Genomic DNA, 86,954 nt, shown 5'->3' with positions numbered 1-86,954 from the left:
CTTTGGCACGGGCTATTCGTCCCTAGGCTACCTGCACCAATTTTCGGTCAACGACCTCAAAATCGATCGATCATTCACCAGCCAAATTCAAGTCTTGACCTCTAAATACAAGGTCGTCGATACCATTGTTACCCTCGGCGAGCAGTTGGGCCTGACGGTCACCGCCGAGGGCATCGAAACTCAACCCCAACTGGAGCGACTGCAACAGCTCAACTGCGAACTGGGGCAGGGCTATCTGTTTTCTAAACCCCTCCCAGCGGTTGACCTTGAGGCCCGCTTTCTCAGCAGCAAAGATACCCCCCTTATGCTGCTGACGTAGAAATTTCAACTGTTGCGCGGCCAGATCGCCCTGAGATCTCCCCCTAGCTTGAAAGTTCACTCGGGACAGTTGCCAATCTGATTGGGAATACTAGGGTTAAACATCAATAGATCGCAGGATTCAGGGATGGGCATCTGACGGCCTGACAGCGGTGGGTAAAAGGCTTGAAACCTCGTCAAGCGCAGGAGAAGGGGTGAGCTGACATAAGCCTCTCTATACATTAAAAAGTTCGCTGAGGGACGGTTGCCACGAGACAGCGTTAGTGGGGACTTTAATCGCCTGTGGTCTCTGAATAGAAAACATCCAGTGGAGCTAGATCTGACGTGGATGACTTAACAGGTTTAGTGCAGCAGCTACAGGCAGAAAACGCCCGTTTGCAGCAGCAGGTGGCGACCCTGCGGCAGGTCAATCAAAGCCTGCAGGCTGAGCTAGAGCGATCGCAACCCCCTGCCAATCTCCAGCAGATAGAGACTGCCCTCAGCGACAGCGAAGCGACTAACCAGGCGATTCTTCGGGCAATTCCTGATCTGCTGATGCGAATAGGGCGCGACGGCACCTGCTTTAGCTTTTTGCCCCCTAGCTCCGACGACTCGAGCGTTTTTCTACCCGTTGAGCACCATCTGGCGGAGATATTGCCCCCCGACCTGCTGGCAGACCAGCTGCGGCGGATTGAGCAGGCCTTGACCACGGGCGAGCTCCAGGTGTGGGAGCAGCAGCTGGTCAAGCGGGGGCAGCTGTGTCACGAAGAGGTGCGCCTGGTACCGTGCAGTGACGATGAGTGCCTGGTAATCGTACGCGATATCACCCAGCGCCAGCAGATGGCGCTAGAGCTCGGGGCCAAAATTGAGGAACTGGATCGGTTTTTCTCGATGTCCTTAGACCTGCTGTGCATTGCCGACACCGACGGCTATTTTCGCCGCCTCAACAGCGCCTGGGAAAAGACTCTGGGCTATAGGCTGGCTGACCTAGAAAACACTCCCTTCATTAGCTATGTGCATCTCGATGACGTTACCGCCACTATCGAAGTTGTTTCAGCCCTGACCAACCACCAAGAAGTTGTCTCATTCACCAACCGCTATCGCTGCCTAGACGGCAGCTATCGCTGGCTAGAGTGGCGAGCGGTGCCGATGGATGGGCTCGTCTACGCCGTCGCTCGAGATATAACCGACAGCCGGGAGATGACCCTACAGCTACAGACGACCAAGGAACAGCTAGAGCTGGTGCTGGAGGCCTCCTCAGAGGGGTTCTCAGACTGGAACCTGACCACCGATGAGATCTATTTCTCGCCCCAGTGGAAAGCCATGCTGGGCTACGCCGACCACGAACTGGAAAACTCCATTGAGATGTGGAACTCGACGGTTTTTGAGGAAGACAGACTGGCCGGGTGGCAGCTGGTAGACAACTACAACAGCGGCAAAGTTGACGCTCTGAGCACCGTCTATCGCCACCGCCACAAAAACGGGTCTACGGTGCATATTTTCACCCGCGTGATTCATCTCAAAGATGCCGAGGGCCAGGTGGTGCGCATGGTCGGTAGCCACCTCGATATCACCGCTACGGTGGGCATGCAGCAGGCGCTGCAAACCTCAGAGATGCAGCTGAGCGGTGTCTTAAACAGCTCTATAGACGGCATTATGGCCTTTCGGGCTGTGCGCAACGACAGCGACGCCATTGTCGATTTTGAGTGGCTGCTCAGCAACCCCTCGGCCTGCGCCGTGGTAGGGCACACCGCCGAGTATCTGGTGGGTAAACGGCTGCTAGATGAGCTACCCGGAAACAAGACCGATGGGCTGTTTGACCTCTATGTGCAGGTGGTCGAAACTGGAGAATCTGTGCAGCGCCAGTTTCACTACAGCCACGACGGCATCGACACCTGGTTTGAGGCTATTGCCGTCAAGCTAGGCGATGGCTTTGCGGTCACCTTTCGCGATATTACAGCGCTCAAACAGTCCAGACAGGTGCTTCAAGACGTCAATCAGCAGCTCGAAAGCCGCGTCGATGAACTCAAGCAGCGCAATGATGAAATGCAGCGCTTAGGAGAGATGAGCGACTTTTTACAGGCCTGTTTGACGGTGAAGGAGGCCTACCAGGCCCTAGGCACGCTGGTAGCACCGCTGTTTGTCGGCAGCAGCGGCGCTATTTTTATACTCAACCCGTCGCGCGATCGCATGGAAATTGTCACCACCTGGGGGCCTGAGCTAAACTCACAGCCATTGTTTAGCTCCTTTAGCCCCTCAGACTGCTGGGCCCTGCGCCGGGGGCGATCGCACCAGGTCGGCCCCCACAGCCTGGGGCTACGCTGCCACCATGCCGAGACGGCGGCGATCGCCAGCACCACCCTTTGCCTGCCCCTATTGGCCCAGGGCGAAACCCTGGGGCTGTTTTACCTCAGTGCCAGTGAGATCAAACAGCCCACCCAGCAGCTGGCCCGCGCCGTAGCCGAGCAGGTGGCCCTGGCCTTGGCCAACCTACAGCTGCGCGAAACCCTGCAATATCAGAGCATTCGCGACCCACTCACCGGGTTGTACAACCGCCGCTACCTCGAAGAGGCTCTGACTCAGGCAATTGAGCGCGCCCAGCGCCACCGTCACCCGATTGGGGTGATTATGCTCGATATCGATCACTTTAAGCGGTTTAACGATGTCCATGGCCACGATGCGGGCGATCGCGTGCTAGAAGCCGTGGGCCAGCTGCTGCGCGACAGCGTGCGGGGGTCTGACATTGCCTGCCGCTACGGCGGGGAAGAGATGACCCTAGTGCTGCCTGAGGCACCCCCAGATATCATTCTGGCGCGGGCCGAAGCCATTCGCTACGCCATCGGCCAGCTGCGGGTGAGCTACAACAGCATGACCCTAGAACACCTGTCGGTCTCGCTGGGGGTGGCGAGCTTTCCTGCCCACGGGGCCACGGGCCTTGACGTAGTTAAAGCCGCTGATGTGGCTCTCTACCAGGCTAAGAGCAGGGGACGCAACCAGGTGGTGGTCTACAGTGCTTGCAATGAACGTAGCTAAGGACAAGTCTGGGAAAGAAAATACCCCCAGGTAGAAGTGCAGCCCTGCGCCCTTGAGAAGCATCAAAATTCTCGGGTATTTTCTTTCCTAGAATTATCCTAAGAGCCTAGATCTTAGCTCTTAATCTTTCTCAACCTAGGGACGGCACACTGATTATTCAATGGAACGGCTAGTCATCGCGCCCCGTCTGCAATCATCCGCCCATCAGCACCTGGGCGAGACCGATGTAGAGCGGTATTCCCGAACCAATCGCCATCGGCGTGCCGATGCCTAATGTGATTTGCAGTCGTCAGGCCGTCTCCACTTGCACACAGTTCATCACCGACTTCGTCGTCGTCAATGTCCTGTAGGCAAGCAATACGGCTACCCAAAAGCCGGGGTCATGCCCCGGCTTTTGGGTCTGCATTGTCTCAATTCAACAGCCGTCTGGCCCACAGAAGCTGTGCCCGTACAGTACCTCCGCGTCACAGATATAGGCGATGCCCGCATAGTCGTTGAAAAACTCGGCGGCGACTCGATCCGAAATCTTCAGGGCCATATCTTGATTTTCGGTGAGCACCTCGAACTTTATATTTGCGGTCGTGTCGGAAACGCTGGGTTGTCCCGATGAGCGCATGTTACGACTACCTTTACCGCCGGTTTCTAGCACCGTATAGCCGGTTGCTCCGGCTTCGTCGATGATCTCACCGATCTTTTTCAGCAGCAATTTCTCTGTGATGATGACGAGCTTTTTGGCTGGCTTGGACATATTGATGACCTCCTTCTCCTTATAAATGTGTTCATTCAACCCGTTGGTCACCGGGCCAGGGGGGCACCGGCAGACCGAAGCGGTGGGAAATTAGCTGCCCATCAGCGCCTGGGCCAGCCCGACGAAGATCGGTATGCACAGTGCGATCGCAACTGGCGTGCCAATAGCTGTAGACGCGCCGATGTAGGCGGAGGGATTGGCCGACGGAATACCCGCCCGCAGGGTGGGCGGCCCTGAAATGTCTGAACTGGAGGCGGCAATAACGGCCAGGAGCGCGACACCGCCGGGGCTGAATCCCGTTGCGTAGTGGGCAATCATGCCCAGGCCGAAGGCGATAAACCCGTGCAAAAACGGTGCCAAAAAGGCATAGAGGGCGTACCACTGAGCCACCTTGCGCAGCTCGTTGAGCCGGGCCCAGGCCTCCATACCCATGATCAGCATCAGAATCGAAAGCAGACCGCGGAAGAGGGGATCGTAGAAGCTCTCGTAGACACTTTCTGGCCGGGTTAAAATCCCTAGGGCCAGCCCCAGCAGCAGGGCCGACAGGGCCGATCCCTGGATGCTTTCCTTCACGATGGGCCAGATCTTGACTCGACTGCTGGGGGCACCGCCGCCCGCCCCGCTGGCATAGCCGCCTGGGCCACCGCCCATCTCGTCGGCATAGCCGCCCGCAGTGCTGCGCTGGTCAATGGGGTACCCGCCGCTGGGAACGGCGGCAACGGACTGATCGATGGGGGCCCCACCGGCGGAAACCGTCTGCCGACCGAGATACTTCTCGTTTTTGAGATACTTCTCGCGCTTCTGCCGACTGGTATAGATGCTGGCCATGACGATCGCCGTCACCAGCGCCGGGATATCCATAAAGGGATAGAGAGCCCCGGCCCAGGCCTCGTATTCGATGCCTTGCCCTTCCAGCACCGTGATGCCAGCGACCATGGTAGAACCACTCACGGCCCCAAACAAGCCCGCGGTCGCAACGGCATCCACCACTCTGATGCCTGGCAGCTTGGCAAACGTGTAGCGCCCGATCAGCACAATCAAGATCCCCGTTGCCACGGCAAACAGCGCGGGCAGCAGCATCTCTGACAGATTGCCATTGCGGATCGCAATGCCGCCGGTCATGCCGACTTTGATCAGCAGCATGAAGACGATGAACTTGTAGATCGCATCGGGAATTTGCAGTTCGCTACCGAGGGCGGCAATGACAATGCCGCCAATTAGAAACCCAAGGGTGGGGGACTGCAACTGCGCCCCAAAATTGGTTAAGAACTCAGACAAGAAATCCACGGAAACCTCCTTTCGTCTCCTCTGACGAGGAGTGGCTATGGTGATAGGTGAGCTTTAAGACGTTGAGGAAAGTAGGGGTGCAGCGCTTCACCCCCACAGCACAGGTGTTTTGCAAATACCTGCCGACAGGGTGTTTAGAGCGGGCCACTCTCCGCAGAGAGCTACAAGGTGCCGCTGTTCTGCAGTACCTTGCATAGATTTTCATCTATCAAGGCCCAAATCTCTATGTGCTTGAGTCTATCCTGAAAGGCAGGGATTTTTTTGGCTGCTCAGCATGGATTTGCAACGCAATGTCAAATCCAACCTATAAGTTTTGCTTTTACCTAACAACCCTTGACATATTCTTGCTTAATGCAAATTGCGACTGCAGAGTTTTCTCAATGGGTGATGGCATGGGCCAGCGCCGCCGCCACAACCCATAGCTGAACGAGCTTTGCTGCGTCAGGCAAGACCCAACGCAGCCGTCATAGGACTCTGCCAATCTGCTTGGCCCTGGCCGGCTAATCAATCCACATTTCGGGGGGAGGGGTTGCTGGCCCAGGGGTCGGGGAGGGGCTGGAGCTGGCGAGATTAACCCACCCCACCGCCAGGAGGAGACCAACCCCACAGCCCCACAAAAAAGTCCAGGCGTGAGACGAATCGAGCACGCAGAGCAGGCGGCGATCGCCGCTGTATACCTGCACTAGCCAGCCTTCGCTGGTGTTGTCAAATCTGGTTCGCAGTTTAGCTGAGTCAAACTTGTTCATGGTGTTTGCTCCATGCTGATCAGTTGTGTGTGGCGGTGGCGAGCCAAAGCCCGCCCGTGACGAAAACACCTATCAGAAATTCACCTGTGAATGGAGAGGGTCGCAAGGAGAGCAACTGGATCGCTCAGACCTGACATTGAGATCAAACAAAAGACATAGATCTATGCTTTTGCTTTGAGTAATATCCTTAAGTCTATACTTAGATTTGCGCGTCGAAGGGTGGTCACAGCACCAAAAAGATGAGTGTTTTTTATCAAATGCTTCTGCTAATTTGAGCCAATCTTTCGTCACACAGGGCAGTAGATTCGCCGATCGTTGTCCCCAGCCAAGAGATAAGGTATGGCACCAGCGATCGCTTTCTTTCTCCCAACAGCGCCTATATTGACACCAAGCCCGGCTTTGGCATTGTCTGGGAGGTCAACCCCGTCGAGCTATAACGTCGCGGCAAAATTCACCGGGTTCTGGTCGCGGCGGTGGCGAGTCGGCAGCGACTCGGGCCGGGTATCTCCAGCAAGGGCAGCGGTTGCCTCTAGGGCTTCGCGCAGGCGCTTAGCGGCATAGATCGACATATCGCGGGGGACGTTGATGCGATCGCGCAGGTACCGCAGCCCCAGCTCAGACCCAGACGGAGGCTTGCAGGGCTCCCCCGTCATCAAATAAGTCAGCGCACAGCGCAGGGCCAGATCAATCTCATCCCTCGCGGCCGGGTTCACCTTAATAATGTTGTCTCGGTGCTTCACCGTGCGAGTCAGGGCTTCAACACGGGAGGTTGCTGGCTCTGGGTAGGCCACATCGGGCAGGCCAAACCAGGGGCCGAGCTCTACCTGGGCTTGGTTGCGTCGAGTCTGAGGCAAGTCATTCTCATAGCAACCCCCCATCTGCGGCGGCAGGTCGTGCACATGGGTGTGAAAGTCGCTCTGGGTGCCGCGATAGGTTGAGCGGCTCTCTAACCCATCAAACCAGTCTTTGAGGCGAGGGTTTTCCTCGCGCAGCGAGTAGCCCTTGTAATAGTAAAGGCTGGCATTCATGCGCTCCACGTAGGGCACAAACACCACATCGGCGGTGCTAAATTCTGACAAAAAGAAGGGGCTGGGAGTACTGGCCAGGGCCTGCTCTACCCGTTGCACCACCCCAACAAACTGTTCCCCCGCCCGCTGGTCTGCTGCCGCCGATCGCGCTGGCTGGCACAGCCACATACACCAAGCCCGAAACAGCAGGCGCTCTAGCTGACGCAGGGGCACTACCTGTGGATCTTTCATGCCCCACACCAGAGGGCCGAAGGCATTCTCCAGCGCCAGCAGAATGTCGTCGCTTTCGGTAATCATCCGCCCGTCCAACTCCAGGGCAGGCAACATGCCCGAGGGCACTTTGCGTTTATACCAGGCTTCCTTCTCGCCGTAGCAAAACATGGTGACCTTTTCGATCCGGTAGGGCACCTGCTTTTCTTCCAGCCACAGCCACACCTTCTGGCAGTAAGGGCACCAGGCGTGATTGTCGCGGTAGAGGGTAACCCGCACCGCCGACTCGGGCTGGCCAAACAGGCGCAGTCGAGACTGGGCATTCGTGGGGCCATTGGCGTAGTCAACAGAAAAATCGGCCAGTTCTTCCAGGGCCGACCAGCTTAGGGGGGCAGAGGTCATACAGGGCAGCGCGCTAACAGTTCACCCTCTGATTGTGACAGGTATTCACCCACTCACCCTCACACCCACTCACCTTCACGGTGGGAATCCAAGCACGCAGCAGACTGTCCCTAGGCCTTATTGTTCTCGATCGCCCAGCGGGCCAGCTCGGTGCGGTTGTTGAGGCCGGTCTTGCCCAGCATGTTGCTGACGTGGCTCTCAATGGTGCGCTGGCTGACCTGAAGCTCGTTGGCGATCTCGCGGTTGGCCATCCCCCGGGCGACAAACTGCACCACCCGCAGCTCGGTAGGCGTCAGCTCCACGTCAAAGGGAACCTGAATGGCTGGGCTACCGCCGCCCTTGATCTGCTGTTTGATCAGCCGGGAGGCCTGTTTGAGGGAAGACTCTACCTGGGCTACCAGTTCCTCAGGCTCGAAGGGCTTGACCATGTACACGTCGGCCCCAGTGTTGAGCCCCTTGACGCGATCCTGGCTTTGGCCTTTGGCAGAGAGAAACAAAATTGGAATCCACTCGGTAGATGGATTCTCGCGCACGTGGCGGACAAAGGCGTGACCGTCCATCTCGGGCATCATCACGTCGCAGATGATCATGTCTGGTGTGGTGTTTTCCAGCATATCGAGAGCCTCTCGACCATTGCCCGCCGTCTTCACCTCGTAGCCCCGGAACTCAAGATAGTCCTTGACCAACAAAATTAAGTTGGGGTCGTCGTCGATTAGTAGAAGCTGCTTCTGATCGCCTGGGGTTGAATCCTTCATGCTCTAACAGTCACTGCGATTAGCTCATCATCAAAATTAAGTATGCCCTTCGGAGTCAAGTATGCCCCCAAAGGCCCGGTGCACTCACACCGAATAACGCAACACCGCGATCTCTGAGACTCACCCTCGAACCGTGGTTAAAGAGCTAGCACTTACTGCTGATGATACTTCAACAAACTGATATCAGCGTGCGTTGGCCTGGGGCCGGTTCTAGAACCATCGCCCTTCAACGGCCACTGATGCACCTCGGGGCTGCGATCGCCTGCCCAGCATCGGCCCCACAGCAAGCGGTCGCCCCAACGTGAGGACGACCGCTTACTATCGGTCACAGACTGAGGGTAGGCGGTAAAACGCTGGTATTTCGCCGCAGTACTGTATCCCTCAGGGCATGACGCAGAGCCTATTGCTCAAGCGACTACATCGGCAGCAACACCGAGTCAATCGCGTGAATAACGCCATTGCTGGCTTCGATGTCGGCCATTACCACGTTCGCTTCGTTGATGGTGACAGCCTCTTCGCCCACCATCACCGTCACAGGCGCGCCGGTCAGAGTATCCACTTCCCCGGAGGTCAAATCAGTGGAGCGAACTTCGCCATCTACCACGTGGTAGGTCAGCAACTGCGCCAGCTGATCGCGGTTTTCGGGCAGCAGCAGCTCATCTAGAGTCCCTTCAGGCAGGGCTTCAAAGGCTGCATCGGTAGGAGCAAAGACCGTGATAGACAGATCGCTGTTGCTCAGAGCCTCGGTTAGGCCAGCCGCTTCAATCGCAGCGGTCAGAATTTCAAAATCTTCGTCACCAGCGGCGATTTCAGCAATAGATTGCTCGGTGCTGGCGGTAGGCTGCTCAGCATCGGTGGGTTCTTCCATAGCGCTGGGCTGTTCAGCGTCAGTGGATTCTTCCATAACGCTGGGCTGCTCAGCGTCAGTGGGTTCCTCCATCTCCATGGCGGCAGGCTGCTCGGCCTGGGGCTTGTGGGTATCAGAGATCGCCTGCTGAGGAAATGCAGTGATAGCAGCAGGAGCGGCACCAAAGAGCACAAGACCCAGGGCAATGCGAAGAGTGTTCGGAGTCATGGAAAGTTACGTCCTAACAAGTGTTACAAATCTGATTGAGTAGCGTTACAGAGCTTAATCAGACTCGATGAGTTGTAACACGATCCTAAGAGGCCTCTATCCTCCCTTCGACAGAGTTATTTCGTTCCCCAAAAATCCAAAAAAAGCTTATTCCCCCTGGTGCAGACTCAACGAATGTCTTGACAGATCGCTCAGGAAAACGGCATCAGAATTGCTGATCAATACGCCGAAAACCATGTCTATTGGAGCATTCCGGCAGGTAAAACAGAACTACAACTCTATGATTTTCCCTCTTTCAGAAATCGAGCCGATGGGAAAAGTCCTTTTTTCCCAAAATTTTTACATCGCTGGCAGCGAGGGCTAGCTGGCCATCTTTAACCAGTGCTAGGCCGACACCGGATCCCAATCAGACGAGTCTTTGGAGTTTAACAACATGTGGGCGCGACTAAGTGTGCAGAGGTAGCATCCTGCTTTCCGCCTATTCTGACTCAGGCAACCGCTGCTCGGTTGAACCCACGTATTGGGGCGATCGCCCTGGCGTCTTGGGCGCGGTTAACGGCCCTGTAGGGCACCTGTATCGCTTTGGGAATGGATTAGGTACTCTGGAGGGCCATTTACTCCTGACGCTGATCACTGCTATAGGCGCGCCCCGGTACAGCCTCCATCGCCGCCATGACGGCTCTTTGCGCGGCTAAAATGTCGCGCTCTTCGCCACCCAAGTAAAGGCGGCCAAAGCTACCCACCGAGCTAATTTGCAGAATGTTGATCATGGCCGCTTTTTCGGCCTCGTTGGCGGCTAAAGACGCGTAGGCCGCCGGCTCTACCTCAAACACGTAGAGGGTTTGGCCCGCCACAATCATGTTGCCACGGCGGGTGCGGTTAATTAACTGAACGTGGTGGGGGTCGAGGTTGCGAATCACCTGGCTGGAAATGACGCGGGGCTTAAGTCGCTCGCGGTAAGTGAGCCCCAGGGCATCGAGCATGGCTCCGCCTGCGGCATGCACTTCCCCCTGGTTACTAGCGTGAAGTTCAAGCAGGCCGTAGAGACGTTCGACGATCAGGGTGCCAGGGCGCACCACGGCAGACTTAAGACCGATGTCGAGAATGCGGTTGATTTCAATGCCGGGGGAAATCTCTATCCACAGAGAAGCGTCGCCGGGCAACGGCAAAAACCCCAGCGAGACGGTGCCCATGTAGGCCGCATGCTGGGGTTGGAGATTATCAATGTAAACGTAGCTACGAAGATCGACGCCCAAGGCCTGGTATTCCACTTTCCTTCCTTGGTAGTATACCGGGCTAGGGCGATAAGTCGGTGCTTCACCGCGGCAGCTGCCGATTCAGAGGCAGCCTAAAACTTAGAGCCAAAACCCACAGAGGTTGTGCCCATGGCATCGTAGACCGTCAGCCCCAGGGGTAGGTTTAACTCTCCCGATTCGTCTATCAGGTCGTTGAGGATAGGTAAATTTAATGACTCAGCCAAGTCAGTAGTACCACTGCTGTCTTGGCGACCTACCTGCTGGTCTAGTTCGTTGGCTACACTGTCGAGGCTGTCTTGGCTATGCTGTTCAACAGCCAGGGCATCGGCCATGGTCAAGGGCGTTGTTTGCAGATCTTGGGGGGAGGCCAGAGCTTGCCCTGGTAAAGCGCAAAGCCCTAGAACCGCTGCTGCTGTAAGCCAGTGTGAATAGTACATAGGTCTTGTGTGTGAGGGGTTTTGAAGGCTGACGACCAGAAACTCAAACCCTTGCCCTGACAAAAAGGCGACGAGCTGTTTTAGGTATAGCCCGCCCGATTAGAATGTCAAAGCAAACTTATTCTGAGTTCATGAAGCTGCAATGTTATTAAGCAGCTGAAACAAACTTCTCAGAATATACCGAGGGTGGGCATCGGCCCACGGGGGTAGCTTGCCCACCCTGGGCAAAAAATCACCACTATCTCAATCGAATGAAATAGTTCAAACGTCAGAGACAGGGCTTAAATCCTCAGATTTATAGCCATAGTCATTTAGTTTGGGACTTCCAGAAAACGTTCAAACGTTTGAATGTTCAAACGCTCAGAGCAGAAATGCCTTGACCAAACTGGCTACAGCAGTAGATTTAGAGATCCACTGACTGGCCTGTTTCAGCGGCGATCGCGATCGCTTCCATAACCCTGACTAGGTCGGTGGCCATCTGCCCCGCCGATACCGACGAGGGTGCATCGTTGGCAACGCAGTCTAGAAAGTGGATGCACATCTGCTTGAGCGGCTCTTGGGGGGCGATCGTCACCACCTCGGCCTCAGGCCCGCTGGGTACAAAGGGAGCCGCTTGGGCCTGGAAGTGCCCAGCATAGAGAGTCAGAGGATGCGCCTGGGGGCTTTCGTCGAAGACCAGAGTGCCGCGATCGCCCACCAGCGCCAGCCGCCGCTGCCGATCGGAGTTGGCCCAGCTGACGTGAACCATCACCTCTAGAGGATTGCTACCAGGGGGGTTGGGATACAGTAACCTCAGCCAGCCGGCATCGCGCAGCCCGGTAGGGGCCTGGGCCGATGGGGTTTGCAGCCACACTGTCCCCCAGGCAGCGACGGTTGTAGGGAGTCGCCCCAGCCAGCGATTCAAAATCGAAATGTCATGGATAGCGAGATCCCAAAACACGTCGGCATCGGGGCGCACCGGCCCCAGGTTAGTGCGGGCGGCATACCCATAGCGCAGGGGGCCAAGCTGCGGGCACAGTTCGCGACCCCGCTGCACCGCTGGATGAAACAGGTAGGTGTGATCGACCATGAGCTGTCGCTGCTGGGCGGCGGCTAGCTGACAGAGGACAGCGCTACTGGTGCTGTCTAAGGTGAGAGGTTTTTCGCTCAGCACGTGTAGACCCGCTTTGAGGGCCGCCTGAATCATGGGGTAGTGGGTACTGGCCGGAGTGGCGATCACCACGGCCTCCAGGCCCGGATGGATCATGGCCCGATGCCAGTCGTCGTAGCAGGCTACGGTGTCGCCGAGGGTAAAGCGATCGCGCAAGTCCTCCAGCTGCTGCCGGTCAGGGTCAACCATCGCCACTACCCGCGCTGCGGGCAGGGCCAAAAAATTGCGCAACAGGTGGCTGCCCCAGCGGCCCAGACCAAAGATAGCCAGGTTAATGGGACGGAGCAGATGACTCATGGGTGAGGGTTTGGCAAAGGCGATCGTAGGCGGCGGCGGCGGCGGCCTGCTCCGCCTGTTTTTTGGTGGAGCCGTGGCCGCTTCCCCAACAGGTTTCCCGAAACCACACAGTGGATGCATAGCGCTGGGGGTCGCCATCCACCGGCTGCTGTTCTACGGTGCGGTACTGAGGTAAGGTTTTGCTGTGGGCCTGGGTTAGCTCTTGCAGAGCCACCTTGTAGTTTTGCCGGGCCGGATCTTGGCGCACGATGGCCGCCAGGCGCAGCAGGGCATCGTCGAGCCAGGCGCGTACCATTCCCAGGGTATGGGTTTCCAAATAGAGTACGGCCACCACCGCCTCTAAGGCATCGGCCAGGTGGGTGGGGCCAACGGTCATCCCAGGAGCCACGGTCAGGTAGGGCGCGAGGTCTAGCGCCTGGGCTAGTTGGGCGAGGGTGCGATCGCTAATCAGCACTGAACGCACAGCAGATAATTCTCCGACCGAGGCCTCGGGAAAATGCTCTTGCAGGCACTCCGTCGCCGCCAGCCGCAGCACTGCATCCCCCAGCAGCTCTAGCTGTTCGTAGTTATGGGTCGCGTCGACCGACCTGTGGGTAAGCGCCTGATCTAGGCGCACCCAGTTGATCGCAACAGCGGCGGGTAGGGATGAATTTTGCACCCATTGCTCGAGCTGGCGCTGCCGAAACGGGGGGAGATCGGTCACAGTCAACGAACTATCAACATCAGTAGAAGCAAAATTGGGGAAGGAGGTAGACATAAGCCGGGTTCTGTTCCCCTGTTGCCAGGGGGGCGGTTATCTATCTGGGACGTTTGTTGCCAAACGCCTCTTGCGGTACGTAACAGCGGGGCCGGAAAAAGACCAACCTTGCCCCTTGACCTTGCACCCGACCGGGGTTTACCGAGCCAGCACCTCTCGATGCTGCTGGTGCGCTCTTACCGCACCCTTGCACCCTTACCTGTGCCCCTGGACAATTCCTTGAGCCATCGGCGGTATGTTTCTGTGGCACTCTCCTCACGGTTGCCCGCACTGGGCGTTACCCAGCAGGTCTGGTCTTTCGGGAGCCCGGACTTTCCTCAGATTGGCGAACGCCAATCCGCAACCGCCTGCGCTACCTCCCTCTTGTTATTAGTTTAAGCCCCAGGGTAGGAGAACGCTGCGCTAAAACAGCAGCGGGGATGCCCCTTTTTGACTACTACGCTGACCTAGCCTTCTCAAGGATCGATCAGGCTGTTTCCCTGAACAGCGCTGTGTAATGCCAAAAAATAAAGCCCCGGCTGAGCTAGCTCAGCCGGGGCTTTAGGGCGATCGCCCTAAAGCTCTACCTAGAGGGCTTCGGTTTGATCGTCAATCAACAGGTCGTCATCTAGGTTAGCCGCACCAGCACCGTCACCGTTGCCTGTGCCCCTCGCTCCGCCCTCGTCTAACGACATGCCCCCGATCATCTCATCGTCGTTGAGCATGCTGAGGTTGCCATCTAGGTCATAGCTGCGGGCGGTAAAATCATCCAGCACCACATCCTGAAGCACCATATCATCGTCCAAAATGGCCGATTCGTAGGCTGGGTCGAGTTCTGGAGGAGGCGACTCTTCGTAGGCATTGTAGCCCGTCCCCGCCGGAATCAAACGCCCAATAATGACGTTCTCCTTCAGACCGCGCAGCCAGTCCGACTTGCCCTCAATGGCAGCTTCGGTCAGCACCCGAGTGGTTTCCTGGAAGCTAGCCGCCGAGATGAAGCTGTCGGTGTTCAGCGAAGCCTTGGTAATACCCAGCAGTACCGGCGTATATTCCGCCGGAGCACCGCCCGTAATCGCCATCGCTTCGTTGACCTGCTCCACCTGGTAGATTTCTACCAGCTCACCCGGCAGCATAGTGGTGTCGCCACCATCGTCAATGCGACACTTCGACGACATCTGCCGTACGATCACTTCAGTGTGCTTGTCGGAGATATCGATACCCTGGGACTGGTACACCGACTGCACCTCGTTAACCAAGAACGACTGCACCTCCTGCAAGGCTCCCAGTGCCGCATCGTGGATGCCCATGCCCAGGCTGAGGTTGTACTTAAAGAACACCTCCAGAATCTGGTGGGGGTTGGCGGGGCCGTCGGTGAGGTGCTCAGCGGTGCTCACCCGCTGGCTATCCGAAACAATCACATTTTGGCCGGGGCTAATGGGATACTCGGTGACCACCCCATCGTCCTCGATGATTTTGACCTCTACGGTTTCGTCATCGCTGTACACCACTTGGGCATTGCCGGGGCGCTCCGATAGCACACAGGCTTCTTTGGGTTTGCGAGCCTCTAACAGTTCCTCAATCCGGGGCAGACCCTGGATGATGTCGCCGGTTTTAGCCCGCTCAAACACCAATAGCACCAGGTTGTCACCCCGCTGCACCAGGTCACCGTCTTCAATGTGCAGTACGGCACCGGTAGATACTCGGTAGGGACGAGCCAGCCGCAGAGAAATTTGGCCACCGTCGATGGCGGTTACTTGGCCCGATTCCTCATGGGTTAGGTCAGGGGCCAGTTCGGTGTTGGCCACTACCAGATCGCCCACTTTCACCGTCGGTTCTTTGCCCTGGAGATCGACCTTCATGCGATCGGCCTCGCGCACTACCAGCACTCGGCGAACGGCCTCTTGCCCTTCGCGAATACCGCGCACCTCGCCCGCCTCTTTACAGCGAATCTCGGTGCGGGCCACGACTGCGCCGGGCTCAATCTGCTGACCGTCTTCCACCAGCAGCCGGGTGACGGTGCTGCCCTGGGTTTGGTCAGCCACCACGTCACGGCGAATCACCTGGGTTTCGAGCACCACCATTTGCAGACGCATCAGGTCAGTATCCTGGTCGTCGGGTACTAGCTCAATGTCGGCCACCACGTGGGGCGACTCGTCTTCGATGTCGAGCACTAGCTGAGTGCGCAGCAGCTCAACTCCAACCACCGACTTCACCCGTTCCCCATCTTTGAAGGGAATGCGCTGGATGGCACGCAGTTTGATCGAACCAGTGGCATCGGCAGCGCTGTCCTGGCTTGGCACGGCGGGCTCGTTGGGCACCACATACTCTTCCACCGGGCGCAGCAGCAGAGCGGGGCCATCGGGGGTTTCAACATACTCGACGTAGCGCAGGGCGTCGGCCACTAGGCCCGGCATCACCTCTTCGCCAGCGTTGACTAAAGCACCGTCGCGATCCATCACGTCTTCAGGGGCATCCACCATGTGAATGTCGCCGGGCTTGATCAAGATCTCCCGCAGAATATCGTTCTTTTGAGTGACTTCGACCACGCCGCTGTTTTGGCAGAAGATATCTTTAACGACCTCAGTGCCTGCCTCCAGGTACTGGCCGTCTTCCACCATCAGCAGAGAGATGTCTTTGTTGACCTCGTGGGCCTCCTCAGGAATCCACAGCAGGGTACCGCCCTGAACGACTTCATAGCCCTGCTTACCCTTACCCTTTTTAGCCACATCGACCCCAGCAAACTTGACGATGCCGCCGGTTTGAGTGTGGAAGCGATCGTCTTCGAGTTCGGCAATCACCTGGCCGCTGGTAACTTTAGCCCCCGGGGTGGCAATCAGGGAGAACCGTTGGCCGTGGGCGGTTTCAATGAAGTAATGTTCGCGCCCCTGCCCCTGTTCCTTACGCACCTGGGCCTGGTCGAGCATCACCGAGGCGGTGATGATTTCGACTTCACGGGTGCCTTTTTCGTCGTCGGCCTCGGGCAGACGCACTAGGCCGCCCCGCTCGGTGGTGAGCTTGGTTTCGGCTAGGGTGTCGTCGGCGTTGACGTAATCGCCGTTGCGTACCACAGGCTCCGCACTGGGGGGCAGGTTGTAGACGTCACCGGCTAGCACCCACAGCAGACCACCCCGCTGGGCGAGGCGAGTCGTGTTGCCCTGTCGGTCGGTTTTTTCTTCTTGAACCAGGCCAGCAAACTTCACTTCCCCAGCGAGGTCAGAGGTGACGTCTTTGGTGGCTTTTTCAGTCACCTTGCGGGTGCGTCCAGCGGAGGGCAACTCGGCCAGGAGCTGCTCTTTTTTCACGGTTTCGCCATCGTTGACGAAAAGAATGGTGCCTTGGGGCAGGGATTCGGATTTGTTTTTACCGCTGCCCTCAATCACTACGTCGGCATTCGACTCGATCATCAACGCATCTTCGCCGTAGCGGGTGCGGAAAACACGGGTCTTCAGGTTTTTAGGCAACTTTACGGTGCCGTCCTTGCTGGCCCGAATGCGGGGGGCCACTTCGCCGGTAAAGGTACCGCCCGTGTGGAAGGTGCGCATGGTCATCTGGGTGCCCGGTTCACCGATGGACTGGGCAGCAATGATGCCCACCGCTTCGCCTAGGTCAACCATCTCGGAGTGGGCCAAGCTCCAGCCGTAGCAGAGGCGGCAGACGGAGCGGGTGGCTTCGCAGGTGAGGGGCGATCGCACCACTACGCCTTCAACCCCCGCCTCCGCCAACAGTTCTGCCGTTTCGGGAGAAACCGGGTGGTCTTTCTCTAGCAAGACCTCGCCGGTTTTGGGATGCACTACATCTTCAGCGACAACACGGCCCAGCAAGCGATTTTCCAGGGGAATCAGTACCCGCTCACCATCGGTCATGCTGCGCAGGGGAATCCCCCGTTGGGTGCCACAATCGTGCTCCCGGATGATCACATCCTGGGACACGTCCACCAGGCGGCGGGTGAGGTAGCCCGAGTCTGCCGTGCGCAGTGCGGTATCCACCAGACCTTTTCGGGCTCCGTAGGAGGAGATTACATACTCGGTAACGGTCAGCCCCTCGCGGAAGTTGGTCTTAATAGGCAGGTCAATAATTTCCCCCTGAGGATTCGCCATCAGACCTCGCATACCGACCAGCTGGCGCACCTGAGAGATGTTCCCCCGCGCCCCGGAGAAGGCCATCATGTACACCGAGTTGAGGGGGTTGTTTTCCTTGAAGTTCTTTACCACCTGGTCTTTCAGCTCTTCGCTGGTGTCGTTCCAGGTGTCGATTACCTTAGTGAGACGCTCTACCTCGGTGATTTCGCCCCGAGTGTAGCGCTCTTCGGTAATGCGAATGTCTTCTTCGGCAGCGGCCAGCATGCCCTTCTTTTGCTCGGGCACCTGGAGGTCTTCCACGCTGATGGAGACCCCGGCTCGGGTGGCGTACTTAAAGCCCAAGTCTTTGATGCGGTCGGCCATCTGGGACGTGCGGGCGGTGCCGTAGTGGGTAAACGACCAGGAGATCAGCTTCTTGAGCTGTTTCTTGTCGATAATCCGGTTTCGAAAGGTCAGAGAGGTTTGAGGTGCCCCTTGCTCAGCCATAGTTTCGCCCTTGTATAGTGATGTTCGTGCTGTGTCGGTATTTTGCTGTGGCCCCTAGCCTGCGATCGCGTCGAGCACCGCCTTGTTATAGATGATGCGGCCCGCCGTGGTCTTGATGTACTGGGAGATCAACTGGCCTTCGCTATCCAATCGCACCCGGCGATCGGGGTAAATTTCGGTAATCGTGCCATCCTCAGACTCCATCCGCTCCGGAGACGTGCTCTTGGGCTGATCAGACTCCACCTCTCCATCAAACCGCAGCCAAACCTTAGCGTGGAGATCCACCAATCCCTGCTCGAAGGCCATAATGGCGTCTTCCATGCTGCCGAAATAGTGGCCCTCACCTTTGACAGCATCGGGGTTCTCCGCCGTCAGGTAGTAGCAGCCCAACACCATGTCCTGGGACGGGGTAATAATCGGCTGACCAGTAGCGGGCGACAGCACGTTATTCGAAGCCAGCATCAGCAGCCGGGCCTCCGACTGCGCCTCAAGGGACAACGGCACATGCACCGCCATCTGGTCACCGTCAAAGTCAGCGTTAAAGGCCGGGCACACCAGCGGGTGCAGCTGAATCGCTCGCCCCTCCACCAGAATGGGTTCAAAGGCCTGAATCCCCAGACGGTGTAGGGTAGGAGCCCGGTTTAGCATCACCGGATGGCTCTCAATCACTTCCTCCAGAACGTCCCACACGCTGGGGTCATTGTGCTGAATCAGCTTCTTGGCCGCCTTGATATTGTTGACCAGCCCCTGGCGAATCAGCCGGTGAATCACAAAGGGCTGAAACAGCTCGATCGCCATCTCCCGAGGTAGACCGCACTGGTGAATTTGCAGCTTTGGCCCTACCACAATGACCGAACGGCCAGAGTAGTCAACCCGCTTACCCAACAGGTTTTGCCGGAAACGGCCCTGCTTACCCTCAATAATGTCGGAGAGCGATTTCAGCGGGCGGTTGTTGGCCCCCACCACGGTGCGACCCCGGCGACCATTGTCGATCAGCGCATCCACCGCCTCTTGCAGCATCCGCTTTTCGTTGCGGACGATGATCTCAGGAGCCAAAATCTCCTGAAGGCGAGCCAGCCGGTTGTTGCGGTTGATCACCCGACGGTACAAGTCGTTCAGGTCAGAGGTCGCAAAACGACCGCCATCGAGCTGCACCATAGGCCGCAGGTCGGGCGGAATCACCGGAATCACATCCAGCACCATCCACTCGGTCTTAGAACCAGTGGCAATGAAGTTGTCGATCACCCGCAGGCGCTTGATCAACTTGGCGCGCTTTTGCCCCTTCGAGTTGGCAATATCCTCCCGCAGTTTTTCTGCGGTAGCTTCCAACTCTAGATCCTCCAGAAGCCGCTGGAGGGCTTCAGCCCCAATACCAACCTCTACTCCAGCCAGCTCCGTCTCTTCGTCGTAGAGCTGGTCTTCAATTTCGATCCACTGATCTTCTGTCAGCAGCTGCTTGTAGCTGAGATTCTCAGCATTGCCTGCATCGAGCACCACGTAGGCGTTGAAGTAGACAATCTGCTCCACATCCCGCAGCGGCATATCCAGCAAAATGGCGATGTAGCTAGGGATGCCTTTCAGGTACCACACGTGGGCCACCGGAGCGGCCAGCTTGATGTAGCCCATGCGGTGACGGCGCACCCGAGATTCAGTCACCTCTACACCACAGCGCTCGCACACAATGCCGCGATGGCGCACCCGCTTGTACTTACCACAGTGGCATTCCCAATCTTTAGCGGGGCCAAAGATGCGCTCACAGAACAGCCCGTCCATTTCGGGCTTGAGAGTACGGTAATTTATGGTTTCAGGCTTGGTTACTTCGCCCACGATTTGCCCATTGGGCAGGGTGCGTTCTCCCCACTGGCGAATGCGTTCTGGAGAGGCTAATCCGATTTTGACGTAGTCAAACCGTTGTTCTAGCTTGGCCATGCTGGGTATTTTCCTTGTAAGCGCGCGCGGTCTGATTAATTCAATGCAGGTTAGGCCAACCGCCGGAACTGGGTCAGACACAATTCCGGGGTCGAATCAGGGACAGGCTAGTCTTCTACTTCCTCTAGCTCTTCATCCCGGGCGATGGACTCGTAGGTGGGGCGAGACGGAGTACGACGACTGTTAACGTCGGCCATGAGGTCTACCTCAGTATCGCGGCTGGTGCCGTCTTCCCGAGTTTCTACCTTGTGCACCGCAATGTCTAAACAGAGGGACTGTAGCTCTCGCATCAGCACCTTAAAGGACTCAGGGGTACCCGGCCGAGGAATCGACTTACCCTTGACGATCGCATTTAGGGCCTCATTGCGCCCCTGCATATCGTCCGACTTGACCGTCAGTAGCTCCTGGAGGGTGTAGGCGGCCCCAAAGGCTTCCAAGGCCCAAACTTCCATTTCTCCAAAGCGCTGACCACCCTGCTGGGCCTTGCCGCCCAGAGGTTGCTGAGTCACCAGAGAGTAAGGCCCTGTAGAACGGGCGTGAATTTTGTCGTCAACTAGGTGTACGAGCTTCAGCATGTAGGCCCTACCGACGGTAATGGCTTTATCAAAAGCCTCACCCGTGCGGCCATCGCGCAGTACAATTTTGCCGGGGTCGTCGGGGTTAAAGATCCAGTCTTTACCGGTCGTTTCTCGGGCCTCCATGAGCTTGCCGTGGGTGGAGTTACGGGAAGCCTCCTCTCCGTACATCTCATCAAAGGGAATTACCTTAAAGCGGGCGTCAAGATTCTCAGCCGCCCAGCCCAACAGGCACTCAAACACCTGCCCCACGTTCATCCGGGAGGGTACACCCAGGGGATTGAGGGCAATGTCGATCGGGGTGCCGTCAGGCAGGTAGGGCATGTCTTCAATGGGCAAAATGCGGGAAATAATTCCCTTATTGCCGTGGCGACCAGCCATCTTATCGCCCACCTGGATTTTCCGTTTCAGCGCCACATAGACTCGCACAACCATATTGGCCCCAGGGGGCAGCTCATCCCCCTGCTCTCGGGTAAACACCCGCACATCAACCACTCGACCTTTTTCGCCGTTTGGCACTCGCAGAGAGTTATCCCGCACATCCCGAGCTTTCTCCCCAAAAATAGCCCGCAGCAGCTTTTCTTCTGGAGGCTGATCAGATTCTCCCTTAGGGGTAACTTTACCAACCAGAATATCTCCCGAATCAACCCAGGCTCCAATGCGAATGATGCCAGTTTCGTCCAGCTGACGCAGGGAGTCTTCCCCCACGTTAGGAATTTCCCTGGTGATTTCCTCAGGACCCAACTTAGTTTGCCGAGCCTCGATCTCAAATTTTTCGATGTGAATGGAAGTGTAGACGTCATCGAATACTAGACGCTCGCTGAGCAGTACAGCGTCTTCGTAGTTGTAGCCTTCCCAGGGCATGTATGCCACCAGCACGTTTTGCCCTAAGGCGAGTTCACCGCCCTCGGTAGCAGAGCCGTCCGCCAAAACTTGTCCCGCCTGTACCTGCTCTCCAGGAAACACGATAGGGCGCTGGTTGAGGCAGGTATCCTGGTTAGAACGCTGGTACTTTTGCAGCTCATAGGTATGGAAATGGCCTTCAGGATCGCGGATCTTAATCAGATCGGCGTCAAGGTAAGCCACTTCCCCATCGGTACGGCTAATAACTACCATCCCTGAGTCGCGGGCCGCTTGGGCCTCTAGACCGGTGCCCACCAGAGGCCGTTCAGGTTGCAGCAGGGGCACCGCCTGGCGCTGCATATTCGAGCCCATCAGCGCTCGGTTAGCGTCGTCATGCTCGAGAAAGGGAATCAGCGAGGTGGCCACGGAGATAATCTGCACTGGCGATACCGCAACGTAGTCCACCTCGGTGGAGTCGGTGGTGGTAAAGTCTTGGCGATAGCGCACCGGAATGGTATCACCGATGATGTAGCCGTTTTCGTCGGTGGCAATATCTCCAGGCGCAACCCGCAGATCGTCTTCCTCATCGGCGGTCATGTAGATGGGCTCGACGTCTTTGAAGACCCGACCGTTCTCAGCCCTGAAGAAGGGAGTTTCAATAAAGCCGAATTCATTCACTCGGGCGTGGGTAGCCAGGGAGCCAATCAGACCGGCGTTGGGGCCTTCCGGCGTTTCAATGGGGCAAATGCGGCCATAGTGGGAGGGGTGGATGTCACGTACGGCAAAACCGGCTCGCTCGCGGGTAAGACCGCCCGGGCCGAGGGCGCTAATGCGTCGCTTGTGGGTCAATTCCGCCAGAGGGTTGGTTTGATCCATAAATTGGGAGAGCTGGCTAGAGCCAAAGAACTCCTTGATAGCGGCCACCAGCGGCTTGGGGTTTACCAAAGAAGCGGGAGTAAGCGAGTCTGAGTCGGAAACGGTCATGCGTTCCCGAATGATGCGCTCTAGGCGGTTCAGACCCACTCGCACCTGGTTTTGCAGCAGCTCACCCACGGAACGCACCCGGCGATTGCCCAGGTGGTCGATGTCGTCGATGGAGCCAATGTCAAATTCGAGGTTGATCAAGTAATCGATCGCCGACAGAATGTCGGTGGGGGTCAGCACCCGAGTGGCGTCGGGCACATTGAGGCGAAGCTTGCGGTTGAGCTTATAGCGCCCCACTCGTCCCAGGTCGTAGCGCTTGGGATCGGAGAAGCGCGAGTGCAGCAATTGCTCACCGCCCGCCACGGTAGGCGGTTCACCGGGACGCAGCTTGCGGTAAAGCTCTAGCAGAGCCTCTTCTTCGCTGAACTGGCCCTCTTTCTCAATCGTTTTTTGGAAGTAGTCGGGGTGACGCAGGGAATCAAAAATTTCGTTGTCGGTTAGCCCTAACGCCTTAAGCAGCACCTGAGCCGACAGTTTACGGGTCTTGTCGATACGAACCCAAACCAGATCGTTTTTGTCGGTTTCAAATTTGAGCCAGGCCCCTCGGTTGGGGATCAGATTGGCGTTGTAGGTGCGGCGACCGTTTTTGTCGGTCTCAGCCTTGTAGTAGACCCCAGGGCTACGAACGATCTGATTGACGATGACCCGCTCTGCACCGTTGATGATGAAGGTGCCGCGATCGGTCATCAGCGGCAGATCGCCGATGAAGACTTCTTGCTCTTTAATTTCCCCGGTTTCTTTATTGATTAGCCGCGTGGGCACATACATCTGTACGGCATAGGTGGCATCCCGTCGTTTGGCTTCATCAACGTCATATTTGGGGCTTTTGAGCTTGTACTGCTTCCCAAGGAAATGCAGCTCAAGTTTACCGGTATAGTCGGTAATAGGAGAAAAGCTCTCCAGCTCTTCGATCAACCCTTCTTCTAGGAACCAGCGAAAGCTAGACCGCTGAATTTCTACCAGGTCGGGCAGGACAAAGTTGGGGGGAGCTTGGTAAACGGTGGTTTCAGTCATGGGTCTCCTAGTGCAGGTTGGCCAGGTGCAGGTGGCCAAGATCAACGACGCGTCTGGAACAGCAGGCAACAGTGAACGAATCACCTTGCCTGATCAAGCTAACGGCCTAGCCGCCCGCCGGGGTCGGAAGACGAAGTGTATCGGCATCAGCAGAGGAAAATACAAAGGACTTGGGTAGGTTGAACAATGTCACGGCGTTATGAGTAGTGGCCTGGGCTAAAGCCTCAAATTCAACCTGGCGCAGCTCGGCGAGGTAAGCCGCCACATGATACACAAAGGCTGGCTGATTACGTCGCTCCTTACGGCGAGGCTCTGGGGCAAGAAAAGGACAGTCGGTTTCGACGAGCAGGCGATCGCTGGGTACCATCTGAGCCGAAGCCTTAACCTGGTGGGCATTCTTAAATGTGACGATACCGCTGAAGCTGATGTAGAAGCCCAGATCTAAAAACGCTTGGGTTTCGCCTGGGGAACCCGCCCAGCAGTGCATTACACCCGTAATGGGGCCAACGGTGAGCTGAAACTCTCGAATCACCTCAGCGGTGGCCAAGGCGGCATCTCGACAGTGGACAATAACCGGTAGCCCCTGGCGGTGAGCGATCGTCAACTGCTGCCAGAAGGCCTCGCGCTGAACTGCTTCATCATCGGCTCTATAGAAATCGAGGCCGGTTTCGCCAATAGCTACAACTCGATGGTCAGAGACCGCCAGCTGAGCAATCTGATCTGCTGTCGCGGTGCTCCACTTGTCCATATCGCAGGGGTGCAGACCTACCGATAAAAACAGCTCTGGGATGCGATCGGCAATGCGCTGCATCGCCAAAAATTCCCCTGGCTCTACGCAGGAATGTACCAAAGCCGAAACCCCGGCCTGTCGCCAGGCCTGGGCTAGTTCGTCAAGATCCCCAGCGAAGGTTTCGAAATTGAGATGTACGTGGGTATCAACCAGAGGCATAGGGAATGCAGCGACAAAAACGGCAGGCAGCGTTGGTCAACCCAAAACTGCCTAAGACGCAGCCCCTGCCGCCTCCTGAGCCTTTAGGGCCCGGGCTATACGCGACTTCTTGCGCGCACCTGTGTTGGCGTGCAGCACGCCACACTTAACAGCTTTATCGATTTTGCTGTAGGCGGCAGCCATAGTAGCTTCGACCTGCTTCAGGGAGTCGGGGCTAGGGTTAGCCTGGTGAGCCTCGATCGCAGCGAGGTAATTTTTGGTTAGGGTTTTAACCGCCGACTTATAGGAGCGGTTATGGAGCCGATTGCGTTCGGCAACTTCAATTCGTTTCAGTGCAGACTTAATGTTTGCCACAGTTCGCCCTAGCTTAACAAGATTATATTGACTGGATAAAACATGTTAGCACCTAACGGTGGTGTTGGTGTAATTGAATGCCTTGTTTTCCTGCCAAATTAGCCTTTAGATCGACTAGGATGTTAGAACGCTGGCGTTGATTGCCTTTCAGGGATACTCTACTTCCCTAAGTATGGGGTCAACCTTGCCAACTGCACCTTGCTGGCTTATCGGGATTCCTAGCTGTAATGCTCCGCATCACTCATCAGCTAACTGAGGCAAGAACAGAGCTGCAACGCATCTGTGCCCGCACCCACGACGACCAGGTCGTTCACAAGGAAGCAACGGTTCGAGAGATATTGCATGCTGTACGTCGCCAGGGAGACCAGGCGCTGTTGCAGTACACCGCCGATTTTGACGGCGTCACCCTAGCCGCTGAGGGACTGAGCTTTTCGGGGGCTGAGCTAGATGCCGCCTATCAGCAAGTGAGCAAGGGTCTGCTGGATGCCATTCGCCTGGCCTGTAAGAATGTGGAATCATTTCATCGTCAGCGGGTGCCCCAGAGTTGGGTTCGGTTTGAGGACAACGGGGTGGTGTTGGGCAAGCGCTATACCCCCGTTGACCGAGCTGGGCTCTATGTACCCGGCGGGCGGGCTGCTTACCCAAGCACCGTGATTATGAATGCTATTCCAGCTCGGGTGGCCGGGGTGCCTCGGGTAGTGATGGTGACGCCCCCTAGCCAAACGGGCACGGTTAACCCAGCGGTGCTGGTGGCAGCCCAAGAGGCAGGCATTACCGAAATCTATCGGGTGGGAGGGGCTCAGGCCATTGGGGCTTTAGCCTATGGCACGGAGACAATTCCGGCGGTGGATGTGATTACGGGGCCCGGCAATATTTATGTGACCCTGGCGAAAAAGCTGGTGTTTGGCACCGTGGGTATTGACTCGTTAGCCGGGCCTTCTGAGGTGCTGGTGATTGCCGACCATACGGCCAACCCCGCCCACGTGGCCGCTGACCTGCTGGCTCAGGCGGAACATGACCCGATCGCCGCTGCCATCTTGATTACCACGAACGCTGCTCTGGCTGAGCAGGTGGCGGCTGAGGTCGATCGGCAGCTCATGGGGCATCCCCGCCAGACGCTGACGGAGAAGGCGATCGCTAACTATGGCCTAGCCGTCGTCGTCGATAGCTTAGAGCTAGCGGCTGACCTTTCCAATGGGTTTGCCCCGGAGCACCTTCAGCTAGAAGTAGCTGAACCCTGGGACTTGCTGGAACGCATTCGCCATGCCGGGGCGATCTTTTTGGGCCACTCGACCCCTGAGGCGGTGGGTGACTACCTGGCTGGGCCTAACCACACGCTGCCGACCTCCGGCGCGGCCCGTTATGCCTCGCCCCTGTCGACTGAAACCTTTATGAAGCATTCCAGCCTGATGCAGTACTCGCCGGAGGCGCTGCGGGGGGTGGCCGATGCGATCGCCGTGCTGACCGAAACCGAAGGACTACCCTCCCACGGCGACTCGGTGCAGCGGCGAGTGCAGCCCGATGCCAACGACGGTGCCCCTGGCATCTAAGCAGCCAGATCTGATCCCAGCGTTAAAGATGGGCGGGGTGCCTGGTGCCTGTGGCACAATTAACGGGTTCACGCTTCTGGGGTCTGGGTTGAGCTGCTATGACGAAGTTTGTATTTGTAACCGGTGGCGTGGTATCGAGCATCGGTAAGGGCATTGTGGCCTCTAGCCTGGGGCGGTTGCTCAAGTCGCGCGACTACTCCGTTTCTATTCTTAAGCTCGATCCGTATATCAATGTTGACCCCGGCACCATGAGCCCCTTTCAGCACGGCGAGGTGTTTGTCACCGAAGACGGGGCTGAAACCGACCTCGACCTGGGCCATTACGAGCGCTTTACCGACACGGCCATGTCGCGGCTCAACAGCGTCACCACCGGCTCGATCTACCAGGCGGTGATCAACCGCGAGCGGCGGGGCGATTACCAGGGGGGCACGGTGCAGGTGATTCCCCACATTACCAATGAAATCAAAGAACGCATTCTGCGGGTGGCCCGCAACACCAACCCCGACGTGGTGATTACCGAGATCGGGGGTACCGTAGGCGACATCGAGTCGCTGCCCTTTCTAGAGGCGATTCGCCAGTTTCGCAAAGATGTAGGGCGGCAGGACGTGCTCTACATGCACGTGACCCTGGTGCCCTATATTGCCTCGGCTGGGGAGCTCAAAACCAAGCCGACCCAGCACTCGGTGAAGGAACTGCGCTCCATTGGCATCCAGCCCGATATTTTGGTGTGCCGCTGTGAGTGCCCCCTGCCCCAGCCGATGAAGGAAAAAATCGCCGAGTTCTGCGATGTGCCCGCTGAGGCGGTGATTACCTGTCAGGATGCCAGCAGCATCTACGAAGTGCCCCTTAAGCTAGAGCAGGAGGGGTTGGCCCACCAGGCCATCAAGATTCTTGCCCTTGACCAGCGCCCGCCCCACCTAGGTCAGTGGGAGGCTCTGGTAGAGGGGCTTTACAGCTCTAGTCGGCCGGTGGACATTGCCATTGTGGGCAAGTATGTCAGCCTCAACGATGCCTATCTATCGGTGGTCGAGGCGCTGCGTCATGCGGCGATCGCCCATCGGGCCGCCCTCAACGTGCGCTGGATCAACTCTGAAGACATTGAGGCCGAGGGCCCAGATGCCCACCTGAGCGGCGTCAACGGCATTTTGGTGCCGGGAGGGTTTGGCTCTCGGGGCATTGGCGGCAAAGTGCAGGCCATTCAGTATGCCCGAGAGCGGGGCATTCCCTTTTTAGGCCTGTGTCTGGGCATGCAGTGCTCGGTGGTGGATTGGGCCTGTAACGTTGCCCACCTGGAAGGTGCCGACAGCTCAGAGTTCGCCCCTGAGACCCCGAACCCGGTGATCAGCCTGCTGCCGGAGCAACAGGACGTGGTCGATTTGGGCGGCACCATGCGCCTAGGGCTATACCCCTGTCGCCTCACGCCCGATACCTTGGCGAGCCGCCTCTATGGCGAAGAGGTGGTCTATGAGCGCCATCGCCATCGCTACGAGTTCAACAACGCCTACCGCAACCTGTTTGTGGAGTCAGGGTATCAGGTCAGCGGCACGTCCCCCGACGGTCGCCTGGTGGAAATTATTGAGCTGCCTAGCCACCCGTTCTTTATTGCCAGCCAGTTTCACCCCGAATTTCAGTCGCGCCCCAGCGCCCCTCACCCGCTGTTTTTAGGGTTAATGAATGCTGCCCTGGGGCCTACGATCACCCCAACGCCGATACCGGTTGAAGTTGGAGCGGCGGTAGAGGGTTAGATACGTCAGGCGGCCCGGCTCGATCAACCGGCTGGCGGTACTGATGGGGACTCAAACCCTGACGATGAGCCTTAGCTCAGGCTCATCGTCAGGGTTTGCTTTGCTATGGCGTTAACCTTGCCCTAGCCACAGCAAAGCGCCGGGCTGGTGGGATACTCCAGCGCTATGCCCGATGGGCAGCAGGGGTTGGGCTGCCCCTGACCAACCAGCCAGTGGGTGGTCAAAGTGTCGCCGCTTTTAAGGCAAATGGGGCCGCGGGGTTCTAGGGTGAACTGGTCTTTGAGGTGGGCATAGGTGATCTCTGACACCTGAATTTTGCCTGCCTCCCCCGTAGTTTCCATAAAGCTGGCGATGTTGACGGTGTCGCCCCAGAGGTCGTAGATAAACTTGCGAATGCCAATTACCCCAGCCACGACGCTGCCCGAGTTGATGCCAATGCGTAGTTCAAAAGGGCGACCGTCGGGGCGACGAAACTGGCTGATGGTCGCCTGCATATCGAGGGCCATTTGGGCGATCGCCTGGGCGTGGTCAGCGCGAGGACTAGGAACCCCAGCCGCCACCATATAGGCATCGCCGATGGTTTTGATTTTTTCGAGCTTATAGATGGCGGCCAGCTCATCAAATGCAGAGAACATCCGGTTGAGCAAATGCACCAGCTCGCAGGGGGTAAGGTTGGCCGCCACGGTGCTGAAGTCGACAATATCAGCAAACAGAATGGTGACGCCATCGAAATGATCGGCGATCGCCTGCTCCCGCTCCTTGAGGCGCTGGGCAATCTGAAACGGCAGCACGTTGGTCAGCAGTTCTTCAGAGCGCTGACGCTGGCGACGAAGTTCGGCTTCAGCTATTTGACGCTCTTTGATTTCGGCCTGGAGTTGCTGATTTTGGGTCTCTAGCTGCTGCTGCTGCCGACGCAGGGCGAGCTGATGCTTGACCCGCAGCAGCACCTCGTAGGCCATGAAAGGCTTGACAATATAATCTGCCGCACCCAGGCTAAAGGCCTGTTCTTTCTCGGCTTCGGCATCACGAGCGGTGAGAAAGATCACCGGAATGCTCTGGGTCGCTGGGTTGGCTTTGAGTTGGCGGCACACTGTAAAACCATCCATGGTGGGCATGGTGATATCCAGCAAAATCAGAGCGGGAGGAGCCAGAGCAATGGCGTTGAGGGCCAAAGCCCCGCTAATGGCCTTGCGGCAGCGGTAGCCCTCGGCCTCAAGAATGGTGGACAAGATTCGCAGGTTGTCAGGGATATCATCCACCAGCAGAAGATCTGCATCCTCGTTGGCATGGGGTACGGCGTTAATCGCGGTAATCATAGTGCGGTGCTACAGGGAAACGGGTGCAGTGGGAACAGCCGTCAGGTCGATGATGACATCGAGGCGGAAATTGTTGACCAGAAGGTCTAGTCGCTGAGCTAGAGACTGCTGCTCAGCAGGAAGTTGGGCAATCAGTCGCCGAACCTGCTGATCGTCGGCAGCCTGAGCGGCCTGGTGGATTTGGGTCAGCCAGTCGGTGGTCAGAGAGCTAAAGTCGGCGGGGGTGAGGGGGCGAGGATTTTTGCCGGGGCTTTGCCCATCGATGCTGAGGAAATCAGCTGTAGAGGTTTCGGCATGGGGACGCCCAACATCGGTGTACTGATAGGTAATGTCAAGGCTGCGGCCGATTTGCGTTAACAGTTGCTCGCGCTGAAGGGGCTTAGGCAACACGGCATTACAGCCCGCCGCGATGCAGTTTGACTGCTGTTCTTCAAACACGCTGGCGGTAACGGCAACAATCACCGTAGCGCTGCCACCGGGTAGCTGGCGCACCCGGCGAGCGACGCCGTAGCCGTCGAGCACGGGCATACGCATGTCGAGGCAAATGAGATGGGGTTGCCAGGCTGTCCACAAATCAAGGGCTTCTTCTCCCTGGCTGGCTTCGCGCACCTCAAACCCGACTCCCTCTAGCCAGTGGCGCATGAGCAGTCGGCTTTCGGCCACATCGTCAGCCACTAAGATGCGGTACTGGGGTTGGGAGGGGGCAAGGCAGACAATGGCCCGTTCTGACCGAGGAGGGGCGAGCAGGTCAGTCGTAACAGCCCCGACGGGGAGGCTAACTGTAAAGGTGGATCCCTCTCCAGGGCGACTGGTTACGGCAATGGTGCCCCCCATTAGCTGGGCAAAGTTGCGGCTCAGGGAGAGCCCTAGTCCTGTGCCCTCGGCGGAGCGTCGCCCCGATTGGGTTTGCTCAAAGGGCTCAAATAGGTAGGAAAGCTCGTTGGGGTCAATGCCAACGCCAGTGTCTTGGATGGTGATCTCAAGCCGGTGGGTTTTACTGTCGCCGCGATCGAGCGCTAGGGCGCTGCCTCGCAGCCGCGATCGCACGGTAACGCCGCCCTTCGCCGTAAATTTAATCGCGTTGCCAATCAGGTTGATGAGAATTTGCCGCAGTTTGCCCTCATCGGCCCACAGCCGATGGGCGAGGGGCGGCGGCGGCACGACTTCCAGACGAATGCCCCTGGCTTCGGCCTTGAGCTGGAGCATATCGTCTACCGCCTGGAGGAGGTAGTGCAGATCGAAGGCCGTTTCATCCAGGCTAATTTTGTTGGCCTCGATTTTGGCCAGGGACAGCACGTTGTTGATCAGCCCCAGCAGATGGTTGCCGCTGCGATTCACAATGGCAATCAACTCGCGGTGCTCTTCATTGAGGCTGTCGTCGTCGTGCAAGATTTGGGTAAAGCCCAGAATGGCGTTAAGGGGCGTGCGCAGCTCATGGCTCATGCTGGCCAAAAAGTCGCCTTTGGCCTGGCTGGCGGCATCGGCGGCGCGCTTGGCAATGTCTAGGGCTTGGGCCTGCTGCTGGGTTTTGTGGAGCAGGTTGGCCTGCTGCACAGCAGTGCCCAGCTGAGCCCCCACCTGAAGCACCATTTTCACCTCATGGCGGGTCCAGTCGCGGGGCTGGTGATGGCCGTAAACGCCTAGCAGCCCCCAGAGCTGGCTGCCAGCAAAAATTGGCACGATGACGTAGGCACGAATCTGCCAGTGCTCTAGAAACTCTAGGTAACAGCTGTCAAACCCCTCGCTGTAGATGTCGTTAACGCGGTGGTAGGTGCGGTCTTGGCGGTAGGTTTCGGCCTGGGTTTCTTGCAGGTAGGTGTCTTCTAACAGCAGATAGCCCTCGTCAAAGCCGCTATTTTGCATTTGGCGAGCACCGCAGTCGACGCGATCAATTAACGAGGAACCCGAGGCCGGATTTGCCACGGTTGAGAGGGCGATAGGGTCGGTGAGAGCTTCGGCCACTACCGAGCCGCTCCAATTGTCGTTAAAGCGATAGATCCAGGCGCGATCGCAGTCGATCGCCTGTTGCAGTTCCTGGGTGGTGGAGGCAAAAATGGTTTCTAAGTCGAGGGTTTGGCGCATGCGCTGCACGATGCGCATGACGGCCTTTTCGCGGTTGGCTACGGCCCGCACGGCGTCTTCGGCCTGCTTTTGAATGGTGATGTCGCTACAGGTGCAGACCACCCGTTCGATGTCGCCAGCCTCATTGAGCTGGGGGTCAACGTTGACCAGCATCCAGCGGGGTGGGTCATTGATGGTGGCGCTGACCCCGATAACCACGTCTCCCACCGGGATTTTTTGGGCAATGGCCTGCTGCACCGGTAGGTCAGCGGGCGCAAAGGGGGTGCCGTCTTCACGGCAAATTACCCCAGTCTGACCAAACACCAGGGGAGCATCGTCGGCCTCGGGCAACTGCAAAAACCGCTGAGCCGCCTGGTTGCTAATCAAAATTTCGGCCTGGGGATTGAGCAGCAGCGCCCCCACCCCCATCTCACGAATCAGGGTGCGAAACCGGCGTTCGCTGTTGGATCGAGCCTCCTCTTGGAGACGCTGTAGGGTCAGACGCTGATTGACTCTCACCATGATTAGAGTGATCACCAAAATCAGTCCGGCTCCCAGGCCGACTGCTAGGGCCAGCCAGCGCCCTTCTAAATTCGGCAGCATCCCATCCGTTTCTACTAGCTCTACTAAATTGGGGCTGGGAAAAAACAGGGTGCCCGCCATACCGGTATAGTGCAGGCCACCGATCGCCAGTCCCAAATTTAGCACCGCCAGGTTGGCGGGCCAGCGATCGCCCTGATCGGGGTTGCGGCGAGACCAGAGGGTAAAGCCCAGGGCAACGGTTGAGGCAACAACAGCAATGGCGACCGAAAGCCCCACCAGGTGCCACCGATAGTTGATGTGGGCCGGCATATCCATGGCGGCCATGCCGGTGTAGTGCATCCAGGCGATCGCTAACCCCATCACAATGCCCGCCGCGCCCAGGCTCAACCAGCTAAACCCTGGGCGGCTGACCAGCCACAGAGCCATCCCCGCCGCCAGCACTGCGTATACCAGCGAGAGCCCGGTGGTGAGCAGATCGTAGCTGACCGGCAGCGGCAACTCTAGGGCCAGCATAGCGACAAAGTGGGTAGCCCAAATGCCGGTGCCCATGGCCAGGGCACCGCCCGTTAGCCAGGGCCACTGCCGCCATCCCGTTGCCGCCAAAATTTGGTGCCCCAAGCTCAGCGTGGTGTACGAAGCCAGAATTGCAATTCCAAACGATAAGCAGACTAAACCAGCGTTGTAGTGACCAATAACCGTATAGGCCATTGTGATAGTTTCAACCGCAGACTAAAAAACTTGTCTAGATGCACTTCTAGCTTTCCCCAGCTCACTGTGCTCTCAACAGCTATTGACATCGGAGAGCACAATCTTTTTGGAATTGCATAATTTCGATGAACTGAGGTTTACCGAAGTAAGTGAAATTACTGCAACCTTCTAACCATAGGGGCTGCGATGGCTCTCATAGGGGAAACCAAAGATTAAATATGGCCTTGTAACTACTTTTAAATCAGGGGTGTACCTTCAGGATAAATGCCCCGTTTTTGTAATTATGTTGAACTTATCTTGAGGAAAACATTTTTTGGAATGTTTGCCCCCTCTCTTTAGGCAGATGCTAGCTGGGCCTCATCAAATCTACATCCGCTCCAGCACCCGAATGCCGAGCAGTGATAGCCCTAGTCTAAGGGTTTTGGCCGTTAGGTCGCAGAGCAGCAGGCGGGAAGTGCGCTGGGGCTCTGCCGCCTGAAGTACTGAGCAGCGATCGTAGAACTGATTAAACTTTTGGCTCAGCTCAAACAGATACTGGCAGAGGCGGCTGGGATAGAGATCTTGCGCGACGTCTCCTAGCACCTCGTCGAGCTGGAGCAGGTGACGGGCCAGGGCAAACTCGCTGTCGTCTTCCAGATGAATGCGAGCCTCGGCGGGCAGGTTGTCTAGATCAATACCCCCTTTGCGAGCGATGCCCTGCACCCGTACGTAGGCGTAGAGCATGTAGGGGGCCGTGTTGCCCGCCAGGGCCAGCATTTTGTCGAAGCTAAAGATGTAGTTGCTGGTGCGGTTTTGGCTGAGGTCGGCGTACTTGACCGCGCCAAGACCCACGGCCTCGGCTACGTCCTGGATGAATTCCTCGGTCTCGTGCCGTTCTTCGCTCTGAATGCGGGTTTCCAGATCAGCACGGGCGCGGCTGACTGCTTCATCCAGCAGATCTTTGAGCTTGACTGTGTCACCAGAGCGGGTTTTGAACTTTTTGCCGTCTTCGCCCTGCACCACGCCAAAGGGTACGTGGGTGAGTTCAACGCCGTCGGGAATCCATCCCGCTTTCGCGGCCACCTGAAACACCTGGGCAAAGTGGTTGCCCTGGCCCGCATCCACCACGTAGAGAACACGCTCGGCCTCATCCTGCTGGGTGCGGTAGCGAATGGCGGCTAAATCGGTGGTGGCGTAGTTGTAGCCGCCATCGGTTTTTTGGATGATCAGTGGCAGAGGGTCGCCGTCTTTATTGGTAAAACCCTCAGCAAAGACCACCTTAGCGCCCTGGTCTTCCACCAGCAGGCCGAGGGATTCGAGATCCTTCACCACATCTGCCAGAAGGGGATTGTAGAAGGACTCGCCCCGCTCTTGGATGGAGATATCGAGGCGATCGTAGAGTTTTTGGAATTCCTGGCGAGACTGGTCGCAGAGGGTTTGCCAGGCTTTGGTGGCGATCGCATCCCCCGCCTGCAACCCCACCACGGCCTCACGAGAGCGGGTTTTGAAGTCGTCGTCGGTGTCGAAGCGTTTTTTAGCCTGCTTGTAGAACGCTACCAAGTCGCCAATATCGACTTTGGAACCTGCTTCCAAAGCCTCGGGGCAGGCTTCCTTGAGATGGGTGATCAGCATGCCAAACTGGGTGCCCCAGTCGCCCACGTGGTTAAGCCGCAGCACATCATTGCCCATGAACTCCTGCACTCGAGCAATGGAGTCGCCGATGATGGTCGATCGCAGATGCCCCACGTGCATCTCTTTGGCAATATTGGGGCTAGAGAAGTCCACAATTACTTTCTGGAGAGTCTTCACAGGCTCTACCCCCAGGCGCGGATCGGCCTGCATCGCCCGGAGCTGATCTTCCAAGTACAGGGTTTTGAAGCGCAGGTTGATAAAGCCGGGGCCAGCGATTTCGGGCGGTTCGCACAGGTCACTGACATCGAGTTTTTCGACGATCGCCATAGCAATGTCGCGGGGCTTCTGCTTTAGCGGCTTGGCCAACGACATTGCCAAATTGGCCTGGTAGTCGCCAAACTTGGGGTTGCTCGTCGGCACCAGCATCGGGTCGGTACCCGCCAAGTCTGCGCCAAAGGCCGCGACCAAAGCCTGGTCAAACCGGGCGGTAAGTTGTGCAAGTGTAGACTTCATGGTGTGTTCTAACCCCGTTGCGCTCCAAATAATCCCTAAATTTTGATTGGCCTATGCACCGCTCTCACCCGTTACTGACCGCCGCTGCGATCGCCGCCCTGCCCGAGGCCACCTTCACCCATCCCCTCAATCCTAAAGCAATCCGCCACGGCAGGTCGCTGGGCGATGCCGTTGGGTTTGAGTACATCGGCGTTCACCTGGTGCGGGTCGAACCCGGCCACGACTCGACCCAGTATCACGTCCACCAGGCCGAGGAGGAATTTATTTACATTCTCTCGGGACGAGGGCTGGCGGAAATCGGCGACGAAACTATGGAGGTTGGCCCCGGCGACTTTATGGGTTTTGCCACTGGCGGGTTGGCCCACAGCCTGAGCAATCCATTTACGGAAGACCTAGTGTACCTGGTCGGCGGCATGCGGCTGGAGTTTGACATTTGCGATTATCCCAAGGTCAATACCCGCATGTACCGGCGGGGCGACCAACGCGAGTATGTGGATTTGGCAGAATGATTGATTCCCAAGGTGTTCGAACGTCAATCCCGAACGCGTATCCGCTCCCCAATTGCCCCGTCTATCAGCGCTTTCTCGGGGTTGATCTGGGCTGGCAGAGTGGGCCTACCGGGCTCTGCTGTCTGCACCTAGACGAGGGCCATCTGCGGCTACTGTCGCTCGATCGCCTTCAGACCGTAGACGAAATTTTGACGTGGATCTCCCACTGGACTGAGGGATCGACCAACGCCGTAGTGGCTGTAGATGCCCCAACGCTGATTCCTAACGAGGCCGGGATGCGCCTGCCCGATCGCCTCGCCCACAAGCACTTTGGCCGCTACGACGCCGGCTGCTACCCCGCCAACCGGGGCCGCCCCTTTGCCGCCAAACTGATCGCCTTTGGCCTAGCGCTCGAATCCCTGGGCTTCAGGCATCAACCCCACAGCCCGCTCCGGCCAAAGGGGCGGTTTCAGCTAGAGGTATTTCCCCACCCGGCGACGGTGCACCTGTTTGGCCTCAACCGAATCTTGAAATACAAAAAAGGTACTTTAGCCCAGCGCCGCCCCGAGCTAGAGAAACTGCGGCAGTATCAGCTCTCGGTGCTGCCCACCCTAGAGCCTGCGCTAGATTTCAAGGAAACCGATTTGCCCGAAATTCCGTTTACCGGAGCCGCGATGAAGGCAGTGGAAGACCAGCTCGATAGCCTCACCTGCGCCTATGTGGCCGCTCACTGGTGGTATTGGGGAGTGGAAAGGAATTGGGTGCTGGGCGATCGCACTGAGGGTTATATCGTCGTCCCCGCTCCGGTTAACGCTCCTACTCAAACCGCTACACTAAAACCTTAGCCAACCCTGAATTTTGTCCAATCACCCATGCCAAAGCCTTTAGATATCGATGATTTTCTGCAAGGCTCTGGCCCAATTCTCGATGTGCGCAGTCCTGGGGAATACGAGCGAGGGCATATTCCCGGCGCGGTGAGCTTCCCACTGTTTACAGACGATGAGCGCGCCCAGGTGGGCACTTGCTACAAACAGGTGGGCCGCGAGGCGGCGGTAGAGCTGGGGTTTGACATTGCTGGCCCCAAGTGCGGCGAATTTGTGCGGGCGGCTAAGTCCCTAGCCCCCGATTACCAGCTGCGAGTTCACTGCTGGCGGGGGGGCATGCGCAGCGGCGGCATCGGCTGGATTTTGGAATTGGCAGGGTTTACCGTCCACCTCCTCGATGGCGGCTACAAGGCCTACCGGCGCTGGGTGCGGGAGACCCTAGCGACGCCCAAACCAATTGTGATTTTGGGCGGAATGACGGGCAGCGGCAAAACGCTAATTCTTCAAGAGCTGGCGGCCTTAGGAGAGTCAGTATTAGATCTAGAAGGTTTGGCCAACCACCGGGGCAGCAGCTTTGGGGCGCTGCTGCTGCCGCCCCAGCCCTCTACGGAGCACTACGAGAATTTATTGGCAGACCAGTGGGCAAGCTTTCCGAGCGACAGTCAAGGACTGGCCCCCAAGGATCAACGCCCCATTTGGCTGGAGGCCGAAAGCCGCCGAGTGGGCACCTGCCGCATTCCCGACGAGCTGTTTGCGCAGATGGATGCGGCTCCGGCGGTGGAGGTGGTGCGCTCCGTGGACGAGCGCCTAGATTTGCTGGTGGAGATCTACGGCGAAGCCTCTACCGAGGAATTGGTGGCGGCGACTGAGCGGATTCGGAAGCGACTGGGGGGCGATCGCACCCAAACCGCTATCCATCATATCCAATCGGGAAACCTGCGCGAGGCCTGCGCCATCATTTTGGACTACTACGATCGCGCCTACCGCCATGACCTAGAGCGACGCCCCAGAGACATTCCCCAGATTGATATCAGCGGTCTTTCTCCCGCGGCCAGCGCCCACTACCTGCATTTACTTGAAAAGATCTCTCACGTTGACGCCTTAGTGGATGCTCCCGTAGAAGTCTCGGAGAACTTGAGACCGTAGCCACTGGCTCCAAACCGCTGAATCTATCCCACTCCCACTAAAAACGCCAGAACTACGGCATGGTTGCCGGTTCTGGCGTTGGTATCAGCTGCTATTGGGCCTGAGCCATCCCCAACACTCGGCTGGGGATGGCCTAAGGTTGCTCTAGGAATTGGCTTCGGTGGTTACGTTAGTAGCACCGTCTACGGTGAGGGCTACTTTCTTGGCCTGCTCCAGCACGCCTTCAGCGTCGGGATTGTACTTTAGCACCACAGTGGAGCCGGTTTGAGCCACCCAGAGACCAACAGTGTCAGAAATATTGGCTTGGTCGAGGGCCAGCGCCACACGCTTGGCCAGACCGCTCTCGTCAAACTGACCATCAATGCCCACCTTGGCGGGGTCAATAGAGGCTGCCGTAGCGGCCTGCTTCACGTTGATTTTAGGGGTGGCCTTAGCTTTCTCTTCTTCTTTTTTGCCAAACAGCTTGCCTAGAAAACCCATGACATATCTCCTGTTTAATCGAACCAGTTTCTTGTGTAGGTCAACTCTGGTCAAAGTTCGCTATGCCTGACCAGAGGCCTTAGCTATACCAAGTTGGAACCTACCAGCAAATCGTAAAGAATCGATAAAGGGGTGACAAGAACCGTGGGATACAGTTCTCATCCAGGCTGCGGGAATAGGTCGCAAAGATATGGGGCAGAGGCTTTGGGCTAAGATAGACAATTGGCAACGCATTCGCCGCAGTTTTTACCGTTATCGCCCATAGGTCTGTCATGAGTAAGGGTACGCTGTTCGACAAGGTTTGGGATTTACACACCGTTAGCACGTTGCCTTCGGGGCAGACCCAGCTATTCATTGGGCTGCACCTGGTGCATGAGGTCACTAGCCCCCAGGCCTTTGCCATGGTGCGCGAGCGTCAGCTTACGGTGATGTATCCCGATCGCACCGTCGCCACCGTTGACCACATCGTCCCTACCGAGAGCCAGGCCCGTCCCTTTGCTGACCCCCTAGCCGAGGCCATGATGCAGGCCCTCGACCAAAACTGTCAGGATCACGGCATTCGCTTTTACAACATTGGTTCGGGTAGCCAGGGCATTGTGCATGTAATTGCCCCCGAGCAGGGCTTGACCCAGCCGGGTATGACCATTGCCTGCGGCGACAGCCACACCTCGACCCACGGGGCCTTTGGGGCGATCGCCTTCGGTATTGGCACCAGCCAGGTGCGCGACGTGCTGGCCTCCCAAACCCTGGCCCTCGGCAAGCTCAAGGTGCGCCGCGTGGAGGTCAACGGCACCCTGCTGCCTGGGGTATACGCCAAAGACGTGGTGCTGCACATTATTCGCAAGCTTGGGGTGAAGGGCGGTGTGGGCTATGCCTACGAGTTTGCTGGCAGTGCGATCGAGGCCATGTCGATGGAAGAGCGCATGACCCTCTGCAATATGGCGATCGAGGGCGGGGCGCGCTGCGGCTACGTCAACCCCGACCAAATCACCTACGACTATCTCAATGGACGCGACTTTGCCCCCAAGGGCGAGGCTTGGGATGAGGCCGTGGCCTGGTGGAATACCCTGCGCAGCGATGCCAACGCCGAGTACGACGACGTAGTGGTGTTTGACGCCGCCGACATTGCCCCCACCGTGACCTGGGGCATCACCCCCGGCCAGGGCATTGCCATCAACGAAACCCTGCCGGTGCCCGACAGCCTGCCCGACGAAGAGCAGGTGCTGGCCCAAGACGCCTTTGTCTATATGGATTTCACCCCCGGCCAGAGCCTGAAGGGCACCGCCATTGACGTGTGCTTTATCGGCAGCTGCACCAACGGGCGCATCAGCGATCTGCGGGAAGCGGCAAAAGTGGTCGAGGGTCGGACAGTGGCCGAGGGCATCAAAGCCTTTGTGGTGCCCGGTTCTGAACGGGTGAAGCAGCAGGCCGAAGCCGAAGGGCTAGACCAGGTGTTTACCGCTGCGGGCTTTGAGTGGCGCGAGGCAGGCTGCTCAATGTGTCTGGCCATGAACCCCGACAAGCTCCAGGGCCGACAGATTAGCGCCTCATCCTCTAACCGCAACTTTAAAGGACGTCAGGGGTCGGCCTCGGGCCGCACCCTGCTGATGAGCCCGGCGATGGTAGCGGCGGCGGCGCTGGCTGGGCAGGTGACCGACGTGCGCGATTATTTGTCCCGCACCTAACGGTTTGCCTGTCTGAATGTAGACAACCGTCAGATCTCCCTACCCATCCACCCCCAATCATCCACAACCCTGGAACAAAGGTATTGCACATAGCCAAATGTCCGGCAGTTGGTGCGGCAGATCACAAACGTTAACGAACTATTTCCCTGGGCTTAACCTTGGCTGGGGGGTTCCTTAATTTAAGCCGTCGAAGATGGGGCTGGGCAGGTTGCTAGCGTTGGCCAGAATCCAGCCATTCACGATGCCGGGTCATTGTTGGGTCTGCTCCCCCAGGGCCGTTTCCAATCCTCAAGCCTCCGCTAGCAGTCTATCCGGGCGAACTCTAGGTACCCCCGTGTCTGCAAGCGCAACCTCCGCTCCCCGCAATGCCACCATTGATCTCCGCAGCCATCAAACCTTTATCCAGCTTCTAGAGCAGCTCTACCGCGAGCGGGCTCTCGTGCCCTTGGCGGCGGGGCGGCCCATTCCGCTGCGCAGCGATGAGGTGCTGATCATCTGTCGGGGCATTGTTCAGCTCTTCACTATTCAGCATGACGGTAGCGAAACCCTGCTGGGTTTAGCCGGGCCATCGATGCCCATTGGGTTACCTCTGACCACCGTGGAGCCCTACTGGGCCACTGCCCTCACCGACGTCGATGTGCTGTCGCTGCCGATGGTCGAAATCGAGGGCTCGTCGGTGCTGATGGCGGGCATGTTTCGCAACTTGACCCTGAGAATGCAGCAGGCCGAAGCCTGGCTGGCGCTCTCGGGCAAGCGGCTGGTGGCCGATCGCCTCAAGCACTTTTTGCTGATGTTGGCCAAAGACTTTGGCCATGTCGAACCCAGCGGCATTCGGATTCCTATGCGGCTGACTCACCATCAGTTAGCCACAGCCATTGGCACCACCCGCGTTACCGTCACCCGTCTGCTAAAAGATTTCAAGGTCGAAGGCTGGCTGACCATCGATCAGCGCCAGATTGTGCTCCAGCTCGATCCTCGGTTTCCGGCGAATCAACTGCTGAACCCGATGGCTCAGCGCCTCTAGCTAAATTGTCACAGCTCAGCTCAGTCAGTTTTAGACAGCAAAGAAGCTGGCCACATCTGCCGCCAGGCTAAGCCTAGGATGTATGCCCCAGAGCCGCCAGGGCGATCGCCGCCGGGTAAATGCGATGCTCCTGCTGCTGAATGCGAGCCTGAAGCGTAGTGGGCGTATCGCCGGGCTTTATCGGTACCACCGCCTGCATAATCACCGGACCGCTGTCTACCGCCAGCTCGACGTGGTGCACCGTACAGCCCGCCACCTTTACCCCCGCCGCCAGCGCCTGCTCTACCGCTCGCAGTCCCGGAAAGCTGGGCAGCAGGCTGGGATGAATATTCAGCACCTGCTGGGGAAAGGCGTCAATTAGCACCGCTGTCACGCAGCGCATCCAGCCCGCCATAATGACCCAATCGGCACCGTGGGCGTGGAGAGTTTCCACAATATCTTTGTCCAGGGTCTCCCGGCTGGGGTACTGGCGGTGGTTGAGCAGCACAGCGGGCAGCCCCAGCCGCAAGGCCCGTTCGGCAACCCCAGCCTTAGGGTTGTTGTACACCACTATCTGAACTTGAGCATGCAGATCCCCTCGATCGATGGCCTGGGCGATCGCCTCCAGGTTGCTGCCGTTGCCCGAGGCCATCACCCCGAGTTTAAGGGGCGGCGCAAACCGGGGCCAGGGGTCAGGCAGCGGTGGCGAAATCAGGTTGGAGGCAGTCTCTGGCATAGCATCGAGAAACGGGGAAATGAGGTCTATCATATGACAACATAAAAACCCCCTGGCTTAGGGATGAAGGAGCGCGGTTGGTGAAGCAGAGCATACGGCTAGGACTGGTTTTTCTCTGGGGCCTAGCGATCGCGGTGACCCTTTCCTTAAGCTCTCCTAGTCAAGGGTCAAGCCCCCAGGGCTCCCTAGCCGTTGGGCCATCCTCTGGCAACCTCTCTGCCCAGGTAAGCGAGCCACCCCCGAGCGATATCGCCCCCAACGCCGAATCAGCGACCTCGGCCACACCGCCAGAACCCACCACCCTAAAGTCGTTTGACGATACGGTCAAGGGGCTGACGGTCTCCCAGGGATTGTTTACGGTCTACCACGACCTCCAGCGCAACCGGGCTTTTCTGGGCCTCAAGCCCAGCCAGCTCAACCAAAACCTGCTATTCATCGCCACCCTAGAGTCGGGGGTGGGCGAGGCCGGGCTGTTTCGCGGCTGGCCCGTGAACGACTTTATGGTTCAGTTTCGCCAGATTCCCGACAACCGCTTGCAGGTGGCGATTCCCAACGCGTTTTTTCGCAATCCGCAGCCCCAGGCCCAGCAGCTGTTGAGAGACTCCTTCAGCGATTCGGTGCTGACGACCCTACCCATTCAGGCCATTCACGACGAAACCGGCGAACTGCTCATCGACCTCAAAGACTGGCTCATCGCCCGCGACCCGGCTAACCTGGTAGGCCAGTTTCCCTGGGTGTTGGGCAGCTACGCCCTCAACGCCGATGCCTCTTACCTGGGGCCAGTCAAAGCCTTCCCCGAAAACATCGAGCTAGAAACAGTGCTGGGCTTCTCGGGCGGTAGCAGCGACGCCAACCCCTTTGCTCTAGCTCTCAGCAGCATTCCCGACGGGCGCGGATTTAACCTGCGGGTGCGCTACAGTCTGTCGGCGATTCCCATCCACCCCGCTTTTCAGCCCCGGCTGGCCGACGAGCGGGTGGGGTACTTTATCACCGCCTACCGGGCCCCAGTTCGCCCCGGCAGCTCGGATGCCTTTGTGCGCTACATTCAGCACTGGCAGTTAGAAAAACAAGACCCCACCGCGGCCCTCTCGCCCCCCAAAACGCCGCTGGTCTTTTGGATTGAGAACACCACGCCCGAGGAATACCGGGCCGCCATTCGCGATGGCGTTGAGTGGTGGAATGCCGCCTTCGAGCAGGCTGGCTTTACCGGAGCGATCGAGGTGCGCCAAATGCCCGCCAACGCCGACTGGGATCCTGCCGATGTGCGCTACAACGTGATCCGCTGGTCCGATTCGCTCTACCCCTGGGCCAGCGGGCTGGGGCCTTCGCGGGTCAACCCGCTGACCGGCGAAATCCTCGATGCCGATGTTGTGCTGGACGCCAGCGTGGTGCGCGACCTGGCCCTGGAGTACGATACCCTGGCCGACCGGGGGGCGCTGGCGGGGGGCGAAATAGCGCTGTGCGGCCACCCCCTGGGCGATCGCCTGATGACCCGGCTCGCCGCCCAGTCGGCTGGAAGCTCAGACTCGCCCCAGTTCGATACGCTGCACTATTGCGCCGGGCTGAGAGCCTTGCAGACCAATGCCTTTGGTCCCTTGGCGATCGCGACCCTAGCGCCACCGTTCTCAACCCGCGAGGCCAAAGCGACCTATCTAGAGCAATATCTGCGGGTGCTGACCGCCCACGAGGTGGGCCACGTGCTGGGGCTGCGGCACAACTTTTTGGGCAGCACGCTGCTCTCTCCCGCCGAACTCAACAACCCAGCTATCACCCAGGCCCAGGGCATGACCAGCTCCATCATGGACTACCTGCCCCCTAACCTGGCCCCCATCGACCAACCCCAGGGCGACTATTTCCCCACCCGGCTCGGTCCCTACGATCGCTGGGCCATTGAGTACGGCTACCGCCCGGTCACCAGTCGGGCCACCGCCCAGCGAGAGCTGCAGAACATTGCTAACCGGGCAGGAGCCCCCGGCCTAGCCTACGCCACCGACGAAGATGCCTATACCAGGGTTGACCCCAAGGCCAGCCCCTGGGATTTGAGCGACGACCCCTTGGGCTATGCCGAGGAGCAGCTGGCGATCGCCCAGGCCATTTGGGATCGCCTCGACTGGTTTTCGGTGAACCCCGGCGAGGGCTACGGCCAGCTGCGCCAGCGGGTGGATTTAGTGTTTTTCTACTACGGTAGCCAGGCCGATACGATCGCCAACTACATTGGTGGGCAGAGCTTTACCCGCACCGACCCCTGGAGTTCGCGGGGGCAGGCTCCCTTTGAGCCGGTGGCGGCGGCAGAGCAGCGACGCGCCCTGGCCACCCTGACCCAGCAGGTCTTTGCCCCCGATGCCGTCAGCCTCTCCCCCGAATTGGTCAACCGCCTGGCCCCCGATCGCTGGTGGCACTGGGGAGAAGATCCGTTTAGCGATCGCATCGACTACCCGATCTACGATCGCATCGTCTCTACCCAGGCCTTTACCCTCAGCAACCTGCTGGAGGGCTACCGGCTGCTGCGCCTGCGCGACAGCGAACTCAAACAGCGAGGCACCGACGTCTTTACCCTGGCCGAGCTGTTTGACACCCTAGGCCAGGCGGTTTGGGCCGAAGTGCTGAATCCACCCGCCGAAGCAGCGCCGATTCCCAGCCTGCGGCAGGGGCTGCAGCGCCACCACCTCAACACCCTCACCAGCCTGGTGCTGCGCAACCACGGCTCCGGCGAAGGCGTCACCGACTTTTTGGGCTTTGTTGCCCAAGAGGCCACCTTTGGTGCCCCCGAAGAAGCCCGAGTGCTGGCCCGCTACCAGCTGCGGCAGCTCCAGGAGGCGATCGCCCGTCACCTCAGCCGCCAGGGCCAGCGGCTCGATACAGCCACCCTGGCCTATTTGGAAGATGCGGGCGATCGCATCACTAAGGTGTTAGATGCCCCACTGCGAGGCCAGTAGGCCCAGGCTTAAATCTGTGAAGATTCAATGATTTTCCTGGAAATGTGGCCAAAGACCCCGCCCCACAAGGTGCTATTGTGGATCGGGTCAATACAGCCACTGCCACCGCTGACTGCCGATCGCCGCATTTACCTAGGCTTCCGGTCGCTTTAGCACTGGCTCCACCCCAACCGACGTTGACCGTTGCCGGGGTTGTCGTCTACTGCTTCAGGCCTGTTTTACCTGGGCACACTGAATTCACTAGTATTTTGGTCGTTCCACGGGTTATCCATGCTGAGTGCGTTAGTCGCTTTCACTCTTTCTCCGCTGTTTGCTCAACTGCCTCCGGGGGAAACTACCCCACCTCCCGAAACCAAAACTGTTGTCATTCCGCGCGACGGCAGCTACGCCGAGGTGATTCGCTACCAGGAAGTCCGCCCCCTTCCCGGCGGCCTGGATGAAACCCCTGTGTTTAACAGCAATAGCCCCGAAGTTGTGCAGCAAAACGGCATTCTGCTGTCCACCTTTCCCAAGGACGGCATGGCATCTCCCGATGCGCACCTCGACTACGCCTTTAATGGCCGATTCGATCTCTTTGCCCACCACATTGCCCGGGGCGTCAACGCCGACGACCGCCGCACCCTATTTATGGGCGTTGTGGTGTACAACCCCGGCAGCGAACCCATCGACATCACCATCCACCAGGGCGTCAGCTATCTCAGCCAAGAGGCTCCTTTCATCAATCTGCCCGACGCCCGCCTCAGCTCTAACGGCAATGTCTACGCTGGCCCCGGTAGCCGCACCACCACCGACATTCTGCGCGGCGCTAACCAGTCCCACTGGCCCGATCGCATCACAGTGCCGCCCGGCCATGTGCAGCTGCTGATGAACACTCCCATTCCGCTGCGGCAGCTCACCGTGCCGGTCAACGGCAGTTACCCCCAGGGAAGCATGATTCCTAAGCCGCCTGTGCGCCCTGTCACCCTGACTGCCGCCGATGCTCAAATCAACCCTGAAACAGGCGAGAATGGTACTGCTGCGCCACCTCGGCCCATCGCACCGCGCCCCATTCCCAGCAATGGCCGCACATCCATGATGTACCTCTCCAGCACCGGCCCCGTGCATGTGGCCAGCCTGGCTCGCTACGCCGACGTGATGCCCAACGGCAACGAGCGCGTCCCCTCCCTGCAAGACTGGCTTCAGGTGCTCAAGCAGGGCAACCTGGCCGGCCCCCGCGATATTCCCCCCTCTGACCCCGAAACCTATCGGTTTGGCCGGTTTTACTACGGCCGAGTGGCCGGGGTTGCAAAAGGCGCCAACTGGAAGACGACCCTCACCGACTCCCCCGACACCGATGTGCTAACGATTCCGGCCCCCGGCAATGCCTTTTCCTACGTGATTAGCTCCGTCGATCGCAACACCTTTGGCACCGGCCAAATTCAGAGCGCTCCCATGGTGGCCCGCTACCCTGACACGGCCTACCGCGCCCACGGCAACTACGGCGTGCGCTACAGCCTCAAGCTCCCCCTCTACAACAACCGCAACACTGAGCAAGCCGTTACCCTCAAATTTCAAACCCCCATCCGCGACGAGGATCTGGTTCAAGGGTTGCGCTTCCGCCGTCCCCCCGAAGACCGGGTATTCTTTCGCGGCACCGTGCGGCTGAAGTTTAGGAACCAGATGGGGCTCGAGCGCACCCACTACGTTCACCTAGTACAGCGCCGAGGGCAGGAGGCTGAAGCCCTGCTAAAGCTCAACATTCCCGCTGAGGCCCGCCAAGATCTGGAGATTGATCTGGTCTATCCTCCCGATGCCACTCCGCCCCAGGTGATCACGGTACTCAACGGCGGCGTTCCCGAAGTGTTTGATGCTGAGAGAATAGAGACTCCTGCCACCCCTGCCCTCAGCCGCGATCTCAGCCCTTCGCCGGAAAGAACTGATTAGGGAGCTGCTCACTCGACTCAGGCGGCTTACTCAACGGACTTCCACAGCTGATCGGGAATGGTGCGGGGCCTGCGTGAGATCAGGTTGGGTTTGAAGATGGCGGGGTCAGTGGCTTCACTGACGCTTAAAAACCCCTCTGCTATGAGGTTGTCTAGCGTGGCATGCACGGTGGCGGGCTCTGCCTGAGTATGGGCAAGGATGTCGGCCAGGGAGGCACCCCGCTGGCGCAGCAGCCAATTAACCAAAGCTCGCTCTGGGTCGGCTAGGATGAGGAGATCGGTCATAGTTCTAGGCCCGGACGAAGCCTCTGGCTGGTGCCGGGGATGGGGGGCCTCCCCCTGGGCGGGGCTAGTCATGGAGGCTACTCCGCAGCAGTGAGTTGGCGGGCTACGGCGTGCACCTCCTGGCTAAAGGCGTGATCGGGGTGATGGAGCCAAAAGATACCGCCGCTGGCCAACTGTAGCATTTCATCATTTTCGTAGAATAGTCCACCCACGGGCACACCGTATTGGGCCTGCACCTTATCGATCAGGGTTTCGCGGCGGTAAATATCGGGGGCCTTGTTGACCAGGAGGGTAATATTGGGCACGTCGAGTTTTTGGGCCACTTCGAGGGTGACGGCGGTGCCCAAAAAGTCTTGGCGATCGGGGCGCAGAATAATCACCATGCGGTCAGAAATGGCGATGGAGAGCAGCGTCTCTTCGTTGAGGCCGGGATGGGTATCGATGAACAGGTAGTCGAGGTTGAGCTGATCGATTAGGTCGTGAAAGCAGTCGTTGAGCAACCCCACGTCATAGCCTTCCCGCAGAATCTTGGCGATCTCGCCGGCCTTGAGACTGGAGGGCACCAGGTGAACAGAACCGCTGATCTGGGCAGGGGTGCCGTCGGCGGTGGTCAGGGCGGTGACATCGTAGGCGGCATCTTTGGCGCTGCACCTGTCCCACAGGTAGTCATTGAGGGAGTGGGTAAAGTCGCTGTCGTCGAGGCCAAACAGAACATGAATACCGGGGGACTGAATATCAGTATCGACAATGGCGACGCGCTTGCCTTGGCTCGCTACCGATGTGGCAATGTTGGCCGTCAGGTTCGATTTGCCGGTGCCTCCACGAAAGGAGTGAATCGAAATAACCTGCGCCATGGATGTCTAACCCCTGCCGAATCAACAGTTCAGAGTTCTGCCTTAGACCGCTCAGTGGGAGCCTGGCAGAGCTGGATTTAGTATGGGAACATTCGCCGCGAGACTAACGCGCTGGGCAATATTTATCTATTCAGAGGGCGTTCGAATAGCCTGAAATAGACCGAGTTTGGCCCGCAGCGTCTGCGATCGCCTGCGCTAATTCTATAAGGCTGCTCTTAGATCGATGGTCAACGTCCAATGTCTATGCAGCGGAACCGATGATACTAATGCAGACCACCTCAACGTTGTGATCGTTCAGTCAATCAATGCGCTAGAGCTGGGTTTAGCCGCCTACTCGACTCTTCCTGGAGGGGAATTTCAACAATGAAGAAACCGTTCTAAATCGGGTTTTAGGGTGGGAAGACCGGGCTGGATCGATTGCGGGTTCGTAATCGGTGCAGCAGAGGGCGGCTTCTGAACCGGCATCCAGGGGGTGTACTGGGCACTTAAGATACGGGCTATTGGTGTAGTACTGACAGCGAAAGCAGGGCACCTGGTGCAATCGCCGCAGCCGTTGAACTCCGTCGTTAACGGCTAGCAAAACGGCCAGTACAAAGACCAGCACCATGGCCCAGATGCCGAGGGGCACCGCGATCGCTAGCAAGATATCTACAGAAGGCATACAACCAAAGAACGAAACGTGAAGAACGAAAACCGGCGTGCGAAGCCGAACGCAGTAACACAGACTAGGGAACGGCTCTAAGACCCTGGGGGGCAACCAGCAAATTGTTGGTCGTTCCCCAAAAGCTCAAAATCTGATTGGCTACGGGATGGGGATGTAGGGCGTGAAAAAAGTGGCGACCGGAGAAAAGCGCTAGGCGATCGCCCCCCTTTTTCAACCACGGCTGCCACCCCTGAATCTGGGTGGGGTCAACAATGGCATCCTCCTCGCCGCCACAGACCATCAGGGGCACGGCCACACTGCTGGGGCAGAGGCTGACCCGCTTGAGTAGCGAGTGGGGCGACACCGAGTGGAGCAAATCTTGCTCTAGTAGATTGATCCAGCCGGGCAGCAGCGGCCGAGCCTGATGGCCAAACAGGCTGTAGACCATTTGAGTGAGCACCTGTCGGCGGCGACAGGGCAGTCGTTCGAGCTGGGCATAGTAGTGGGCCTGCCAATCGACCATGGGGTTAACGCCCACCGAGAGCAGCGTTAGCGACTTGACCCGGTGGGGGTTTCGGCGGGCGTAGAGCAACCCCACTAGCCCACCCATGCCGTGGCCCAGCAGGTGTATAGGGCGGTCATAGCCCTTTAAATAATCGTGCAGCAGGGTAACGGCAATATCGAGGGAGCTGGGTTCATCGGGGGTTTGCCGGTAGGCCCAGTGGGCGACTTCAACGTAGCGAGCTAGGCAGCCCAGCAGTTTTTGGTCAAACCGCTCAAAGCTGGGGCTGACATTGAGCCACAGGGCGTCGGGGCAGGTGGGTAAGGTCATGAATCAGTCGATAGGTGGACAGGGAGATGGAGGAATGAGGTGTAGGGGGTTAGCGCTTGGGCTGCAATGTACCGCCGCTAGATGTCAAAAGCGGATTTGAGCTGGGCAACCCAGGTTTTGATGCGATCGCTCGTCAGCTCTGGCTGATTGTCTTCATCCAGGGCCAGCCCGACGAACTTGCCGTCTTGCACCGCCTTAGAGCTATCAAACTCATAGCCATCGGTGGGCCACTGACCCACGGTGGTGGCCCCCAGGCCGGTAATTTTCTCGGCCAAAATGCCCATGGCATCCTGAAAATTGTCGGCGTAGCCCACCTGGTCACCGACACCAAAGTAGGCCACTTGCTTACCGCTGAAGTCAATCTCGTCTAGCTCGTCATACAGGCCTTCCCAGTCCGATTGCAGCTCGCCAATATTCCAGGTGGGGCAGCCGATGATCAGGTAGGGGTAGTCGGCAAAGTCGTCGGGGCTGGCATCGGCGACATCCTGTAGCGTGACCACGCCATCGCCCCCAAATTCCGATTGAATTGCCTCGGCGATCGTTTGGGTGTTGCCGGTCTGGGTGCCAAAAAAGAGGCCAATCTGAGTCATGGGAAATCTGATCCTAAATCGAGTTGAACGGAAAATTAGGAAAGGGGGGCAGGATGTTGGAGCCCTATGTACCCCCCAAGAGAGGAGAAGTTAACCCAACGCTGAAACTAGGATTCGACGGTGCTCAGGGCCTTTTCTACCCGGCGAAAGTCGAACCCAATGGCGCGCAGGGCGTGCCACAGATGGCCCTGCAAGAAGAGGAATGCCAAAATAAAGTGGGCATTGGCTAACCAGCAACGCGAGGTGTGGGCATTGAGCGGTAGCACCACAGTGTCGGCAAAGTAGGGCATAACGCCGAGCTTAATTTCTAAGGGCGGGCCGTAAAACTCCACCGGGTAGGCCAGGGTATTGACAGCGCAGAAATAGGCCGCCACAAACCCCGCCAGGGCAATGCCGCCCAGGGAGTAGGACAAAATCGCTTCACCCGAAAACAGCAGCACCTTTTTGGCCCACTTGAGCGGCGGCACCAAAATGTGCCAGACGCCTCCGGCAATCAGCAGCACGCCGACGAATACGTGGCCGCCCACCAGGTCTTCGAGGTTGTTGACGCTGGCAAAGTGGGTCTGGTAGCCGTAGATCACCAGCGGATCGAGGGTGGGCTGCACCAGCCGTACGGTCTGGGTGGTGGCGTCGTAGAGACCGCCCCAGGTGGTGGCTTTGGCCACTAGCAGCAGCGCCCCAGCCCCCAAAAACAGCAGATGGTGGCCTAAAATCAGCCCTAGCTGCGCCGGGTCATCCCACTCGAAGTGAAACTTGCGGGCCTGGCCAGCGGCATCTTGTAGGTTGGCGGGGGCTTTGAAGGTGTGAAACAGCGCCCCAGCCCCCAGCACGGCGGAAGAAATCAGGTGAACCGCCCCCACCACAAAGTAGGGATAGGTATCGACTACCTGGCCGCCGTCGCCAATGCCCAGACCGAGAGTGGCCAGGTGGGGCAGCAAGATCAGCCCCTGTTCGCCCATGGGAATAGCTGGGTTGAACCAGGACAGCTCAAACAGGGTGAAGGCCCCGGCCCAGAGAGCGATGAGCGCCGCCTGGCCGACATGGGCGGAAATAAAAAATCCCGACAGGTTAGCAAAGCGGGCGTTACCGGCCCACCAGTCGTAACTCACTTCGGGATTGCCATAGGTTTGCATAGCCAATGAATCCTTACTAAGGTCAGTATCAACACGGTGCTTATTGAGAAGAAAACTCAATAAGGAGATTTGACCACAGATCGGAATCATTCTCAATAGATAGAGGTTTAAGTTTTGTTGCGATCGCAAAGGCTCCCACGGTGAAGCGCTTCCAAATGGGCGGAAGTTTGACGACAAAAATAGTTCTGCCAACAGCAAGCCATTGACCAGAGATTTGGAGGCCTTGAGGCGGCAATCTATTGACTTCTAGTTGCAATAATTGGGCGGCGCGATCGCCCCCCTGTCTCTAGCGATCGCAGCTCACTACTGAGAAAAGTCGTATTCCCGGATCTCCAAGCGGCAGCTGTTCTCCATGTTGAGGGCGCGCTTGATCGGATTAATGTCTCTAAAACCCTCCGCCCCCCGCTGGCGCAGGCTGGCTTCGAACCGTTCGGCAAACTGCGACACACAGGGGCTACGACTGGCTTTGAGGCGTTCTAAGCTGGTCAGGGTCGTATCCATATCCCAAACTTCTACTGAGCTGTGGAGCTGCTCCCAGGCTCGACTGTCCTGGCTGTTGCTGGCGGTCTGCATCTGGTGGCGATCCAAAATGCGGTAGGCCAGCCAGAAGCTGGCGCTCAAAATTGCCGCCATGCCCAGGGAAATCAGACAGCCCGACAGGGGGTTGCGCCGAGTCAACCGCCCCTGGGGCTGGGGCAGCGGCTCGGCGGTGAGCTGGGTGTAGTACTCCACAAAGGGCGGCATTTGGTCGAGAAACCAGATCTCAATGCCCTTGGGCTTAATCTGCTCGGCGATCGCCTGGGCAGATTCCCAATCGGTCTCTGGGGTCAGCCCAGCAATCACCGGCCGCTGGTCAGGGAAGTGCGTCTGGTGGAGCTGAATTTTATCGACGGTTGCCCACAGGTCAGTGGGGGTCAGGGTAGGGGGGCAGTAAATGGCATAGACCGAGGTGAGCAGGTCTACTACCCCTTCTTCTGGGCAGGGCACCTGGCGATGGACGCTGTAGCCATAGTCTTCGAGCCAGCGTCCTAGCGCGGTTCGGAGGTCATCTGCATTGGCAAGTTCGATGGCAACGGTCACGGTCGTCTGGGGTAGATGTAGTTCTTATGTACCAATATTAATGCGAGATTCGGTATTGGAATCGCAAATTGCTGAACAAGCTGGCGAGCCACCAATTTGTTCTGCAATGGTTCTGCAATGATAGAGCGATTTTTTTGAAGCGGTTCCGTCATTTTGCTGGTCAAGTTAAGCAATTTGTCGAACCGGGGCCTGAGGCGATAAGATAAGGTTAAGTAATGTAAATAATCTCTAAGGAAAAACTATTAGCCGTGAGCTTTTTCGACCGCTGGTTTGTCTCTCCCCTGGTGCTGATTTGGCCGCTAAACGCCAGACCCTCCCTATTTCCTACGGTTCTCCCCACTGCGGAGCATGCGTGCATCTACGTAAAGTATTAATAACTCAGTAGGTTCGTATGTCCTGGGAGCCAGCGGCCTCGGCATTAGCCACAGTCGCAGCCCGCTTTAACCCACTCTTTGCCCAGTCGATCTCGGCCCTCTGTCACTCCTCACGCCACTGGTACTGACTTAACCGCCATGTTTGAACATTTCACCAACACCGCCATTGCCGTCATTATGAAGGCCCAGGAAGAGGCCCGTCGGCTGCGCCACAACTTTGTCGGCACCGAGCAACTGCTGCTAGGCCTGATCAAAGAAGAATCGACTCTGTCGGCCAAGGTGCTGGGAGAGTTTGGCGTCAATATTAACGATGCCCGTGCCGAAGTTGAGGCCATCATTGGTCGCGGCAGCGGCAGCGTACCGCCTGAAATTCCCTTCACGCCCAAAGTTAAACAGGTATTTGAGCAGGCCTTTCAAGAGGCCCGCAAAATGGACTCGCCCTATATTGAGCCCGAGCACCTGCTGCTCAGCCTCTGCCAAAACACGGAGAGCGTCGCCTATCGGGTACTCACCAACCTGGGGGTAGACCCGGCCAAGGTGCGCACCCGCATCATTCAAGATATCGGCGAAGTGGCAGCCATGCCCGCTGGCGGTCGTCGGGAGAGCGATCGCGATGGCTCCCGCAAGACCGGAAAAATTCTCGCTGAATTTGGCCACGACCTCACCGCCCTGGCTGCCGCTGGCAAAATTGACCCAGTGGTAGGCCGCGCCAAGGAAATTGAGCGCGTGGTGCAGATTCTGGGCCGTCGCACCAAAAACAACCCGATTCTGGTGGGTGAACCAGGGGTGGGCAAGACGGCGATCGCCGAGGGGCTGGCCCAGCGCATCGTCAACCAAGACGTGCCCGAAGCGCTGATCACCAAGCGGGTAATCAGCCTTGACATGGGCTCTTTAGTCTCGGGCACCCGCTTTCGGGGCGACTTTGAAGAGCGCCTCACCCAGCTGGTGCAGGAAGTGCGCGAAGACCCCGATGTGGTGCTGGTAATCGACGAGATTCACACGTTGATTGGGGCCGGTTCCCTCGAAGGTGGCCTTGACGCCGCCAACATGCTCAAGCCCGCCCTGGCGCGGGGCGAGATGCAGTGCATCGGGGCCACCACCCTCGATGAGTTCCGCAAATATATCGAGCGCGATGCCGCCCTGGAGCGCCGCTTTCAGCCCGTCATGGTGAAGCCCCCCTCGGTGCCTGAAACCATTGAGATTCTTCAGGGGGTGCGCAGCCGCTACGAGCAGTTTCACCAGGTCAACTTTACCGACGAGGCCCTAGAGGCTGCCGCCAAGCTGTCGGATCGCTACATCAGCGATCGCTACCTGCCCGACAAAGCCATCGACCTGATCGATGAAGCGGGCTCCCAGGTGAAACTGCGGTTTATGCCCAAGTACCCCTCGAAGGAACTTAAGCAGCAGCTGCGCCAGGTGAACAAAGAGCTAGATGAAGCCATTCAGCTGCAAGAGTTCCCCAAGGCCAAAACCCTGCGCGAGCAGCGACAGGAACTGATTCAGCAGCTTCAGGCCAACATCCCTGAATACGGTGAAGCGGCGGCCAACAGCCTGCCTGCAATGCCCAATGTCGATGAAGAAAATATCGCCGACATCGTCGCCGCCTGGACGGGCATTCCGGTGAACCGGATGACCGAAACCGAGGCCGTGCGCCTGCTGCACCTCGAAGACGTGCTCCACGAGCGGGTAATTGGCCAGCACGAAGCCGTGATGGCCGCCGCCAAGTCGATTCGCCGGGCGCGATCGGGGTTGGCCAGCGGCGATCGCCCCATTGCCAGTCTGGTATTTTCTGGCCCCACCGGGGTCGGCAAAACCGAGCTGTCTAAGGCTCTGGCCGTGGCCCTGTTTGGCTCCGAAGAAGCGATGATTCGCCTCGACATGTCGGAGTTTATGGAAAGCCACACGGTGTCGAAGCTGATCGGCTCCCCGCCAGGATTCGTGGGCTACGACGAAGGCGGTCAACTCACCGAAGCAGTGCGCCGCAAGCCCTACAGCGTCATTCTGATGGATGAGATCGAAAAGGCTCACCCTGAGGTCTTTAACCTGCTGTTGCAGGTGCTCGACGACGGGCGGCTGACCGACGCCAAAGGGCGGGCGGTGAGCTTCAAGAACACTCTGATCATCATGACCTCGAATATTGGGTCGCAGGTGATTGAGAAAGGTGGTGCGGGCCTCGGCTTTGATTTTGCCACCACCGATGCGGCCACTAGCCAGTACAACAACATCCGCAACCTCGTGAATGAGGAGATGAAGCAGTACTTCCGTCCGGAAATGCTGAATCGGATCGATGAAATCATCGTCTTCCGCCAGCTCACCCGCGACGAAGTCAACCAGATCGCCGACCTCATGCTAGAACAGGTCAACAAACGCCTGGCCGATCGTCAGATGGAAGTGACCCTATCCGACGCCTTCCGTACGCGGCTGGCGGGTGAAGGCTACGACCAGCGCTACGGGGCTCGCCCCATGCGGCGGGCGATCGCGCGCCTGGTCGAAGACACCCTGGCCGAGGCAATTTTGTCGGGCACACTCGAGGAAGGCGATCGCGCCCGCCTCGACCTGGACGAAGCCGGCAATCCCATGGTTACCCCAGAACGCCAACCGGCTCTGGTAGGATAACCCTGGACGTTGCTGCCAGACTGTTAAACCATGGTAAATCTACCCCCCGATCCGCCCAACTCGCCTGATGCTGGCCGCTTGGGCGGCCCCCCGCCCCGAGAACGTCGCATCCTTGAGCCCGACGAGCTACTGGCGGTGGTGCTGGCCTTTTTGGGTATAGGCTCCATCCTGTGGTGGGGCCTGACCCGCAGCCAGGGGTTACTGGCCGATCAGGGGTTGATGCGGCGTACCGAAGTACCGTCCTCCCCCACCCAGATAGAACCAGAGGGGATCGGGGAAGGTTTTGAGTCGCGCACCTTTGAGCGGGGCGATGGCCAAGGGCCGGTCTCCAACCAACGCCCCCGGCGGGATCCCGCATTAGGGGCTGCTGGGCTACCGGGTTTTGGCCCTGACGATCGGCGCTCTGCTGCGGTGCCGCGGGAATCAGCACCGGGGATTGCGGTGCCAGCGGCCCCCACTGCGGTGCCGACCGAGGCGACCGAGGCAACCGAGGCCACTCAGCCCATAGACATTTCAGACGTACCGACGAATCATTGGGCTTATCCCTTTATTAAGCCGATGTTCGATGAAGGCTATCTGCCCGACTTCCCCGAAAGTGGTTTTCAGCCAGATCAGACCCTCACCCGGGCCGAACTGGCGGCCCTGCTCAGCCAGGCCTTTGGCAACGCCCCCCGCGAGGGCTCGGTGCGCACCTTTAGCGATGTACCCGGTACCTACTGGGCGGCCCCAGCCATCGACAACGCCGTCTCCCAGGGCTTTATGAACGGCTACCCCGAAGGAGACTTTCGCCCCGACCAGGCCGTGCCTCGCTACGAGGTGCTGGTCTCCCTCGCCACTGGCCTGGGCCTGGCCGACTCGCCCGACCCAGATCAAGCCCTACAAGCCTTTGTTGACTCCAATCCGCTGCCGTCTTGGGCGAGACCCAAGGTAGCCGCTGCCGCCGAAAATGCCCTGGTGGTCAACTACCCCAACCGCGACCAGCTCAAGCCAGCCCAGGCCGCTACCCGAGCCGAGATCGTCGCCATGATTCACCAGGCGCTCGTGTCGCGAGGTGAGCTACCGGCGGTGGAATCGGTGTATACGGTGCCCTAGGGGAAAAGGTGAGGGGATGAGAAAGATGAGGGGATAAGGAGGAGACAGGTGTACTCTCTTCTTCCCCATCGCTCCATATCCTCATCTTCCCCATGCTTCCTTCATTCTCTGCCCAGCTCAGCACAATTCCCTATGCCTTGATCCCACCGTCTGATAGACTGGGAAATCGAGATGGGGAACGCGAAACCCACTAAATATAGGCAGTTTGGAGGATTGATCCCGTGGAAAGTACCCTCGGTCTTGAGATTATTGAGGTTGTCGAACAGGCTGCGATCGCATCGTCCCGGTGGATGGGCAAAGGCGAAAAAAACATCGCTGACCAGGTGGCGGTAGAAGCCATGCGAGAGCGCATGAACAAAATCCACATGCGCGGTCGCATCGTGATCGGCGAGGGCGAGCGGGACGATGCACCGATGCTCTACATCGGTGAAGAGGTGGGTATTTGCACCCAGCCCAATGCCACCGATTACTGCAATCCCGACGAACTGCTCGAAATTGACATCGCCGTTGACCCCTGCGAAGGCACTAACCTGGTGGCCTACGGCCAAAACGGCTCCATGGCGGTGCTGGCCATTTCTGAAAAAGGCGGGCTGTTTGCCGCGCCCGACTTCTACATGAAGAAGCTGGCGGCTCCGGCCCAGGCCAAGGGCAAAGTTGACATCAACAAGTCGGCCACTGAAAACCTGAAGATTTTGGGCGAGTGCCTCGATCGCGGCATTGACGAACTGGTGGTCGTGGTCATGAAGCGCGATCGCCACAACGACCTGATCAAAGAAATCCGCGATGCCGGTGCCCGCGTCAAGCTGATCGCCGACGGCGACGTCGGTGCCGCCATCTCCTGCGCCTTCTCCGGCACCAACACCCACGCCCTGATGGGCATCGGTGCGGCTCCTGAAGGGGTGATTAGCGCCGCCGCCATGCGCTGCCTAGGGGGCCACTTCCAGGGGCAGCTGATCTATGACCCCGCCGTGGTCAAAACCGGCCTGATTGGCGAAAGCAAAGAAGCCAACATTGCTCGCCTCAACGAAATGGGCATTACCGACATCGACAAAGTCTACGATGCCCACGAGCTAGCCTCTGGCGAGACCGTGCTGTTTGCCGCCACCGGCATCACCCCCGGCGAACTGATGGAAGGGGTGCGCTTTTTCCACGGCGGCATGCGAACCCAGTCGCTGGTCATCTCTAGCCAGTCGAAGACCGCTCGCTTTGTCGACACCATCCACATGGTTGACCAGCCCAAAGCTCTCCAGCTGCACTAAGCGATCCTAAGTGTATTGAGTTGCTTGAGTTGATTCCCCTGCCCCCCTTAGTAAGGGGGGTAAAGCTAGCCTTTTAGACGGCATGGAGGGGGGACGCATAGTTGCTTACGGACTTGAGAAACGTCCCAGAGTACGGGTTTAATTCGTTAGCCTAGAGATGTGGGAATCCTGCATCTCTTTTTTTGCCTGTACCAAGCCCAGCTTGGGATCTGTTGTTTTTCTACGGGCAGCACTTCAATTCTGGATTCGGATAGGGCTGTGTTCACAGTTTTTGATGGACTTTTGTTGAGTTTCCTTGAGTCGGGCCCTGTTTGTCCCTAAGTTCAAACATATTGGCAATTGTGTACGCAGCAACCTTTGGCGTGGCCATTCCCCAGGTGACCTGGCCGCCACCAAGGATCTGTCGACACCATAAATTAGGTGACTTTTAAACGCGTGGAGGAAGAATGAATATCGCCGTAATTGGCCTGAGCCACAAAACCGCCCCGGTGCAAATTCGCGAAAAACTTAGCATTCCGACGGCTCAGACAGGTGACGCGATCGCCCATCTCACCCATTGCCCCCACATCGACGAAGTCTCGATTCTCAGCACCTGCAACCGGCTCGAAATCCACATCGTGACTGAGGAGACCGAGCAGGGCATTCGCGAGGTGACCCAGTTTCTCTCCGAGCACAGTGGCCTGCCCCTCCACGAGCTGCGCCAGCACCTGTTTATTCTGCTGCACCAGGATGCGGTCAACCACCTGATGCGGGTGGCCGCAGGCCTCGACAGCCTGGTGCTGGGCGAAGGGCAAATCTTGGCCCAGGTGAAGCACGCCCACCAGCTGGCCCAGCAGCACAAGAGCATTGGCCGGGTGCTCGATCGCCTCCTCAAACAATCCCTCACCGCCGGTAAGCGCGTGCGCAGCGAGACCAGCATTGGCACCGGGGCGGTCTCCATTAGCTCCGCCGCCGTAGAGCTGGCCCGGATGAAGGTGCCCCACCTGAACAGCTGCCACGTCAGCATTTTGGGCGCGGGCAAGATGGCTCGCCTGCTAGTGCAGCACCTGGTCTCCAAGGAGTCCTGCACGATCACCATTCTCAACCGCACCATTGACCGGGCCAACGAGCTGGCTAAGCAGTTCCCCGATGCCGATATTCGCACCGGCACCCTCGATGCCATGCTGGACACGGTACAGGTCTGTGATGTGATGTTTACCTGCACCTCTGCCACCGAGCCGCTGCTGCACCGGGAAAATCTAGCGCCACTGGTAGCTGCCAACCGCACCCTGATGCTGTTTGACATTGCCGTGCCCCTCAACGTGCACACCAACGCCAATGAGCTAAACAATGTCCACGCCTTCAACGTGGATGACCTCAAGGCGGTGGTGGCCCAAAACCAGGCCAGCCGCCGCCGCATGGCGATGGAGGCCCAGGGGCTGCTTGACCAGGAGGTGGAGAGCTTTATGGACTGGTGGCGATCGCTCGACACCGTGGGCACCATCAGCAGCCTGCGCAGCAAGGTCGAGACCATCCGTGAGCAAGAGCTAGAGAAGGCTCTGTCGCGCCTGGGCAGTGAGTTTGCCGAAAAGCACCAGGAGGTGATCGAAGCCCTCACCCGTGGCATCGTTAACAAAATTCTCCACGACCCGATGGTGCAACTGCGCGCCCAGCGCGACATTGAGGCCCGCAAGCGGGCGATGCAGACCCTACAGGTGCTATTTGACCTGGAGACCGCCTCCAACGAAAAGTACAGTTAACCCAGAGAAAAATTAGGCGGCTAATTGCAGCTAGCTCAGGCCCCAGAGTTTTTGAAAAACTCTGGGGCCTTTGGTTTGAAGTAGGATTTAAAGGCAGGATGAGGTTGTTTGCTATGCCGCCAGTCCTTAGCCCTACCGCTGACCAACGAGTGACCTATGGCGATCGCAGTTGGGAGCAATTTAAGCTCATCCAGAAGGGCCTGGAGGGCTGCCCTGGGGTGCGGCTGTTCTACTACGACGGCACCGTTGAAATTCTTATGCCCGGACGCGACCATGAGTTTTTTAAGTCGATAATCGCGTTTTTGCTAGAAATTTTCTTTGTAGAGCAGGGCATTGAGTTTTATCCCACTGGGTCAATGGATCAGGAGCGGGAGGGTGAGGCCTTTGCTCAGGCCGATGAGTCTTACTGCATGGGGGGGCCCAAAGCAATCCCCGACCTCGCCATTGAGGTGACGTTCACCAGGGGCAACATCACCAAACTGGAACGGTACCGGGTGCTGGGCGTGCCGGAGGTCTGGTTTTGGGAAGATGGATTGCTGAGTCTGTATCATCTTGAAACCAATGGCTATGGTCGGGTTTACCGCAGTGAGATTGCTGAATTGTCTAGCCTTGACATCGAACTGCTGTCCCGCTGCGTGCTGATGGCCGAAATATCTCGCTTAGAGGCAGCTAAGGCATTTCGGCGAGGCATTTCGGCCCGATAGGCGGTGTAAGATATCGAGCATCCCAATGTTGGCTTGAGCAGACATGGCAACTCCCTTTCGCGTTGGTGTGGCTGGCCCGGTGGGCTCGGGCAAGACGGCCCTGGTGGATGCGTTGTGTAAGGCGCTGCGCGATCGCTACTCCATTGCGGTCGTCACCAATGACATCTACACTCAGGAAGACGCCCAGTTTTTGGTGCGTAGCCAGGCGCTGAGCCCCGATCGCATCGTCGGGGTCGAGACCGGCGGCTGCCCCCACACCGCCATCCGCGAAGATGCCTCGATGAACCTGGTGGCGATCGAAGACCTGGAGGCACGGTTCAATCCCCTCGATCTGGTGTTTGTGGAGAGCGGCGGCGACAACCTGGCCAGCACCTTTAGCCCCGAGCTGGTCGATTTGACCCTCTACGTGATCGACGTGGCTGCCGGAGACAAAATCCCCCGCAAGGGCGGTCCAGGGATCACCAAGTCAGACTTTTTGGTGATTAACAAAATCGACCTGGCTCCCATGGTTGGGGCCAGCCTAGAGGTGATGGAGCGCGATGCGCGGAAGATGCGGGGCGATCGCCCCTTTGGCTTCACCAACCTCAAAACCCAGGCGGGTTTGGCCACCATTATTGACTTCATCAGCTACCACGCTGCGGCTGAGCCGGTGGCCTCAATCCCTTAGCTGGAAACGGTTTGAGCGTATCGACGCAGACCCCGGCAGCGGCTTTGGTGCAGCCAAGGGATCGGTTTGGTTGCTGCGATCGCCCAAAATCTGTCCTTAGAAAGAGGTCGTTGGAAGGCATACATCTCATAAACGTTACAAGAAAGGGGAGGTTTTTGTACGCTACGCTACATTTGCTGCCAATCACACCTCCTAATATCCACTCTGACGGTCTACGTGAATTCTCGAGTAAGACAAGTCTTCCATTAAAGAGTCAGGAGCGAGGTTGAATGGTAACTCGATTTAATCGACGGAAGTTTTTGGTTTATGGGTCGGCCACCCTGGGCACCTCTATGCTGCTCAAAGCCTGTGGCGGTACGACTACCACCACTGACACTGGCACAACCGACGGCAGCACCGACACCGCCGCCGCCGATGGCGAAACTATCAAAGTGGGCATTCTGCACTCCCTCAGTGGCACTATGGCCATCAGTGAAACCACGGTAGTTGATGCTGAGCAGCTGGCCATCAAAGAAATCAACGCCGCTGGCGGGGTGCTGGGCCGACAAATCGAGGCCGTAGTCGAAGACGGTGCTTCTGACTGGCCTACCTTTGCTGAGAAGGCTGAAAAACTCATCGACCAAGACCAGGTAGCCGTTGTGTTCGGCGGTTGGACTTCCGCCAGCCGTAAGGCCATGCTGCCGGTGTTTGAGTCCAAAGACCACATGCTGTGGTACCCGCTGCAGTACGAAGGCCAAGAGTGCTCGAAGAATATCTTTTACACTGGGGCAGCGCCTAACCAGCAGATTGAGCCCGCTGTAGACTGGCTGATCGAGAACAAGGGCACCGACTTCTTCCTGGTTGGCTCCGACTACGTCTTTCCCCGGACGGCCAATACCATTATTAAAGAGCAGCTCAAAGCCAAGGGCGGCAACACGGTGGGTGAAGACTACCTGCCCTTGGGCAACACCGAAGTCACTCCTATCATCACCAAGATCCGTGCCGCCCTACCCGATGGCGGCGTGATCTTCAACAGCCTCAACGGTGACAGCAACGTCGCCTTCTTTAAGCAGCTTCAGGGCGCGGGGATGGGGCCCGATCTCTATCCTGTGATGTCGGTGAGCGTGGCTGAAGAAGAAGTTCGCCAGATTGGCCCCGAGTTTCTAGTCGGACACCTGGCTTCGTGGAACTACTTCCAAACCGTAGAAACCCCCGAAAACGAAAAGTGGGTGGCCGACTTTAAGGCCGAGTTTGGTGAAGACCGAGTCACCAACGACCCCATGGAAGCCGCCTACATTATGGTTTACCTGTGGAAGCAGGCGGTAGAGGCCGCCGGAACTTTCGATATTCCTGAGGTACGGACAGCGGCCTACGGCCAGGAAATGGCTGCCCCCGAAGGCCCCGTAACCATGAACACCAACCACCACCTGTCTAAGACAGTACGGCTTGGAGAAGTCATGGAGGACGGCCTGTTTGAAATTATTTGGGAAACCGATGGCCCCATTGACCCGCTGCCCTGGAACCAGTTTGTACCCGACACCATTGGCGTTGGCTGCGACTGGTCTGACCCCGCTAAGGGTGAAAGGTTCGATATCTAGGCGACGGCTATGGTGATGCGGTCATAGAAATGAGGCGGGGGTGCAGGTATCTGTGTCCTCGCTCTCTGTATAAGTTCCAAATAGATCAGTCCCAACTAGTTTGGATATACCAAATTCAGCTCGGGATTTGGAGTTTTTCTCCAGACAGAATTCCATGGCTGGATCTGTTTAGGTTTAAACCTTAACCAGACCGAGGGAACTTCGTTATCTTTCGCCCCTACTAACGAGGCTTCAGTTAATGCGTAGGGTCTCACCTTAAGCGCTTTAAACCTGGTTTTTGAGTCTGTTTAGATCATTCACCTGCCGCGCTCGAGCCGGGGATGACTGTTAAGAAAATCCAAGGCAAGTAGGCTTTGAATACTGAGATTGGGCAGAACCTTGACTTAACCTAATTTTGTTAAAGATGGACTTTTCTAGTGCGGGGCTACCCTTAGTATCTACTGAGTTTTAACTAGATTCTGTGGACAGAGGCGGTGACGCCCCGCAGATTGTGAGTTGTTCTGAAAGCGGTAAGAGCTGTGTTAGAAGGCTTAATTGGTGGCCTGTTTAACGGCATTAGCATTGGTGCGGTGCTGTTGATTGTGGCCCTGGGCTTGGCGATTGTGTTTGGCTTGATGGGGGTCATTAATCTGGCCCACGGTGAACTGATGATGTTTGGGGCCTACACTACGTTTTTGGTGCAGAATGCGGCCAAAAGCATGGGGGGGATTGCCCCAGAGATCTATATTTTTGCGGCGCTGCCCCTGGCGTTTTTGGTGTCTGCGGCGATTGGTCTATTGCTAGAGCGCACCGTAATTCGCTACCTGTATGGTCGCCCCCTAGAAACGCTGTTGGCCACCTGGGGAGTGAGCCTGATCTTGATTCAGTTTATTCGCAGCGTCAGCTGGCCGATGTTGATGGGTCTGGTTGTGTTTGCGGCGCTGTTTTTTATCGGTCGCTGGGTGCTGACCCGTTACACCGACTGGAGTCGGATATTGGGCTGGGCAAACCCGGTGTTTTTGGGGCTGAGTGGTGCGATCGCAGCGCTGACCTGGTTTTTGGCTCAAAGCTCTGGCAGCGCCCAGTTCGCTCGCCCCTGGTTTGGGGCCCGCAACGTGGATGTGACGCCGCCAAGCTGGCTGCGGGGGGGCGTTACCCTGGGCAACACCATGCAGTTTCCCTCGGCGCGACTGTTTATTATTGCTCTCACCATTATTTGCCTGGTGGCGGTCTACTGGTTTCTCAACGGCACGGCCTGGGGTCTGCGGATTCGCTCAGTGACCCAAAACCGGGGCATGAGCGCCTGTTTGGGCATTCCCACCGGGCAGGTGGATGCAATCACCTTTGCCCTAGGCTCTGGGCTGGCGGGTATTGCTGGGTTTGCGGTGACGCTGCTGGGTTCGGTCGGCCCCAACCTGGGCAGCAACTACATTGTGGATGCGTTCATGGTGGTGGTAGTCGGCGGGGTTGGCAAGCTGGTGGGCAGCATTGTGGCGGCTCTCGTCATTGGCATTACCACCTACCTGCTGGGCTCGGGCACCATGGCGCTGCTGTTTCCGCCGACGGATTTCTTTCAGCCCATCATTGGCTTCTTTACCTTCTTTGCCACGACGAGCATGGCCAAGGTGCTGGTTTTCGCGTTAATTATTGCCTTTTTGCAGGTGCGGCCCGCTGGGCTGTTCCCGCCGAAAGGGCGTTCGGTGGAGCTATAGGCTATGACTGCTGACATTACAACCCAGCCGCGCCGCGCGGCCCAGGCCAGCCAAAAGCGCAAATTCATGATCGAGGCGATCGCGGTGATTGCGATCGCCCTCATCCTGATTGTGATCATGCCGATGCTGCTGTCGGGTTTTCGCCTCAATTTGCTGGGGCGGTTTTTGGCCCTGGCCATTGTCGCCCTAGGGATCGATTTAATCTGGGGTTTTACCGGCTTGCTCAGCCTGGGCCACGGCATATTTTTTGCCCTGGGGGGCTATGCCTTTGCCATGTACCTAGAGCTCAACACGCTCGGTGAGGGCCAGCTGCCAGATTTCTTTAGCCTCTACGGAGTCAGTGAGCTGCCGCTGTTTTGGCAGCCTTTTAACTCACTGCCGTTTACGCTGCTGGCGATTTTTACCATCCCGGCGATCGTGGCGGGGCTGCTGGGCTACCTGGTGTTTCGCAACCGCATTCGCGGGGTGTATTTCTCGATTTTGACCCAGGCCGCCCTGGTGGTGTTTTTCAACCTGTTCAACGGTCAGCAGAAGCTGATCAACGGCACCAACGGTCTCAAGACCTCAACCTCGGTGTTTATGGGGCAGCAGGTGGGCAGCGACGGCATGCGGATGTTTTTCTACATCAGCACGGTGATCGCTCTGATTGCCATGTACGTCCTCTGCCGCTGGCTGACCAGCGGGCGGTTTGGCCGCATGCTGGTGGCCATTCGCGACGACGAAAACCGGGTGCGTTTCTCGGGCTATGACCCGACGGCGTTTAAGGTGCTGGTATTTGCGGTCTCAGGGGCGATCGCGGGTATTGCCGGGGCGCTCTACACCGTGCAGTCGGGCATTATTTCCCCCCAGGTGATGGATATCGCCTTCTCGATTGAGATGGTGATCTGGGTCGCCGTGGGCGGGCGCGCCACCCTGGTGGGCGCAGTGCTGGGAGCGGTGCTGGTCAATATGGCCCGCAGCCTGCTCAGTGAGCGCTTCCCCGATGTGTGGCTGTTCTTCCAGGGGGCGCTGTTCCTGATTGTGGTGACGGCGCTGCCCGATGGCATTATTGGCTGGGGTCGCCGCCAGTTTGGCCCCACAGTTAGCTCAGCCCTGGGCCTGTCTTCCACCGATTTGCCCTACTTAGCTGATGAGGCTGAGGTCGAAGCGGTAGTCGAAACCCCCGAGTTCGCCGAAAAGTAGGGTAGGCAATGCCCACCCTTTAACCTAGGTTCCCACACCCATCCATTCCACAAATCATCTGCGATCGCACTGTATCCGTTTAGAAACCAGTCCACCGTAGGGTGGGCATTGCCCACCAACTAGCCCAGCTCAACAACGGGCGAACCGTCAAAGGCATTGCCCGCCATCCGCCAGCCTTAACCGGCTAGCACATCTGCGGCAGCCCAATACGTCACCGAACCTCAAACCCAATGGTGGGCGGTGCCCACCCTGCCCGGTCACCCCCCTTTTACCCATCCACTCCCCCATGAGCACCAAAGTTCTAGAGATCAAAGACGTCACCGTCAGCTTTGATGGCTTTAAAGCCATCAACAACCTCAACTTCAGTATGAACGAAGGCGAGCTGCGGGTGATTATTGGCCCCAACGGCGCGGGCAAAACTACTTTCTTAGACGTAATCAGCGGCAAAACCAAGCCTACCGAGGGCGCGGCTTACTTCAAGGGCCAAGACCTGCGCAAGTATAAGGAACACGAGATTTCGCGCCTGGGCATTGGCCGCAAGTTTCAAACCCCCCGCGTCTACCTCAACCTCACCCCCCGCGAAAACCTCGACCTCTCCTGCAACCGCAATAAAAACGTCTTCTCCACCCTGTTCAAAAAAGCCCCGCCCGCCGAAAAGCGCACCGTGGGCGGTCTGCTCGAAACCATTGGCCTCGACCACAAAGCCGATGTTCCCGCCGCGCTGCTCTCCCACGGCGAGAAGCAGTGGCTTGAGATCGGCATGCTGGTGGCTCAGTCGCCCGACCTGCTGCTGGTGGATGAGCCGGTGGCGGGCCTCACCGACGAAGAGACTGAGCAGACCGGCAAGCTGCTGATGTCACTAGCCGAAAGCCACTCCATTGTGGTGATTGAGCACGACATGGAATTTGTGCGCCAGATCGCCCGCCAAGTCACCGTACTGCACCAGGGCAGCGTGCTGTTTGAGGGCACCATGGACGAGGTGCAGACCGACCCCAAGGTGATCGAGGTTTATCTCGGTAAAGAAACGGGGCTAACTCCTGAGCAAATGCTGCTGCTGCGCATCGCCGCCACTATGGCCTGGGCCGATGACAACTTTGCCGATGTGCAGCAGGAGGTAATTCTCGATCGCCTCAGCCGCAAGTTTGCCCACGCCCCCGAAGATCAGGTCGAGCTGCGGGACGATCTCAGAAATCTGCTGGCTACAGAAATTCCGCTAGAGGAGCTAGTGCCCCACCTCACTACCCAGGCCCAGCGCGAAGAAGCCCTCATGCTCAGCTACGAGGTGATTAGCTCGAACCAGATCAACCAGTCCGAGGCAGTGATCTACCAAAAGCTGCTGAACCTGCTTAGCCTGCCCCCCGACACCGTCATCCGCCTCGAAGCCGCCGCCCTCGAAGAATTGGCGCAAGGCTAAGGGGTCGGGGGCCTGGGGCAATAGCCAAAATCTCTGGCAACACCCCAAAGTCACCCGATCCCTGGCCCCCTCAATGGTCAAAGATTTGGGCAGACAGTGGGTCTGCCCCTACGGCAAGCCACCGCAAATCCAAACTCTAAAATCCAAAATTCCTATGACCACCACCCTCCCTACCCCGGCGCTACAAGACCCCATGACGGCACCCATGCTTGAGGTCTCGGGGCTGAATTTTTACTATGGCGAAAGCCACATTCTGCGGGATGTGAGCATGAGCATCCCCAAGGGCCAAATGGTGTGCCTGATTGGTCGCAACGGCGTGGGCAAAACCACCATGCTCAAAAACATCATGGGGGTGCTGCGACCGCGCACGGGCGAAATTCGGTTTGAGGGCCAGGTGGTCAACAGCTTTCCTCCCGATCGCAGAGCCCGCATGGGCATTGGCTACGTGCCCCAGGGCCGAGAGGTGATCCCCCGGCTAACGGTGCGGGAGAATTTGATCATTGGCCAGGAGGCCCTAGGCAGCCGAGGCAAGGTACAAAAAGAAGTGCCCGAGGAGATCTACGAGCTGTTTCCGGTGCTCAAGACCATGCTCGATCGCATGGGGGGCGACCTCAGCGGTGGTCAGCAGCAGCAGCTGGCGATCGCCCGCGCCATCATGGGCCAGCCCAAACTACTGGTGCTCGACGAACCCACCGAAGGCATTCAGCCCTCGATCATTCTCGACATCGAGGCGGCGGTGAAGAAGATTGTTCGCACCACCGGCATTTCGGTGCTGCTGGTAGAGCAGCACCTGCACTTTGTGCGCCAAGCCGACTACTACTACGCCATGCAGCGGGGCACCATCGTGGCCAACGGCCCCACCAGCGAACTCACCAATGACGTAATTCAGGAGTTCTTGGCGGTATAGTAGCTCCAGTTTTAGTTACTGACTATCAGCTACGCTGGACCGTCGGCTTCACCATGACTATTCGACCTAACTTGTTTGACTTCAGCCGATACTTTTCGCTGCGACGCCTCTGCTGGGCTGCGATCGGGGTTGTGATCACGCTGGTTATCTTGGCCCTAGGCAGTCGCCCGCCGCTTACCTGGGCAGATACCACCGATGTCAACCCGCCAGCAAGCGCCTCGGCCCCGTTCTGGGTTGACTCTGATGCCGGCACCACCTGGCATATTTTTGGCCTAGAAATTGTCGGCAAAGTCATGGGTTCGCAGACCAACGGAGCCTACTCGGTGGTGATTAGCAATACGCCCCCCAAGGGTGGCCCCCCGCTCCATGTGCATGAGCACGAGGACGAGCTGTTCTACATTCTCAAGGGCACCTACGAGTTTCGCTTTGGCGATGAAACGGTGATGGCGAACCCAGGGGATCTGGTGCATCTACCGGCTCACATTCCCCACACCTTTCGCAATATTGGCTCAGAACCTGGCATGGCCATGAACACTATGACCCCCGGCGGATTCGAGCAGTTTTTTGTTGAGATCGACCAGTTGCCTAAAGATCAACCCCTCGATCGCAGTCAAGTCGCAGCGATCGCCAGCCGCTATGGCCTACAGTTTTTGCCAGAGTCGCCGTAGCACCGTCTATTTAAGTTGAATATTGAGCTGGCATCCTCCTAGGTCGGCAACCCTAACGCGATCGCGTCTCTACGGTGTGAATTTTAAGAAAGTTAGTGCCCTTGGGGGTGTTGGCGGGAACCCCGCCCAACACCAGCAGCTTGTCGCCAGGCTCGACTAAACCCCGGCTCAGCAGACTGCTCTCGGCGGTGGTGACCATCTCCTCAAAGGAGCGGGGAAAGTCGTCCAGCAGTACGGGCTTGACGCCCCAGATCAGGTTCATCCAGTGGTAGACAGTTGGCTTGGGGGTGCAGGCCACCACAATCGCATTGGGTCGTTCGCCGGAGGCAATGGTGGCGGTGTAGCCCGTCTCGGTAAAACAGACAATGTACTTGAGATCGAGGGTTGAGTCGATGGCGTTGAGGGCTTCGCTCAGGGCGTGGGTTTCGTCGTTGAGGGCGGCGGGCTGGTTGATAAACTGGAGGTCTTGCTCGACGTCGATGGCAATGCGGGCCAGCATCTCCACCGCCCGCACCGGAAACGCCCCCACCGCCGACTCCCCCGACAGCATGACTGCGTCGGTGCCGTCGAGAATGGCGTTGGCCACGTCGCTGGCCTCGGCCCGGGTGGGGCGCGGGTTGTGAATCATGCTCTCCAGCATCTGGGTAGCGGTAATCACCGGAATGCAGCGGGTGTTGCACTCGCGGATGATGTGTTTTTGCAGCATCGGCACCTTTTCGGCCCGCATTTCGACCCCCAGGTCGCCCCGGGCCACCATAATGGCATCCACCACATCGAGAATTTCAGCCAGGTTGCGGATGGCCTGGGGCTTTTCGATCTTGGCTAGCACCGGGGTGTGGTCGGCCCCCAGCGATTTCAGCAGCGACCTCAGGGTGAGAATATCCTGGGCCTGACGCACAAAGCTGAGGGAGATAATATCGACCCCTTGGGAAACGCCAAACGCTACGTCCTGCTTGTCTTTATCGGTGAGGGAGGGCAGGCGCAGGTTGAGCTCGGGTAGGTTGACCCCCTTGCGGCTTTTTAGCGGCCCACCTTGAATCACTCGGCAGGTGACGGTGGTCTCGGTCACGGCCTCAACCGTGAGCTCTAGCAGGCCATCGTCGAGCAAAATCTGCATGCCCGGCTGAGCCTCTTCTGCCAAGTGGGGGTAGTCGATGCCTATGCTGTCGGGGACAGCGCCCACCTGATCGAGGGGCACCAGGTCTACGGTGACGCCTTCTCGCAGTTCGACGGTGCCGGTGGGCAGCTGACCCACGCGAATTTTTGGCCCTTGGAGGTCTTGCAGCAGGGTGATGGGGGTGTCGTGCTCCTGGGACACCTGGCGCAGCAGGGCAATCATCCGGGCGTGATCGTCGTAGCTGCCGTGGGAAAAGTTGAGGCGGGCCACATTCATGCCCGCGTCGATCATCTGCTTGAGGGTGGCTTTAGAACTGCTAGCGGGGCCGATGGTGGCAACAATTTTGGTGCGCCGGGTGAGGGATGCCATGGCAATAGCCCAGGAGCGGGGTCGCCCCTAGTATAGTCACCGTTTTTAGGGGCCTATGTAGCCCTGGCTGCATAGTGCAGGGCCGCAGGGCCGCAGTGGATAGCCTGAGGATCGCCCCTGAATCCGACCGATCCCATAGCCCTAAGTTTCTTCAGGCATTAGCTTCCGGGGGGTTCAACCGTCAGGGGCTTGGGGCCAGGCGACTAGGAACCGTTCGGCCTCGGGGGCGGGCAGTGGTTTAGCAAAACAGTAGCCCTGGGCGTAGGGGCAGCCCAGCTGTCGCAGCTGCTCTAGCTGGCTCTCGGTCTCGACCCCCTCGGCGATCGCGGCCATGCCCAGACTCTGGGCCAGGGCCAAAATCGCCTGCACCATCGCCACCCCGCGCGGGTCGGCCTCCATCGCCTGAATAAAGGAGCGATCGATCTTGAGACTCTGCATCGGAAACTGATGCACCATGCTCAGCGACGAGTAGCCCGTGCCGAAGTCGTCAATGCCCAGCTGAATGCCGCGCTCTTGCAGGGCGTGGAGCATGACCTCGGCGGTCTGAGGGTTTTCGATCAGGGCGCTTTCGGTAATTTCGAGGCGCAGGTGGTGACAGCTGAGGCCGGTGGAGGCCAAAGCTTCGTCAATGGTGGCAATCAGGTGGGGGTGGGCAAACTGCTTCACCGACAGGTTGACGCTCATGATCAACTGTTGGGCCTCTGGGAGAGCCTGCCGCCACTGCTGAAGCTGCTGGCAGGCCGCTAGCTGAATCCATTCGCCGATGGCTAAAATCAGCCCGGTCTCTTCTGCCAGAGGAACAAAGGTAGTGGGCGGAATTAGCCCCCAGCGGGGGTGGTACCACCGCACCAGGGCTTCAAACCCGACGAGCTGGTGGGTGCTGAGGTCAATGATGGGCTGGTAGTGCAGGGCCAGTTCGCGGCGATCGATCGCCCGCTGGAGGTCGTTTTCGAGGGTGAGGCGGGTGGCCACCTGCTCGTACATATCGGGGTCAAACAGGGCCGATCGCCCCCGGCCATTTTCTTTAGCCCGATACATGGCGGTATCGGCGTCGCGCAAAAAGTCAACCGCCTCCACCGCCCCGGTGAGGTTGGAGGCAATGCCAACGCTGGCGCTGATAAAAATTTCGCGCCCCCCTAGCACCAGGGAGGTCTGCAGCACCTGGTGGATGCGATCGGCTACGCTCAGGGCGTCTTCTATGGCGACGATGGGGTTGAGCAAAATAGCAAACTCATCGCCGCCCAGGCGGGCCACCAGATCCCCCTCGCGCACTACCGACGTGAGGCGATGGGCGCAATCAATCAGCAGCTGGTCGCCCACCAGATGGCCCAGGCTGTCGTTGATCACCTTAAAGCGATCGAGGTCGATAAACAGCACCGCAAAAACTACGTCCTGGGAGGCTTTGGCGGCCTGCACCGCCGCGTTGAGCTGTTCCATGAAAAAAGCTCGATTGGGCGACCCGGTGAGCGGGTCGTGGAGAGCTTCGTAGGCGAGGCGCTCTTCGATCAGTTTGCGATCGGTGATGTCGGTGAGGGTGCCTACCAGGCTAGTCACGGCCCCCGAGGCGTTGTGCTGGGCCTGACCCAGCAGTTGCACAAAGCGGCGGCTGCCGTCGGGGCGCACAATGGCCCCCTCTAGATTGAGGGACTGACCCGTGCGGCTGGCGATCGCCACCTGCTGTTCCCAGTGCCGCCGATCCCCCGTTTCTAGGGCCGCCAGCTGCTGCTCCAGGGTCAGGGGGCTTTGGTGGGGGCTCAGACCGTAGATGCGAAACATTTCCTCAGACCAGGTGAGGCGTCGGGTGGGCAGGTGGAGTTCCCAGTTGCCGGTGTGGGCAATGCGCTGGGCCTCCTTGAGGCGAGCCTCGGCCCGCTGGCGATCGCGCAGTTCGCGCTGGGCCTGGGCCAGGGTTTGGGCCTGCTGCACCGCGATCGCCAGCTGAGCGGCCACGGTTTGCACCAGCTCAATGTCAGACGTTTTCCAGGGTTCGGCCTCGGAGCCCGGCCCTAGGGTGGGGCGGTGAATGCCCAGGCAGCCCCAGGGCAGGGGCTCGCTGATCGACAGCGGCACCAGTAGCCAGCAGCCGGGCAGGGCCGCCAGCAACTCGTACTCGCCCCGGTCGCAGGTGTCCTCCAGCTGTACGATATCGAGCCGTCTGAGACGGTCGGCCACCGCTGTATTGTCGTCGAGCAACCGGTGGAGCAGGCTGGGCAGGCGGTCATTGTCTCGGTATTCGGCCAGCACCCGCCAGCCACCGCTGTCGGGCTGCCGCATCTGAATATCGACATGGTCGGCCTGGAGCAGGTGGGCAATTTCGCGGGCGGCGGTCTCAAAGATGATGTCTAAGTCCAGCGATCGCCGAATTGCCTGAATCACCCGGTTGAGAGCCTGTTCGCGGCGAATCTGGTGCTCGATCTGCTCGTAGGCCCGCTTGCGGCCGGTGACATCTCGAAAGTACACCGCCAGCCCCTCCTGGGTGGGGTACACGTGAAACTCGCACCAGCTGTCGGAGTGGGCCATATATTCTTCAAAAGTGAGGCTGACCCGCTCGGCCATGGCCCGGCGCAGCTCCTTTGACAGCTGGGTGCCCAGCATCTCGGGGAACTCATACCACAGGTTTTGGCCCAGCACCCGGCAGCGCGATCGCCGTAAAACCTGCTCCGCCCGCTGGTTGAGGTAGGTAAACTGCCAGCTCTGGTCGAGGGCAAAGAACGCGTCGGTAATACTTTCGAGAATGTTGTTGATGCGCTGGTGGGAGGCCTGGAGCGCCTTCTCCGCCGCCTGGCGTTCGGCCTCTTCCTGCTTGAAATCGCTGATGTCTTGAGACACCCCAATGCTAAACAGCGGCTCGCCATCGTTGTTGCGCACCAGGCAAACTGTCAGCGTCACCCAGACAAAGCCACCCCCCTTATGGCAATAGCGCTTCTCAATAGTGAACGACTCAAGGTCTTCGGCCAGCAGGTGATTGTAGTGTTGCAGGTCGAGGTCTAAGTCGTCGGGATGGGTAATTTCCGGGAACGTTTTGCCGATCAGCTCAGCCCGGCTAAACCCCAGCATGCTGCATATGCCGGGGTTGACATCCATCAGCTGGCCCTCCAGGTTGGCCTGGCAAATGCCCACGTCAATCTGTTCAAAAATCACCCTGAAGCGGGCCTCAGCGGCGCTTAGGGTGGCCTGAATCGCCTTGCGTTCGGTGATGTCTTTGCCAACCGAGAGCAGACAGGGCTGGTCGTTGAGCTGGGTCAGCTCCGCCGATACCAGCAGGGTATGGGTCTGGCCATCGGCCAGGTGCGAGTCGATCTCAATATTCTGAATGCGGCCGCGATCGCAGATCTGGCGTCGCAGCTGGGCAAACTGGCGGCGGTTGTGCACCATGCCCAACTCCGCCGGGCGACGGCCAATAATCTCGCTGCCAGGCCGCCCTAGCCAGCGGGCATAGCTGGCATTCACCAACAGATGCTGCCCCTCCGGAAAGGTGGTCACCGCCATAGGGTCGGGGCTGTGGTGAAACAGGCTGGCAAAGGCACTCTGGGTCTGGTGCAGACAAGACTGCATGGTGTACTGCTCCCAGGTCAGCGACAGCGCCATTGAGGCCGTGCGCAGCAGCTCTACTGTGGCCGACGACCAGGGCTGGCCTGCGCTCGGGTAGCTAAACACCAAAAAGCCAAAATACTGCCCGTGGCAGCGCAGCGGCAGCACCAGGGCCGCTGCCGCCCCCAGATGGTACAGCAGCGGCTGCTCCACCGCCGCAAAACTGTCTACCCCCCCGGTGAGCATGCCCCCCCGAGAGAGCACCCCATGCCAGCGCTGGAGCTGTCCCTGGGGCAGGTTTTGCAGGGGGACAGGGTCAGCCTTTGCGGCACTGGGGTGCCACCAGGCCGTGCGCAGACTGGTCAGGGTCGTCCCCTCGCGATCTAGATGGGTTTCAAACAGAGCCGCTCCCAGGGCGGCACTGGCCAGCCCCAGCCGTTCTAAACAGTGGGTCAGCACCCGCTGCCGGTTTTGCCCCTCCAGCCCGAGCAGCTGGTGGTGAATGTAGGCCAAGATCGTCAGCCCCTGCTCTGGGGCCAGGGGGACTGCACCGTTGACGAGGACAGGGCACCACCTATCCTCGTTTGGGGCATCGGCGATCGCCCCCTCTGCCCTCTCCTGAGTCGGAGCCGATGGGGCTGAATGAGTCCTCTCGAAAGCCAGGGCTTGAGCCAGGCGCTGACGGGGCACCAGCCCGCAGAGCTGTCCCTGCTCATCGAGCACTAGCAGGTGCGATAGCTCGGCTGCTGCCATGGTCTGGGCCGCCCCTAGCAGACCGTCCTCAGGGCGCAGAGCGGGCACCGACACTATTAGGCCCAGGCTCAGGGGAGTGGCCGTGACATCGCCCCCCCGTCGCTACAGCCCTGAGCACCTCCCGCTCGGTGAACAGACCCAGCACGGTGGCTCCATCGGCCACTACCAGACAGCTCAATGCCCGATCGCGCAAAATCTGAGCCGCCGCCTGCACCGATACCTGGGGAGTAATTACTGGCGGCAGGCCATCGACTAAGTCACCCACTCGCAGATCGTCCGGACGGCCGCTGAAGTCAGCCGGGGCTGGGGCCATTTGAGAGCCATTCGCCATAGAAACGTCTGAGTTTAAACGAGTGGCCATGGCCGACATCACCCCGAGCAATAAGGTATAGCGTTGACCAAATAGCCCTCCAGAATAAATAGAGCTAGATAAAACTAGGTAAAAGCTTGGGGCTATCTACAGAGCAAACGCCCAGCGACCTAACCGGCGCGGGCAGAGGGCGGTGGGCGATTCCGGGACGGATCGCTTCGCGAATCGCCAAGGCAACGATGGTGAAATTAGGGTACCCGTTGGTGCGGCCGGGGCGACACCGCTAGCTAGGGAGGGTTGACGCCGCCACAAGATCGGCCTCAACCTCCTGGCGCAGGCGAGCTAGTGTAGCTGAGGTCTGAGTCTCGTTGAGCAGGGCAGCCAGGGTAGCGCTGACCCCCTCTGGCCCCCAGGTGCAGCCCTGCTCTAGGTAAGTTTTAGCGGCCTGGCCCACAGTATAAGCCCCGTATCCAGCGGCGCTGGCCTGGGCCGTCATCGCCCCCGCTAGGGCGGCTACCCCCGAGGCACTATCCACCAGAGTGACCAGGGCAGCGGTGGTTTTACCCGCCCCCAGCAGCCCGCTGCCCACCTCGCTCAGCAGCAGAGTGCCCGAGCTTTTCAGAATCGCCCGCCACAGCCGCCCCGCCTCATGGCCCGTAATCGGAAAGCCGTAAAGCCGCGCCAGGGTGCGAATCATCACCAGGTCAATTAGCACGCCACCCAGCAGGTCGAGCCCTGCGATCGGGTTGAGGGCCACGGCGGCGGCTTTGTATTTAGCAAACTGCCAGATGGTTTCGTCGGCGCGATCGCCGTGCAACCGGCTGACATGGCCCACCATATCGCCCTCGATCGAGCGGGCATGGCGCAGGGCGTTGAGGGCCACCAGGGCCGAACCATCTTGGCTCACAATAGCCAATAGCGCCTGACGCAGCGGCTCAATCTGAGGAGCCTGAGGTTCCCACTCGTCGCTGGTGCGACCATCGGGCCATTCTACCCGCACCTGGAGCGGGGCCGGGCTGGCGGCCACCATCACCACCTCATCCACAGCCAGTTTCGCCCCTGGGGTGTCTCGGCCCAGCTCAGTCCGCAGGCTATTGAGAGTGTCGTACACTGCCTGGCGATCGATTTCTGGATATAGATCAACTTTGTTGAATACCAGCAGCAGCGGCTTGTGCCCCCGCTGGAGTTCTGCCAGGGCATCGTACTCCAGCCGGGTGATCTCCCCCGCCACCACGAACAGAATCAAATCGGCCTGGTTGGCCACAGTCTGAGCCATATCGGCGCGAATGTCGCCCCCCACCTCATCCAGGCCAGGGGTATCCACCAGCTCGATCTGCCAGGGCAGGTCGCTGGCTACCTCGGGCTGCCAGTACACCGACCGGGGCCAGCGGGTGACCCCATGCAGCGGGCCGGTTTCGAGAATGTTTTCCCCCACCAGGGCGTTGATTACCGCCGACTTGCCCCGGCTGACCAGGCCAAACACCGCCACCCGCAGACAGCGCGACTCTAGCTTGGCGCTGAGACTTTGGAGCTGACCCAGACCCTGTTTTACCGCCGCCTGGTGGGGGTTGGCGCTGCCCTGCGCCGCTGTGGAATAGCGAGCGACGGCCTGGCTGAGGGTTTGGCGGGCGCGGGAGAGGAGGGGGGTGGGGGGCATGGGGGTGGGTGAGTGGGTGGGTAAGTGGAGAAGGAGATGGGTTAGTTGGGAGGTGGGGTGGGTTCGAGGGGGATGGCGGTGGCAGGGATGGTTTCGGCGATCGCATCGACAGCCACGGTGTCCAGATCGAGAGGGGGAGCGGTGCTGGCGGGGAGCTGGGCGGGGGCGGGTTTGAGAATGTCGATGCCTTGTTTGGCGAGGGTCTGTAGCAGGCTGAGCTGGCGGTTTTGCTGGATGGTGGTTTGCAGGCGCTGGGCGATCGCCTCCCAGGACAGATCCCTGGCGGGGGTACCGGCTAAGGCGGCCTGCTCGAAGTAGTCAACCAGGCTGAGGCCAGCCATGCGGGTGAGGTAGGCGGCGCTGAGCCCCTGCACTAGCCCGCCAGCTACATAGGTGGCGAAGTGGCTTTTGAGCACGGCGGTGAGCACCTGAGTCGAGAGTTCGACCAGGCCCAGCTTGACAGTGAGGCTGGCCAGGGTACCGGCGGCGGTTTTGGCCTCGTTGAGGGTGAGGTTAAAGCCGTAGATTTTGCCTAGATCGAGAATTAGCTGGCCGTTGATGGCGACGGTAGCCAGCAGGTCGAGGGTGGGCACGGGGTTGGCAAAGGCGGCGGCCCCGGCCACCCACTGGAGCTGGTCGATCAGCGGCAGGGCGCGATCGCGGCGCAGGCGGTTGATATCGGTTTGCACCCGTTGGCGCAGGGCCTGGCTATGGCGCAACACCGTGGCGGCCACCAGGGTTGACCGTTCGGCCACAAAGGCGCGATCGAGGGCAGCCTGGAGTCCGGCGAGCGCCGGCTCAGGCGTTTCCATGGTTTCTGTAAAGGTGCCGTCGGCCTGGTGGCGGCGCACCTTGATCGCGCGCGGGGCGGCGGCGGCGGTGACGACGGGCACCGTGGCGGGCAGGGTTGCCACCCGCTGCTGAAGCTGGGTCAAAATGGTTTCCTGGTCGGCAGCGTCGTAGTGGTCTTGCTTGTTGAAGACCAGCACCGCCCCCTGGCCAGCGATCGCGCGCTCCCGCAGCAGGGTGAGGGCGCTGTCGGTAATGTCGCCGTCGGTAATCAGCAGCAGGCCGTCGTAGTCGAGCCAATCGGGGGTGGCGGTGAGAGCAACTTCCTCAAAGTTCAGCGGCGCGTTTTCCTCACTAGATGAATCAGTTTGGGCGGTGAGCAGGGTGAGTAGGGTGGTTTTGCCGGTGCGGGGTTCGCCTGCGATCGCCACCCGCAGCGTCGGGCGATCGAGGTCTGTCCCTAAATCTTGATTTCCCTGGCGATAGGTGGTGAGCGTCTCAGAAACCTGGGCTACCTGACCGGCTAGCTCGGCTTCCTGGGCCAGGGTATCGATCAGGGCCGACAGGGTGGCCAGCTCGTTCTCAACCCGAGAGCGATCGACCACAGGGGGCGCGATGGGTTTGGGGGCCGCTGGCGTGGGCACCCCCCGCCGCCACCACCACAGACCCGAACCCAGGGCAATGGCGCTGAGCAGCGTCGAGCTATCCAGCGGGTTGATGTGGGTGCTGCCCAGCAGGGCCAGGCTGGCAGAAAGGCCCAGACCACCCACCAAAAGCGGACGTTTTAGCAGTGCTGGCAGCGCCCAACCGGGTTTGATCTTTGGGGAAAATCTTCCCTTGCTGGTGCCTGGATTTACCGAATCTGCACTGGTGGAACCTGTGGAGATGTCGTCTTGATTCGTTACCCCTAGCCCCATGGCTCGCTGCCTTCCTGTATGAGGTTGCAATTAAGCTGCGATGACGGCACCGTTGGCCATGCCGTTGCCCCTGTTCCAGCCTTGAACTGCGATCGCTGCCATCAGCATCGCGTCGGCCTACTTCGTACCCCGGGGAGCGGTCTGCTCTAGCGCCCGCTTTACTATTGTTGCAAAGGGGTTAGCATTCCTCCAGTAGGGTCTTCCTCCCCACGGGGCGTAGAGGCCCGCCCAGGGTACCCATGAAGCGGTCGGTAATCCTACTGTAAACTGGTGTAGCGATCGCTCTGGCCGACTGGCTGCCCTATTTTCAGCCCTGAATTGTTCCAAATCTATGCACCCCACCCTGATCCCTGGTACTACCCTTCAGAACCGCTACCGAGTGCTGCAAGAGCTGGGTCACGGCGGCTTTGGGCGCACCTACCTGGCTGAAGACCTGGGCCGCTTTAACGAACGCTGCGCCGTTAAGGAACTCGAACCCCAGCAGGGCGATCAGTTCTCCGACAAGGCGCTGCAGCTGTTTCAGCGCGAAGCCGCCATTCTCTACAGCATTGAGCACCCGCAAATTCCCAAGTTTCAGGCCATTTTTGAGGAAAACCAGCGCCTGTTTTTGGTGCAAGACTATATCGACGGCGTCACCTACCGCGACCTGCTCAACCAGCGCATCCAGCAGGGCATGGCCTTCTCCGAGGCCGAGGTGCGGCAGTTTTTGCAGCAGATTTTGCCGGTGCTGGCCCACATCCACAGCAAGGGCATCATTCACCGCGACATTAGCCCCGACAACGTCATGCAGCGCCGCACCGACAGCCTGCCCATGCTGATCGACTTTGGGGTGGTCAAAGAAGTGGTCACCCGCATTCAGCCGCCGGGCACCCTCAGCCAGGCCACCTCGGTGGGCAAGCTGGGCTATGCCCCCAGCGAGCAGATGCAGTCGGGCCGGGCCTACCCCAGCAGCGACCTCTATGCCCTGGCGGTGACCGCCATCGTAATGCTCACCGGCAAAGAGCCCCAGGAAATTTTTGACGACGTCAACCTCAGCTGGCACTTGCCCAACACCCTCAGCCCCGGCCTAATTCAGGTGTTGCGAAAGGCCACCAGCTACCGACCGGGCGATCGCTACCAGTCGGTGAGCGAAATGGCCCAGGCTCTCGGGGCCGTGGGCACAGCCCCTGGTACTGCCGCCGCGTCGCCGCCCTCACAAGTGCGAACGGTGGCCGTGGGACGACAGTATCAGCCAACCCAGGTCGGTGCGCCGACCCGAGCCCCCAACTACACCGCTCCGGTGCCCATTGCCGAACCCGCCACCCTGTGGGAAAACCCCTGGGCCGTGGCCGTGATTGGGGGCATTTTGGCCCTGCTGGCGGCCCTGGGCGGCTGGACACTGGTTAGTCTGCTCAACCGCACCCCGGCCCCTACCCCGGTTCCTACCCCTGAGATCACCCTCGACCCCCAGCCCGACCCGACTCCCGAGCCTACGGCTGAGCCCACCCCCGAAACCAGCCCGGTCGAGTACAGCCAAAATCTGTCGATCGCACCGGGGAGCGATCGCACCGTCAGGGGCAGCCTGCGCAGCAACGAAACCATTAACTACCGTCTCAACGCCGCCGCTGGCCAGGTGCTGCTAACCCGCATGACCGGCGAAGGGGTGTTAATTACGGTGCTCACCCCCGAGGGAGAGCCGGTCGATAGCTCGGCCCAGCGCGTGCTCAACTGGCAGGGCACCCTACCCGTCGATGGCGAATACATTGTGCAGCTGCGCCCGGTTCAAGGCCTAGAGCAGAGCGACTACGAGCTAGAGGTGAGCCTCAGCGCCCAGCCCGACCCCGAAGCCACGGCTGAGCCCGAGCCCGAGCCCAGCGTTGAGCCACCGCCTACGGTGGAGCCGCAGCCCGAGCCCGAACCGGAGCCCAACCCCGACGCCAACGTGGTTGAGCAGCGGGTGCAAATTCCGCCGGGGCAGACCAGCGTGCAGGTGTCGGGCCAGGTCAACCAAGACCGATCGCGTCGTTACATCGTCAATGCCCAGGAGGGCCAGGTGCTGGCCCTCGAGCTACCCAGCGTCAGCGGCCCAGTAACGCTGGATGTACGCTTCCCCAATGGCGAGCTGATTCCTGACGCGTCGCGGGTGCTGTCGTGGCAGGGGCAGCTGCCCAGCAGCGGCAACTACCTTGTGGATGTGTCGTCGCCCCGCCCGTCTAACTACGTGCTGACGATATCGGCAAATTAGGAGTGATATTAGAAATAGTTGAAGGTGCAGAGTTCAAGGGAGCAGCCCTAGAGGGCGTTTGAAAAGTGAGTTGCTTTAGCTTGAGTCACCGGCTGATCCCCTCTGCTCCCCTTAAAAAGGGGGGTTCAAAGTCCCCCTTTTTAGGGGGGATTTAGGGGAATCTCCACTTTTGCTACAAGAAATAAGCCTTTTCAAACATCCTCTTAGACCCTAAACCTTGCCCCCTCAACTCATTCCTTGTCCCAATTTTTTTCTAAAAGGGCATATGGTTTCTTTGAACGCGTTGCTGGTGGCCGGTACCGACACCGAAGTGGGTAAAACTGTTCTCACCAGTGCTCTATTGGCCTACTGGCAGCAGCATCGGCCAGACCAGGCCCCAGTGGTGCTGAAACCGTTTCAGTCGGGGGTAGGCGATCGCGAGCTATACCAGCGCCTCTTTTTCCCTGACACTAGCCTGGACGCCATTACGCCCCAGTACTTTGATGCGCCCCTGGCCCCACCCCTGGCCGCCGCCCTCGAGGGCCGCTCGGTGGATCTCACTTCGGCGTGGCGTTCTTTGGAAACCGCCACCCAGCAACATCCCTGGGTTGTGGTGGAAGGGCTGGGGGGGCTGGGGTCGCCAGTTACCTACGAACTCACCGTGGCGGATCTGGCGGCGGCCTGGCACCTGCCGGTGGTGCTGGTGGTGCCGGTCAGGCTGGGGGCGATCGCCCAGGCGATCGCCAACGTGGCCCTGGCGCGGCAAAACGCCATTGACCTGCGGGGCATTGTGCTCAACTGCCCTCAGCCCTGCACCCCTGAGCAGATCGATCAGTGGGCTCCAGCGGGGCTGATCGCTAGTCTGGCCCAGACTCCGGTACTGGGCACGCTGCCCTACCTGCCTACCCCAGAGTCGCCAACGGCCCTGGCGGCGGCGGCGGCGAATCTCGATTTAGAAATGCTGTCCTCAACTGCTGCACCAAACCTAGCAAAAAGCCGCTAGGAGAATTCCTCGCGGCCTGGGGTAGACGTTGCCCAGTGATTTGAGCATTAGGTTTTGAGAAAATCAGGTTTTGGGCACATATAAAGCGGCGATCGCCACCGCCTTGAGATCGAGAACAACCGTCTGAAGAGCACCCACTCGATCTTCCGGAAAACAGTCGCGACTGCCCTTTTTGCACTCAGCAACAATCTCAATGATGGGGTCTGTACCGACAGCGTCGGCAGGAGGCAAAGACGGAGGTAGTTGAAAGAACATAGCTAATCCTTTGAGTCACCCTGATGTTATGGCGGTCTGTGGTTAACTCCGCGATCGCAGGGGACTACATCTTAACGAGAAGCCCCATTGGCGGTACAAAACTCAGCCATCTTACCCGAACCTACAAGGAAAAAACTTAATACTCTCTCTAGCCTTAGAAATAATCTCAAGGCTGAACTTATAGCCGCAGCACCACCGATTAAGCCGTTTGGATGGAGCGTCTTTTCCAACAGTGCCGAGCTTGCTGGTCGCCCAGTGTCTAGGATTAGTGGCTCAGCCCTGGTTTAAGCCAGCTGGCTAACGGAATATGTCTCTAGGCCGTCAGCACGGCGCTCACTGGAAGCCACAGTCCCTTTAGCTACAATGACCAGGCAGTGCAGAGGGGCATGGCCGTGGCAATGTTTCACGCTATCAAACTGGGGGCATGGCGCCGGTGGCGATGGTTGGCCGTGGCGCTGCTAACAACTTATATCACCGTACAACTGCTCCCCTACGGCACCCTGGCCGCCGTTTCACCTCGGTCACTCCAGATTCAGTCCCCAACTGCTGCTGGCTCTAATCGGTTAGCTCAGCTCGAACAGCTACCTGGCGGCAGTGTAGCTCTGCCCAACTTTGACCCGGCGGTGAATGGGTTTCAGTTTTCTAATCAAGAGCTAACCCAGGCCATTGACATCACCCGCAACCCCCAGGCCTGGGAAGAGGTACTCACCGAGCAGCTACAACAGCTCTTTGGCACCCAGGTATGCATTGGTGGTGAGTCGGCCACCTGCGTGCTCACCGCCGCCGCCCAGAGCTGGCTGCAAACCCAGCTGGGCCGCATGAACCAGGGCCTCTCCGAGGGCATGGCCGCTGCGGTGCTCGACCTGTGGCAGCCCAGTCAGCCGCGCCTGCCCTGGTGGCAGCGCCTGGTCAATGCCCTGCTGGGTCGCACGGTGTTTGGCCTGGTGCGCACCCTGTTTGACCTGCAAACCTTCATCGCCAACCTGTTTCTCATGCAGGGGGTGACCGAGGTAGCTCAGCAGACCCAGACCGTGCGCGACACTTTTACGCCGACGCAAATTCTGCGATCGCTGCTCGATGTCTTTATCGGTGGCTCCCTTGACCCCTTCACCATGGGGGTCTATCGCCGTTTGGAGGGTGCTCTGACCGAGGGCCACAGCCTCACCCCCTACAGCGTCGAAGACCAGGGCAACGGCAAATACTGGGTCTACGTCTACGACAGCAACTATCCCGCAGGTCGTTCTAACAGCCCCACCGACCTCCACGTCGAGTTTGACACCCAGGCTGACACCTGGGCCTACCAGCCCACCGCCAGCGGCCCGGTGTTTGAGGGCGACGGCCAGAGCAAAACCCTCGATCTAACCCAGCGATCGTGGCGGCAGCCCCCGGTGGATCTGCCGCTGGCCAGTACTGGCCCCTTCACCTGCCCTTTCTGTGGCCCTGGGGCTGTGACTGAGGCCGCAACTGGGGCCGAGGACGAGATACAAGCAGCCACCGTAGACATCACTCTAATTGGAGAAGGATTGCTCACCGTCACCCCCTACGAGGAATCGGCGACCGCCGACCTCGCCCTACTGTCCCTCAGCAGTCAAGATGCCGTGGAGTTGGTGCCATTCAAAGGCGGATTGAACCGCGAGGTGCCCGCCAGCTATCGACTGCCCGCCGACCATCTGGGGCGTCCCCTCCAGGTCACCCTCACCGGGGTGAGCACGGCCCCAGGCCAGACCGCCACGCTTCAGCTCACGGGGCCAGGGTATACGGCCAACATTGAGGAACTCAGGCTTGACCCCAGCCAAACCCTCACTCTCTTTTTGGTGGCCAACGCCACTGGGCCGGAGATTACCCTGGTGGCCAACCGTGCCACTACCCTGCCCCGCCTGGCGATCAACCTCACCGATGACACCAGCGCCTACCAGTTCAACTCGTCTACCCCAGAGAGCGGATTTTCCATCACCGATCGCCAGGTGTCGAAAAGCTCTGGGTTTGAACTCAGCGGCCTCAAACTACCAGCGGGCCAGCGCGTTGCTCTAGCCGCCAAAACCGATCTCAAGCGCCTCTACTTTGCCGACGACACCCCAACTCCCAGCCAATACGCCCTCACCGTTAAAAATCGCCTGGTGATCAAAGACCGCATTCAGCTAGGGGAACGCCAGCCCGACTTCATCAACTACACCCTCGCCTACGACGAAGACATGCGGGCCAGCGGCGTGGAGATCGACGGCCAGCGCCAGGCTTTTTTTGACTACGATCCGGCCTTTATTGACCCCGCCGAGTTGCCCCGCCAGGCGCTGCTAGCGGCCTTCGATCAGCGCGATTTTCCGATCGCCATTGCCTACGAGCCGCTGTCGGTCTCGGCCACTGCGACGAGCGGCCCCAGTCCGCTGCGGCTAGTGCCCTCGGGGGCAGAGTCCGTGGGGCAGCGGGTGTTTCAGGGGGCGTTGCGCAAGGCTGACGGAAAGGGGTAGGTGTGTGGATGAGGGGATGAGCGAGATGAGGGAGGGACGGGGGCGTGTATTATCCATCAGTTATTGCTCACCAACACCAGCCATTGCCCATCAGTCGAAGTGGGGTAGGAGCGTGGGATTGTTGAGGCAGTCAAAGCAGCGCTGGAGCTGGCCGGGGCTGGTGCGACCGGGGGAGAGGGGTGGCCGCTCGTCGGGGCCGAAAAAATTCATGGCGGTGGTTTCGTAGCTAGGGGTGGGCTGACCGCCGGTAATTTCGCAGCGAAAGAAGAGCTTATAGCTGTGGAACGGGGCGGGGGGATGGCCATGGAGCGGGTTGGCGCGATCGTACACGGCCAGCAGCTGGGTGGCCTTAGCCTGGTAGCCTGACTCTTCAAAGATCTCTCGCTCGATCGCCTGGCTGGGGGAGTCGCCAATGTCGGCCCAGCCGCCGGGCAGCGCCCAAAGGCCGTCGGAACTCTCCTGCACGAGCAAAATTTTGCCGCCTCGAAAGACGGCCCCCCGGACTTCGACTTTGGGGGTGGCGTGGCCAACATCCTGCCGCAGCAGATCGGCGATGGTGGCGGGGTCGGCCTCGGCCTGGGCGGCGAGCATGGCCACGGCAATCTGATGCAGCTGCTCGTAGCGCGCTGCGTCAAAGGGGTGATTTTTGTAGGTCAGCCCGGTTTGGGCGATGCCCTGAAGCTGTTGAATCCAAGTGAGCCACGGTGAAGTCATAGGAAGAAACTATAGGTCGTTAAACTAAGGCCACCCAAATTTTAGGGCTCGGCTCTAAGCCTGGCGCTTGAACCCCCAGGTTTATTGGAATGTTCACGGGACTGAAGCGAGCCATACGCTCCTGGGGCGGCCCCACCGGGCTCAAACGGTGGGCAGGAATGGTACTGACTCGGTTTCAGGTAGCATCAAACTCGATGGGATCAGTGAAGAACCAGAGTGAATTGAGAAAAACCGGCATAAGCCATGAGTATTTGTACCGCCTTCTCAGGGATTATCCTGAACTGATAGAACATTCATAAAACTTTAGTTAATCTTCCTTTGACGGCAAAAAATATGTGGTGTGGAGATCGATAAACGATAAATCAAGGGATTGACCAGCCAATTAGAGGGAGCGATCGCTTTGTAACATCTGGCAACACGGCTCCTCTGCAACAAAGCCTTAGATTACTTAATAAAATTCTCATGAAGGCAATGATAGGATTTCCTCAAGTAAGCCATAAGCTTTTCTTACCATTGCTGGTCGCTGTTTTCTGGAGAGCATAGTCATGTCTACTAACCCCGTTGGAATTAAGCCCGAAACCCGGAATCACAAGGGCTTTTTTGTGCAAGATGCAGATTACGAATTGGTCAGTATCGAAGCCTCTGGTTGGGCTCTCATTTGCGTAGATGATGCCGTTTGCCACTACGTCGACCCCGACAATCTGCTGATACAGAACCTTGACGCTTAAGATAACTTCAGGCCAGCTACCTGCCTTAGTCAACGCAAATTTTGTATCAATCAGTTAATCATTTCAGTCTTTTTGGTAGGCTGCTCTAGTCCATAGAGCAGCCTATTTTACGTTAGGCGCGAGGCTGGCGGCAACAACAGCGCGCCCGTATCACCTCTCTCTATGTCTCTCCTTTGTCCAAGGCTTTTTATTCTGACACCCATGAAACAAACGCCCATTACACAACGCATCTCTAGCCTGATTAGCTGGGTACTGGTGGCCGACCTGGGCCTGGTGTTGCTCAGCCTGGGCTGGTTTTTGGTGGCCGTACTGGGGCGCAGCATGAACCTCGACCTGGGGCTAGACCTCTGGTACTCGCTGTGGAACCCGCTGATTATGCCCGCTCTCAGCGTGCTGATGGCCGGGGCGATCGCCAGCGGCATCGTCGGCTGGGTTGGCCGCCAGTTTAATACCGATCCTTCTTAGGGCGTGTCATTAATTCTGGCCATAATCCTTATCCCATCAGCGTTGCCACGCCCGACCCAAAAAAACAGGTTAGGGGCTGTAACCGTTGATTCTTGGGCCATCAGCAGTTAATTGATGACAGCCCCTAGGAACTACAGGTTCGAGGTTCAAGATATAAGGGTGCGACCCTAACCCTGCCCCCCCTTCACCACAGCCGCTGGGTGCGGGTATACCACCGCAGCAGCACCCGCGCCAGCCGCTCGCTGTGGTGGCGCACCGTCAAATCTTCGCGCTCTTCCATCACGTTGGCGGCAATGATGCGGCGGCCCGAGTCGAGAATGGCGGCGCGATCGAGCAGTACCGGCCCCACCCCCGCCTTGGCATAGTGACTAATCACCGCATCGGAGGGCATCACCTTCTGCACCAGCACCGCATCGAATAGGTAGCAGCCGCAGGCCGAGTCGATCGCCCGAATGTGGTCAGACACCGAGAAGCCATCGGTCTCGCCCGGCTCGGTCATGATGTTGCAGATATAGATGCGAGGCACCTGCCGCGCGGCGATCGCTTTCACCAGATCGGGCACCAGCAGATTAGGAATAATGCTGGTGTAGAGGCTGCCGGGGCCAATCACAATGTAGTCGGCCTCTTCGATCGCCTTGATCGCCTTGGCCAGCGGCGGCGGGTTGGGGGGCAGGCAGCCAATATGCACAATCCGGCCCCGCGCCTCGGTAATTTTTGACTCGCCGACAATGCGGCGGCCATCGCTGAGTTCGGCCCACAGCTGCACATCCACCGAGGTCGAGGGCAGCACCTGGCCCCGCACCGCCAGCACTTTGGAACTAGCGGCGATCGCCTGCTCCAGATCCCCCGTGATCTCGTTCATGGCGGTCAAAAACAGGTTGCCAAAGCTGTGGCCCACCAGGCCGCTGCCCGACTCAAACCGATACTGAAACAGCTCCGTCAGCAGCTTTTCTTCGTCGGCCAGGGCTGCTAGGCAGTTGCGAATATCTCCCGGCGGTAGCACCCCCATCTCGCGCCGCAGCCGCCCCGACGAGCCGCCATCGTCGGCCACCGTCACAATAGCCGTAATGTTGGAGCTGTAACGCTTCATGCCCCGCAGCAGGTTAGACAGCCCCGTTCCGCCGCCCACCACCACGATCTTTGGCCCCCGCGACAGCCGCCGCTGGGCCAGCAGGGCATCGAGCAGGTCTTCCTCATTCCCTGGAATTAGCACATCGGTGATGGCCCCTACCGTGCGGCTCTGGCCCCAAAAGATAAGCCCCAGGCCCAGCAGGATGCCCAATGGCCCGCTGACATAGTTGGGCACGTAGGTGGTAAACGCTCGCAGCGCAGCGCCCAGCAGCCGCCCCGTATAAAATACCGGGGTTAGCTTGAGCCAAATCATCATCCCCACGCCCACCGTCAGCACGCCCGCCATGCTTAAAAATAGCCAGCGTTTTACCATCAGCCCAGGCGCTAGCCACCACATGAGTCGATTCACCCTCCGTGGCGGGGCCAGGGTCAGGGTCTCTCGTCTGACCTGACGAAACAGTCTGGTCAGGGCCGTATAAAAAGATTTTAGGAACATGAAAGGAGGTCGATAGCGATCTGACCAACCTGAGCGGCGGTTTGCAACGAGCAGTAAGGCTGTAGCCGATCGAGCTGTCTTACCTAGCCCAAGCGATCGCCCAGCCTCAGCAATGTTCCCGCGAGCGGACAAACTTGCCCAGGCGTTTCAAACAGCCTTTGATAGGATTGAGCACCAGCGCCTTCGATTTTAGCGGCTATTTGATAGAGTCAAGGCATGGATATGCCCCGGTGGCTGTTAATGGTTGGTAAACCCAGCCGCGCAGCTCAGATAAACCTAGGCAGCCAGACTGCTGAGCAGACACGGGTTACTCCCATCGGTAAGGTCTATGGCCGACTTCCAAGATCCCAGTATTATCCAGGGGCAGACTACCGCGGCCCTAGACTCCCACCTTGCCCCCCGACCAGCCTCGGGCAACTGCGATCGCGAGGTATTACTAGAGCTGAAGGGCATCTCAAAGCAGTTTGGCGACAATCAGGTGCTCGACAACATCGATCTCACCCTGTACCGGGGCGAAGCGGTGGCGATCATTGGCCCCTCAGGTACCGGCAAGTCTACTATCTTAAGAATCATTGCTGGGCTTTTGTCTCCCGACGCGGGCGAGGTCTACGTGCAGGGGCAGCGCCGCGAGGGGCTGATCGAAGATTCCCCAGACCCGGTGGGCATTGGCATGGTGTTTCAGCAGGCGGCACTGTTTGACTCCCTCAGTGTGGAAGAGAATGTGGGGTTTTTGCTCTATCAGCACTCTCGACTGCCCGCCCAACAGATTCGCCAGATAGTCGATGATGTGCTCGACATGGTGGGGCTGCCGGGTACGGGCAACCGCTTTCCAGCGGAGCTGTCGGGGGGCATGCGCAAGCGGGTCAG

The 86,954-nt window shown here is 58.7% G+C and carries 62 protein-coding genes, 1 other RNA gene and 1 pseudogene (1 of these 64 only partly in view); 29 read left to right on the top strand and 35 right to left on the bottom strand.

Translation table 11 applies throughout. From position 1 onward, the window contains the following. Together VB780_RS23150 and VB780_RS23145 are read left to right on the top strand one after the other, a co-directional pair. Positions 1–319: EAL domain-containing protein (locus tag VB780_RS23150; protein ID WP_323353548.1), on the top strand; the 319-nt coding region annotated here is incomplete at its 5' end. Positions 320–642: 323 nt separating this feature from the next. Beyond that, a complete protein-coding gene (locus VB780_RS23145; RefSeq protein ID WP_323353547.1) occupies positions 643–3,330 on the top strand; it encodes a diguanylate cyclase in 2,688 nt (895 codons plus the stop codon). Between the two features lie 415 nt (positions 3,331–3,745). Here VB780_RS23145 and VB780_RS23140 read toward each other — a convergent pair whose 3' ends face one another. The 15 genes and pseudogenes from VB780_RS23140 to rpsT all read right to left on the bottom strand — a co-directional run bounded on the left by VB780_RS23140 (position 3,746) and on the right by rpsT (position 24,670). Next, complete coding sequence (locus tag VB780_RS23140; protein ID WP_323353550.1) at positions 3,746–4,078, bottom strand: P-II family nitrogen regulator; 333 nt, start codon at positions 4,076–4,078, stop codon at positions 3,746–3,748. Positions 4,079–4,168: 90 nt separating this feature from the next. Beyond that, positions 4,169–5,365 (bottom strand): sodium-dependent bicarbonate transport family permease, encoded by a 1,197-nt coding sequence (locus VB780_RS23135; RefSeq protein ID WP_323353546.1) that lies wholly within the window; start codon positions 5,363–5,365, stop codon positions 4,169–4,171. Positions 5,366–5,865: 500 nt separating this feature from the next. Continuing rightward, positions 5,866–6,111 carry a hypothetical protein gene (locus VB780_RS23130; RefSeq protein WP_323353545.1) on the bottom strand — a complete coding sequence of 82 codons (246 nt, stop codon included), beginning with the start codon at positions 6,109–6,111 and terminating at the stop codon, positions 5,866–5,868. Positions 6,112–6,542: 431 nt separating this feature from the next. Then, entirely contained in the window at positions 6,543–7,751 is a 1,209-nt protein-coding gene (locus VB780_RS23125; RefSeq protein WP_323353544.1) for a glutathione S-transferase family protein, read from the bottom strand. A gap of 110 nt (positions 7,752–7,861) precedes the next feature. Beyond that, positions 7,862–8,506: a response regulator transcription factor gene (locus VB780_RS23120; RefSeq protein WP_190517735.1), complete on the bottom strand. Its 645-nt coding sequence runs from the start codon at positions 8,504–8,506 to the stop codon at positions 7,862–7,864. 415 nt (positions 8,507–8,921) lie between these two features. Further along, positions 8,922–9,581, bottom strand: a complete 660-nt coding sequence (locus VB780_RS23115) for a fasciclin domain-containing protein (protein ID WP_323353543.1) — start codon at positions 9,579–9,581, stop codon at positions 8,922–8,924. A gap of 614 nt (positions 9,582–10,195) precedes the next feature. Further along, a complete protein-coding gene (locus VB780_RS23110; protein ID WP_416349256.1) occupies positions 10,196–10,852 on the bottom strand; it encodes a hypothetical protein in 657 nt (218 codons plus the stop codon). Positions 10,853–10,929: 77 nt separating this feature from the next. Further along, positions 10,930–11,274 carry a hypothetical protein gene (locus VB780_RS23105; protein ID WP_323353542.1) on the bottom strand — a complete coding sequence of 115 codons (345 nt, stop codon included), beginning with the start codon at positions 11,272–11,274 and terminating at the stop codon, positions 10,930–10,932. A 403-nt stretch (positions 11,275–11,677) separates the two neighbouring features. Further along, on the bottom strand, positions 11,678–12,721 hold the full coding sequence (locus VB780_RS23100; RefSeq protein WP_323353541.1) for a Gfo/Idh/MocA family oxidoreductase: 1,044 nt from the start codon (positions 12,719–12,721) through the stop codon (positions 11,678–11,680). Further along, positions 12,696–13,424 (bottom strand): ribonuclease III, encoded by a 729-nt coding sequence (gene rnc / locus VB780_RS23095; RefSeq protein WP_323353540.1) that lies wholly within the window; start codon positions 13,422–13,424, stop codon positions 12,696–12,698. The genes VB780_RS23100 and rnc overlap by 26 nt, the downstream gene beginning before the upstream one ends. Positions 13,425–13,462: 38 nt before the next feature. Further along, an RNA gene (rnpB, locus tag VB780_RS23090) (RNase P RNA component class A) lies at positions 13,463–13,838 on the bottom strand. A gap of 206 nt (positions 13,839–14,044) precedes the next feature. After that, positions 14,045–19,951 (bottom strand): annotated as a pseudogene (locus tag VB780_RS23085) (DNA-directed RNA polymerase subunit beta'). A 107-nt stretch (positions 19,952–20,058) separates the two neighbouring features. After that, positions 20,059–23,367 (bottom strand): DNA-directed RNA polymerase subunit beta, encoded by a 3,309-nt coding sequence (rpoB, locus tag VB780_RS23080; RefSeq protein ID WP_323353539.1) that lies wholly within the window; start codon positions 23,365–23,367, stop codon positions 20,059–20,061. A 106-nt stretch (positions 23,368–23,473) separates the two neighbouring features. Further along, positions 23,474–24,316, bottom strand: a complete 843-nt coding sequence (locus VB780_RS23075; RefSeq protein WP_323353538.1) for a TatD family hydrolase — start codon at positions 24,314–24,316, stop codon at positions 23,474–23,476. Between the two features lie 51 nt (positions 24,317–24,367). Beyond that, complete coding sequence (rpsT, locus tag VB780_RS23070; RefSeq protein ID WP_323353537.1) at positions 24,368–24,670, bottom strand: 30S ribosomal protein S20; 303 nt, start codon at positions 24,668–24,670, stop codon at positions 24,368–24,370. Positions 24,671–24,897: 227 nt separating this feature from the next. On the opposite strand from rpsT, the gene hisD reads away from it, so the two are divergent. Beyond that, positions 24,898–26,220, top strand: a complete 1,323-nt coding sequence (gene hisD / locus VB780_RS23065) for a histidinol dehydrogenase (protein ID WP_323353536.1) — start codon at positions 24,898–24,900, stop codon at positions 26,218–26,220. Between the two features lie 98 nt (positions 26,221–26,318). Next, positions 26,319–27,965: a CTP synthase gene (locus VB780_RS23060; protein WP_323353535.1), complete on the top strand. Its 1,647-nt coding sequence runs from the start codon at positions 26,319–26,321 to the stop codon at positions 27,963–27,965. 122 nt (positions 27,966–28,087) lie between these two features. Here VB780_RS23060 and VB780_RS23055 read toward each other — a convergent pair whose 3' ends face one another. From VB780_RS23055 to argS, 3 genes are all read right to left on the bottom strand, one after another. Continuing rightward, positions 28,088–29,281, bottom strand: a complete 1,194-nt coding sequence (locus VB780_RS23055) for an adenylate/guanylate cyclase domain-containing protein (RefSeq protein ID WP_323353534.1) — start codon at positions 29,279–29,281, stop codon at positions 28,088–28,090. 9 nt (positions 29,282–29,290) lie between these two features. Beyond that, on the bottom strand, positions 29,291–32,593 hold the full coding sequence (locus VB780_RS23050; protein ID WP_323353533.1) for an MHYT domain-containing protein: 3,303 nt from the start codon (positions 32,591–32,593) through the stop codon (positions 29,291–29,293). Positions 32,594–32,959: 366 nt separating this feature from the next. Further along, positions 32,960–34,717, bottom strand: a complete 1,758-nt coding sequence (argS, locus tag VB780_RS23045) for an arginine--tRNA ligase (RefSeq protein WP_323353532.1) — start codon at positions 34,715–34,717, stop codon at positions 32,960–32,962. A gap of 53 nt (positions 34,718–34,770) precedes the next feature. Here argS and VB780_RS23040 point away from each other — a divergent pair, with 53 nt between their 5' ends. From VB780_RS23040 to mnmH, 3 genes are read left to right on the top strand one after another with little or no spacing between them, the layout of a single operon-like run. Further along, on the top strand, positions 34,771–35,226 hold the full coding sequence (locus VB780_RS23040; RefSeq protein WP_323353531.1) for a cupin domain-containing protein: 456 nt from the start codon (positions 34,771–34,773) through the stop codon (positions 35,224–35,226). After that, positions 35,223–36,050 (top strand): DUF429 domain-containing protein, encoded by an 828-nt coding sequence (locus tag VB780_RS23035; protein WP_323353530.1) that lies wholly within the window; start codon positions 35,223–35,225, stop codon positions 36,048–36,050. Before VB780_RS23040 ends, VB780_RS23035 begins: the two co-directional genes overlap by 4 nt. A 27-nt stretch (positions 36,051–36,077) precedes the next feature. Further along, a complete protein-coding gene (mnmH, locus tag VB780_RS23030; RefSeq protein ID WP_323353529.1) occupies positions 36,078–37,175 on the top strand; it encodes a tRNA 2-selenouridine(34) synthase MnmH in 1,098 nt (365 codons plus the stop codon). Positions 37,176–37,319: 144 nt separating this feature from the next. Here mnmH and VB780_RS23025 read toward each other — a convergent pair whose 3' ends face one another. After that, entirely contained in the window at positions 37,320–37,655 is a 336-nt protein-coding gene (locus VB780_RS23025; protein ID WP_323353528.1) for a phospholipid-binding protein, read from the bottom strand. A 272-nt stretch (positions 37,656–37,927) separates the two neighbouring features. Between VB780_RS23025 and leuC the strand changes: the two genes are divergently transcribed. Together leuC and VB780_RS23015 are read left to right on the top strand one after the other, a co-directional pair. Beyond that, complete coding sequence (leuC, locus tag VB780_RS23020; RefSeq protein ID WP_323353527.1) at positions 37,928–39,340, top strand: 3-isopropylmalate dehydratase large subunit; 1,413 nt, start codon at positions 37,928–37,930, stop codon at positions 39,338–39,340. 334 nt (positions 39,341–39,674) lie between these two features. Then, the gene (locus tag VB780_RS23015) at positions 39,675–40,364 is read left to right on the top strand and encodes a Crp/Fnr family transcriptional regulator (protein ID WP_323353526.1); all 690 of its coding nucleotides are present in this window, start codon (positions 39,675–39,677) and stop codon (positions 40,362–40,364) included. Positions 40,365–40,437: 73 nt separating this feature from the next. Here the strand turns inward: VB780_RS23015 and purN are convergent, their stop codons facing one another. Then, positions 40,438–41,079, bottom strand: coding sequence for a phosphoribosylglycinamide formyltransferase (gene purN, locus VB780_RS23010; RefSeq protein WP_323353525.1), 642 nt, complete (start codon positions 41,077–41,079; stop codon positions 40,438–40,440). 80 nt (positions 41,080–41,159) lie between these two features. Between purN and VB780_RS23005 the strand changes: the two genes are divergently transcribed. Together VB780_RS23005 and VB780_RS23000 are read left to right on the top strand one after the other, a co-directional pair. Continuing rightward, entirely contained in the window at positions 41,160–44,015 is a 2,856-nt protein-coding gene (locus VB780_RS23005; RefSeq protein WP_323353524.1) for a zinc-dependent metalloprotease, read from the top strand. A 270-nt stretch (positions 44,016–44,285) separates the two neighbouring features. Continuing rightward, positions 44,286–45,938: a DUF3370 domain-containing protein gene (locus VB780_RS23000; RefSeq protein WP_323353523.1), complete on the top strand. Its 1,653-nt coding sequence runs from the start codon at positions 44,286–44,288 to the stop codon at positions 45,936–45,938. A gap of 26 nt (positions 45,939–45,964) precedes the next feature. Here VB780_RS23000 and VB780_RS22995 read toward each other — a convergent pair whose 3' ends face one another. The 7 genes from VB780_RS22995 to VB780_RS22965 all read right to left on the bottom strand — a co-directional run bounded on the left by VB780_RS22995 (position 45,965) and on the right by VB780_RS22965 (position 51,354). Beyond that, the gene (locus VB780_RS22995; RefSeq protein WP_323353522.1) at positions 45,965–46,222 is read right to left on the bottom strand and encodes a hypothetical protein; all 258 of its coding nucleotides are present in this window, start codon (positions 46,220–46,222) and stop codon (positions 45,965–45,967) included. 77 nt (positions 46,223–46,299) lie between these two features. Beyond that, positions 46,300–47,076 (bottom strand): MinD/ParA family protein, encoded by a 777-nt coding sequence (locus tag VB780_RS22990; RefSeq protein ID WP_323353521.1) that lies wholly within the window; start codon positions 47,074–47,076, stop codon positions 46,300–46,302. A gap of 322 nt (positions 47,077–47,398) precedes the next feature. Continuing rightward, a complete protein-coding gene (locus VB780_RS22985) occupies positions 47,399–47,737 on the bottom strand; it encodes a hypothetical protein (protein WP_323353520.1) in 339 nt (112 codons plus the stop codon). Positions 47,738–47,801: 64 nt separating this feature from the next. Continuing rightward, positions 47,802–48,551 (bottom strand): alpha/beta hydrolase, encoded by a 750-nt coding sequence (locus tag VB780_RS22980; protein WP_323353519.1) that lies wholly within the window; start codon positions 48,549–48,551, stop codon positions 47,802–47,804. 77 nt (positions 48,552–48,628) lie between these two features. Beyond that, positions 48,629–49,141: a flavodoxin FldA gene (gene fldA, locus VB780_RS22975; RefSeq protein ID WP_323353518.1), complete on the bottom strand. Its 513-nt coding sequence runs from the start codon at positions 49,139–49,141 to the stop codon at positions 48,629–48,631. 107 nt (positions 49,142–49,248) lie between these two features. After that, positions 49,249–50,274 (bottom strand): chlorophyll a/b binding light-harvesting protein, encoded by a 1,026-nt coding sequence (locus VB780_RS22970; RefSeq protein WP_323353517.1) that lies wholly within the window; start codon positions 50,272–50,274, stop codon positions 49,249–49,251. Positions 50,275–50,577: 303 nt separating this feature from the next. Continuing rightward, positions 50,578–51,354 carry a hypothetical protein gene (locus VB780_RS22965; protein ID WP_323353516.1) on the bottom strand — a complete coding sequence of 259 codons (777 nt, stop codon included), beginning with the start codon at positions 51,352–51,354 and terminating at the stop codon, positions 50,578–50,580. Positions 51,355–51,866: 512 nt separating this feature from the next. Here VB780_RS22965 and VB780_RS22960 point away from each other — a divergent pair. The 12 genes from VB780_RS22960 (at position 51,867) to VB780_RS22905 (ending at position 67,244) form a co-directional block, all read left to right on the top strand. Then, positions 51,867–54,344 carry an ATP-dependent Clp protease ATP-binding subunit gene (locus tag VB780_RS22960; protein ID WP_323353515.1) on the top strand — a complete coding sequence of 826 codons (2,478 nt, stop codon included), beginning with the start codon at positions 51,867–51,869 and terminating at the stop codon, positions 54,342–54,344. 30 nt (positions 54,345–54,374) lie between these two features. Continuing rightward, positions 54,375–55,436, top strand: a complete 1,062-nt coding sequence (locus tag VB780_RS22955; RefSeq protein WP_323353514.1) for an S-layer homology domain-containing protein — start codon at positions 54,375–54,377, stop codon at positions 55,434–55,436. Between the two features lie 221 nt (positions 55,437–55,657). Continuing rightward, a complete protein-coding gene (gene glpX / locus VB780_RS22950) occupies positions 55,658–56,695 on the top strand; it encodes a class II fructose-bisphosphatase (RefSeq protein WP_323353513.1) in 1,038 nt (345 codons plus the stop codon). Between the two features lie 446 nt (positions 56,696–57,141). Beyond that, on the top strand, positions 57,142–58,434 hold the full coding sequence (locus tag VB780_RS22945) for a glutamyl-tRNA reductase (RefSeq protein WP_323353512.1): 1,293 nt from the start codon (positions 57,142–57,144) through the stop codon (positions 58,432–58,434). 113 nt (positions 58,435–58,547) lie between these two features. Then, the gene (locus tag VB780_RS22940) at positions 58,548–59,138 is read left to right on the top strand and encodes a Uma2 family endonuclease (RefSeq protein WP_323353511.1); all 591 of its coding nucleotides are present in this window, start codon (positions 58,548–58,550) and stop codon (positions 59,136–59,138) included. Positions 59,139–59,181: 43 nt separating this feature from the next. Next, entirely contained in the window at positions 59,182–59,805 is a 624-nt protein-coding gene (gene ureG / locus VB780_RS22935) for an urease accessory protein UreG (RefSeq protein ID WP_323353510.1), read from the top strand. Between the two features lie 332 nt (positions 59,806–60,137). Beyond that, entirely contained in the window at positions 60,138–61,382 is a 1,245-nt protein-coding gene (gene urtA / locus VB780_RS22930) for an urea ABC transporter substrate-binding protein (RefSeq protein WP_416349257.1), read from the top strand. A 518-nt stretch (positions 61,383–61,900) separates the two neighbouring features. Further along, entirely contained in the window at positions 61,901–63,073 is a 1,173-nt protein-coding gene (locus tag VB780_RS22925; protein WP_323353508.1) for an ABC transporter permease subunit, read from the top strand. Positions 63,074–63,076: 3 nt separating this feature from the next. After that, positions 63,077–64,255, top strand: coding sequence for an urea ABC transporter permease subunit UrtC (urtC, locus tag VB780_RS22920; RefSeq protein ID WP_323353507.1), 1,179 nt, complete (start codon positions 63,077–63,079; stop codon positions 64,253–64,255). A gap of 286 nt (positions 64,256–64,541) precedes the next feature. Continuing rightward, entirely contained in the window at positions 64,542–65,669 is a 1,128-nt protein-coding gene (urtD, locus tag VB780_RS22915; RefSeq protein WP_323353506.1) for an urea ABC transporter ATP-binding protein UrtD, read from the top strand. 154 nt (positions 65,670–65,823) lie between these two features. Further along, on the top strand, positions 65,824–66,576 hold the full coding sequence (gene urtE, locus VB780_RS22910; protein ID WP_323353505.1) for an urea ABC transporter ATP-binding subunit UrtE: 753 nt from the start codon (positions 65,824–65,826) through the stop codon (positions 66,574–66,576). Positions 66,577–66,629: 53 nt separating this feature from the next. After that, positions 66,630–67,244 (top strand): cupin domain-containing protein, encoded by a 615-nt coding sequence (locus tag VB780_RS22905; RefSeq protein ID WP_323353504.1) that lies wholly within the window; start codon positions 66,630–66,632, stop codon positions 67,242–67,244. A 52-nt stretch (positions 67,245–67,296) separates the two neighbouring features. Here the strand turns inward: VB780_RS22905 and pyk are convergent, their stop codons facing one another. The 5 genes from pyk to VB780_RS22880 all read right to left on the bottom strand — a co-directional run bounded on the left by pyk (position 67,297) and on the right by VB780_RS22880 (position 76,687). Next, on the bottom strand, positions 67,297–68,730 hold the full coding sequence (gene pyk, locus VB780_RS22900; protein ID WP_323353503.1) for a pyruvate kinase: 1,434 nt from the start codon (positions 68,728–68,730) through the stop codon (positions 67,297–67,299). A gap of 174 nt (positions 68,731–68,904) precedes the next feature. Next, positions 68,905–73,068 (bottom strand): EAL domain-containing protein, encoded by a 4,164-nt coding sequence (locus tag VB780_RS22895; protein WP_323353502.1) that lies wholly within the window; start codon positions 73,066–73,068, stop codon positions 68,905–68,907. Further along, positions 73,043–73,375, bottom strand: coding sequence for a CBS domain-containing protein (locus VB780_RS22890; protein WP_323353501.1), 333 nt, complete (start codon positions 73,373–73,375; stop codon positions 73,043–73,045). Before VB780_RS22890 ends, VB780_RS22895 begins: the two co-directional genes overlap by 26 nt. Positions 73,376–73,607: 232 nt before the next feature. Next, the gene (locus VB780_RS22885) at positions 73,608–74,981 is read right to left on the bottom strand and encodes a GTP-binding protein (RefSeq protein WP_323353500.1); all 1,374 of its coding nucleotides are present in this window, start codon (positions 74,979–74,981) and stop codon (positions 73,608–73,610) included. A gap of 41 nt (positions 74,982–75,022) precedes the next feature. Continuing rightward, positions 75,023–76,687 (bottom strand): YcjF family protein, encoded by a 1,665-nt coding sequence (locus VB780_RS22880; protein WP_323353499.1) that lies wholly within the window; start codon positions 76,685–76,687, stop codon positions 75,023–75,025. Positions 76,688–77,018: 331 nt separating this feature from the next. Here VB780_RS22880 and VB780_RS22875 point away from each other — a divergent pair, with 331 nt between their 5' ends. Together VB780_RS22875 and bioD are read left to right on the top strand one after the other, a co-directional pair. After that, positions 77,019–78,911 (top strand): protein kinase domain-containing protein, encoded by a 1,893-nt coding sequence (locus VB780_RS22875; protein ID WP_323353498.1) that lies wholly within the window; start codon positions 77,019–77,021, stop codon positions 78,909–78,911. A 265-nt stretch (positions 78,912–79,176) separates the two neighbouring features. Then, on the top strand, positions 79,177–79,893 hold the full coding sequence (gene bioD, locus VB780_RS22870) for a dethiobiotin synthase (protein ID WP_323353497.1): 717 nt from the start codon (positions 79,177–79,179) through the stop codon (positions 79,891–79,893). A 63-nt stretch (positions 79,894–79,956) separates the two neighbouring features. Here the strand turns inward: bioD and VB780_RS22865 are convergent, their stop codons facing one another. Next, on the bottom strand, positions 79,957–80,148 hold the full coding sequence (locus VB780_RS22865; protein WP_323353496.1) for a hypothetical protein: 192 nt from the start codon (positions 80,146–80,148) through the stop codon (positions 79,957–79,959). Between the two features lie 449 nt (positions 80,149–80,597). On the opposite strand from VB780_RS22865, the gene VB780_RS22860 reads away from it, so the two are divergent. Beyond that, complete coding sequence (locus VB780_RS22860; protein ID WP_323353495.1) at positions 80,598–82,613, top strand: hypothetical protein; 2,016 nt, start codon at positions 80,598–80,600, stop codon at positions 82,611–82,613. A gap of 90 nt (positions 82,614–82,703) precedes the next feature. On the opposite strand, the gene VB780_RS22855 is transcribed toward VB780_RS22860, so the two are convergent. Beyond that, positions 82,704–83,327: an NUDIX hydrolase gene (locus VB780_RS22855; RefSeq protein WP_323353494.1), complete on the bottom strand. Its 624-nt coding sequence runs from the start codon at positions 83,325–83,327 to the stop codon at positions 82,704–82,706. 545 nt (positions 83,328–83,872) lie between these two features. On the opposite strand from VB780_RS22855, the gene VB780_RS22850 reads away from it, so the two are divergent. Continuing rightward, the gene (locus VB780_RS22850; protein WP_190517623.1) at positions 83,873–84,055 is read left to right on the top strand and encodes a hypothetical protein; all 183 of its coding nucleotides are present in this window, start codon (positions 83,873–83,875) and stop codon (positions 84,053–84,055) included. A 201-nt stretch (positions 84,056–84,256) separates the two neighbouring features. After that, complete coding sequence (locus VB780_RS22845) at positions 84,257–84,520, top strand: hypothetical protein (protein ID WP_323353493.1); 264 nt, start codon at positions 84,257–84,259, stop codon at positions 84,518–84,520. 184 nt (positions 84,521–84,704) lie between these two features. On the opposite strand, the gene VB780_RS22840 is transcribed toward VB780_RS22845, so the two are convergent. Next, on the bottom strand, positions 84,705–85,988 hold the full coding sequence (locus tag VB780_RS22840; RefSeq protein WP_323353492.1) for a gluconeogenesis factor YvcK family protein: 1,284 nt from the start codon (positions 85,986–85,988) through the stop codon (positions 84,705–84,707). Between the two features lie 427 nt (positions 85,989–86,415). Here VB780_RS22840 and VB780_RS22835 point away from each other — a divergent pair, with 427 nt between their 5' ends. Continuing rightward, positions 86,416–86,954, top strand: the 5' portion of a protein-coding gene (locus VB780_RS22835) for an ABC transporter ATP-binding protein (RefSeq protein ID WP_323353491.1). It continues 334 nt past the right edge of the window; the window shows 539 of its 873 coding nt (coding positions 1–539); its start codon is at positions 86,416–86,418; its stop codon lies beyond the right edge, outside the window.

This window comes from Leptolyngbya sp. CCNP1308, from assembly GCF_034932455.1.
Classification (GTDB): domain Bacteria; phylum Cyanobacteriota; class Cyanobacteriia; order Phormidesmidales; family Phormidesmidaceae; genus Nodosilinea.
This window is presented reverse-complemented; position numbering and strand designations above follow the sequence as displayed.

Excerpts from the sequence above, each read along its gene's own strand:
- VB780_RS22845 (WP_323353493.1), top strand. The coding sequence starts at position 84,257 with ATGAAACAAACGCCCATTACACAACGCATCTCTAGCCTGATTAGCTGG.
- VB780_RS23100 (WP_323353541.1), bottom strand. The coding sequence starts at position 12,721 with ATGAGTCATCTGCTCCGTCCCATTAACCTGGCTATCTTTGGTCTGGGC.
- fldA (WP_323353518.1), bottom strand. The coding sequence starts at position 49,141 with ATGACTCAGATTGGCCTCTTTTTTGGCACCCAGACCGGCAACACCCAA.
- VB780_RS22885 (WP_323353500.1), bottom strand. The coding sequence starts at position 74,981 with ATGCCCCCCACCCCCCTCCTCTCCCGCGCCCGCCAAACCCTCAGCCAG.
- urtE (WP_323353505.1), top strand. The coding sequence starts at position 65,824 with ATGACCACCACCCTCCCTACCCCGGCGCTACAAGACCCCATGACGGCA.
- VB780_RS22940 (WP_323353511.1), top strand. The coding sequence starts at position 58,548 with ATGCCGCCAGTCCTTAGCCCTACCGCTGACCAACGAGTGACCTATGGC.
- VB780_RS23060 (WP_323353535.1), top strand. The coding sequence starts at position 26,319 with ATGACGAAGTTTGTATTTGTAACCGGTGGCGTGGTATCGAGCATCGGT.
- pyk (WP_323353503.1), bottom strand. The coding sequence starts at position 68,730 with ATGGCATCCCTCACCCGGCGCACCAAAATTGTTGCCACCATCGGCCCC.
- VB780_RS22990 (WP_323353521.1), bottom strand. The coding sequence starts at position 47,076 with ATGGCGCAGGTTATTTCGATTCACTCCTTTCGTGGAGGCACCGGCAAA.
- VB780_RS23055 (WP_323353534.1), bottom strand. The coding sequence starts at position 29,281 with ATGATTACCGCGATTAACGCCGTACCCCATGCCAACGAGGATGCAGAT.
- VB780_RS22855 (WP_323353494.1), bottom strand. The coding sequence starts at position 83,327 with ATGACTTCACCGTGGCTCACTTGGATTCAACAGCTTCAGGGCATCGCC.
- ureG (WP_323353510.1), top strand. The coding sequence starts at position 59,182 with ATGGCAACTCCCTTTCGCGTTGGTGTGGCTGGCCCGGTGGGCTCGGGC.
- VB780_RS22945 (WP_323353512.1), top strand. The coding sequence starts at position 57,142 with ATGAATATCGCCGTAATTGGCCTGAGCCACAAAACCGCCCCGGTGCAA.
- VB780_RS22955 (WP_323353514.1), top strand. The coding sequence starts at position 54,375 with ATGGTAAATCTACCCCCCGATCCGCCCAACTCGCCTGATGCTGGCCGC.
- argS (WP_323353532.1), bottom strand. The coding sequence starts at position 34,717 with ATGAAGTCTACACTTGCACAACTTACCGCCCGGTTTGACCAGGCTTTG.
- VB780_RS23130 (WP_323353545.1), bottom strand. The coding sequence starts at position 6,111 with ATGAACAAGTTTGACTCAGCTAAACTGCGAACCAGATTTGACAACACC.
- VB780_RS22985 (WP_323353520.1), bottom strand. The coding sequence starts at position 47,737 with ATGCCTTCTGTAGATATCTTGCTAGCGATCGCGGTGCCCCTCGGCATC.
- VB780_RS23115 (WP_323353543.1), bottom strand. The coding sequence starts at position 9,581 with ATGACTCCGAACACTCTTCGCATTGCCCTGGGTCTTGTGCTCTTTGGT.
- VB780_RS23040 (WP_323353531.1), top strand. The coding sequence starts at position 34,771 with ATGCACCGCTCTCACCCGTTACTGACCGCCGCTGCGATCGCCGCCCTG.
- urtD (WP_323353506.1), top strand. The coding sequence starts at position 64,542 with ATGAGCACCAAAGTTCTAGAGATCAAAGACGTCACCGTCAGCTTTGAT.
- VB780_RS22960 (WP_323353515.1), top strand. The coding sequence starts at position 51,867 with ATGTTTGAACATTTCACCAACACCGCCATTGCCGTCATTATGAAGGCC.
- VB780_RS22840 (WP_323353492.1), bottom strand. The coding sequence starts at position 85,988 with ATGTGGTGGCTAGCGCCTGGGCTGATGGTAAAACGCTGGCTATTTTTA.
- VB780_RS23120 (WP_190517735.1), bottom strand. The coding sequence starts at position 8,506 with ATGAAGGATTCAACCCCAGGCGATCAGAAGCAGCTTCTACTAATCGAC.
- VB780_RS23125 (WP_323353544.1), bottom strand. The coding sequence starts at position 7,751 with ATGACCTCTGCCCCCCTAAGCTGGTCGGCCCTGGAAGAACTGGCCGAT.
- VB780_RS23050 (WP_323353533.1), bottom strand. The coding sequence starts at position 32,593 with ATGGCCTATACGGTTATTGGTCACTACAACGCTGGTTTAGTCTGCTTA.
- VB780_RS22970 (WP_323353517.1), bottom strand. The coding sequence starts at position 50,274 with ATGCAAACCTATGGCAATCCCGAAGTGAGTTACGACTGGTGGGCCGGT.
- VB780_RS22980 (WP_323353519.1), bottom strand. The coding sequence starts at position 48,551 with ATGACCTTACCCACCTGCCCCGACGCCCTGTGGCTCAATGTCAGCCCC.
- hisD (WP_323353536.1), top strand. The coding sequence starts at position 24,898 with ATGCTCCGCATCACTCATCAGCTAACTGAGGCAAGAACAGAGCTGCAA.
- VB780_RS22995 (WP_323353522.1), bottom strand. The coding sequence starts at position 46,222 with ATGACCGATCTCCTCATCCTAGCCGACCCAGAGCGAGCTTTGGTTAAT.
- VB780_RS22865 (WP_323353496.1), bottom strand. The coding sequence starts at position 80,148 with ATGTTCTTTCAACTACCTCCGTCTTTGCCTCCTGCCGACGCTGTCGGT.
- purN (WP_323353525.1), bottom strand. The coding sequence starts at position 41,079 with ATGCCAGAGACTGCCTCCAACCTGATTTCGCCACCGCTGCCTGACCCC.
- VB780_RS23140 (WP_323353550.1), bottom strand. The coding sequence starts at position 4,078 with ATGTCCAAGCCAGCCAAAAAGCTCGTCATCATCACAGAGAAATTGCTG.
- VB780_RS22850 (WP_190517623.1), top strand. The coding sequence starts at position 83,873 with ATGTCTACTAACCCCGTTGGAATTAAGCCCGAAACCCGGAATCACAAG.
- urtC (WP_323353507.1), top strand. The coding sequence starts at position 63,077 with ATGACTGCTGACATTACAACCCAGCCGCGCCGCGCGGCCCAGGCCAGC.
- VB780_RS23075 (WP_323353538.1), bottom strand. The coding sequence starts at position 24,316 with ATGCCTCTGGTTGATACCCACGTACATCTCAATTTCGAAACCTTCGCT.
- rpoB (WP_323353539.1), bottom strand. The coding sequence starts at position 23,367 with ATGACTGAAACCACCGTTTACCAAGCTCCCCCCAACTTTGTCCTGCCC.
- VB780_RS22905 (WP_323353504.1), top strand. The coding sequence starts at position 66,630 with ATGACTATTCGACCTAACTTGTTTGACTTCAGCCGATACTTTTCGCTG.
- VB780_RS22890 (WP_323353501.1), bottom strand. The coding sequence starts at position 73,375 with ATGGCCACTCGTTTAAACTCAGACGTTTCTATGGCGAATGGCTCTCAA.
- urtA (WP_416349257.1), top strand. The coding sequence starts at position 60,138 with ATGCTGCTCAAAGCCTGTGGCGGTACGACTACCACCACTGACACTGGC.
- VB780_RS23025 (WP_323353528.1), bottom strand. The coding sequence starts at position 37,655 with ATGGGTTTTCTAGGCAAGCTGTTTGGCAAAAAAGAAGAAGAGAAAGCT.
- VB780_RS22875 (WP_323353498.1), top strand. The coding sequence starts at position 77,019 with ATGCACCCCACCCTGATCCCTGGTACTACCCTTCAGAACCGCTACCGA.
- VB780_RS23105 (WP_323353542.1), bottom strand. The coding sequence starts at position 11,274 with ATGTACTATTCACACTGGCTTACAGCAGCAGCGGTTCTAGGGCTTTGC.
- VB780_RS22880 (WP_323353499.1), bottom strand. The coding sequence starts at position 76,687 with ATGGGGCTAGGGGTAACGAATCAAGACGACATCTCCACAGGTTCCACC.
- VB780_RS23035 (WP_323353530.1), top strand. The coding sequence starts at position 35,223 with ATGATTGATTCCCAAGGTGTTCGAACGTCAATCCCGAACGCGTATCCG.
- mnmH (WP_323353529.1), top strand. The coding sequence starts at position 36,078 with ATGCCAAAGCCTTTAGATATCGATGATTTTCTGCAAGGCTCTGGCCCA.
- bioD (WP_323353497.1), top strand. The coding sequence starts at position 79,177 with ATGGTTTCTTTGAACGCGTTGCTGGTGGCCGGTACCGACACCGAAGTG.
- VB780_RS23000 (WP_323353523.1), top strand. The coding sequence starts at position 44,286 with ATGCTGAGTGCGTTAGTCGCTTTCACTCTTTCTCCGCTGTTTGCTCAA.
- leuC (WP_323353527.1), top strand. The coding sequence starts at position 37,928 with ATGAGTAAGGGTACGCTGTTCGACAAGGTTTGGGATTTACACACCGTT.